Below are 111300 nucleotides of genomic sequence, written 5' to 3'. Positions count from 1 at the left end.
TTGATCTATCGTGTAGGCTAGGGACTATCGGTATACATGACTGGATCTGCGTGACCTCACCCCTCTCCAATCCCCGCCTCCTCGGCCTCGCGCTCTGGCTTGCCGCGCTCGTGGCCTTCGTGGCCGTGTCGGTGGAGACGTCGCGGACGCGGATGGCGGACGAGCTGGAGGTGACGGGGCGGACCCTGCACCGGCTGATCTCGCAGCGGGTGGCGCAGCATGACGCGCATCTGACCAGCCTGATCGCGCTGTCGAGCGGGGCCGAGCCCGCGCCGCCCGGGGCGATCCGGCAGGTGATGGAAAGCATTACGCGCTTCTATCCGCGCATTGCCTGGCTGGCGCTGGTTTCGCTCGACCCGGTCGCCGGTTCGGGCGCCGGCGCGGCGGGCGGGGCGCAAGGGGCGGCGAGCGACGCCGGTGGCGAGGTGCAGGGATCGGACGGCGCCGGCAACGGCGCATCGCTGCCGGCAGGCATCACGGGACAGGCGGGGGCCGAGGGGAGCGGGGCGTCTCAGCCGGCAGGCGTGGGCGGCGCGGAAGGGGCGCAGGCCGCGGGTGACGGAGCCGGGGGGCCGGTTGCCGTGCGCGACGTGGTGACGGTGCCGCCGGGCGGCGGCGTCGACCTTGCGCCGCTGGCTCAGGAGATCGCAGCGCAGGTGCGCGGCAAGGCGAGCATCTATGCCGCGGGCGAGGGGCGCTATCTGCTTGCCAAGCGCGCCTCGGGGACCTCGCACCTGGCGGTGGTTCTGCTGATCGACACCGCACAGCTTCTGGTGCCCGAGGAGCGGCCGGCCTGGGCGCATCTCGAGCTCAGCCTCGACGGCGCGGTGCTGGTGGAGCAGCCGGCGGAGCCCGGCCTGGGGCTCGGGGTTTCGTGGCTGGCCGTGCCGCATTTCGAGAAGGTGATCGACGGCGAGGGGCAGCGGCTCCTGCTTTCGCTCGACCGGGCGCTGCCGCTGGCCGCGCTGGTGCCGCCGGAACGGTTCCTCGGCTTTGCCGCGGTGGCGGGGGTTTTGACGCTTGTGCTGGTGTTCGCGCTCGGGCAGCGGGCGGCGGTGCGGCGCTCCGAGCTTGCGGCGCGCGAGGCCGAGGAGCGGCTTGCCGTGCAGGAGCGGGAGACTCGGCTCGCGCATGCCTCGCGCGTCAACGCCATGGGCGAGCTGGCCTCGGGCATCGCGCACGAGCTGACGCAGCCGCTGACCGCGCTGCTCAGCCGCAGCCAGGCGGCGCTGAGGCTGGCGCGGGCGGACACGCCGGACATGGCGATGATTTCGGGGGCGCTCGACGTCAACGTGCGCGAGGCCAAGCGCGCCGGCGAGATGCTGAGGCGGATGCGCGACTATGCCTCCAACAAGGCGCCGGAGCGGGCGCGGCAGGACCTCAACGCCATCGTGGCCGAGGTGGTGGCGCTGACCCGCACCGACCTCGAGCGGCGGCAGGTGGCGCTGGTGCTGGAGTTCGGCGAGCCCGCGCCGCATGCGGTGGTCGACGCGATCGAGATGGAGCAGGTGCTGCACAACCTGATCCGCAACGCGGCCGAGGCGACAGGCGCCGGCGGGACGGTGACGGTGGCGACCGGGGCGGCGGGGCGCGAGGCGAAGCTTGCGGTCAGCGACGACGGGCCGGGGATCGCGGCCGAGGTGCTGCCGAAGCTGTTTACGCCGTTCTTCACCACCAAGGCCGACGGCATGGGGCTGGGGCTGTCGCTCTGCGCCACGCTGGTGGAGCGGGTGGACGGGCGCATCGAGGCGGAGAATATCCTGGGCGGCGGGGCGCGGTTCACGATTTCGCTGCCGCTGGCCGGGGAGAGGTAGGGCATGCACAGGGTCTATCTGGTCGACGACGACGAGGCGGTGCGCGAGGCGCTGGCGTTCCTGCTCTCGACCTATGGGATCGCAGCGGAGACCTTTGGCGACCCGGCGACGTTCCTCGCGCATGTCGACGAGGACCGGCCCGGCGTGCTGGTGGTGGATCTGCGCATGCCGCTGGTGTCGGGCCTGCAGCTGCACCAGAAGCTCGCCGAGCGCGGCATCGACTGGCCGACGATCATGATCACCGGCCATGGCGACGTGGCCGCCTGCCGGCGCGCCTTCAAGGCCGGCATCCAGGACTTCTTGACCAAGCCGATCGACGGCGAGGTGCTGGTCGATGCGCTGCAGCAGGCATTTTCGAGCCTCGACGCGGGGCTGGAGAAGCGCGAGGCGCGCGCGCTGCTGGCAAAGCTGACGGAGCGCGAGCGCGAGGTGCTCGACATGGTGGCGCGCGGCTGGGCGAGCAAGGAGATCGCGGCCGCGCTCGAGGTCTCGGCCCGGACCATCGACGCGCACCGGGCGAAGATCGCCGAGAAGCTGGGCACCAGTTCGGTGGCCGAGCAGGTGCGACTGGCGCTGATTTCGTGAGCGGGCATGATCTTGGCCGAAAACCGGCCTCCACTGATCGGGGGCATGCCCTGGCGGTCGCAGTAGTAGGTAATCCTACCTAGGCCGGGTGGTGGCATCGCGGATTCTGCCGCGGCCGCGATTTGGGTAGTTCTGATCCCGGACAAGCGAAACGCTTTCTCCCGAGACATCATCAGGACAGGAACCCAGTCATGATCAAGAGCATCCTCCTTGCAGCCGCCGCCACCGTCGCCGTCACCGGTGCCGCTTCCGCCCAGGTGCTGACCGAGAAGAACATTTCTTCCGGCCTCGCCGTCGAGATCGCCCAGCGCGCGGTCGCTGCCTGCGCCGCCGACAAGTACAACGTGACCGCCGCCGTGGTCGACCGTGCGGGTGTGCTGCGCGCGCTCGTCCGCGCCGACAATGCCGGCACCCACACGGTCTCGGCGGCCCAGGACAAGGCCTTCACCTCGGCCTCGTCGCGCACGCCGACCTCGAAGATGGCCGAGAACGTGCAGAAGAACCCCGGTGCTGCCGGCCTCGTCGACATCGACGGCTTCCTCGTTCTGGCTGGCGGCATGCCGATCAAGGCCGGCGACGCGGTGATCGGCGCCATCGGCGTCGGCGGCGCGCCGGGCGGCAACTTCGACGAAGCCTGCGCGGTCAAGGCGATCGAGGCGGTCGCCGACCAGCTGAAGTAACGGCTTCGCCGGCAACGGTCCCGCCGGCGAAACTCTGCCCCGCATCCGGTTCCACCGGATGCGGGGATTTTGCGTTTGAGCGCGCTTGCGCAAGGGCGCGGGATGCCGGCGCAGGCGGCTTTGCGGGCATTTGGCAGCCTTGCCCAAAATCGTTGCGGAGCGGGGCGAATGCGTCTATATACGGGCCGAATTTCCCAACTTGGTGGTCTTTATCCACCGCCCGCGCGAGGGACGCGGGCGAACGAAGAGGATTTATCGCATGGCCAATACGCTGCTTATGCCCAAGGCAACCGCCGTCTGGCTGGTCGACAACACGGCGCTGTCGTTCGACCAGATCGCGCAGTTCTGCTCGCTGCACCCGCTCGAGGTGAAGGCGATCGCGGACGGCGAATCGGCGCAGGGCATCAAGGGCATGGACCCGGTCATCACCGGCCAGCTGACGCGCGCCGAGATCGCCAAGGGCGAGGCCGACATCAACCATCGCCTGAAGCTGTCGGAGCCGAAGGTGCGGGTGCCCGAGACCAAGCGCAAGGGTCCGCGCTACACGCCGCTGTCGAAGCGCCAGGATCGCCCGAACGCCATCTACTGGCTGGTCAAGAACCATCCCGAGCTCAAGGACGCGCAGATCTCGCGCCTGGTCGGCACGACCAAGGCGACGATCGAGCAGATCCGCGAGCGCAAGCACTGGAACATCGCGCAGCTGACGCCGATGGACCCGGTGGCGCTCGGCCTGTGCTCGCAGATCGACCTCGACATCGAAGTGCAGCGCGCCTCGCGCGGCCGCGAGGCGCCGGCGCCTGTCGGCGACACCCTGCTGCCCGCCGCGCTGACCGAGCGCCTGACGCCGCAGGAAGCAGCGCCGAAGGACGAGGAGAAGGAGCTCGACGCCAATGCCGTCTTCGCCAAGCTCTCGGCGCTCAAGTCGAAGAAGACCGACGACGAGGAAGACGAAGACAAGTTCTGAGCGGCGGATACCGTTCGCAACGAAAAAGGCCCCGCAGCGCGGGGCCTTTTTGCGTTGGGAGGGGAGTAAGGGAGTAGGGGAGTAGGGGAGTAGGGGAGTAGGGGAGTAGGGGAGTAGGGGAGTAGGGGAGTAGGGGAGTAGGGGAGTAGGGTTGGCCTTCATCCTGCCCTACTGCCTTACTCCCCTACTCCCCTGGTGAAGCCACGAACCTCAGCGTGCCGACCACGCGCGGGCCACCCGCGTGATCGGACGGGTGGTTGATGCCGTCCATGACCGGCACCGCGGCGAAATCGAAGGGGCTGACGCCGGCGAGGATGGCGGCGTTGACGCCGTACTGGTTTGGGTTCGAGCGGCGCTTGTGGTGGGTGTAGATGCCGCATTTCGAGCAGAAATAGTGTTTCGCCGACATGGTGTTGAACTGGTAGATGGCGAGCGCGTCGGCACCTGACAGCACGTCGACGCCGCCGAGGTCGGCGGAGACCGCGACCGCGCCCTTCATCCGGCAATAGGAGCAGGTGCAGCGCCGCGCCGAGTTGAGCCCGTCCGACAGCCGGACGCGCAGCCGCACCGTGCCGCAATGGCAGGCGCCGTCGATTTCCTTGATGTCCATGTTCATGGGTAGAATGTCTCGTTGCACAACGGGGCGAGCTTGATCGCCGGCCAATCGCTTCTCAAGTGTCAGACGGCGATTCTTGATGGACCTGATTGATCCATCGTGGAGCCTCCAGAGCGTAGTCTTGCAGAACCAAGCGTTTGTGGCTACATTGTAGCTACACAGGAGTTCGGCAAGTGGCTACGGAAACGGTTGTTCGCGCTCGCATCGATGCTGCAACCAAGGAACAGGCGACCGAGGCGCTTGCGGCCATGGGGCTGTCGGTGTCGGATGCAATTCGATTGCTTTTGATGCGTGTGGCCGCGGACAAGGAGTTTCCCTTTCCAGTGAAGGTGCCCAACGCGACGACCCGCAAGGCGATGGCCGAACTCGAAGAGGGCAAGGGCAAGCGGCTGTCCTCGCCAGATGAGTTGTTCAAGGATCTTGGCATCTGATGTTGACGCCGGTCCGCTCCTCGCAGTTCCGGCGGGACGTCAAGCGGATCGAGAAGCGCGGCAAGGAAATGGCCAAGCTGCGCGAAGTGCTGACACTTCTGCTGGAAGGCACAGAACTCCCCGACCGCTATCGGGATCATCCGCTCAAAGGTGACTGGAAGGGCTATCGGGATGCGCACATCGAGCCCGACTGGCTGCTGATCTACCGCATCCTCGGCGAAGAGTTGCAGCTGGCGCGCACCGGTTCCCATGCCGACCTGTTCCAGGAATGAGCAAGAGTTCTCATCCGCGCGAGCTGCGGTCGGTTCCAAAAGTCTCGCTGCGCTCGACGCTGCGGTAGTAGTCGACCAAAAGCTTGCCGCGCTCGGGCTTGAAGCTGCGGCCGGCCGAGGTGACGGCGGAGATGCGGTCGATGCGGAAGGCGCGGAAATCGTCGCGCATCTCGCACCAGGCGATCAGGGTCCAGACCTTGCCCCAGAACCACAGCCCGAGCGGGCGGATGTCGCGGGCCGAGCCGCGGCCGGCCTCGTCGTTGTAGTCGAGGCGCAGCACCTGGCGTTTCTCTACGGCGCGCTCGATCAGGTCGATGGCCTCGCGGTCGGCGTCCGACACCACCCACATCGGGGTGTGGATCTCGGTACGGGCGATGCGGTCCCTCTCGCTGTCCGGCAGGACCGCGCCGATCTTGACCAGCGCCTCGTCGGCGGCCCGGGCCATGGCGGCGCCGCCGAAGGCGCGGACCATGCGGGCGCCGGCAACAAGGGCAACGATCTCGTCACGCGTGAACATCAGCGGCGGAAGGTCGAAACCCTCCCTCATGATATAGCCCACGCCGGCCTCGCCATCGATCGGCACGCCCGTCGACTGCAGGTCGGCGATGTCGCGATAGATCGTGCGCTCGGACACCTCGAGCCAGGCGCCCAGCTTCTGCGCGGTGACCAGCCGGCCGCCACGCAGATGCTGCACGATCTGGAAAAGCCTGTCGGCTCGTCTCATGCAAATCCCTCGAAATCCGGGACGTCGCGCGCCTTGGATCGCGTCGCAATGACGTCCATGATCATTTTCCATCGCATCGTCGTTCCGACGGTCCGCCGCGACCGCAGGCGATGCGCTATTCCGGCAGGCCCTCGCGCCGGCGCTGGGCAGCGCCGAAAGCCTGGCCAAAAGAAAGTCTGCCCGTGGTGGGCGTCGTCCTGTCGAGCACGCGCCAGAAGGGCGTGATGTCGCGCAGGCCCGCACCGCGCTCGACGTCTTCGTTGGCGGCTTCCGCCACCGTCCTCAGGTGGTAGCCGATGGTCACCGGACAGGTGACCTCGGCTCCGTGTCGTCGGGCCAGCTCCCGCCGCAGGGTCCGTACATCGAGATGCACGCCCCGCGGAATGGTGCGGATGAAGTCGTCGACCTGCCGCGCGGTGGGCACCAGCATGCTCTGCCCCTCGACGACATCGGAAAAGCTGCGCGGCGACGGCCTGATGCCGTTGATGCCTTGAGTGTTCAGCCTTTCGGTCCAAGTCTTCACCCCATTCCTCCGGCGGGCATGGCGAGACATTGCGACTGTATCATTGCACAGGCCTCCTGACAGCATAGTGTCAGGAGGGTGCGGAAAACTCGCGCGCGAACATCGCCCGCATCTGGCCGAATTGTTCTTTGTTTTCCGGCAGTAACGCCTCGAGCACGGCGATCGCGAAGGTGCCCGGGGCCGAGCCCGGGGCGGAGACGATCCTGCCATCGGCGACCGCATGCGGCACGTCCCGGTAGCCCGCGGCGCCGGCATAGCCGGGCTCGTGGCCGAGGATCCAGTCGCGGCCGTTGGAGGTGTGGGAGACACCTTCGAACAGGCCTGCGCGCCAGCGCCAGCGTGCCGCCGCAGATGCCGGCGACAACGCCGCCGCGTTCCGCCACCGCGCGAAGCAGCGGCGCAACGTCCGGCGCATCCTCGGCCGCCCAGCCGTCGGAACCGATGACGGCGATGGCGTCGAGGTCGCCGTTATAGGCAGGATCGGAGCTGCGGTCGGCGACAAGCCTGACGCCGCCGATGGAGGTCAGCGGAGATGCGTGCGGCGAAAGCGACACCGTGCGCAGGCCGAACCACTCGACCGCCGAGGCCGCGAGCAGGCCAAACTCCCAGTCGGCATAACCCTCGATGAACAGCAGCCCGATGGTCCTTGTCATCGGATTTCCTTCCCTCAGTTGCTGTCGCCACGCCGGCCGAAACGGTCGGGCCAGCCGATGTCCTTGCGGAGGTCCTCGGGAAGCGAGTTCATGAAGCGCTCCGTGCGAATCTCATTGTGGATGGTCCTGATCTTGCCCGCATAGTGCCTGACCGCGCGGAAGATATCGGGTGTGAACGTGCTCATGGCTATCCTCCTTGTCTCTTACCGGAGGACTATCTCACACCCCTCCTGACAGCAGTCTGTCAGGAGGGGTGTGCCGGGATTCAGGAGGCGACCTGCAAACGGCGGCCCCCTGCGCTTCCGGTACTCGCGTGCCTGAATGTGCGCTCCGTTCCGGTTCTCGGGGGCGCTATTTTCGACTCGGCCTGGCCTGAATCCCGGTACATCCCGGAGCGCTTCCGCTTGCTCAGCCCTTCACCGGCACCGTGTAGTTGAGCGCCAGCCGTCCGCCGTCGGCGAAAATCGTCTGGCCGGTGATGTAGCTGGCGTCATCGGAAGCCAGGAACGCGGCGACGGCGGCGATTTCTTCCGGCTCGCCGATGCGTCCGAGCGGGGTGCGGGAGAGAACGCGGTTCCTGGTCGCCGCATCGGCGGTGACGCGCGCCAGCATGTCGGTCGCGATCGAGCCGGGGCCGATGGCGTTGACGCGGATGCCCCAGGGCGCGAGCGCCAGCGCCATGACGGTGGTGAGCTGGGCCACGCCGCCCTTGGACACCGCATAGGGCACCTGGTCGGCGATGGCGACCACCGAATTGACCGACGACATGTTGACGATGGCGCCCGGCTGGCCGCCGGCCTCGACCCTGTCCACCATGACGCGCGCCACGGCCTGGCCGGCGAGGAAGGCCCCCTTGAGATTGACGGCGAGGACGCGGTCGAAATCGGCCTCGGCGACATCGAGGAAGTCGGCCTTGTGGTCGATGCCGGCATTGTTGACCAGGACGTCGACCTCGCCGAAGGCGTCGACGGTGGCGGCGACGAGATTGTGGACATCGAGGCGTTTGCCGATGTCGGCGCGCACGAAAAGCGCCTGTCCCAGCCGCGCGAGGTCGCGCTCGGCGGCGGCACCCGCCTCCTGATCCATGTCGGCGATGACGACGCGCGCGCCTTCGCGCAGGAAGCGTTCGGCGATGGCGTGGCCGATGCCCCTGGCGCCGCCCGTCACGATCGCGGTCTTGCCGTCGAGCCTCATCGTCCGCTCCCGTTGCAGCAACTCCACGGCCCGACAGTGGCGGCAAGGCGGGGAGAGGTCAACCGCTGCCTGCGGGCGGGGGTTGGCCCGCCGCCGCCATCGCGACCGCGCCGAAAGTGCTCTCGCCCTTGCGGGGTGGGTACTTGCCACCTCCAGAACTCCGAATACCCCCACCCTTTATCCCTCCCCACAAGGGGGAGGGAGGGCTGAGATGCCGCGCTTCTCCGCACCCAACCGCACTATTTTCCACCCGCGCTGCCGCGCAAACCTTGCATCCGCGGCGTCGCTGGGTATGGTCCCGGCGAAATTTCCGCGCATCCCCCGCAGCCCAGGAGGAAGGGAACCCATGGCCGGCTTCAAGACACTCGACACCATCGGCAACGTCAGCGGCAAGCGGGTTCTGGTCCGCGTCGACCTCAACGTACCGGTCGCCGACGGCAAGGTGACGGACGCGACCCGCATCGAGCGCGTGGCGCCGACCATCACCGAACTTGCCGGCAAGGGCGCCAAGGTGATCCTGCTCGCGCATTTCGGCCGCCCGAAGGAAGGCCCGGACCCGGCCCTGTCGCTGGCCCCCATCGCCGCCGCCACCGCCGAGGTGATCGGCCGGCCCGTGGCGTTCGCCGCCGACTGCGTCGGCGACAAGGCCGAGGCTGCCGTGGCGGCGATGAAGGACGGCGACATCCTGCTGCTCGAAAACACCCGCTTCTACAAGGCCGAGGAGAAGAACGACCCCGCCTTCGTCGAGAAGCTTGCCGCCAATGGTGACATCTTCGTCAACGACGCGTTTTCGGCCGCCCACCGCGCGCATGCCTCGACCGAAGGCCTCGCCCACAAGCTGCCGGCCTATGCCGGGCGCACCATGCAGGCCGAGCTGGAGGCGCTGGAGAAGGGCCTCGGCAACCCGGTCAAGCCGGTGGTCGCCATCGTCGGCGGCGCCAAGGTCTCGACCAAGATCGACCTGTTGATGAACCTGGTGAAGAAGGTCGACGCGCTGGTGATCGGCGGCGGCATGGCCAACACCTTCCTCGCCGCGCGCGGCACCAATGTCGGCAAGTCGCTCGCCGAGCACGACCTCGCCGCCACCGCCAAGCAGATCATGATCGAGGCCGCGCAGGCCGGCTGCGCCATCGTGCTGCCGTCGGACGGCGTGGTCGCGCGCGAGTTCAAGGCGGGTGCCGCCAATGAGACGGTGGCGATCGACGCGGTGCCGGCGGACGGCATGATCCTCGACGTCGGCGCCAAGACGGTGGCCTCGGTCAACGACTGGATCGACCGTGCCGCGACGCTGGTCTGGAACGGCCCGCTCGGCGCCTTCGAGATCGAGCCCTTCGACAGGGCGACGGTGGCAGCGGCCAGGCACGCGGCGGCCCGCACCAAGGCCGGCAAGCTCGTCTCGGTCGCCGGCGGCGGCGACACGGTGGCGGCACTCAACCACGCCGGCGTGGCCGACGACTTCTCATACGTCTCCACCGCCGGCGGCGCCTTCCTCGAATGGATGGAAGGCAAGGAGCTGCCGGGCGTGGAAGTGCTCAAGGCCTGAGCCGCGGCACGCCTTCCCGCGAGGGCCCGTCTCCAGCGCGCCGCGCCTCCCCACCGGGATGCGCGGCGTTCTAACATATTGATTCTGTGCCCTGCGGCTCGATTCCCGGGGCGATCGCCACACTTGCGGCACGGCCGATAACCTTTGGCGCGTTGCCCGCCTCATTCGTGATCCCGGCTAAACCGATTGAAAAAATTTCAATCGGTTTTAGGCTTCCCGGCGGCATTCCGTTCGGGAAAACCATCTGCTATGCGCCCCGTCATCATTCAGGAGGTACTTGTATGAGCGAACGTCTCGAGGACATCGCCGTCGCCATGGTGGCGAACGGCAAGGGAATTCTGGCTGCGGACGAAAGCTCCGGCACCATCAAGAAGCGTTTCGACGTCATCGGCGTCGAGTCGACGGCCGACAGCCGCCGCGACTATCGCGAGATGATGTTCCGCACCAAGGAGGCGATGACCAAGTACATCTCCGGCGTCATCCTCTACGACGAGACCATTCGCCAGACTGCTGCCGACGGCACGCCGCTGGTCGAGCTCATCAAGGCCGCCGACGCCATTCCCGGCATCAAGGTCGACGCCGGCGCCAAGGCGATCGTCAACTTCCCCGGCGACACCATCACAGAGGGCCTCGACGGTCTGCGCGAGCGTCTGGCCGAGTACCACAAGCTCGGCGCCCGCTTCGCCAAATGGCGCGCCGTCATCGACATCGACACCGGCAAGAACGTGCCGTCGGCCTACTCGATCTCGGCCAACACCCAGGCCCTCGCCCGCTATGCGGCGCTGTGCCAGGAGGCCGGCATCGTGCCGATCGTCGAGCCGGAAGTGCTGATGGACGGCGCCCACGACATCGACACCTGCTACGACGTCACCAAGGCGACGCTGGTGAAGCTCTATGACGAGCTCTACGCCGCGCGGGTGAAGCTCGAGGGCACGATCCTGAAGCCGAACATGGTCATCTCGGGCAAGAAGGCCGGCAGGCAGGCCGGCGCCGAGGAGATCGCCGAAAAGACCATCAGGCTGTTCCGCGAGACGGTTCCGGCGGCCGTGCCGGGCATCGCCTTCCTGTCGGGCGGCCAGTCCGACGAGGAGGCCACCGCCAACCTCAACGCCATCAACGCCATCGGCCCGCATCCGTGGAAGCTGACCTTCTCCTACGGCCGCGCGCTGCAGGCAGCGCCGCAGAAGGCATGGTCGGGCAAGGCCGAGAACCTCGGCGCCGGCCAGGCCGCCTTCACCCACCGCGCCCACATGAACCACCTGGCCGCGCTCGGCCAGTGGAAGCCGGCGCTGGAGAAGGCGGCGTAAGCCACGCCTTCAGGCAAGAAATGCGAAAGGCCCCGGAGCGATCCGGGGCTTTTTTGCTTACTGGTCTCGTTCGGCTTGAGGGCCGAACGCCCCCTCGTCCGGCGGCCTCGCGGCCAGCTTCTCCGCGTCGGGGAGAAGAGCAGGGCTTGCCGGCGCGGCTGCCTCATTGCGCCAGTAAAGCAGATAGGCCGTCGCCAGCGCGGCCGCATATTGCGCCGCCACCGCCAGCTGCTGCGCCAGCGAGGGCGTCCAGATCTTGCCGAGCGTCATCGCCCCCAGCACGCCCGCGAACGTCCAGAACACCGGGCGCTGCTGGTAGGCGTCGAGCGTCAGGTCGCAGACCAGCCTGGCCGAACAGATGCCGGCGGCGGCGCCGAGCAGGGCGGCGGCGACGCGCACGACATTGGGCCGGACGCCCCAGAGCAGGAGGGCGACCGCGTCGGGGAAGGTGTCCGCGCCGATCATGACCATGCTGACGACCGCGTAGTGGACGAGCGTGTAGGTCACCAGCGCGACGACCATGGCCGCCGCCGTCTCGGCCCCGAGGGGGATCTTGACCTCGCCGTCCGCTTCCATCGTCATCTTCGGTCCCGGATATTCCCAAGCAGCTTTGGGTGGCCGGCCTCGGCCGGGGCGCGAGGCCCCCCGCCACCCGCCATGGCGTTGGTCACCCTTCAAGCGCCACCAAAGCACCGGGCGCGTGCGCTGCCAAGCGCCTGTTGCGGTCGACCCCCAGCCTTCGCGCTGCCTTCTGCCACCATCCGGGTCCGTGGCACCCATGTGAAGCCGGATGGCCGGCTTGAGATTTCGGTGAAAGCACGCTATAGTTGCATTAATTGTAAAGGCATTACTGTTGGTTGCGGCAATCTATCGAGATCGGCGGAGCGGCGATGACGACGAGGCTGAATGCTTTCGCCTTTGGCGCGTTCGGCGGGACGCTGCCCACCATCGCCAACCTGGCGAGTACCTTTGTGGCGGCCCCGTCCACCGAGCCGCCGGCGATCGGGCTCTATCTCGGCGTGCTGCTGTGGGCCATCGTCGGCGGCGGCGTGGCGCTGACCAATACCAGCTACGAGACGAGGCAGGCCATCTTTGCCGGGGTCGCCGCACCCGCCATCCTGGTGAACATCGTCGCGGGCGCGACCGGCAAGCAGGTGGAGGCTACCCGGCTGGAATTCTTCTCCTCGGCCTACGCCCAGACGCCCGGCGGCGCCGATGTCCTGCCTGACGCCCTGTTGACGCCAAAGGTTGTCGTGTTACCGACCGTCAAGGGCGGTATCCCAAAAAGCGTGTCGCTGGCGGTTTCTGCCGAGGTGACGAAGGACGGCCAGACCGAGATCGTCGACATCGGCGCGATCAAGGACCTCGGCTCGGAGACGACGCTCGTGGTGCCGCCCGGGACATCCCAGGTGCTCATCGACGGGAAACCGGTGTCGACGACCGGCGAACTGACGACGATCGACCTTTCGGTGACCACGGCCCCGTCCGCCGGCGGCGACCTGTGGTGGGCGCTGGGCGCGGCGCGACGCTTCTCGATCCAGCAGCTCGACGTGTCGCAGGGCGAGGTAAGGTGACCGGTCTCGCCGGTCGCCTGCGAGGCGTCCCGGCATCTGTCCCGTTCCGGCACAGCTCCGGCTGGCATGTTCCGTGCACGGTAAGGTTTGCCGGCCACTGCCGGTCCTGATTTGTCTCAAGATCAGGGATGGGCTCGCCGGAGTTGGGACGGGGTTTGGCTCCGGCGGGCTCCATCATCATAGGCACCGGCCGCCATCGCGGAACGCGTGCAAGATCGGCTCCAACCGGTCGAACGAGCCCTGATCGCGGGTTCTGCCGCATCGAGAATTCAACCCTCCGGGCCGTCACCACCGTCGAAATTGGTAGCCGCGCGTGCCACGCGGCAGATTGAAGGGCATGTTTTCCGGCACATAGGGTGTGCCATGACGATCCGCGGCATGCTCATCAAGGGCCATCAGGTCGACGGTCTCGTCCGCGCCATCGGCCTGCGGAAATCCGCGTCGGTGCTGCTGCGCAGGGCGCTGCGCCTGGATTCACCGGTCCAGGCCTTCTGCCAGGATCACCTGCTCAGTATCAGGCCGCTGGACAGCGACCTGTTCGTCGTCTCCCAGATTTTCGGCAACCAGGAATACGAGATCGGCGGTGGGGGCAGGGAGGCGCTCAACAGGCTTGCGAGACTGTGGCGGCAGAGCGGATCGACGCCGGTCATCGTCGATGCGGGAGCCAATGCCGGCTACTCGACGATCTATCTTCGCGATCGCTATCCGGAGGCCATCGTCGCCGCGGTCGAGCCCGATCCCCAGGCTTACGAAATGCTGATCTCGAACTGTGCCGGACTGGACCGCATCATGCCCTTCCATGGCGCGCTTTGGGATCACGATGGCGAAGTCGCGCTCCGGATGAGCGACGGTCCGTCCTGGTCGAGAGGCGTTCTGGACGGAGGGGGCGTGTCTTCGATCACGCTTCGCAGCCTGCTTGCCAGGATACCGCGAGCGCGACTGCTGATGCTGAAGATGGACATCGAAGGGGCCGAACTCGAGGCGACGCGCAACTGCGGCGAGCTGCTTTGCGACACGCCCTGCATCGTCATCGAGCCGCACGACTTCATGATGCCGGGTCGGGGCTGCCTGAGCCATGTCTTTGCATCGCTGGCCGGCAGGAAGATCGACAGCCTGATGAACGGCGAGAACCTGATACTGATAGAGTCGGATCTGCTGGCGTCGGCAAGCGCGTCGTAGGGCACAACCCGCCGGGCTACCTCCTAGAGCGCTTCCGCTTTTCTTCGAATCGCGGAAACGCTCTATCTCTTTGTTTTGACGCAATTCCGGACGGAAAACCGCTGCGCACTTTTCCTGGAATTGCTCTAGCCATGCCCCAGAAGTGCGGTGGCGGAGATCGCCGCGAGCGCCAGCACCGCCAGCTTCCAGAAATCGCGGCGCTGCCTGAGCCCCGGCAGGCCGAGCGGTTTGATGAGCTGGATCGCCATGATGGCGAGGATGATGAGCGACAGCGCCTTCGACATATCCGCCTTTGAGCAATTCGGCGCGCGCCTGTCAAAGCATGGCGCGGCATCTGCTATTGTGCGCTACGGTTTTGGAACAGCGGCCGTGCGCGGAAGCGCGTCGGAATCCGCGCCGAAACGGGCCCTGCGGCCCTGCCGTTCAACCAAGGTCAAATGGACGTCCCGAGAGCGAAGACGGTAGAAATTCAGCCAATAGAAAAGAGCCCGCAGGGGCAAGGACATCCTGGGAAGGAGACGCCATGTCATCTCGCTATCACGAGGTCTATGACGGTTGGGTTAGGGACCCCGAGGGCTTCTGGGCCGAAGCGGCGCACGACATCGACTGGTTCAAGCCCTGGGACAGGGTGTTCGATGCCGATGGCGGCGTCTACGGCCGCTGGTTTGCCGGCGCCGAATGCAACACTTGCCACAACGCGCTCGACCGCCATGTCGCTGCCGGCCGCGCCGGCCAGGTGGCGCTGATCCACGACAGCCCGATCACCGGCACGCAGAAGAAGTTCACCTATGCGGAGCTGCTCGCCGAGGTGAACGCGCTGGCAGCGGTGCTGCGTGACCAGGGCGTCCAGAAAGGCGACCGCGTCATCATCTACATGCCGATGGTGGCGGAAGCCGCCTTCGCCATGCTCGCCTGCGCGCGGCTCGGCGCCGTCCACTCCGTCGTGTTCGGCGGCTTCGCCGCCAAGGAACTGGCCACCCGCATCGACGACGCCACGCCGAAATACATCATCTCCGCCTCCTGCGGCATCGAGCCCGGCCGCGTCGTGGCCTACAAGCCGCTGCTGGATGCCGCGATCGAGCTTTCCGGCCACAAGCCCGACGGCTGCCTGATCCTGCAGCGGCCGCAGCTGGCTTGCGACCTCGCCGCCGGCCGCGACGTCGACTATGCCGAGGCCGTGGGGGCGGCGCGCGCCGCAGGCCGTGGCGTCGAATGCGTGCCGGTGGCCGCCACCGATCCGCTCTACGTGCTCTACACCTCGGGCACCACCGGCCAGCCCAAGGGCGTGGTGCGCGACAATGGCGGCCACATGGTCGCGCTCAAATGGTCGATGGAGAACGAGTTCGGCGTCAAGCCGGGCGAGGTCTTCTGGGCTGCCTCCGACGTCGGCTGGGTCGTCGGCCATTCCTACATCGTCTACGCGCCGCTGCTGCACGGCTGCACCACGGTCCTCTTCGAGGGCAAGCCGGTCGGCACGCCCGATGCCGGGACATTCTGGCGTGTCATTTCGGAACACGGCGTCGTTGCCCTGTTCACCGCGCCCACCGCCTTCCGCGCCATCAAGAAGGAAGACCCGCAGGGCGCGTTCGTGCCGCGATACGACCTGTCGAAGTTCCGCACGCTGTTCCTCGCCGGCGAACGCGCCGACCCCGAGACCATCAAATGGGCCGAGCAGAAGCTCAAGGTGCCGGTCATCGACCACTGGTGGCAGACCGAGACGGGCCATCCGATCTCGCAGAATCCGGCCGGGCTCGGCCTGCTGCCGGTCAAATACGGTTCGCCCTGCGTGTCGATGCCGGGTTACGACGTGCGCGTGCTCGACGATGCCGGCCATGAGGTCAGTCGCGGCACGCTCGGCAACGTGGTGGTGAAGCTGCCGCTGCCGCCCGGCTGCCTGCCGACGCTGTGGAACGCCGACGAGCGCTTCTTCAACGCCTATCTCGCGGAGTTTCCCGGCTACTACAAGACGGCGGACGCCGGCTATGTCGACGACGACGGCTATCTGTTCATCATGGCCCGCACCGACGACATCATCAACGTCGCCGGCCACCGCCTGTCGACCGGCGGCATGGAGGAGGTGGTCGCCGAGCACCCCGACGTCGCCGAATGCGCCGTCATCGGCATCGCCGACGCCATGAAGGGGCAGGTACCCTGCGGCTTCATCGTGCTGAACTCGGGCGTCGCCCGCGACACCGCGCTGATCGAGAAGGAGGTCGTCGGCCTGGTGCGCGACCGCATCGGCCCGGTCGCCGCCTTCAAGACGGTGGTCACCATCAAGCGCCTGCCCAAGACGCGGTCGGGCAAGATCCTGCGCGGCACGATGCAGAAGATCGCCGATCGCGAGGCGTGGAAGATGCCGGCAACCATCGACGATCCGGCCATCCTCGACGAGATCACCGAGGCGCTCAGGGCGAGGGGGATCGGGGTCTGACGCGATCGTCAGCGATCGCCGGCTTGCGCAGGCAGCCGGCAGGCGGCAAGTTGCCCCGGACTGGAAGCCGGGGCGGATGCGGTGCGGAACTGGACGATCAGATACTGGAACTCGTTCTCGACGACGGGGCTGCTCATCGGCACCCTGTTCTTCGCCTTCTCGCTGACGCCGACGCTGATCCCGCGCAACTATCTCACCCAGGGCGTGCTTTCGGGCTGTTCGGCTGCCGCGGGCTACGGCATCGGCTTCTTCCTGCGCTGGCTGTGGCGCTATCTCGAGCTGCCCGAACTCAAGGCGCGCACGCTGAGCCTCGGCAAGCTGGCCGCCGCCTTCGCCTGCGGTATCGTCGGGCTGATCTTCCTCTGGCGCGCGGCCGAGTGGCAGAATTCGATCCGCGTCGTCATGGGGCTCGACCCTCTCGACACCGCCCATCCGCTCGAGGTCGGCGGCATCGCGCTGATTGCCTTCGTGGTGATCGTGGCGCTTGCCCGGCTGTTCAAGCTGACGCTGGTGTTCATCTCCGAACGGCTGCGCCGCTACGTGCCGACGCGCGTCTCCTACGTCATCGGCACCACGCTCTCGGCGCTGCTGTTCTGGTCGGTCGCCGACGGGGTGATCTTCCGCTACGCGCTGCGCGCCGCCGACAGCTCGTTCCAGCGGCTCGATGCGCTGATGCCGCCCGAGACGCAGCAGCCCGCCGACCCGGGCAAGACGGGCAGCGCCGGCTCGCTGGTGCACTGGCAGGACCTCGGCCGCATGGGCCGCTCCTACATCGCCAGCGGGCCGACGGCCGCAGAGATCCAGGCCGTCACCGGCAGGCCGGCGAAGGAGCCGATCCGGGTCTATGTCGGGCTGCAATCGGCGGAGACGCCGCAGCAGCGCGCCCGCCTCGCCTTCGAGGAACTGAAGCGGGCGGGCGGCTTCGAACGCGCAGCGCTGGTCATCATCACGCCGACGGGCACGGGCTGGGTCGACGAGCAGGGCATCGATCCGGTCGAGTTCCTGCATGACGGCGACATAGCGAGCGTCGCCGCGCAATATTCCTATTTGGCGAGCTGGCTGTCGCTGCTGGTCGAGCCGGGCTACGGGGCCGAGCAGGCGCGCGCCCTGTTCGCCGAGGTCTACGGCTACTGGCGCACCCTGCCCAGGAACAAGCGCCCGAAGCTCTATCTCTACGGCCTCAGCCTCGGCGCGCTGTCGTCCGAGCTTTCCAACGAGCTGTTCGAGGTGCTGGGCGACCCCTACCAGGGCGCGCTGTGGGCGGGACCGCCTTTCCCCAGCCGGATCTGGAACGCTATCACCGCCGACCGCAATCCCGGCACGCCGGCCTGGCTGCCCGAGTTCCGCGACGGCTCCTACGTCCGCTTCACCGCACAGAAGAACGCGCTCGCCGTGCCGGGTGCGGCCTGGGGGCCGTTGCGGGTCGTCTACCTGCAATATGCCAGCGACCCGATCACCTTCTTCGACCCGCACGCCTTCTACAGCGAGCCGGACTGGATGAAGGCGCCGCGCGGGCCCGACGTGTCGCCCGACCTGCGCTGGTATCCGGTCGTCACCTTCCTGCAGCTGCTGCTCGACGTCGCCATGGCGACGACGTCGCCGATAGGCCACGGCCATGTCTATGCCGCCGAGCACTATATCGACGCCTGGCTCGAGGTGACCGGCGTGGGCTGGCCGGCCGGGGACGTCGCCCGGCTGAAGCAGCATTTCATTGACGCGCGCAAGTGAGCGGCGGCCGACGCTAAAGCATTTCCGCTTTTCTTCGAATCGCGGAAACGCTCTATCTCCTTGTTTTGACGCAATTCCGGACGGAAAACCGCTGCGCACTTTTCCTGGAATTGCTCTAGCGAATGAGGTCGGCCGCCCTGGCGCCGAGCGCTGCGATCAGGTCGTCGGGGCGCATGCGGATCTGCAGGCCCCTCTGGCCGCCGTTAAGGAAGACCGCGTCCTCAAGCGTCGCCATCTCCTCGACCGCGGTCTGGACCGGCCGGCGCTGGCCGAAGGGCGAGATGCCGCCGACCTTGTAGCCGGTCAGCCGCTCGGCATCGACCGGCTTCATCATCTGCGCCGACTTGGCGCCGAAGGCGGCGGCGACCTTCTTCATGTTGACCTCCTGGTCGGAGGGCACGACCACGCAGGCCGGCTTGCCGTCGACCTCGACCATCAGCGTCTTGAGCACGATTGCGGGCGACACGCCCATCGCCTCGGCCGCCTGCAGCCCGACGCGCTCGGCGCCGGCGTCGTAGTCATAGGTCGCGAGCGCGAACGGGACGCCGGCCTTGGCAAGCATCAGGGTGGCGGGCGTGGTCCTGGACATGCCCTGTTGTGCAACAGGGGCATCGGGCTCCGCAAGGGCGGCGGCGCGTCGAGCCGGGGCCGTCAGCCGCGCCGCGCCGCAACGATCGCGGCGACGTCGATCTTCTTCATGTCCATCATCGCGTCGAAGGCGCGCTTGGCTTCGTCGCCGCCGACGGCCAGCGCCTCGGTCAGGACGCGCGGCGTGATCTGCCAGGAGATGCCCCATTTGTCCTTGCACCAGCCGCAGGCGCTTTCCTCGCCGCCATTGCCGACGATGGCGTTCCAGTAGCGGTCGGTCTCCTCCTGGTCGTCGGTCGCGATCTGGAACGAGAAGGCCTCGTTGTGCTTGAACGTCGGGCCGCCATTGAGGCCGAGGCAGGGGATGCCGGCGACGCTGAATTCGACCGTCAGCACGTCGCCCGCCTTGCCGGACGGATAGTCGCTCGGAGCGCGGTGGACGGCATGCACCGCACTGTCGGGAAAGATCTCGGCATAGAAGCGGGCCGCGGCCTCGGCGTCCTTGTCGTACCACAGGCAGATCGTGTTCTTGGCGATGGCCATGTCGTCGTCCTTTCCTCGTTGAAGTCCGCCGGTTGTCCGCGCACCCGGAGGCGTTCGCAGTCCGCCCCGACGGTGCGCTACGGACATAGAATGCGCTCGCGCTTCCGGCGTTCCGCCGCAACGCCCAAAAGGCGGACGTCGGCGCCTCAGGCGTCCTCGGACAGGCCTTCGGAGGTGGTTGCGGCCATGTCCTTCGCCGCCGGCGACTTGCGGCGGGCGAAGAAGGCGGCGACGCGATCGCGGATCTCGCCGGCGCTGAGGAAGACGGGAACCGGCGGCGGCGGCGGGGCGGGCTCGACGGACAGGCCGACCGAGACGATGCGGCCCTTCTCGTCGACGTCGCGGACGATCAGGTCGATCAGGCCGAGCGAGACGCGGTCGGCATATTCGACATGGCCGCGCAGCCGCTGGGTGATGAGGTCGGCGATGGTGAGGCCGCGCTCCTCTTCCCTGATCGAGGCGCCGTAGACGGCCTCGAGCTCGCCGGCGAGATGGGTCTGGTCGACGGTGAAGGAGCCGAAGAAATCCTCGTCCTCGGCATCGACCTCGGCGCGGCTGGCGAACAGCCGGTCGAGCAGGCGCGGGTAGCGGTCGGGCACGAAGATGTAGACGTTGTCGCCGGCCATGAGGCGGCCCATGTCCTGGAAGCGCATCGAGCGGCCGTCGCGCACCACCAGCGACGGCCGGGCCCAGCGCGGGATGCGCTGGCCCCTGGCGACCGGGCTGCCGGATACGACGCGATAGGCGAGCAGTTCGTGGTGGGCGGAGCCGGGCAGCTCGAGCTCGACCTTGTCGAGCGGGCCGTAGCGCTGTGGCACGATGAGACCCAGGCGGCGCGCGAGCGGGCCGACCGTCCAGCCCTGCACCATCAGCGACGCCAGCACGACGATGAAGGCGATGTTGAAGATGGTGCGGCCATGCTCGAGCCCGCCGAGCAGCGGCGTGATGGCGAGCAGGATGGAGACCGCGCCGCGCAGGCCGACCCAGGAGATGAAGGCGGTTTCCTGGCGCGGGATGCTGAACGGGATGAGGCAGAGCCAGACGGCCACCGGCCGCGCGACGAACATCAGGAACAGGCCGAGCACTAGCGCCGCCGGCAGGATCTCCGGAAACTGCGAGGGCGTGGCGAACAGGCCGAGCACCAGGAACATGATGATCTGGGCGAGCCAGGACATGCCGTCCTGGAAGCGCTTGAGGGTCGACACCGCGCGGATGTCGGAGTTGCCGGCCACTAGCCCGGCGAGATAGACGGCGAGGAAGCCCGAGCCGCCGATGGCGCCGGCGGCGGCGAAGACCAGCAGCGACAGCGTCAGCACGAAGATGGGCAAGAGCCCGCGGTCGAGGTTGAGCCGTTCGACCAGCTTGACGATGAGGAAGCCGCCGAGCAGGCCGATGGCCGCGCCCAGGATCATCTGGACGAAGAAGCCGATGACGAGGTCGACGAGCAGAAGGTCGGCGTCGGGCTTGGCGCCGAGCGCGATGATCTCGACCAGGGTGATGGTGAGGAAGATGGCGATCGGGTCGTTGGTGCCGGACTCTATTTCCAGCGTCGCGCGGACGCGCTCGCGCAGGTTGATGTTGCCGGCGCGCAGCAGGAAGAACACGGCGGCCGCATCGGTGGAGGCGACCGCGGCGCCGAGCAGGAAGGATTCGAGCCAACTGAAACCGGTGAGGTAGTAGGCGGCGACGCCGAAGATGAGCGTGGTGATGGCGACGCCGACGGTGGCGAGCGTGAGCGCAGGCATGCCGGCCTGGCGCAGCACGCCGACCGAGGTGCCGAAGCCGGAATCGAACAGGATGACGGCGAGTGCGATCGAGCCGACGAAATAGGCGATGTGGGCATTGTCGAAGACAATGCCGAGGCCATCGACGCCGCTGGCAAGGCCGATGCCGAGGAACAAGAGCAGCAGCGGGGCGCCGAAGCGGAAGGCGATCAGGCTCGAAAAGGCGGCGGCGACGACCAGCGTCGTGCCTACCAGAGTGACAAGATATACCGCCTGTTCCATGCCGACCTGTCCGCGAAGCAGCCCTAGGTCCTCCTCCATTCCCAAGAAATCGAGGAGGATCTAAATTCTTGCTGGAGCATGACCTTGAAAACCGGTTCCCACTTTTCGCTGCGCGGACCTACGCTTCGGGATCATGCTCTCTGCTGGTCAATGGAGAGTGCGGCGAAGACAAGGCCATGCGCAAGCGAGAATGCTTTTTTGCCGGCTGGGCCAAAGATTTTTCTGCGGTGCAGCAAAAACGAAAACGCCCGGCCGGGGCCGGGCGTCGTCACGGGACCGAAACGGTCCGAACATGCGTCGCAATCAGGCGATGGTCTTGCCGAAGGCGACGGCCGTGTCGGCCATGCGGTTCGAGAAGCCCCACTCGTTGTCGTACCAGGACATGACGCGGACGAGGTTGCCGTCGATGACCTTGGTCTGGTCGAGCGCGAAGGTCGACGACGCCGGGTTGTGGTTCAGGTCGATGGAGACCAGCGGCTCGTTGGTGAAGGCGAGGATGCCCTTGAGCGAGCCATTGGCGGCGGCGACGAGCGCTGCGTTGACCTCGTCCACGGTGACCGTCTTCCTGGACACGAACTTGAAGTCGATGACCGAGACGTTGGGGGTCGGCACGCGGATCGACACGCCGTCGAGCTTGCCCTTGAGCTCCGGCAGCACCAGGCCGACGGCCTTGGCGGCACCGGTCGAGGTCGGGATCATCGACATCGCCGCGGCACGGGCGCGGTAGAGGTCCTTGTGCATGGTGTCCAGCGTCGGCTGGTCGCCGGTGTAGGCGTGGACGGTGGTCATGAAGCCCTTCTCGATGCCGAAGGCGTCGTTGAGGACCTTGGCGACCGGCGCCAGGCAGTTGGTGGTGCACGAGGCGTTGGAGACGACGACATGGTCCTTGGTGATCTTGTCGTGGTTGACGCCGTAGACCACCGTCAGGTCGGCGCCGTCGGCCGGAGCCGAGACGAGCACGCGCTTGGCGCCGGCGGCGAGGTGCGCCGAGGCCTTGTCCTTCGAGGTGAAGATGCCGGTGCACTCGAGCGCGATGTCGACGCCGAGCTCCTTCCACGGCAGCTGCGCCGGGTCCTTGATCGCGGTGACCCTGAACTTCTCGGAGCCGATGATGATCTGGTCGCCGTCGACCTTCACGTCGTGCGGGAAGCGGCCGTGCACGCTGTCGTAGCGCAAGAGGTGGGCATTGGTCTCGACCGGGCCGAGATCGTTGATGGCGACGACGTCGATGTCCTTGCGGCCGGACTCATAGATGGCGCGGACGATGTTGCGGCCGATGCGGCCGAAACCATTGATGGCAACTCTCACGGTCATGTCTGGTTCTCCTGGGGGACGTCTTAAGCCTGAAGCCGGGCCTTGGCCGCCTCGGCGGCGGCCTCGGCGGTGATGCCGAAATGCTTGTAGAGGTCTTCGATCGGGGCGCTGGCGCCGAAGCCGTGCATGCCGATGAAGATGCCGTCGGTGCCGATGAAGCTGTCCCAGCCCATGCGGATGCCGGCTTCGATCGCGACCTTGACCTTGGCGTTGCCGATCATCGCCTTGCGGTATTCGGCGCTCTGCCTCTCGAACAGCTCGAATGCCGGAACCGAGACGACGCGGGTCGGATGGCCGGCGGCCTGAAGCTGCTTGCGGGCCTCGAGCGCGATCTCGACTTCCGAGCCGGTGGCGAAGATGGTGACCTGGGCTTCGCCGTCGGCGGTGGCGAGCTCATAGGCGCCGTAGCCGCAGAGGTTCTCCTCGACGAACTCGGTGCGCACCGCCGGCAGGTTCTGGCGGGTGAGCGCCAGCGTCGAAGGCGTCTTCGCCGATTCGAGCGTCAGCTGCCAGCATTCGGCGGCCTCGGTGGCGTCCGCCGGGCGGAAGACGATGTGGTTGGGGATGGCGCGCAGCGCGGCGAGGTGCTCGACGGGCTGGTGGGTCGGGCCGTCCTCGCCGAGACCGATCGAGTCGTGGGTCATGACGAAGCCGACGCGGATGCCCATCAGCGAGGCCAGGCGCATCGCCGGGCGGGCATAGTCGGAGAAGGTCAGGAAGGTGCCGGAGTAGGGGATGACGCCGCCATGCAGCGCCATGCCGTTCATGGCCGCGGCCATGCCGTGCTCGCGGATGCCGTAGTGGACGAAGCGCTGGCCGTAGTCGCCGGCCGAGATCGGCTTGGTCTGGCTGGTCTTGGTGTTGTTCGAGCCGGTGAGGTCGGCCGAGCCGCCGATGGTCTCGGGCACCACGCCGTTGATGACCTCGAGCGCCATTTCCGACGACTTGCGGGTGGCGACCTTCGGTTTCTCGGCGGCGAGCTTCTTCTTGTACTCGGCGATCGCGGCATCGAAGCCGGCCGGCAGGTCGCCGCGCATGCGGCGCTCGAACTCGGCGCGGGTTTCAGTGCCGGCCTCGGCGAGACGGCCTTCCCATTCCTTGCGCTTCCGGGCCGAATTGAGGCCCGCCAGGCGCCAGGCGTCGAGGATGTCGGACGGCACCTCGAAAGCCGGGTATTCCCAGCCGAGCGCCTTGCGGGTGGCTTCGATCTCGGCGGCGCCGAGCGGCGAGCCGTGGACCTTGTTGGTGCCGGCCTTGGACGGCGCGCCGAAACCGATGGTGGTCTTGGCCGAGATCAGGGTCGGGCGGTCGGAACGCTTGGCCGCCTCGATGGCGCCGGCGATCGCTTCGGGGTCATGTCCGTCGATGGCGAGCGTGTTCCAGCCGGAAGCCGCGAAGCGGGCGAGCTGGTCGGTCGAGTCGGCCAGCGAGATCGGGCCGTCGATGGAGATGTTGTTGTTGTCCCAGAAGACGATCAGCTTGTTGAGCTTGAGGTGGCCGGCAAAGGACAGCGCCTCCTGCGAGATGCCTTCCATCAGGCAGCCGTCGCCGGCGAGCACGTAGGTGTAGTGGTCGACCAGCGCGTCGCCGAACTGGGCGTTGAGGATGCGCTCGGCGAGCGCCATGCCGACCGCATTGGCGAGACCCTGGCCGAGCGGGCCGGTGGTCGTCTCGATGCCGGCGGCGTGGCCGTATTCGGGATGGCCGGCGGTCTTCGAGCCGAGCTGGCGGAAGCGCTTGAGCTCGTCGAGCGTCATGTCCTCGTAGCCCGACAGGTAAAGCAGCGAGTAGAGCAGCATCGAGCCGTGGCCGGCGGAGAGCACGAAGCGGTCGCGGTCGTGCCAGTGCGGGTTGGCCGGATCGTACTTCAGGAAGCGGGTGTAGAGCACGGTCGCGATGTCGGCGGCGCCCATCGGCAGGCCGGGATGGCCGGAGTTGGCCTTCTCGACGGCATCCATCGAAAGAAAGCGGATCGCGTTGGCCATCCGGTCGTGTTTTTCGCGCGAGGACATCGTCTCTCCCATAACCCGAGAAAAATGGGGCGGCGGAGGCCCCGGAAAGGTGGGCGACACATAGCAGGCACAGGGCTTGAGTCAACAAATCGGTGCGTTTTCGCCGCCTTATTGCGGCGCCAGGTCACGCCTTCGCCGCGTTCCGATCGCCGGGCAAAGATCGTTAGCGGGGGAAAGGCCAAACAGCTTTGTTGACGCCCCGTTCAACCGGTGCCTAATGTTTCAGTCATAACGCGTTCTGAAACGTGCGCGATTCGGTGATGGGCGAGGGTCCATACGGGAACCATGACCGGGGAAACGACACTCAAGGAAGTCATTGGCCGGCTCGGAAGGGCAATCGACGCGCTGGAAGGTGCGGTCGGCGCGCGCCTGGAGCAGGAGCAGGACTACGGCGAAGCCGAGGCCGAGGTCCAGCGCATGAATGCCGACCGCGCGCGGCTGGCGCAGGAACTCGACAATTCCGAAGCCAGGGCCGAGCGGCTCGAAGAGGCCAACAAGGAAGTCTCGCGGCGACTGGTGACGGCGATGGAGACGATCCGCGCCGTCCTGGACAGGTAGGGTGGAGATGGCGCAAGTCACGGTCACCATCGACGGCAAGCAATACCGCATGGCCTGCGACGAAGGGCAGGAAGATCACCTGATCGATCTCGCCAGCCGGTTCGACCGCTATGTCATGCACCTCAAGGACTCGTTCGGCGAGATCGGCGACCAGCGCCTGACGGTGATGGCCGGCATCATGGTGATGGACGAGCTCAACGAGCTGCAGAAGCGCGTCAAGGGCATGGAAACCGAGGTGCTGACGCTGCGCAAGACGCGCGACGACGCGCTGATCAAGGCCGACAAGAACGATTCCGCGCTGATCGGGGCGCTCGGCGCGCTGGCCCAGCGCATGGAAGACCTGGCGGTGAAGCTGACGAGCAAGGCCTGAGCCGGCGCGGCAGTGGACGTTACACGGCACTGACGCCGCAGGCACAGGGGCTGCCGGCATCCGGCGGTGAGGCCGAAATGCAAAACGCGCCGGCAAGCCGGCGCGTTTCTCGTTTCCTGCTGAGGCCCGTGGTCAGGCGTCGATGGTGCGCAGCGCCTGGGCCTGCTTCTTGGCGGCCGCCTTGACCGCGTCCTGCACCTTCTCGAAGGCGCGCACCTCGATCTGGCGGACACGCTCGCGGCTGATGTCGAACTCGGCCGAGAGCTCTTCCAGCGTCAGCGGCTCCTCGGCGAGGCGACGGGCCTCGAAGATGCGCTTCTCGCGGTCGTTGAGCACCGACATGGCGCTCGCCAGCATGCCGCGGCGATTTTCGAGCTCGTCCTGCTCGATCAGCATCTCTTCCTGGCTGTCGTGGTCGTCGACCAGCCAGTCCTGCCACTCGCCGGACTCGCCCTCGGTGGCGCGGATAGGCGCGTTGAGCGAGGCGTCGCCCGAGAGGCGGCGGTTCATCGACACCACCTCTTCCTCGGAGACGTTGAGCCGGGTGGCGATCTCGGCGATCTGGTCGGGCTTGAGGTCGCCGTCGTCGAGCGCCTGGATCTTGCCCTTGACCTTGCGCAGGTTGAAGAACAGGCGCTTCTGGTTGGCGGTGGTGCCCATCTTGACGAGGCTCCACGAGCGCAGGATGTACTCCTGGATCGAGGCCTTGATCCACCACATGGCATAGGTGGCCAGCCGGAAGCCGCGCTCCGGCTCGAACTTCTTGACGGCCTGCATGAGGCCGACATTGCCTTCCGAGATCACCTCGCCGATGGGCAGGCCATAGCCGCGGTAGCCCATGGCGATCTTGGCCACGAGGCGCAGGTGGCTGGTGACGAGCTTGTGCGCGGCGGTGGTGTCCTCATGCTCATTGTACCGCTTGGCGAGCATGTACTCTTCCTGCGGCTGAAGCATCGGAAAGCGGCGGATTTCTTCCAGGTAGCGGCTGAGGCCGCCTTCACCGGAAACGATACTGGGTAGTGACTGGGCCATAAAGCGCCCTCCCTCTCTGCGAGAATTGCTCCCTGATCCAGGCGAGCAGGTGGCGCGACTGCCGAACGCCTATCGCGCCAAGGGTTCTATACAGGAACAAAACCGGAAAAGACAGCTTTTGTTCAACGCGAAACAGTGTGTCACGCCAAAGTGAACAATGCCAGTCAACTTTCCTGATCGTGCCTTCAGAGATTCCGAAAGCCCTCGACCAGCTCCCCCATGTCGCGAGGCAGCGGGGCCTCGAACCGCATCAACAGATGGGTGGCCGGGTGGCGGAATGCAAGGAGACGGGCATGCAGCGCCTGGCGCGGGAAGGCCTTGACGGCGGACCGCAGCGGCTCGGGCAGGCGGTTCGACTTGGTGCGGAAGGCCTGGCCGTAGTCGGGGTCGCCGACGACGGGGTGGCCGATATGGGCCATGTGCACGCGGATCTGGTGGGTGCGGCCGGTCTCCAGCCGGCATTCGACCAGGCTGGCGGTGGTGAACTCGGCCTGATCCCCGCCGAAGCGCTCCTCGACGGCGTAGTGGGTGACGGCGTGGCGGGCGTCGTCGCGGTGCTCGGGGACGACGGCGCGGCGGACGCGGTCGGCGTGGCGGCCGAGCGGGGCGTCGATCGTGCCGGTCATGCGCGGCAGGATACCCCAGACGAGCGCCGAATAGGCGCGCTCGAGGTCGCCGGTACGGCCGTGGTCGGCGAAGGCCTCGGACAGGGACTTGTGGGCGCGGTCGGTCTTGGCGACGACCATGACGCCGCTCGTCTCCTTGTCGAGGCGGTGGACGATGCCGGGCCGCCTGACGCCGCCGATGCCGGAGAGGCTTGCGCCGCAATGGTGGATCAGCGCATTGACCAGCGTGCCGCTCCAGTTGCCGGCGCCGGGATGGACGACGAGGCCGGCGGGCTTGTCGATGACGATCAGCTCGTCGTCCTCGAACAGGATGGCGAGGGGGATGTCCTCGCCCTGCGGTTCGGCGGCCTCGGGCTCGGGCATCTCGACGGCGATCTCGTCGCCTGGCGCGAGCTTGCGCTTGGCTTCGTCCACCGGCCTGCCGGCGACACGCACCGCGCCCTGCTTGATCAGCGCCTGGACGCGGCTGCGCGACAGGTCGGGGGCGAGCCGCGCCGCCAGCCACTGGTCGATGCGCTGGCCTGCGGCATCGGAGTCGGCCGTCAGCACTATCAATGTGCCTGCCTCTTCGCTATCTGATGCGCTCATTGCAAATATTCCGGATGTTTTGCCCATGGCCGGCCCATATCACGACGAAGAAGACGAAAAGCCGCTCGATCCCGCAGTGGAGCGCGTGCGCAGGAAGCTCGTCCGCTTTGCCGTCATCAATATCGGGCTGCTGCTGGTGGCCGTTATGGCCGTCGCCGGCGCGCTTGTCTACAAATCGCGCACGGCGCAGACGGCGACGCCGGTGATCGGCGGCGACATCCCGACGCCGGCCGGCGGGCCGCTGACCGGGGACATCGTCCTGCCCGCTGGCGCCAGGATCGTGTCGCAGGCGATCTCGGGCGGCCGCCTCTCGCTCGACGCGGAACTCGCCGACGGCAGCCGCACCATCTTCGTCTACGACATGGCCGAACGCCGGATCATCGGCCAGTTCGCCGTCAAGGCGCAGTGAGCGCCTTCCCCGCCTCGGGACGGCGAGTTGCCACGGTCGCGGTGGTCGTCGCCGGCTATGACGAGGCGATCGCCTGGTACACGGAAAAGCTCGGTTTCAGGCTCGTCGCCGATGTCGATCTCGGCCATGGCAAGCGCTGGGTGACGGTCGAGCCCGGCGAAGGGCAGGGCGCGCGGCTGCTGCTGGCGCGGGCGGACGGCGACAGGCAGGCGGCGAGCATCGGCAACCAGACCGGCGGCCGCGTCTTCCTGTTCCTCGAAACCGACGATTTTGCCCGCGACCATGCGCTGATGACCGAAAGGGGCGTGTCGTTCCGGGAAGCGCCGCGCCGCGAGGCCTACGGCACCGTCGCCGTCTTCGCCGATCTCCACGGCAACCTGTGGGATCTCATCGAGCCGAAACGCTGAACTGTGCGCGGCTGCAAATAACCGCGGCGGGGCTGTTGCTTTTTCGGAAACGCCCGACTATATCGCGGCTCTCGGCTGCGCCCATCGTCTAGCGGTCAGGACGGCGCCCTCTCACGGCGCAAACAGGGGTTCGATTCCCCTTGGGCGTACCAACTTCCCGAATTCATTTGGATTTTGTCCGATCCCATAGCTTGGGGTGGGCCGTTCATGGCACGAGTCCGCGTCGAATGCCCCCGGCCAAAAACACAACGGCCGGTCGCGGGGTTGCACCCACGACCGGATCCGCCATGGCCAGCACCTGTTGCGGGAGTTGCGGCGCCCTTCGAAGCGCTGGCTTGCGATCCCCAGGATCACGCCCTCATGGTGCCAGAGAGGAGCACCCGGCGCTATCGCGATGGCGGTCTAGTTCCTTCGAGCTATGGACGTCCTCCGGGGCATCCGCTGCCGGTCCACACGCGGGCGGTTGAACACGGCCGCTGCAGATGCGACAAGGGCGGCGGAACGGGGACACCAACGATCCGACCGCAGGACACCCACACCGACGCATCCGGCGCTCGCGACTGGCGGGCGACATTCTCGATGCGCGCGCTGACGGCGCTGCTTTTCTGGGCGCTGGTGCTGCTGCCGAGCCTCGCGCCTTCGCCGCTGCCCACGGCCGTGCCCTATGGCCAGCAGGCCGGCCTCTCGGACGGCAATGTGCTTCCGGTCCTGGCCAATCCCGATCGCGACCTCAGCGCCATTCGCAATTCCGGCTCGCAGCAGGAGCCGAAGGCGACCGGAAACGGCAGCAAGGCGCTCTACGCCGCCGCGGCGTGGAGCAACGCGCTGCGGCAAGCGCGGCTGGCAGTTGCGCCGCCGCGCGCCGCAATGCTGCCCAACACAGGCTTTGTCGCCTTTTCGGCGCGCGCCCCGCCGGCCGAGGTCTAGAGACCAACTCTTCATCGACAGCTGCGCCGCTGCCGGCGTTCGACCGAAATGATGCGTCGGGCGCGGCCGCGCGGCCGTCTCCGGACCTTTTGCCCGACAAGGGAATATCATGAGCAACAATCAGACCGGCCAGGCCAAGGCCGCCGCCGCCGGAAACAAGGAAGCCCTCAAGGGGTGGATCGTCATACTGGCGCTGGTGGGCGTGGTGCTGACCTCCGCCTATCTCTACACCCACTGACTTGAGACCGGCCCCGCCGCCAGACGCGGCGGGGCTGGCCTACCGCGGCCCGCCGGTTCAGGGTTCGCTTGCCGGGAGCTTTCTCGAAAATTCGAGGCCGTCGACCATCAGCAGGCCCGGATCAGGCGCCGCGGCAACGCGGTCGACGCCGTCGCTGCAGGAGAAGACCGGCCAGCCGGCATCCGTGCAGAATATCTCGACGAACCAGTTGCCGAGACGATCGGTGAGGCTGATCCACAACGACCCGTCGCGCAGGCGGCGGATGTGCGAGCCGTTGGACGCGGTCCAGGTCCATGGGCCGCCATAGGGCGGCCGGTCGACGAGGATGAAGGGATAGGCCCGTGGCTCGAGGCCCTCGTACTCCGCCGCCGTCCGATAGCGCATCATCGCGGTGGCATAGTCGGCTGCGATCCGCGGCCAGTGCCCGTACAGTGCTGCCACGCCGTGCTGACCTGGGGAGACGAGCAGCGCCCGGCCGCGGTGCTCGGCGCCCTCGGCCGGCGCTCCGGCGGCAAGAGCGGCGATGATCGCCACGACCATCGTTGCGAGCCGATCCATCTGTCGCCCCTGCCGGCCTTGCCGGTGATTCCCGTGGACTGACGTGGGGCATTGTCGGTCCAGCGGGGGAGATCGTCCATCCCGGCGAGGCGACGTTCACGACAATTATAGGGGCCTTGGCGGCAAGACCTCGGGCGCCGGCAGCGGCTGGCCTGCGGGAAAACGGACCATGCCGCCGGAAAATGCAAGTTGCAGGCAATGACAGCCGGAGACGGTCGCCTCCGGCTGTCATGCGTTGCTTGGTGATTGGAAAGGGTCAGGCCGCAGTCTTCGCCCTGAAGCGCGGCACGCTGGCCAGAAGCATGCCTTCGTCGCGCACACCGGACCGATAGAGGGAGATCAATGTCCTGGCAATTTCGGTTGCCCACACGGAACTCGGGTCCTCGCCGCGGTCGATGCAGATCTGGTCGAACACGCGCTGGATGAGGTTGAGGTCAGCAGGATAAATCGGGGAGTTAGGCCGGGTGAAAAGTACGTGCTCCATAGTCTTCTCCCAAGGGGTTACCTGGTTATTTGCCTTCCGGTATGCGCCTGCCCGTATCAATAGAAGGCTGCACCGCGCGCGCAATTGCGCGCTGTCTCGGAGACGAGGCGTCCTACGCCGCCGCGCCGATCCTCCGATCGGGCGACGTCGCCATAGCCGTTACGCAAGTATCGAGATGAGCCGGGAGTGTCAGGCCGTCCGTCTTAAGGACAACGCGGGCCATAGCCGATTGCATCGACCTTGCCTCCCAATCGCGACGGTTGCATGGTGCCGCTTTTCTATTTTCAGGCGAAGATTGCTCCACAACCGCTCCGATGTCGAGTCACCCTGGGTTGTATTCAATTGTTGGAAACCCAGCATTTCCGCGTTCAGGGCCTGCCGCGGGGCAGGCGACAGGCCCTGGCGAGCGCGGCTGAAAGGAATAAAGACCACGCTCGGCTGCGCCTGAGGTGAACTCCGCAGCCGGGCCATGGTTCCATCGCCGGAGGCGGGAAAATCGAATTCGGCGGCGCCTCTTCACCGATCGTTCACCATCGCTCCCGCACCATCCCTTTGCGCAGTGTATCGAGTGCGCGTCTTCGGCAACGCCCGGCGGGTGCACAACCCTTCAGCCCGCCGGTGCGTTGCGAGACCTTCCAGCCTTTTCATTCTTTCCGCCTTGTCATAGCCTCATCCGGAGGCGCAGGGCGAGGCTGCGCACCAAACGGGCGGACCGACCGCCGGTTTCGAGCAGAAGGGAACCGCGCTTGTCTGAAATGACCATCATCGTCGAGTTCGAGACGCTGGACGGGGCCGAAGAGCAGTTCATCGACCTGATCTCGGAACATGCGCGGGCGACGCTGCAGGAGGAGCCGGGCTGCCTGCGTTTCGAGGTGATCAAGCCGGTGGAGCGCGACGGCACGCCGATCGCCAACAAGGTGATGGTCAACGAGCTCTATGTCGACGAGGCGGCGGTCGCCGCCCACGAGCGCAATCCGCGCATGCCCGACGTGCAGGCCTCGATCTCGCCGCTGCTCAAGTCGCGCCGGCTGATCATGGCCGCCTCGCTGATCCTCAAGGAGCCCAATGGCGGAATGAGGCCCGAGGAACTCAACGCCGCCAACGACGACTGACGGCGGCAAGCCGGCTTACGGCCCGCATTAAGGTTAATCGATCGTTAGTGCTTCTGCGGCATGGTTGCCGCGGCGGTGTGCGGAGGAGCGCGCCCGCCCTTGCATGCAGGGCAGACGGGGATGCGGAAAGACCTTGGGCCGGACGGCGACGTGCCGGCGGACGAGCGGGCCGGCGGCCCGACGGGAACGCCTGTTGCAGCGGACGGACATGAGGTGAACCTGCCTCATGCCGACCTCGAGCGCACCATCGAATCCATGACGATGGGTGTCGTGCTGGTCGACGGCGACCTCAATGTGCAGTTCATCAACCGGGCATTCTACGGCATCTGGAAGGTGACCCACGAACAGGTTGCCCTGGGCTGCCGCTTCCGCGCGCTGATGGACATCAACCGCCACAACGGCGTCTACGACATTGCCGACGGCGAATGGGAGGCCTATGTCGCCCGTCGCGAGGACGAGATCCGCGCCGGCGACGTGGTGCCGCGCGAGTTCCGCCGCGCCGACGGCTGCACGATGATCTATTCGGTGACAGCGCTTTCCGGCGGCAAGCGCCTTGTTTCCTACTACGACGTCAGCGAGATGAAGCGGCGCGAGACGGAAGCCGAGGAGGCGCGGCGACGGCTGACCGAGGTGCTGGAATCGCTGCCGGCCGGCGTCGTCATCTACGACCGCGACGACCGTTTCGTGCTTGCCAACCGGAAGCTGAAGCAGGCGCTGCCGGCACTGGCCCCGGCCATGGTGGAGGGCAGCTCGCTGCGCGAGAGCCTGCTTCTGGCGCAGCGCCACGGCTACTACCGCGACACCGGCGACGTGGCGCTCGACGCGCTCTACGACGCCGACCCGGAGGCCTGGGTCGAGGGCATGGCGGGCCGCTACCACGCCACCCAGACGGTGCGCGAAAGGCGCAATCCGGACGGCCACTGGTACCAGATCTTCGACCAGAGGCTGGCGGACGGAACCTTCATCGGCGTGCGCGTCGACATCACCGAACTCAAGCAGCGCGAACGTGCGCTGCAGGACAGCATGCGCGAGAACGAGGTGTTCCGCAGCCTGATCGACAACGTGCCGGTGTCGATCTACGCCAAGCGCGACGACCTCAGGCTCATGTATGTCAACCAGGGGTGGTGCGAGCTCACCGGCCGTTCCAAGGAAGAGGCGATCGGCAGGACGGACGCCGAGATCTTCGGCCCCGAGGGCGAGGCCTTCATGGAGGCCGACCGCAAGGTGATGCGGACCGGCGCGACCCTCGAGATCGAGGAGACGGCGACGCAGTCCGACGGCTCGACCCGCCACCAGTTCGCCCGCAAGAGCGCGCTGATGGCCTCCGACGGATCGCTCTACCTGATCGGCTCGACCACCAACATCACCGAACTCAAGCAGCGCGAACGGGAACTGGAGGAGGCGCAGCGCCGGGCGGTGCTCGCCGACCGCGCCAAGTCGGAGTTCCTCGCCAATATGAGCCACGAGATCCGCACGCCGATGAACGGCGTGCTCGGCATGGCCGAGCTCCTGGCGAAATCCGATCTCGATCCCAAGCAGCGCGCCTTCACCGACATCATCGTCAAATCGGGCAATGCGTTGCTCACCATCATCAACGACATCCTCGATTTCTCGAAGATCGACGCCGGGCAGCTGGTGCTCGACCCCACGCCCTTCAACCTCTCGGAAGCGGTCGAGGACGTGGCGACGCTGATGTCGACGCGCGCCAAGGAGAAGGATCTCGAACTGATCGTGCGCATGCAGCCCGAGCTGCGGCATTGCTATGTCGGCGATGTCGGGCGCATCAGGCAGATCATCACCAACCTCATCGGCAATGCGGTGAAGTTCACCGATTCCGGCCATGTGCTGGTGGACGTGACCGGCAGCGGCGAAGGCGACCAGACCAGGCTGCGCATCGCCGTCGCCGATACCGGCATCGGCATCCCCGAAAGCAAGCTCAAGCTGGTGTTCGAGAAGTTCAGCCAGGTCGATTCCTCGTCGACGCGCCGGCACGAGGGCACGGGGCTGGGCCTCGCCATCACCTCGCGGCTGGTCGACATGATGGGCGGGCAGATGGGCGTGGAGAGCATCGAGGGTGCGGGCTCGACCTTCTGGTTCTCCTTGGTGCTGCCCGATGCGCCGGAGATCGAATCGCGTCCGGCGGCGCTCATCGACGTCAGCGGGGCGCGGGTGCTGATCGTCGACGACAACGCCGTCAACCGTACCATCCTGTCCGAGCAGATGGCGTCGTGGGGCTTCGACAGCTGCGCGGCGCGCAGCGGCGACGAGGGCCTGCGGGTGCTCAACGCGGCGCATGAGCGCGGCATCAAGGTCGATTGCGTCGTGCTCGACTACCAGATGCCGAGCATGACCGGGGCCGAGATGGCGCGCATCGTGCGGCGCATGCCGGGGCTCGCCGAGACGCCGATCGTCATGCTGACCTCGGTCGACCAGTCGCTGTCGGGACCGGGCTACAACGACCTCGCCATCGACGCGCAGCTGATCAAGCCGGCGCGCTCCTCGGCGCTGCTCGAGGCGCTGGTGGCGACCATCCAGCGTCGCAGGGGGGCGAGTTTCACGCCGGTCGAGGCCGCGGCGGCCACGCTGCCGGCGAAGCAAGCGGCTGCTCCCGCGGCCAATGTGAAGCGCATGCGCCATGGCCAGCGGCAAGCCGGCGAGGACGGGCTCGACATCCTCGTCGCCGAGGACAACGAGGTGAATCAGCTGGTGTTCAGCCAGATCCTGGCGGAGACCAATCTGAGCTTCGAGATCGTCGGCAACGGCCGCCGCGCCGTGGCCGCCTATGGCGAGCGCCGGCCCCGCCTCATCCTGATGGACGTGTCGATGCCCGAGATGAACGGGCTCGAGGCGACAGGCGAGATCCGCAGGCTGGAGCAAGGCACGGGCGTGCGCGTGCCGATCATCGGCGTGACGGCGCATGCGCTGAAGGGCGACAAGGAACGCTGCCTCGAAGCCGGCATGGACGACTACCTGCCCAAGCCGATCAGCCCGCGGGCGCTGCTCGAAAAGATCGAGCGCTGGTCGTGGCAGGACGAGGAACGCCGCGGCGCGGTGTGAGCCGGCCTTGGCCCCGGCGATACCAAGACTGTGGAAATGTGACGGAACGCGCTGCGAAACGGCTGCCTGCCTTTAGGTAGGCGGCTTGCATTCGTGCGCGGTCTGTTGTTTGCCTCGCGCCGGCAAAGGACCGGCCGCGCAAAGCCTTGGCCGCCATGCACAGCGACCGTTACCGGGGTGACACATAACTGTCATCTAACTGTAATAGAGGGGGGCTATTGGCTCACCGGGCGCCGAAAGAAGGCGTCGAACGAGATACTCCAACAGGAGCAGGCCCCATGAAAAAAGCTCTTCTCACCGCGTCGGCTGCGGCCCTCGCGTTCGCCGCCTCGGTAGGCTACGCCTCGGCTCGCGACCAGGTCCAGATCGCCGGTTCGTCGACCGTTCTGCCCTATGCCAAGATCGTTGCCGAGCAGTTCGGCGAGACCTTCACCAAGTTCAAGACCCCGGTGGTCGAGTCCGGCGGCTCCGGCGCCGGCATCAAGGAATTCTGCAAGGGCGTGGGCGAGAACACCATCGACATCGCCAACTCGTCGCGACCGATGAAGAAGGACGAGATCAAGTCCTGCCAGGACGCCGGCGTCAAGGACGTCCAGGAAGTGAAGATCGGCTATGACGGCATCGTCTTCGCGACCGACGTGAACGGCCCGGACTGGGCGCTGACGCCGGAAGACGTCTACAAGGCGCTGGCCGCCAAGATCGTCGTCGACGGCAAGCTGGTCGACAACACCAACTCCAAGTGGAACCAGGTCAACCCGAACCTGCCCGACTGGGACATCGCCGCCTACATCCCGGGCGAGAAGCACGGCACCCGTGAGGTGTTCGAGGAGAAGCTGCTGGTCGCCGGCTGCAAGAAGCTCGGCGGCGTCGAAGCCGGCAAAGCTTCGGGCCTCGACGACAAGGCTGCCGAAGCCGCCTGCAAGGCGGTCCGCAAGGACGGCAAGGCCATCGACATCGACGGCGACTATTCCGAGACGCTGGCCCGCATCGACTCGAACAAGACTGGCGTCGGCGTGTTCGGCCTGGCCTTCTACGAAAACAACGCCGACAAGCTGAAGGTCGCCACCGTCGGCGGCGTGACGCCTTCGGTCGAGACCATCGCCAAGGGTGAGTACCCGGTGTCGCGTCCGCTGTTTTTCTACGTCAAGAAGGCGCATCTCGGCGTCATCCCCGGCCTGAAGGAATATGTCGAGTTCTTCCTCGACGACCAGATGGTCGGCCCGGAGAGCCCGCTCGCCGACTACGGCCTGGTTGCCGCGCCGGACGCCGAGCGCGCCGCGCAGCGCGAAGCCTTTGGCGCCGGCAAGACCATGTAATGAGCTGCCATGGGGCGCCGGAAAAAGCCGGCGCCCCATGGAATATTCTGCCCGCTGTCCCGTTCGGCATAGCGATCTGAATCCACCGAGGCTGGCCCATGTCCTTCCTGACCGTTTTCGCCATCGTGCTTGCCATAGGCCTGGCTGCGTTCGTGATCGGCCGGCAGCGGGCGGTCGCGCAGGACGACGGGACGGTGAAGCCGCATTCGCGGCCGCACTATCACGGCTGGTGGGCGTTCCTGACGGGCGTCGTGCCGGCGGTGATCTTCCTCGCCTCCTGGGGCGTGGGCGCCAACGCCTATCTCAACAGTTTCGTCCATTCCGCTCTTCCCGCCGACGTCGCCGACGGCACGGTGGCGCATGAAGACCTGGCCGCAGGGCTGGTGAAGAGCCTCGCCAGCGGGCTCAACCGCCTCGACGACAAGGAGCGGGTCGCGCTGCCCCAGACCTTCGCCGAACTGCAGCCGATGCTTTCGGCCAACGGCGTCGCGCTGGCCCCCGACACGCAGGACTACATGATCCCGATCGCGGTCGAGACCAACCGCACCGCCGACCGGCTGAACCTGATCTCCGCGATCGTTTCCATCGGCGTGGCGCTGATCGGCTCGGTCTACGGGCTGAGCAGGATCAGCCCGCGTACCCGGGCGCGCAACAACGTCGAACAGATCATGCTGGGCGGCCTGGTCGGGGCCTCCACCATCGCGATCGTGACCACGATCGGCATCGTGCTGTCGATGCTGTTCCAGACCATCGCCTTCTTCGAGAAGGTGTCGCCGATGAGCTTCTTCTTCGGCACGGTCTGGGATCCCCGCTTCGCCGCCGCCGGCTCCGGTGGCGCGGAGGGCCAGTTCGGCTTGATCCCGCTTCTCGCCGGCACGCTCTACATCGCCTTCGTGGCGCTCCTCGTCGCCGTGCCGATCGGGCTGATGTCGGCCGTCTACATGTCCGAATACGCCGCGCCCAAGGTACGCGCGCTGGTCAAGCCGGCGCTGGAGCTGCTGGCCGGCATCCCGACCATCGTCTACGGCATCTTCGCGCTGGTGGCCCTCGGGCCGTTCCTGCGCGACATCAGTGCTGCCCTTGCCGGCGGCACGCCCTTCATCCAGGCGCAGTCGATCCTGACCGCCGGCCTGGTGATGGGCGTCATGCTGATCCCGGTCGTCTCGTCGCTCTCCGACGACATCATAACGGCAGTGCCGCGCGCCCTGCGCGACGGCTCGCTGGGCCTCGGCGCCACGCGCTCCGAAACGATCAAGCGCGTCGTCCTGCCGGCCGCGTTGCCGGGCATCGTCGGCGCCATCCTGCTCACCGCCTCGCGCGCCATCGGCGAGACGATGATCGTGGTGCTGGCGGCCGGCGTGGCGGCCAACCTGACGCTCAACCCGTTCGAGGCGATGACGACCATCACGGTCAAGATCGTCAACCAGCTGACGGGCGACCTGGAGTTCAACACCCCGCAGACGCTCGTCGCCTTCGCGCTCGGCATCACGCTGTTCGCACTGACCTTGGTGATGAACATCGTCGCGCTCTACATCGTCCGGAAGTACCGGGAGCAGTACGAATGACCGATATTTCGCTCGACACGCTGACCAGTTCGACCGCGCCCGCGCGCCGCGACATCGGCCTCAGGAAGCGCTACGCCGCCGAACGCCGGTTCCGCCTCTACGGGGTGCTGGCGATCGCCGTCGGCCTGGCGTTCCTGGCGATCATGCTCGGCTCGATCGTAACCAAGGGCTACACCGCCTTCTGGCAGACGACGGTGACGCTGCCGATCAGCTTCGACGAAAAGATCATCGACCCCGACAACAAGCGGGCCACCGATCCGGACGTGCTGATCACGGCCAACTATCCGAAGCTCGCCGAGAACGCACTGATCGAAAAGCTCGGCATCGACCCGAAGGACCGCGCCACGGTGCGCAAGCTCAAGGGCTTCCTGTCCGAGGGCTCGCGGGTGCAGCTCCGCGCCATCGTGGCTGCCGACCCCTCGGTGATCGGCACCACGCGCAACGTCGACATCCTCGCCGCGGCGAACATGGACTCGGCCTATAAGGGCCAGATCGACCTCAGCGTGCCGGAGAGCCGCCGCAAGGTTTCGGACCAGCAGGTCGAGTGGATGAACAAGCTCGAGGCCGAAGGCGCCATGAGCGAGCATTTCAACACGGGCCTGTTCAGCTTCGGCGCCTCCAGCCGTCCCGAGAGTTCGGGCCTGGGCGTGGCCATCATCGGCTCGTTCTTCATGATGGGCATCGTGCTGCTGCTCGCCCTGCCCATCGGCGTCGCCGCCTCGATATATCTCGAGGAATTCGCCAAGAAGAACCGCTTCACCGACCTGATCGAGGTGAACATCAACAACCTCGCCGCGGTGCCGTCGATCGTCTTCGGCCTGCTCGGCCTCGCCGTGTTCATCAACTTCCTCGGCCTGCCGCGCTCGGCGTCCTTCGTCGGCGGCCTGGTGCTGACGCTGATGACGCTGCCGACGATCATCATCGCCACCCGCGCGGCGCTTGCCGCGGTGCCGCCGTCGATCCGCTCGGCCGCGCTCGGACTCGGCGCCTCGAAGATGCAGATGGTGTTCCAGCACGTGCTGCCGCTGGCTGCGCCCGGCATTCTGACCGGCACCATCATCGGCCTGGCGCGCGCGCTGGGCGAGACGGCGCCGCTGCTGCTCATCGGCATGGTGGCCTTCGTGGCCGACTATCCGAAAACCCCCTTCGACCCGGCGACGGCGCTGCCGGTGCAGATCTACATGTGGGCGAACGAGGCCGAACGCGCCTTCGTCGAGCGCATGTCGGGCGCCATCATCATCCTGCTGGTCTTCCTCATGGCCATGAACATCGTCGCCATCGTTCTCAGGCGGCGTTTCGAGCGGCGCTGGTAGGCGTGGACAAGGAGCACCCCTCTATGAACATCATGAGCGAGAAAACCCTCGAAAACGCGGTGAACGCCGAGATGAACAGACCCAACGAACTCATCAAGATGCGCGGCGACAATGTGACCGTGCACTACGGCGAGAAGCAGGCGCTCTTCGGCGTCGACCTGGACGTCCGCGAGAACCAGGTCACCGCGCTGATCGGGCCGTCGGGCTGCGGCAAGTCGACCTTCCTGCGCTGCCTCAACCGCATGAACGACACCATCGACAGCGCCCGCGTCGGTGGCAAGATCACCCTCGACAGCGAGGACATCTACGATCCCAAGATCGACGTCGTCGAGCTGCGCGCCCGCGTCGGCATGGTGTTCCAGAAGCCGAATCCGTTCCCGAAGACGATCTACGAGAACGTCGCCTACGGCCCGCGCATCCACGGCCTCGCCAAGTCCAAGGCCGATCTCGACCAGATCGTCGAGAAAAGCCTGCAGCGGGCGGCGCTCTGGAACGAGGTCAAGGACCGCCTGCACGAAGCCGGCACCGGCCTGTCCGGCGGCCAGCAGCAGCGCCTGTGCATCGCCCGCGCGATCGCGGTGTCGCCCGAAGTGATCCTGATGGACGAGCCGTGCTCGGCGCTCGATCCGATCGCCACCGCCAAGGTGGAGGAACTGATCGACGAACTGCGCGAGAACTTCACCATCGTCATCGTGACCCATTCGATGCAGCAGGCGGCGCGCGTGTCGCAGCGGACCGCGATGTTCCATCTCGGCTACCTGGTCGAGGAAGGCCCGACCGACAAGATGTTCACCAACCCCGACGACAAGCGGACGCAGGACTACATCACCGGCCGCTTCGGCTGAGTGGACGCCGCTCCGATCACAAAGACGAGGATACGATCATGGGCGAGCACACAGTCCGGTCCTTCGACGAGGAACTCCAGCACGTCGACCAGGTCATCCGCGACATGGGCGACCTGTCGGCCACGATGGTGGCGAACGCCATCCGCGCGCTGCTTTCGTCCGACCAGCCGCTGGCGCAGAACGTCATTGCCGACGACACCATCATGGACGCCAGGCAGCGCGATCTCGACAACAGCGCGATCACGCTGATCGCCAAGCGCCAGCCGATGGCCCAGGACCTGCGCGCCGTGGTCGGCGCGATCCGCATGGCGGGCGACCTCGAGCGCATCGGCGATCTCGCCAAGAACATCGCCAAGCGGGTGGGCGCGGTCGGCCAGTCGGCGATGCCGCGCAATCTGTCGCATTCGATCGACGCCATGGCGCAGCTGGTGCTCGGCCAGGTGCGCGGCGTGGTCGATCTCTATGTCGCGCGCGACGCCGAAGGCCTCAAGAACCTGCGCACCGACGACCAGAAGGTCGACGTACAATACACGGCCGTGTTCCGCGAGCTCCTGACCTACATGATGGAGGATCCGCGCAACATCACCGCCTGCACGCATCTCCTGTTCTGCGCCAAGAACCTCGAGCGCATCGGCGACCATGTCACCAACATCGCCGAGAACGCCTATTTCGTGGTCACCGGCACGCAGCTGCCGCTCAATCGGCCGAAGGTCGACGAAACCACGTCGCCCATGTCGGCCTGACGTCTTCCGCAACCGCATGCGTTTGGCGCGGGGGCGCTGCACAGGTTAAATCAGCGCATGGTCCGAACCGGGCCGTGCGCCAGGACAAGGTATAGGCGATGATCGCTCCCAAGGTCATGGTCGTCGAGGACGAAGAGCCCCTCGGCGTGCTGCTGCGCTACAACCTCGAGGCCGAAGGCTACCAGGTGGAAGTGGTGACGCGCGGCGACGAGGCCGAACTGCGGCTGCAGGAAAACGTGCCCGACCTTTTGGTGCTCGACTGGATGGTGCCGGCGCTTTCCGGCATCGAGCTCTGCCGCCGGCTGAGGATGCGCCCCGAGACCGAACGGCTGCCGATCATCATGCTGACGGCCCGCGGCGAGGAAAGCGACCGGGTGCGCGGGCTTTCCACCGGCGCCGACGACTATCTGGTGAAGCCGTTCTCGACGCCGGAGTTCATGGCGCGGGTGAAGGCGCTGCTGCGCCGCGCCAAGCCCGAGGTGCTGTCTTCGGTGCTCAAGGTCGGAGACATCGTGCTCGACCGCGAGTCGCACCGGGTCTATCGCAAGAAGAGCGAGATCAAGCTCGGGCCGACGGAGTTCCGCCTGCTCGAATTCATGATGCGCCATCCCGGCCGCGTGTTCTCGCGCAGCCAGCTGCTCGACAATGTCTGGGGCGAGACGATCTACATCGACGAGCGCACCGTCGACGTGCATGTCGGGCGCCTGCGCAAGGCCGTCAACAACGGCCGCATGCCGGACGTGATCCGCACCATCCGCGGCGCCGGCTACGCCATCCGGGAAGAATAGCTGCCGGCAAACGGCATCGCGCCGGCTGGACGATCAACCTGGCCAGTGTCCCAATGTCACAGGGGCCGCTGCGCGCTCGTAGCGTTCGCGACAGCCGGCGGCACCTGAGCTGTCGCGCCGATGCGTGGCGCCGCCATGCCGTTCCAGCATTTTGCGGCGCTCAAATCATTGCAGCCCAACGTGTTCGGTCTGGCGCTGTACAATACAAAGATTCCAGTTATGGGATGCTTGTATCGTCGATACAGGTTCCCAATCAGTAGCAAAGACAACCAGAATTTGTCTTGAGATGACAATTTATTGATTGCGGCAATACTCAAAATTGCCACTTTTCATGCTAGCTGGGACGCCGTGCGTAACTTGCTGTCGGCCATCTTCCTGGTGTTGGTCACCATTCTCAACGGACTGTCCCTCGAACGGGCAGCGGCCGAAGGCATGAACTTTTCTGCCGAGTTGCCGAGGGTGGCCGCGCAGGCGGAAATCACTGCCGTCGCCGACGAGTGCATGCCGTCCCCGGACCGCTGCACCGTCGAATTGTCCGCCGAAAGCCTCGCCAGCCTGCACTGCCTGGGCGAATGTCCTGCCTGGCTGACCCACGTCGAGCCTGCCGCGCCGTTCCGCGCCGCGGCTGTGATGCTGCTTCCAGACCTCCTGCTGCGCGTCGGGTCGACCGCATCGCTGTTGCGGCCGCCCATCGCTGCCTGATTTTCAACCGATCGCTCCTCGGTCCACGCCGACGAAGCCGTTCGAAGTCAGCTGCGAAGGGGAAGAGGATGACCTCCCGAACCCGCCCGTCGCCCGCACGCCTGCTCGTGGCAATCGCGCCGCGAAATGCCGGATCATCCCAAGCGCGCATGCGCCGTCATCGATCGGCTGATCGGTGCCGATGGTTGCATTCGCCTGATCACGACCGGGGCCGACCTCCCTGACCCCGCGTCGACCTGAATGAAAGAAATGAGTCCAGGAGACTGCCTAATGAACACAGACACAATAGAAACCAACGCCGCGGAGCCCGTCGCGGGAGACGGCCCGGCCCTGAGCCGCCGACGCTTCCTCACCGGTGCGGCGAGCCTGGGGACGCTTGTCGTGTCCGGCTGCGTCAGCACCCAGGAATCGGCCGCGCCGGTGGCAAAGGCACCGGTCGAACCGGCGCCGGTCGCCGACGCCAATGCCCTTGCGATGTACGGCCCGCTCCCGAACGAGCGGTTCCCCATTCCCGCGGTCGACCTGAAGAAGGTGCCGAGCCGCTACTATAGGCGGCAGGTCGACTATGCCACCGAAGAGCCGGTCGGAACGCTCGTCGTCGATACGGATAATTTCTACCTCTACCTCGTCCAGCCGGGCGGCAAGGCCATGCGCTACGGCGTCGGACTTGGCCGGGCCGGCTTCACCTGGGCGGGCAGGGGCCGTATCGGCTGGAAGCAGGAATGGCCGAAGTGGACGCCGCCGGACGAGATGATCTCGCGTCAGCCGAACCTCGCCCAGTGGAGCGCCGACCGGGGCGGCATGCCGCCCGGCCTGACGAACCCGCTGGGCGCGCGGGCCCTCTACGTCTTCCAGGGCAAGGTCGATACGCTCTACCGTGTCCACGGAACGCCGGAGTACTGGACCATCGGCAAGGCGGTTTCGAGCGGCTGCGTCCGCCTGATGAACCAGGACATCATCGATCTGTACGACCGGGTGCCCAGCCAGTCTCCCATACTCGTGCTGGGCGACCCGACCCAACCCCACACCCACGAGGTCGCCGGCGGCAGCGCGCCCGCCCCGCAGGCCGGCTGATACGACGGTCACCCCTGAGGTCCTCGCCGGGCGGCTGCGCATTGCCGCCCGGCAGACATGGAGCAGATCCGACATGAATACCCGCATCAGTGCCTTGGGGCGCGGAATCGCCATCGGTTCGCATGGACGCGCCATCCTGAAGGGCGCGGCCGCGGCCGCGTTGACCTTCGCCGCGCTCGGAACCGTTTCGGCGCTCTGGGACAATCCGTTCTTCGTCCGGATGACCGCCGTCGCGGGCTGGGAACTGCCCGCCCTGGTGGTCATGTCGGCGTTCTCGGGGCTCTACATCGCCGTTCGGCGCCCCGTCTGCTCGGTGCGCCGCGCGGGGATAGGCGGCGTGACGGGCTTCATCGGCATCGCCTGCCCGACCTGCAACAAGGTCCTCATGCTTCTGTTCGGGAGCGAATTCCTGCTGATGTGGTTCGACCCGATCCGCCCATTGATTTCCGCGCTCGGCATAGCGCTCCTCGCCATCGCTTCATGGCACGAGCTGCGCGCTCGTCGCGCGGATGCCGCTGACCCAACGCAACTGGAGTATCCCAAGTGACCGATATCCCCGCCGCTCCCGTCCGCGCCGGCCTCGTCCCTCTTGCCTGGCGCCGGATGCTGCTTCGCCATCTCGTCGTCATCGGCGTTTCGGCGGCGCTGATCTATGGATTTGCCGTCGTTCACGGGCAGTGGAGCCCGATGCACCGGTGGAACCGCGCCTTCGCGGACGCTTCGCTGGCGCTCCTGGTGATCACCATGTCGATCGGGCCAGGGGCGCGCCTGTGGCCGGCGTTGCTGCGGGCGGTTGCCTATCGGCGCGAAACCGGAATCTACGCGACGCTTCTGGCGGCCGTGCATACGGTCATCATCCTCGGCGGCTGGGTCGAGTGGGATTTCGCGCGGCTTTTCGGCTACGAAATCATCCCGCAGACGGGCGAGTACGTGATGTTCCAGCAGGGCTTCGGGCTTGCCAACCTGATCGGCATTGCCGCGCTGGCCTACGCGCTCATGCTCATGTTCACCTCGAACGACCGGTCGATCCGCCTGCTCGGGACTTCGGTCTGGAAGTTCCTGCAGAACGGCGCAACGGTGCTGTGGGGGCTCGCCCTGGTGCACACGGCCTACTTCCTGTTCATGCACTTCCTGAGCTTCCATCGCCCGACGCCCGAGCCGAACCCGCTGCAGTGGCCCTTCGTGGCGGCGATACTGTCGGTGCTCTTGCTGCGTGCCGCGGCCTTTGTTTCGACCTGGGGCAAGAAAAGGAACAGTTCGAGGTGATGGCCGTCCAGCGCCTGACCGGGCAGGGACGGTCAGGCGACGCCCGCCTGGGCACGGCGAAGGGCCGTGCCGGGTGCGAAGATCTCGTCGTCGACATAGAGCAGGGCGCGCATCATGCAGCCTTCGCGGATGAGCGGCACCTCGTTGGGCATGGTGTCGAAGGAGATCGCCCTGGAGTGGGTGCCGCCCGCCGTCTTGGCGATCGCGGACCGCACATATGGCTCCATGACATCGAAGGCGGTGGCGCCGACGCCGACGAAGGCAAGCGGGGCGGGGTCGAAGAGCGCGAACATGGAGCCGAGGCCGAAGCCGATCGCCTCGCCCGCCTTGCGGAAGGCTTCCCGCTCCGGGCCGTCATGGTCGCGGGCGGCATCGGCCAGGGCGATGATGTCCTCGTCCGAGAGGTCGGCGAGCGGTTCGGCGTTCTCGTCGCCGAGCCTGGCGTTGCGCCAGATCGCGTAGTTGCCGGCATAGGCCTCGATGCAGCCGCGCCGGCCGCAGCGGCAGAGCGCGCCGTCGGGGCGGTGGATCATGTGGCCGAACTCCGCGCCCGAGGACTGGGTGCCGGTGAAGAGCTCGCCCTTGACGACCAGCCCCATGCCGATGCCGTGCGAGAGCAGGATGGCGATGAAGTCGTCGCGATAGCGCGAGGGGTCGCGCCAGCGCAGCGCCTCAGCGATCATGTTGCAGTCGTTCTCGACCGTCACCGGCACGCCGAATTCCTGCTCCAGCCGGTCGGCGAAGGGAATGTCGTCGTGCGGCGTGATGGGCGACCACAGGAGCTTGCGGGAGCCCGAATCGGTGACGCCCTGGACGGCCACGGCGATGCGCAGCACCGTGCCCGCGGCCTCGCCGCAACGTTCGGTCAGCCTGCGCACCATGCCGATGCACTCCTCGACCAGGGCTTCGGCCTGCATGCGCTGGGTGACGAGGCGGCGGGTCTCGGCGACGATGGTGTTGCCGGCATAGTCGATGACGGCGGCCGAAAGGCTGTTGAGCGAGAGCACCACCGCCACGATGGTCGCGGCGCCGGGATCGAGCGCCAGGCCGACCTGGGGCCTGCCGCGCTTCAGGAGCGCGGGCTCGCTACCCTTCGATTCCGCCAGGATGCCTTCGGCGATGAGGTCGGAGGAAATGGTGGAGATGGTCGAATGGCTGAGGCCGGTGGTCGCCGCGATCTCGGTGCGCGACGGCTGGCCGGCGCGGCGCACCGCGGAAATGACCATGGCGCGGTTGCGCTTCCTGAGATCGTCGTGACGAATTCCGACCGACATGAGTTCGCTTCCTCCCGGCGAAGAGTCGCCATGGTGACCGGAGGGCAGGCTGACTCTCACGCATTATTGATTGTGACAGAAGCCAAACCAAATGTCTTTATTTATTTCGTGATCCGAAAAAAATAGGGAGGCCAGTTGAAAGGCGGTTGACACCGGTCGACCGTTGATACAGTATTTTTTCGAGGCTCGAAAAAAAGAGCTTCTCCAAGGGCTATGGCAAAAGCAGCGCGCCCGAGGGCGCAGGGAGGAAATCATGAAGAAGTTTACGACCGCCATCCTGGCGGGTGTCGCCATGACTCTGTCGCTGTCGGCCGTCGCCGAAGCCAAGGGCAAGGTCATCGGCGTGTCCTGGTCCAACTTCCAGGAGGAGCGCTGGAAGACCGACGAGGCGGCGATGAAGGCGGCGATCGAGGCGGCCGGCGACAAGTACATCTCGGCCGACGCGCAGTCCTCCGCGGCCAAGCAGCTGACCGACGTCGAGAGCCTGATCAGCCAGGGCGCCAACGCGCTCATCATCCTGTCGCAGGACGCCTCGGCCATCGGCCCCGCCGTCGAGAAGGCGCTTGCCGAAGGCATTCCGGTGGTCGGCTATGACCGCCTGATCGAGAACAAGGACGTCTTCTACCTGACCTTCGACAACAAGGAAGTGGGCCGCATGCAGGCCGCCGAAGTGTTCAAGGTCAAGCCCGAGGGCAATTACGTCTTCATCAAGGGCTCGTCGGCCGACCCGAACGCCGACTTCCTGTTCTCCGGGCAGATGGAAGTGCTGAAGGCGGCGGTGGACGCCGGCAAGATCAAGAGCGTCGGCGAAGCCTATACCGACGGCTGGCTGCCGGCGAACGCGCAGAAGAACATGGAGCAGTTCCTGACCACCAACGACAACAAGGTCGACGCGGTGGTGGCTTCGAACGACGGCACCGCCGGCGGCGCGATCGCGGCACTGCAGGCGCAGGGCCTGGCCGGCTCGGTGCCGGTTTCGGGCCAGGACGGCGACCATGCCGCCCTCAACCGCGTCGCGCTCGGTACCCAGACGGTGTCGGTGTGGAAGGACGCGCGCGAACTTGGCAAGAACGCGGCCGAGATCGCCTCGCAGCTCGCCGACGGCAAGAAGATGGAAGAGATCCCCAACGTCCAGAAGTTCACCACGCCCGGCGGCAACGAGACCAACTCGGTGTTCCTCAAGCCGGTTCCGATCACCAAGGACAACCTGAACGTCGTCATCGACGCCGGCTGGGTTGCCAAGGACGTGGTCTGCCAGGGCGTCGCCGCCGGTTCCGTGGCGGCCTGCAACTGACGACGGGCTCCGGCCCGAAGAGCGAGCGCCGTGGCCCCGAGGGCCGCGGCGCATCAGCAAGCCGCGCCACGCGCCGGCCAGCAGATGCCGCAGTGCCTGCTCCAGTTCCATCCAACTGTCCTTTGACCTAGATTGAGTGCTCCGGCCGATCACACGATGGGCCGGACGGGAGGATATGATGACCGATACGACCTCAGGCGCGCCGGTCGACCGCGCGCGGGCCTCCGATCTGTCAGCGGTAGGCCGCTTCCTCAAGGCAACCGAACTCGACACGCGCATGCTCGGCATGGTGGGCGCGCTGCTGATCATCTGGATCGGCCTGCACCTGCTGTCGGGAGGCCTGTTCCTGACGCCGCGCAACCTGTGGAACCTGTCGGTCCAGTCGTCGTCGGTCGCGGTGATGGCGACCGGCATGGTGCTGGTGATCGTCACCCGCAACATCGACCTGTCGGTCGGATCGATCCTCGGCTTCGTCGGCATGGTGATGGGCGTGACCCAGGCCGAATTCCTGCCCCGGGTGCTCGGCCTGCCGCTCGGCGACCCGTGGATCTGGGTGATCGCGCTGGCCGCCGGCCTCGTCGTCGGCGCTGCGATCGGTGCGCTGCACGGCTTTCTCATCGCCTATCTCAGCATCCCGGCCTTCATCGTCACCCTCGGCGGCCTGCTGGTGTGGCGCGGCGCGGCATGGTGGATGACCAGCGGCCGCACCGTGGCGCCGATGGATGCGACCTTCCGGCTGATGGGCGGCGGCCCAGACGGGGCGATCGGCTCGACCTGGAGCTGGGTGATCGGCCTGGTCGCCTGCGCGGCGGTGGTGGTGATGCTGCTCAACGGCAGGCGCCAGCGCAAGCGCTTCAAGTTTCCGCTCAGGCCGGTCTGGGCCGAGTTCTTCCTCGGCGCGGTGACCTGCGCGGCCATCGTGGCCGCCGTCTGGGTCGTCAATTCCTATCCCTGGCCGGTCAACATCGTGCGCCGCTATGCCGAGGCCAACGGCATCGCCATTCCGGAGGGCGGCCTGTTCATCGCCCACGGCATCGCCATTCCGGTGCTGATCGCGATCGCCGTCGGCGTGGTCATGACCTTCATCACCACCCGCACGCGCTTCGGCCGCTACGTCTTCGCCATCGGCGGCAACCCCGAGGCGGCGGAACTCGCCGGCATCAACACGCGCTGGGTGGTGCTCAAGATCTTCATGGTGATGGGGCTGCTCGCGGCGGTCGCCTCGGCCATCTCCACCGCCCGCCTCAACGCTGCGACCAATGCGCAAGGCACGCTCGACGAACTGCTGACGATCGCCGCGGCGGTCATCGGCGGCACCTCGCTCGCCGGCGGCTCGGGCACCATCGCCGGGGCCATGCTGGGCGCGCTTCTGATGCAGTCGCTGCAGTCGGGCATGGTACTGCTCGGCATCGACACGCCGCTGCAGAACATCGTCGTGGGCCTGGTGCTCGTCGTCGCCGTCTGGCTCGACACCATCTATCGCAAGCGCATCTAGCCGGGAGCCAGGATCATGGAACAGACCCGCATTCCGCTCGTCGACCTCAGGAACATCTCCATCGCCTTCGGCGGCATCCGCGCCGTCGACGACGCCTCGGTCGACCTCTTCCCCGGTGAGGTCGTAGCCCTTCTCGGCCACAACGGCGCCGGCAAGTCGACGCTGATCAAGATTCTGTCGGGCGCCTACAAGCGCGACGGCGGCACGATCTTCGTCAATGGCGAGGAGGCGCATATCGCCAACCCGCGCGACGCCAAGAAATACGGCATCGAGACGATCTACCAGACGCTGGCGCTGGCCGACAACGTCGACGCCGCCGCCAACCTCTTCCTCGGGCGCGAGATCATGACCGCCTACGGCACGCTCGACGACGTCGCCATGGAGGCCGAGGCGCGCACGGTGATGGGCCGGCTCAACCCGCGCTTCCAGCGCTTCAAGGAGCCGGTGATGAAACTCTCCGGCGGCCAGCGGCAGTCGGTGGCGATCGCCCGCGCCATCCTGTTCAACGCGCGCATCCTGATCATGGACGAGCCGACCGCGGCACTCGGACCGCAGGAGACCGCGCAGGTGGGCGAACTGGTCAAGCAGCTCAAGGCCGACGGCATCGGCATCTTCCTGATCAGCCACGACATCCACGACGTGTTCGACCTCGCCGACCGGGTCTGCGTGATGAAGAACGGCCAGGTGGTGGGCACCGCCCGCACCCAGGACGTGACCAAGGACGAGGTGCTCGGCATGATCATCCTCGGCAAATGCCCGCCCGGCGCGATCCCGGGACCGGGGGCGATGCAGGCTGCCGCGGCCTAAGTCGCTCGCGGGGGGCCGGCGGCGCTGCCGCCAGGGCCCCTGGCCTGCCGGATCGCAGGGCCTGGGCATTCCCTCTCCCGAAGAACGTGCTTTAATGGGGGCGAGGGGAGACCGCAGGCCAGCTCGAGTTGAAGAGATATTTTCCGAGTCTCATTTTCACGGCCGTCACGCTGGTTGGGCTGGCGATGGCGGGGCTTGTCTATTTCGCCACGGTCGAGGCGGCGCGCATCAAGTTCCAGGCGGTCGCCGACGATGCGCTCAACCGCATCGAGGGCAGGGTGGAATTCGACCTGTCGCTGCTGCGGGCGACGCAGGCGATGTTCCTGTCGCAGCGCGGCGCGATCTCGCGCGACCAGTTCCGCACCTTCTTCGGCGCGCTCGACGTCACCCGCAACTTCTCGGGCCTGAGCGGCATCGGCCTCTTGCGGCTGGTGCGGCGCGGCGAGGAAGCCCAGGTCTCACACGAGCTGAAGCAGGGCTACGGCATCGACCGCACGCCCTTTCCGCCGTCGGATCGCGCCTGGCTCGCCCCGATCGTGCTGTTCGAACCCATGGACAGGGTCGGCCTCGACGCCATGGGCTACGACATGTTCACCGACGACGCGCGCCGCGCGGCGATCGATGCCGCGATGGCGGGCGGCGGCGAGCCCCGCGCCACTGGCCCGGTCCTGCTCGGTGCGATCACCGGCAATGCCAGCCCCCAATCCGGCATACTGGTCTTCGCGCGGCTCGATGGAGCGGACGGAGGGGCCGCGCCGCCGACGGGCCTCGTCTATGTCGCCTTCCGCACGGCGGAGCTGTTCCAGGCGGCGCTCGGCAAGGGGCCGCTGCTGCCGCTGACGGCGGAGGTGTTCGACGGTGCGCCGGCCGACGCCGGACTGCTTTTCCAGACGGCGACGCCGCCCGATGCCTCGTGGGGCGACGACTTCGTGGTGCGCCGCGAGACCACGGTCGCCGGCCGCGCGTGGACGATCCTGTTCAGGCCCACCACGGCCTTCGAGCCGCCGTCGCCGCGGGCGGCACCGATCATGCTGGGCATTTTCGGCCTGGTGCTGGCGGCAGCCATCGCGCTGGTCGCCCGCTACCAGCAGCGCGCCTATGAGACGGCCGCCAAGCTGCATAAGACGACGGAGAAGAGCCTGCTCGAGAAGGACCTGATGCTTCAGGAGATGAAGCACCGGATCAAGAACTCGATCGCCCGCGTGCTGGCCATGGCACGCCAGACGGCCGCCAACAGCCGCGACATCGACGAGTTTTCCGCGTCCTTCTCGGCCAGGCTGCAGGCCATGGCCGCCTCCCAGGACATGCTGACCAGGTCGCGCTGGCAGCGGGCCGACCTCGGCGAACTGCTCAGGATCGAGCTCGCCCAGGTGTTCGGCAAGGACCTGCCTGACGATGCCGTGGCAGGGCCGCCCGTGGAACTGGACGAAACCACGACGCAGGCGCTCGGCCTGACCTTCCACGAGCTGGCCACCAACGCGCTGAAGTATGGCGAGGCCGACATCTCCGGCGGCGACCTGAAGGTCGACTGGCGGGTGCAGGGCCAGGGCGCCGACAGGCGCCTGGTGCTCAACTGGCGGGAAAAGAACGGCAAGGGCGTGGAAGCGCCGCAGCGGACCGGCTTCGGCACGAAGCTGATCGACATGAACATCCGGCGCGAACTGGGTGGGCGAATCGACCGGCGCTATGCCGGAGAGGGGCTCACGGTCGAAATCGACATTCCCCATCCTGACTGACCGAAGCCTGCGCGAGGACCGGGGTCGACAGCCCGAGGCGATGCAGAAGTCCCGGAGGCCGGCATCGCCGGCCCCCGGGCGGTCGCTTGCGCTTAGATTAGTTGCAGCGGGCGGTGTAGAGCCGGCCGCGGCTGTCGCGGTATTCGCAGTAGCCGTTGCGCAGATTGCGCACCAGCAGGCCGGAGGCCGCGCCGACGGCGCCGCCAATCAGCGCACCCCTGCCGCCGCCGATGACGGCACCGGCCACGGCACCGACGCCGGCACCGGTCGCGACGTCGCGTTCGGTGGTGGTGCAGGCCGCCAGTGTGACCACGGCGACGAGCGCCAGAATTGCAGACTTCATATTTAAGGTCCTCTCACTTTAACAACGTCCCCGCCGATACTTATCGCATCGGCGAAATTTCCGAAATCGATTTTCGGAATACTGCACGTGGTTTCGGCGCCCGAGGCCTTCGGCGAGGCGGCACCGGCCGCGAATCCGTCAACGTTCGGGAACCTGGCCCGGCTTGCCGACGACCGCGACCATGTGCGAGACCTTGAGCTCGGCCTCGAGCGTGCCGTCGGCCCGGACGTTCCAGACGAGCTGATCGTAGTCGTCCTCCAGCGCCGGGTCGACCTCCAGGCACTTGCCGAACAGGCGCGGGTTCTGCGGCGCAAGGCTGCGCAGCGTGCCGGGCAGGGTCGCCTGGCAGTCCTCGTAGGCTTCGAACAGGGCGACAGGCGGCTCGACTTCGCGGCAGCCCGAAAGGTCTTGCGAACAGGACACCAGCAACAGCAGTGCAGCAATGTGTTCCATGGCCAACCACCTGGGCCAAGTAACGGCCCATCGGCCCGGAAGTTCCACGGTCGGCCGTACCTCAATCGGTTGAAGAGGGTTGGCTCGCGCGCCGGCGGCGGCTCAATCGAGCTCGTAGTTGGCCGAGGGCATGGCCAGCCGATAGCGAAGCTGGCCCGGGCCGATCTCGAGCTCGGCGCTGCCGCCGAGAGCCGTCGGCACGACGCGCTCCAGGGCGACGCTGCCGAACCGCTTCTGACGCGTCTGGAGATCGCCCGTCGTGTCGATCGCCTCGGTCCATTGCAGCGTCATCACCGCGCCGTCCTCGTGTTCCGAGCCGTCGATGACGGCGGTGATCTCGACGATCCCGTTCGACCGCGAAAGCGCGCCGTAGGAGACGGAGTTCACCGCCAGTTCGTGGATGGCGAGGCCGACATGCAGGGCGGCGTTGGGGTTGAGGTAAGGATCACGTCCGGAGAAGCTGATGGCGCGGGCAGTATCGACGCTGTAGCGCCCGATCTGGCCGATGGCGAGCTCGCGGAACCGCGCGCCGCGCCAGTTGGACGACGTCACCAGATCCTGGGACGCCGAGATCGACTGCAGCCGCCCGCGGAAACGCACCAGGAAGCCGTCGATCGAACCGGAATAGCGCCCGGTCTGGCTGGCGATGCTCTGGATGATGGCGAGCAGGTTCTTGGACCGGTGGCTCACCTCGCGCAGCAGCGCCTTCAGCGTCTGTTCGCGCCGCTTCTGCTCGGTCACCTCGACGACGGTGATGACGACGCCCTTCATGCGGCCGCGCGGCCCCCGGTCGGCATCGATCCAGATTTCGAACCAGCGCATGCCCGAGTCCGGGTCGGCAAGACTGACCTCCATCCCGTCGGGATTGCCGGTGGCGAGCACGTTCTGCTTGGCGGCGTCGAGGCGGTCGGCCTGCTGCGGAGGCAGCAGGCCGACGGCCTTGCCGTCCTTCTGCAAGGCTTCGGACCATGGCGGCTGGAGGTTGTGCGACCAGACCGTGCGCAGCTGGCGATCCTGATAGAGGACCGCGATGCCGGCATTGCGCAACGCATGCGGAAGCGCCGTATTCACCCTTGGAGGTGGAACGGCCTGCGAAGGAGAGGTGGTGGCCATGCAATCAAGACCCGCACTGCTCAGGCCTGCGCATATAACGGAAGGCCGGCGGAACGAGCCTGAAAGACACCGTCGCCGGCCGGTCGACCGCATGACCCGAAAGAGGTCCCGCCGGGCGGCGCCTCATTGCGAGAGCGCTACCCGGCGGTGCTGGAAACCGATTGAGGGGAGCGGCTTCCAGTTTCGGGTCAATTCTCCATGTTGCCGGCGTCACCCTGCGCGCCTGAAAAGGCCCGCGATCAAGGAAATGACCAGGAACGCCAGGAAGATGAAGAAGAGTATCTGTGCGATGCCGGCTGAGGTTCCGGCGATCCCGCCGAAACCGAGCGCGCCGGCGATTATCGCCACGACCAGAAATACAAGCGCCCAGTAAAGCATGATCTATCTCCTTCAAATGACGTCTAAAAAACGTGCCGCCCCTGCGATTGGTTCCCCGGACGGGCGGTAAAAAAAGCCTATGCGGCAGCTTTTGCTTGTCTGTCAAAGAACAATGCCTGGCTGATCAGCGCCTTGACCATTTCGGGATTGAACGGCTTGGTGACGAGGAAGGCCGGCTCGGGCCGTTCGCCGGTGAGAAGGCGCTCGGGGAAGGCGGTGATGAAGATCACCGGCAAGGGCCGCGAGGTCAGCATTTCGTTGACCGCGTCGATGCCCGAGCTGCCGTCGGCGAGCTGGATGTCGGCGAGGATCATCTTGGGATGCGTCCTGTGGAACAGCGCCGTGGCCTCGGTACGCGTGCGGGCGGTGCCGACCACGCGGTGGCCGAGGCTTTCGACCATCTCCTCGATGTCCATCGCGATCAGCGGCTCGTCCTCGATGATCAGGATGTCGGTTGCGACCTGGCGCGAGATCTCGGTGCTGGCTTCCTGGAGCAGACGGTCGAATTCGTCGTCCTCGACGCCGAGGATCTCGGCTGCTTCGACATCGGAGAAGCCTTCGACGGCAACCAGCAGGAAGGCCTGCCGCGGACGCGGGGCGACCGCCGCGAGGTTGGCCGCGGCACGCTGCTCCCAGCCGAGCGACGCCGTCTCCTGGGGTATGCGGATGGAGACCGACGTGAACAGGCGGGCAAACATCTGGTATAGCGCTATGCGGTCATTGGAGGCCGTAGGGAAAATCTCGATGTCGGCGATGATTGCCTCGAGCATTGCCGCGACCAGCGCGTCACCGCTCTCCTGGGAGCCCGACACTGCGCGCGAGAAGCGACGCAGATAGGGCAGATGCGGTGCAATTCGCGTGGAAAGGGTCATTTGTGGACGTCTCCCTCATGTGACGTTGCAGACCTTCGAAGAAAGCTTTCAACGTTTTGCGGTTGCGAAAGTTCCTCACATGGAACCTATCCCGTTCCCGGGAGTTTGATGCAGAATTCGGGCGACCGGACAAGGCTGTCACGTGGCCCCGATTCTGGGGGACAGCCTGTCGGCACAAAGGGCAAAGCACGTAAATGACAAGGCAGACAAGTGGCGCACGAAACGCCCAGCCGAACCGTCGGGGCGACGGAGACCTTCTGGGAACCAATTCCGAGATCGGCCGAAAACTCAAGCAATATTACGATGAGCTCGTGTCCGATGACGTGCCGGACCGCTTCGCCCAGTTGCTGAGCCAGCTGGAAGAGGCCGAACCCGCACAGCAGAAGGACTGATCCCGCATGGCAGCCACATCCGGCTTCAAGGCCGACCTGCTCGCCGCGATCCCCGGCCTGCGCGCCTTCGCCATGTCGCTCTCGCAGAATGCCGACCGGGCCGACGACCTGGTGCAGGAGACCCTGGTCAAGGCATGGGACAAACAGGCGAGCTTCCAGCCGGGCACCAATCTCAAGGCCTGGCTGTTCACCATCCTGCGCAACGAATTCTATTCGCAGATGCGCAAGCGCGGGCGCGAGGTCCAGGACAGCGACGGCATCATGACGGCGCGCCTGGCCGTGCATCCGAGCCAGCCGGGGCGCCTCGACCTCGAGGATTTCCGCAAGGCGCTGGAACAGCTGCCGGAGGACCAGCGCGAGGCGATCATCCTGATCGGCGCTTCGGGCTTCTCCTACGAGGAGGCGGCCGAGATCTGCGGCTGCGCCGTCGGCACGATCAAGAGCCGCGTCAGCCGCGCCCGCAACCGGCTGCAGGAAATCCTCGATATTTCGGGCGAGGCGGATTACGGCCCCGACGCGATCGCGGCCCAGGTGATGGGCTCAACCGTCGGCTGACCGCCCCCCGGCCGCGCCGCCGATGCTGGCCGCGACCGCGTCGACGAGATCGGCTCCGGAGTAGGGCTTGGTCACCAGCGCCACGCTGGGAAAGTTGGCGAAGATGTCGTCCTGACGGTCGTATCCCGAGGCAAAGACGAAGGGCACGGCATTGGCCTGCAGGGCGCGGGCGAAATCGAGCGTGGATTCGCCGCCGAGCATGACGTCGATGATGGCCGCGTCATAGCGAAGGGGCGTGGTCGCGGCCTCCCGCAGATTGCCGGCAACGAAGACGTCCAAGGCCCCGCTTTCGCGGCAAAGCTGCTCGACGTCCAGGGCGATGATGGCCTCGTCCTCGAGCACAAGGATACGCAGTCCAGAAAGCTGGGAAGGCACGTCGCGGACACTCCGTGGAAGCGAATCAAACCATGGCGGCAGTCGCCGATGTTGTCATTTAAAAAAGACATCCCGGATGAAGCGTGCGCGACCCCGCCATGGGAACCTTCGGCGCCGCGCGTGCGTTGGCCGGCATGGATCAGGAGGCACCGCTGAAAGGACAGGGCGAGACGAGCCGGATAGCGCGGCAGGTTACGTGCGAACGGTGTCCGCTCAGGCCGCTGCCGGTGTTCAGGCCGTTCGAGAAGCGCGAACTCGCATTCGTCAACGAATTCAAGCGCGGCGAGTTGTCCGTCGACAGGGGCGCGACGCTGCTCGCGGAAGGCAGCCACAGCGCGCATCTGTTCACCGTGCTTTCGGGCTGGGGCTTTCGCTACAAGCTGCTGGCGGACGGGCGCAGGCAAATCCTCAACTACGTCCTGCCCGGCGACATGATCGGGCTGCAGGGCAGCCTCATGGGCGAGATGCAGCATTCCGTGGAGGCCCTGTCGCCGATGCTCCTGTGCATGTTCGAGCGCGACCGGCTGATGGAACTCTACAGGGACCATCCGGGCCTCGCCTACGACGTCACCTGGATCGCGGCGCGGGAGGAACGCATGCTGGACGAGAACCTGCTCAGCGTCGGGCGCCGTTCCGCCCTGGAGCGCGCTGCCTACCTGCTCGCCTTCATCGCAAGCCGGGCAGGCAAGGTCGGAATGAACGGGAACGGCGGCACCGACATTCCCATCACCCAGCAGCACATCGCCGACACGCTCGGGCTTTCGCTGGTGCACACCAACAAGACGATCCGGAGGCTGATCGACCGCAAGCTGGTGCGGTGGGGCGACGGCGGCTGCAGGCTGCTGGACGTCGAGGGCCTGATGCGGCTGGCCGGCTGGAGTGGCCTCGACGAAGGCGTGCGCCCGCTGCTCTGAGCCTCAGCGTACGTATTTGCGGTCGAGTTCGTCGACGCCCCAGTTCACGCCGGGCACGACGTTGCGGATCACGGCGTAGACGACCAGCAGCGCCGGAATGGCGATGAAGCCGCCGAGCGCACCCCACAGCCAGATCCAGAAGGCCAGCGCGAGCAGCACGACGAAAGGGTTGAGGGTCATGGTCCTGCCGATGACGAGCGGCGTGACGAACTGGCCCTCGATGGTGTTCACCGCGAGATAGAGCACCACCGGCATGAGGCCGGCGCCGAGACTGTCGAACTCGGCCATGCCGACCGCAAACAGCACCGCGACCATGATCAGCGGACCGACGAAGGGAACGAAGTTGGTGATGATGGCAAGCGCTGCCCACAGCGGCGCCGAGGGCACCCCCAGCAGCGCCAGGCCGATGCCGACCGCGACACCCTCGAGGATGTTGATGATGGTGATCGACACCAGGTACTGCGACACCAGCTGTTCGACGTCGCGAAAGATATGGGCGACGCGCCAGCGCAGGCGGCGGTTGAAGCAGAGCCTCAGGATGGCCGTCCTGGTCTGGTAGCGGGTGGCGACGAAGAAATAGAGGCTCGCAAGGAACAGCAGCACCTGGGCGATGTAGGCCGGAGCGAGCGCGGCCACGGTTTCGACGCTCATGCCGTCGTTGACCGAGACGGCGACACCATCCTCTCCCGCCAGCTTGCGCAGCTGGTCGCGCATCTCGCGCAGCGAATCGAGCGATCCCTTGAGGTCGGCCAACTGAATCGAGAGCTGCGCCCAGATCTGAGGCAGGCGCTGCAGCCAGAAGCGAAGCGGCGAGGCCACGGCAAACGCGAAAGCGCCGACGCACACGACGAAGACCAGCACGACGATGATTGCCGAAAGCGCCGGTGGGACACGCTTGCGCTCGAGGCGGACGGCGAGCGGACCGAGCATCAGCCCGATGACGATGCCGAGCCCGATCGGAGCAAGGATGAACTCTCCGGCATGCAGCGCAAAGATCGCCGCGAGGAAACCGATGAAGATCGCCGACACCTGCGAGCCGCGCACAAGCAGCAGCTCGAAGTTCGACTTTGGCGGCAGGCGGAGAATGGGCGCCTTCTTGACGGTACGGTTCGACATCTCGACCTTTCATCCGAATGAGGCTGGAAAAACGTGTTTTGGTCGGCGATGGTTCCTGTCGGCAGGGAACCGAGCGTTGCATCGGGCGTTTCGCAACCAGCCAACGAAAAGGAGCACGAGGTCATGGCGACAGCCGCTGGAAAAACCGGAAACGGAATGAAGTCGACGCCTGATCTCGAGGCTGACATCAAGCAACTGAGGGCCGACATCGAGGCGCTGGCCAAGCAACTGGCGAAGACCGGCGAGCACGGCTACGGCACGGCGAAGCGGGCTGCGCTGAGGGGCGCCGACGAACTGAAGACCCAGGGCGACGCGGCGATAGAAGCATTGCGCGCCAACGCCAGGGATATCGAGGACCAGGTGCTGACCAGCGTGCGCGAAAAGCCGGTGACGTCGCTGGCGATCGCCGCCGGTATCGGTTTCCTCGTCGCGCTTCTGGCGCGTCGCTAGGGCGGCGGGTACTCCGACGAATGCAGGTCAGCTGTTCTAGCTGTTTTTCTTAGACCCGGGGGCTTCATGCTGGCATCCCTTATCGCGGATCTCGCCTCGTCCGAGGCGGCACATTCACTGCGGCGGGCGCGACGTTCGGCCATGGCCTATCTCGCCGCGGGGTTCGCGGCGCTATGCGGCTTGGGTTTCCTCGTCGCCGCCGCATTCATCTGGGCGGCCCGGACATACGGCGACATCGAGGCCGCCATCGGGTTCGGCGTCGGCCTGCTGGTGCTGGCCGGACTGATCCTGCTGCTGCATCGGCTGCTCGCCGACGTACGGTCGCGCAACGACAGGCGCAGGCGCCGGTCGGAAGTGGCGACGCTCGGGATCGCGGCCGCGGCCGCGGTGGTGCCGTCGCTGCTGCGCAGCAAGGGCGGCATCGGCGCGCTGCTCGGGCCGCTGGTGGCGCTCGTCGCCTACCAGATCTACCGCGAGAATCGTGGCCCCGCCGACGACGACGATGACGGCGTCTCGGGCGACTGAGCTTCCTGCCTGCCTATATCCGACGCCAGCGGCATCGATACCTGTGCCCTGACGCCTTCCGGCAGATATTCGTGGCGGACCTCGCTGGAGATGACCTTGGCCAGGCCGCGGCGGATGAGGATGGAACCGAAGCCGTGATGGGTCGGGGGCGAGACTTCCGGTCCGCCGTTTTCGGTCCAGTCGAGCGCCAGCCGCCGTTCGCCCTTGCCGCCCTGGATCACCCACGACACCGCCACCCTGCCGGCAGGGACCGAGAGCGCGCCGTATTTCAGCGCATTGCTCGCCAGTTCATGCAGGACCAGCGCGAGCCCGAGGGTCTGGTCGGGGTCGAGCAGCACGTCCTGGCCGATGATCGAGATGCGCGGCGCATCCGCCTCGTCGAAGGGTGACAGCTCGAGCCGCGCCAGCTCGCGGATGCCGATGCCGCGCCATTCGTGATCCGACAACAGGCCGTGGGCGAGGCCGAGCGCACGCAGGCGCTCGCTGAAGGCGTCGAGGAACTGGCGCGGTTCGCGCGCGTGGCGCACGGTCTGCGTGGCCAGCGCCTGGACGGTGGCAAGCGTGTTCTTGACCCGGTGATTGAGCTCGCGCAGCAGCAGGCGCTGCCGTTCCTCGGCCGTGTGGCGCTCGGTGATGTCGTAGTTGACGCCGAAGACCAGCGTGGGCCTGCCCGCCGCGTCGCGCTCGACCACCCGGCCGCGGGCGGCGAGCCAGCGGGGCGGCTCGATGCCCCTGACCCGGTATTCGCCCGAGTAGTCGTCGTTGCCCGCCAGCGCATCCCTGAACGTCCTGCGCGTCCGCTCGACGTCGCGACGGTCGATGGCGACGAGGATGTCGCGCGCCCGCATCTGGGTGGCCGGAGGCCGGTTGAACAGCCCCGGCAGCAGCGTGTCGCATTCGACGATGCCGGTCCGCGGATCCCAGACCCAGCTTGCCAGCTGCGCCGCCTCGAGCGCGATGGCCCGGCGCTTCTCGGCATGCGTCAGCGCAGCCTCCGCTCGCGCGCCGGCGAGGGAGCGGTCGCGCAAAGCAAGCAGGCCGGAAACGAGTGCGGCGATCGCCTCCAGTTGGCCCCGCCTCGCAGCCTCCGGCTCCGGGCGTTTGATGCGATCCAGGACGAGCAGGCTTCCCGCCGGGCGCCCCGCGACCATCACCGGGACATCGACGCGGAAGGGGAAGGCTGCTGGGGGGGCCAAGGCGCCCTCGGTGGCCAGGGCCGCAACGTCGACCGTGGCCAGGCCGAAGCGCGCAGCGGCCGTGCGGCCGCCGCGGTCGTCCGGCAACAGCAGCAACGCCGCCGGCGTGTCCGCCACGGCGGCGGCCAGGCCGGTCAGCCTGTCCAGATCCGGATCGGGGGGGCCGTCGGCCGCTTGCGGCGGACGGCCTGCTCCGTCCTCGGCCGGTCCCCCGCCGGTCGTTGCGTCGTCGTCTGTAGCCATTGCTCTGAGCCTCGCCGTCAAACTAGCGGCGCGGCGCGTGCTTGGAAAGTCTCGGCGGCAGCGCCCGGGAACCAGGCCGCTGTGCCACCGTTAGCCCTAGCTTGCACAGGCAAGGAGAAGGCCATGACCAAGATCATCCCGGGTTGGAAGGCTCGCCAGGGCAACCGAGGCCGACAGGTGCTGCTGGTCCTGGTGGCCGCGCTGCTGCTGGCGGCCGCGGCATGGGCCGGGGCGGAATTCCATGGCGAGGTCATCGACCAGAACGCCGAGCAGACGACCGACGCACCCGGCTAACCCGGCAAATTCAAACGGGTTTTGACGATCCGGCGGGCGTGCCGGACAAGATCGGGCACAGCCTCGGGGCGGGAACCATGGCGCGCTCACGGCGTTGTGACCACGTAAAGGGGCCGCGCAGGACCTTTCCCGCAAAAGACCGGTCGAGGCGCGGCATGCATGAACACACGCACGAGGAGACGTTAACATGATCCGCAAACTCTTGGCTACGACGGCAGTCGTTGCGCTGCTGGGCGGCGGTGCCTTCGCCCAGGATACGACTGCTCCCGCACCGGCGCCTGCGCCGACCGAAATGACCCCGGGGGCTTCGGAGGTGATCCCACGTGCTGACGGCATGCTCGCCTCCAACATCATCGGCGAGACCGTGTACAACGGCACTGCAGAGGACGCCGAGAACATCGGCGACGTCAACGACCTGGTGCTAACGTCCGACGGCAAGGCCGACCAGCTTGTCATCGGCGTTGGCGGCTTCCTCGGTATCGGCGAGAAGAACGTGGCGATCGCGTTCAACGAGTTCGACTGGGCCGAGAAGGGCGGCGACCGCTGGCTGGTCGTGCCGATGACCAAGGAACAGCTCGAGGCCCTGCCCGACTTCGACCGCCGTGGCTACGATCCGGCCCCGGCACCGACCGCGGCAACCGAGCCGATGCCTTCGACCGACCAGACGGCACAGGCTCCGGCGCCCGCGACGCCCGAAGCCACGCCGCCGGCCACGACGGCCCAGGCTCCGGCCACGCCTGACGCGACCGCCACCGACCAGACCAAGACGACGTCCATCGACAAGTCGGCCTTGAAGCAGCTGCCGGCGACGGACATCCGCGCCGAGGAGATGGTCGGCACGACGGTCTATGGCGCCGATGACGCCAATATCGGCGAGATCGGCGACATCGTGATGACCGCCGACGGCAAGGTCGACGCATATATCATCGATGTCGGCGGCTTCCTCGGCATGGGCGAGAAGAAGGTGGCCGTGGGCAGCGACAACCTTGCCTTCATGGTCGACCAGGATGGCAAGAAGTACCTGTACACGACCTTCACCAAGGAACAGCTCGACAAGCAGCCGGCCTATGACGCAAGCAGTTGGGCCGAGAAGCGCGACGAGCAGCGCCTGATCATCACCCAGTAGATGCGGCGGCATCAGAGCCGGAAAGGCCCACCCCCCGGGGTGGGCCTTTTCGTTGGTCTTCGTTCACGGCAGCCGTGCGAAATGGCCGACCGCGCCGGCGTCGGTCAGCTCGGACAGAGCGAGCGACTGGTCGAGCTGCTCGGCCCGCAAGGCAAGCAGCCGCTCCGCAAATTCCAGCCGCACCGGCAGCCAGGCCGGGTCGTCGGCCAGGTTGCGCGTCTCGCCGGGGTCGTTGGCGAGATCATAGAGCAAGGGCGGAAGTCCACCGGCGAAATGCACGTACTTGACCATTTCGGTGCGGATCACGGCGAGGTTCAAGGCGCGTGAACCGAGCCCGAAATGGGCTTCGGTCGCGCCCTCGGCGACGGAGCGGAAATCATAGGCCCAGTGCGCCGCGTCGCGCCACGACGCGGGCGTCTCGCCGTCGAGGAACGGCCCGAGCGAGCGGCCGTCGAGATGCGGCTGCGCCGGAGCGCCGATGAGGTCGAGCAGCGTCGGCATGATGTCGACGGCTTCGCTGAAGCGGTCCACGGCGGTTCCGGCGGCGCGGCCGCGGCGCGGGTCGCGGATGATCAGCGGGATGTGGTAGCTGCCGTCGAACCAGCCGCCCTTGCCGAGCATGAAGTGGTCGCCCATCATCTCGGCATGGTCGGAAGTGAGGATGACGACGGTGTCGTCCCAGGCGCCGGCGGCCCTGATTCCCTGCCATATCCGGCCGAGCTGGGAATCGACCTCGGAGATCATGCCGTAATAGAGCGCGCGGATGGTGCGGAACCCTTCCTCGCTCCAGTCGCCGACCTTGCCCGAGGCGCCGGGGACGAAGCTCGACTTCTTCTGGTGATGGGCGAGATGATAGGCGAGGAACGGGTGGCTCGCCGCCTCGTCCTGCAGGCTCGCGGCGCGCCGATAGGCCGGGCCTTCGGCTGGATCGTACATGGTGTTGAACGGCGCGGGCACGATGAAGGGCGGGTGCGGGCTGAGGAACGAGACATGGGCGAACCAGGGCTCGCCCGCGTCCTGCTCGCCCAGCCAGCGCAGGAACTCGCCGGCGAGGAAGGCGGCAGGGGTCTCGTCCTTCGCATAGACCGGAACGGCATTGCTGACCTCCGGCGCGTCGCGATCTGCTGGGCGGTGTATGTCGGGGAAGCCGGCGGAGGAATCGATGCCGCGCGCGGCGAGCCAGGACAGCCAGGCCTTCTGGTGCTCGGGCAGCAGCTGGCGCGTGGTGAAGCCGGGCAAGACACCTTCATAGGTGCGCAGGAACGGATCGCCGGGCGCGCGGTTGCGCGGATCGGGCGAGACGTCGGTATAGCCGAACAAGGTCGGGTCGTAGCCGACGCGGCGGGCGGCGCGGGCGATGTTGTCGTGGCGGTCGTCCATCGGCGTGCCGTTGCGGCAGACGCGATTGTTGGCCTGGTGGAGGCCGGTGTAGAGGCAGGCGCGCGCCGGCGAGCACGGGGCCGCGCCGGCATAATGGCGGCGAAACAGCACGCCCTCGCGCGCGAGCGCATCGGTGTTGGGCGTCTTCACCACCGGATGGCCGACCGCCGACAGGCTGTCGCCGCGCCACTGGTCGCAGGTGATGAGAAGAATGTTCGGCCGTCCGCCCTTGTTTGCCAAGCTCGCCCCCGGAGTTCGAATTTGCGGCCAAGGAAGCCGCTTTCACGGTCAGGCGCAAGCGCCTTCGCGCGGCCAAAAATCATGCCAAATTGTGTGAACGAATTGGCGTTTGTTGTTCACTAATCGAGCACAGATCATTGCGTGACCGGCCACTATGCCCCGACGGCCGATGCGCCCATATTCGGCCCAACAGAGCGGCAGGGGCCGCGGCAAGCGAAAGGAGCAAGACGATGCTCAACCAGATCAAGGGCCTGCACCACGTCACCTCGATGGCCAGGGATGCCGCCGAGAACAACCAGTTCTTCACCCACAAGCTCGGCCTGCGCCGGGTCAAGAAGACGGTCAATTTCGATGCGCCGGACGTCTACCACCTCTATTATGCCGACGAGGTCGGCACGCCCGGTTCGGTGATGACCTATTTCCCGTTCCCGAACATCGGCAAGGGCCGTCCGGGCGTCGGCGAGGTGGGCACCACGGTGTTTTCCGTTCCCGAGGGCACGCTGCCCTTCTGGGAGCAGCGCTTCGCCGAACAGGGCGTGACCGGCCTGTCGCGCGACGAGCAGTTCGGCGAGAAGCGCCTGAACTTCGCCGGTCCCGACGGTGACGGTTTTGCCCTGGTCGAGGCCAAGGGTGACAAGCGTGCGCCCTGGGTCAAGGGCGGCGTCGCCAACGACGAGGCGATCCGCGGCTTCCATTCGGCGACGCTCAGGCTGCGCGACGCCGGCGCCACCGAGGAACTGCTCAAGTTCATGGGCTACGAGGAAGTCGACGCCTCCGGCAACATCAAGCGGCTTGCGGTGAAGGACGGCAACGGCGCCGACTTCATCGACATCGAGACGCTGCCGGGTGCGTCCTTCGCCGGCCTCGGCGCGGGTTCGGTGCACCACATAGCGTTCGCGGTGGATAACCGCGCCAGGCAGCTCGAGGTGCGCAAGGCGCTGATGGACACGGGCTACCAGGTGACGCCGGTAATCGACCGCGACTACTTCTGGGCGATCTATTTCCGCACCCCCGGCGGCGTTCTGTTCGAGGTGGCGACCAACGAGCCCGGCTTCGACCGCGACGAGGACACCGCCCATCTCGGCGAGGCACTGAAGTTGCCGACACAGCATGCGCATCTGCGCGACTATCTCGAAAAGACCCTGCAGCCGCTGGGCGACTGAGGAGGAAAGATGAGCCAGGACGCATATATCCACAAGCTGCTGCCCGGCGAGCCGGGCAGCCCGCTGGTCTTCGCCTTGCACGGCACAGGCGGCGACGAGAACCAGCTCGTCGGCTTCGCCCGCGAACTGGTGCCGGGGGCGACGGTGGTGTCGCCGCGCGGCGACGTGTCGGAAATGGGCGCGGCGCGCTTCTTCCGCCGCACCGGCGAGGGCGTCTACGACATGGACGACCTGGCAAGGGCCACCGCCAAGATGGCAGGCTTCGTCGAGGCGCATGTCGCGGAGGCGAAGCCTTCGCAGGTTTTCGCGCTCGGCTATTCCAACGGCGCCAACATCCTGGCTTCGGTGCTGTTCGCGGCGCCGGACAGGTTCGACGCGGTTGCGCTGATGCACCCGCTGATCCCGTTCAAGCCGGACGTGGCTGGAAGCCTGGCGGGCAGGCGCGTGCTGATCACCGCGGGGCGCCGCGACCCGATCTGTCCGCCGGAACTCACCGGCCGCCTCGATGCCTATCTGCGTGACGCGGGTGCCGATGTCCGGCTGGAATGGCATGAGGGCGGGCACGAGGTGCGCCCGAACGAGATCGAGGCGGCGAAACGCATCTTCGCCAGCAAGGAGCAGGGACAATGACCGAGGAACTTCCGACGATCGAACTCGAGGACCGTGGCACCAAGGGGCGCTATGTCATCCGCGGATCTGGCGGGGCGGAGGCCGAGATGACCTTCACCACGGTCAGCGAGCACCTGTTCATCATCGACCATACCGAGGTGCCCGACGCATTCCGCGGCCAGGGGGCCGGCCTCAGGCTGGTGACGCGGGCGGTCGAGGATGCGCGTGCCTTCGGCAAGAAGATCATCCCGCTCTGCCCGTTCGCCGCCGCCCAGTTCCGCCGCCATCCGGAATGGGCCGACGTGCTGAAGAGCTGAAGCGCTCGCGCGGCAACGCGAGGAAAGGGCCGGTGCGGCAACCGCATCGGCCCTTTCGTTTTGTTCGGTTCGTCGCGATCGAGCAGGCGACTTGTTACCAAGCGGAAACCCTGCCCCTTGCCGCCGCAGGATGCGCAAGCCGCCCATATGACTGATTTGTCGGCGAAATTGACCGAACTGACAGCATTGTTGACCGTTTTTGAGGTTTTTAGCGCTTGTTTCATTAGCGCAGGCTCATCAGCATCGGGCCGTTACAGAGTTCGATTATTTTCACTTCAACAGGGGAATGAAATTCAACGAATAGGCAAGAATCGATGCCCGGCTCCAAGCAAGTTTCCGAATTCGACCGCCAGTTCCAGCCGCGCTCGCGCGTCAACCGCCGGCCAAGCCTCGCCATCCGCCAGCGTGCCAACGAGCACCCGATGATGATGTTCAGCGTGTTCGTGTTCGCTTCGCTGACGTCGATGGCCCTGGCGCCGGCCAACGGCCCGGCCTTCGCATCGATGGGGCCGACGCCGCGCCTCGTCGAGGGCGCGCGGACGACCGCCAAGACCGACCGGTTGCCGCTGTCTGAAACCGAGATCGCCTGCCAGGGGCAGGCCTGGGGCAGCGAGAGCGAGGCATGCCTCGTCGCCATCGCCGAGGGCGCCGGGATGCGCGAGCCGCGCAAGGTGCGGCTGATCGCCAGCGCCGAGGCGGTGCACACGACCCCGAACATATTCTAGACGGCGGCCGGCCCGCCGCATCGTTCCCTGCCGCGCATCGTTATCCTCCAGCGCGTACCTCCCCCCGCGGCCATGACCCCGCGGGGGGCCTTTTTTGTGGTGCTGCACAAGGCGGGTTTAGTCCCTAGGGACGATGCACGCCGGGCGAGCGGCAAGCGATGCTGCGACCCTGGCAGGGAGGAGTTCGGCATGGGCCGCGTCGCAGGAAAAATCGCTATCGTCACCGGCGCGGCCTCGGGCATGGGCGAAGCGACGGCGCGGCTGCTGGCCCGCGAGGGCGCCGCCGTCGTGGTCGGCGACCTGCAGGCGGAGAAGGGGCGGCTGGTGGCCGAGGCCATCGCGGCCGCCGGCGGGCGCAGCCTCTACGTCGCCCATGACGTGACCTCGGAGAAGGGCTGGCAGGCAACGATCGCGACGACGCTCGACACCTTCGGCGGGCTCCATATCCTGGTCAACAACGCCGGCGTCGGCGCGCCGTTCGGTTCCGTCGAGCAGCTCGGCCTCGACGATTGGCGCAAGGTCATGTCGGTCAACATGGAAGGCGTGTTCCTCGGCACCAAATACGGCATCGAGGCCATGCGCAAGACCGGCCAGGGCGGCTCGATCGTCAACTTCTCCTCCACCATGGGGATCGTCGGCAGCCCATCGACGGCGGCCTATGTGGCGAGCAAGGGCGGGGTCAAGCTGTTCACCAAGTCGGCGGCGCTGCACTGCGCCAAGGAACGCTACGGCATCCGCGTCAATTCGGTGTGTCCCGGATGGATCCGCACGCCGATGTCTTCGGGTGCGCTCGACAAGCTCAGCGGGAGCGGCGAAGGCAACAAGGCGATCGAGCTTACGCCGCTCGGCCGTGTCGGCGAGCCCGACGACGTCGCCTATGGCGTGCTCTACCTCGCCTCGGATGAAGCGAGCTTCGTCACCGGCACCGAGCTGGTGATCGACGGCGGCTACACCGCCCAGTAGCGCCTCATCCGGCGCCGGAAACCTGCTCGCTCACGGCACTCAGCGCACTGCGCACGTCGAAGGTGCTGAACGGCTTTTCGAGGATGTGCGGCCTGAGGCTCGCGGGCAATTGCTCGATCTCGGCCTTGGCGCCGATCAGGTCGCCGGTCACCAGCACGAAACGCTGCGCCATCTCCGGCCGCCTGGCGACGATCTCGCGCAGGATGGTGATGCCGCTGCGGTCGGGCATGCGCAGGTCGGAGAAGACGATGTCGACGGGGGCTTCGCCCAGCGCGTCCGCCACCGAAGTCCAGCTCGACACGATGCGCGCCTTGACGCCCATGAGTTCGAGGATGTCGGACAGCGATCCGGCGACGTCGGGCTCGTCGTCGATGATGACGGCATGGCGCAGGCCGCTCGACTTCGGCGCACTCTCGGCGATCGCGTACCGGTCGGCGCCCATGGCCGGCAGTTCGACGAGGAAGCGCGCGCCGGTGGGCTCCGCCGGTTCGAACCAGATGCGGCCGTTGTGGCGGTCGACGATCGACTTCGAGATGGACAGGCCGATGCCGGTGCCGACGCCGATCGGCTTGGTGGTGAAATAGGATTCGAAGACGCGGCCGCGGATTTCCTCGGCGATGCCCGGGCCGCTGTCCTCGACCGAGAAGCCGGCGCCGCCGCCGGCGGTACGGAAGGTGCGGACCTGGATGATCCTGTCGCCGCTGATGCCGGCGAGCGCGTGCTGGCTGTTGACCAGGAAATTGGCCGCCACCTGGGTCATGTGGTCGGCGTCGGCCATCACCATCAGCGGGCCCGGCGCGAATTCGGTGTCGATGCCGATGCCGCTCGAACGGGCTCCGTAGGCGGTGACTTCGAGGGCCGCGCGCACCACCTGGTTGAGATCGGTCTCGGCCTGGGTGGTGGGATGCAGGCGAACCATGCCGAGGAAGCTCTTGACGATGCGGCCGCAGCGCTCGGCGGCGGCGCGCACCTTCTCGGCCCTCAACTTGGTCTGGGTGTCGGAGGCGAATTCGTGCAGCAGCGTCGACTGGGCGACGACGACGGCGAGCGGGTTATTGAGTTCGTGCGAGACGCCGGCGAGCAGCGACCCCATCGCCGCCATCTTCTCGTTCTGGTGCAGCCTTTCGCGCTGGCGGTTGATCTCCTCCTCGGCGCGATGCTTCTCGCGCAGGTCGCGGATCGAGCCGAAGAACAGCCGCCGGTCGGCCAGCCGCATCTCGTTGGCGGTCAGCTCGATGGGGATGATCTCGCCGGCGGCGTTCTGCGTCACGGTTTCGAGGCGCTGGCCGACCATCGGCGCGCCGCGCCCGGCCATGTAGTCGGCGCCGTTGCAATAGCCCTTGCGGTAGTAGGAGGGGATGACGGTATCGAGCAGGTCCTTGCCGAGGATCTCGTCGCGGCTCCAGCCATACATCTTCTCGGCGGCGGGGTTGAACTCGATGATCGAGCCGGTCTCGTCGATCACCATGATGGCGTCGAGCGACGACTGCAGCATCGTACGCCGGATGATCTCGCTGACATGATATTCGGACTGCGAACGCTCGACGGCGTCGCCAAGGGCGGCGGCGATGATCTCGAGCGCGGCGACCTCGTCGTCGGTCCATTCGCGCTCCATGACGCAGTCGTTGACGGCCAGCGTGCCCCACAGATGGCCATGCGCCGACACGGCCACCGAGAGGAAGGACTTGATGTGCTGGTTCTCGAAATCCGTGCGCAGGAAGCCGGTGAGGTCGCGCGTGAGGCCGGCGAACATCTTGCCCTGCCGGCCTTCCTCGGCGAGCCGCTCGAGCAGCGGGTCGGAATCGACGATGGCCTGGTTGATGGTCGTCGGCGGCGCGGCGATCTCGTCGACGTTCGGGTCGACCCAGTAGGCGGCGATGGATTGGGCAAATCCCTGTCCGGGCAGGTCGCGCAGCCGAAACAGGATGGCCCGGTGGCCGGCGAACGCGGCGGCGAGGCATTCGAGGATGCGGTCGATCTCGAGCTGCCAGTCCGGCGCCTGGCGCAGCCGGCGCACGATCTGTGCCGCCACCAGGGTCGGGCTCGGCGTCCCCGACGGATTGTCGGTGCGTGAGACGGTCAACAAGGTCATTGCGGAATCCTGACGGAACCTCGGCCTGCGTCAGCTGGCTTCGCTGCCGGGCAGCGAAAAGATATAGCCTTCGCCGCGCACGGTGCGCAAAAACTTCGGGTTCGACGGGTCGTCCTCGATCTTCTTCCTGAGCCGCATGATGCGGATGTCGACGGCGCGCGAGGATTCCGGGTCCTCGGCGAAACCGATGGCCTCCGAGATGATGGTGCGGCTGAGCAGCCGGTTGGGCCGGGTCAGGAAGACCTCGAGCATGTCGAACTCGCTCTTGGCCATGTCGACGACGGTGCCGCCGTTGCCGGTCACCAGGCGGCCGTCGAGGTCGGCGTGGAACGGGCCGAAGGCGATGGTGCGGCGCGGCTGTTGCGCGGCCTGCAATGCCTGGCGGAAGCTTTCGGGCTGCGGCACGCGGCGCAGCACGCTGCGCACGCGGGCAAGCAGTTCGCGCAGCTCGTAGGGCTTGACCATGTAGTCGTCGGCGCCCAGCTCCAGGCCGACGATGCGGTCGAGCGCGGTGCCGGCGGCGGTGGCGTAGATGATGCCGATCGGCATCCTGGCGCGCAGCCAGCGCCCGAGCGACAGTCCGTCCTCGCCGGGCATGGCGATGTCGAGGATCGCGAGGTGGAAGGATTCGGTGTCGATGAGGGCGCGCAGGGCGGCGGCGTCCTCGACGGCGGTCACGTCGAAACCGTTCGCGCCGAGATATTCGGCGACGGCATCCCTCAGGTCGGGCTCGTCTTCGACAATGACTATCCGAGCGCGCAGTTTCGTCTCGCCTCCGCTACCGGCGGAAAGTAGATTGGGTATAAACATGATGTCCAGTGATGATTTGGCGTGGGCAGTTGCTAACGGAAGGGCGGCTCGCTAGGGACGAGCGAAAGCTTCGGGCGGCGCGTTCGGGGACCCATCCCCGGCCGAGTGCGTCGCGCGGCATCTTCTTGCCCCTGCAAGCGCCGACGAGGCCGCTGCGGCAGGCAATGACTCCACTGATGTTGAAGTCCCGGATGACCTCATGGCTGGAAGATCGGTCGTAGCGCTCGTTGCCATCGCGGAGGTCGTCGCCTCCGACCTCGCCGATCACCTCGACCGGCGCGGCCACGACGTGCGCACGGCGCGGCGGCTGTGGGAGGCGGAATCGCTGCTCTCGGCCAAGGGGCTGGACGTCGTGGTGGTGGGCGACGGCCTGACGCCGGCCGAGGGGCGGGACCTCCTGCGCACGTTCGGCGGCCAAAGCGGGCCCGCCTTCGTGCTGATCTGCCGCCCGACCGAACTGGTCGACAAGGTGCTGGGGCTGGAACTGGGGGCCGCCGACGTCGTGGAGAGCCCCATCAATGTGAGGGAGCTCGCCGCGCGCATCGGCGGCCTTCTCGCGCGCCGGGGACGCGGCACGCAGGAACTGGTGGTGCTGGAGAACTCGACCGTCGACCTGCGCTCGGCGCTGGTGATGCACGCCTCCGGCGAGGAGGAGCAGCTGTCGCCTGGCCAGATCGCCCTGCTCAAGCTGTTCCTGTCGCGACCGCGCAAGGTGCTCACCCGCGACGACATCATGGCGGCGGCGCCGGCCGAAAACGCCGACGCCTTCGACCGCTCGATCGATTCGCGCATCGTGCGCCTGCGCCGCAAGCTCGACACGGAAAGCATCATCACCATCCGCGGAGCCGGCTACAGGTTCGATCCGCCCGCCGGCGCGCCACCGCGCAGGCCGGAGCCATCCGAAAACCAGGAGTGATGGCGCCCTGTTGTCCAAGGCGTCAACGACCGAAGGTCGACGGCGCGGGTGCTGCCCTCTGGAGGACCGGTCCGGTGTCGGCTCCGTCCTTGAGGACGACGCTGGCCGCGCCCGCGAACCCGAGCAGGCCCTGGGCATAGAGCAGGGCCGAAAGTACCGATGCCGCGCGATTCCTGTTCATGGTTCCGCCCCGTCCTGGCTTGCGGTTCATTCTAGGGCGGCGGGACGAATGCAGTTCCGCCGCTCCAGCGGTTATTCCTGGCCGCATTTGTGCGAAGCAGACGATCCGCCCGCCTGCAAATGCTCCAGCGATCCTACTGATCGGGTCCCGCGCCGCTGACCTGCCCTCGACGGCGCGGGTACCCGATCCTCGCTGCGCAGAGCGCGCGAGACTCTGCGTACCGCCGCCGGTACGAAACCGGACCGCCCACGCCCATGGACCCCGCGGCAACGCAGTCAGACGAAACTCACATCGTGGCGGTGAGACCGGCGCCGGCCGACGGGGCAAACCCCGCCGACAATTCCGCCGCCATGGCGTTGCCCTGGCCGGCCAGGATGCCGATTCCCGTCAGAATCGCCGTAGCGACGCCCACCCGCAGGAACCAGATCGCAGCCAACCGTTTTGCGCCGCCCATCCAACCTTCATTATGTTCGTTTCGCACAAGCAATCTGTGTTGCCGCTGTATCGGGAAGATGCCGCCGAAAGCCCTCCGGTGGTTGCGATTGTTTCAATGTTGTTTCGATCGTCACCGTGAGCCTGAGACATCGGCGGCAGCGTGCTTGTCTTGCTCCAAATCGGCCGCCGGGATGAAGGCGGCGCAATATAGGGGTGGCGATGTGAAATCGCATCGCCTGTATTTAGAAACAATAATGAAACAAGAATGATTGCTAAACGAAATTATATCGAAACACCGCTCTGGCAAAAAAGCCCCATTGCGAAACACATTCCGGCCGGCGAGACCGGCCTTGGGGGGCTGCCATGAAAATCCAACTGAAAGGGAAGCTTATCAATCTTGTCGCGATGGCCATCACCGGAGCGTCACTGCTCGTCGGCGCGGGGCAGGGCGCGGCCCAGGCCGCAAGCCAGGTCGTTGCGCGCGTGTCGATCGGCCAGCAGACGATGCATGTGATGGTCGACGGACGCGTCGCCTATGTGTGGAAAGTCTCGACGGCGGGCCGGGGCTATGTGACGCCGACCGGTTCGTTCAAGCCGACGCGCATGCACGAGATGTGGTATTCGCGCAAATACGACAATGCCCCCATGCCACATTCCATCTTCTTCAAGGGCGGCTACGCGGTGCATGCGACCAACCAGATCGGCCGCCTTGGCCGGCCGGCTTCGCACGGATGCGTGCGGCTGCACCCCGACAACGCCGCCGATCTCTACCAGCTGGTCCAGACCTTCGGTCCGAAGAACACCAGCATCGTCATCGTAAGGTAGTCCGCGACGCCCATAGGGCTGTCGTGCAAGCGCCTGTCCGAGCCCTCGGCTCGCGGCGGGCGCTTTTCCTTTGTACGCGGGAGGAGGTTCACAGGCGGGACCAGCGGGCGGTCGCTCTATTTGCACGGCAGTGCACAAGAACTGCAGGATCGACCGGGATACGGCCAAGCTCTTTAGTCGGAAAACTGAAGATACGGCAATTTCAAACATTTCCTATCGTTTTGCACGCCTGTGCAATTTTTTGTCGAAACGTGATTGACACGGACGTGCCGGCAATGGAATGAATATGCCAACAGGCGCGGTTACGCGCCGACCGCCCGGAGGAGGGGCGGAGCGCCAAGGGGCGCGATGTGAGCAGGGCCGAAGGTCGCTTGGCGACCCAGGGCCCGGGCGCATGAGAGGAGGGGACCATGTACGTGCCATCACGGGAAGGGCGTGCAGCCTGTCGGGCTGCCGGCTGCATCGCGGCCACACGCGGCTCCTGCCGCCCGTCGCGAGGCTAGGCCGGTGGCGAGCACTTCCGAGACATCGGCTGCGGCCGCCGCGCCCGCACGTCGGCGGTCGATTGCCGCGCCAAGCCGGTCGCAGCGCCTGCGCTACAGGCTCAAGGTGGCGCTGCGCGAACCGACGACGACCATCGGCCTCCTGGCGGCGGTCCTGTTTGCCTATCTGATCGTCGTCCCGATCATCTCGATGCTGTCGGACGCGGCCCGCGTCCAGTTCGGCGACGAGCGCCGCATCAAGCAGGATGTCGGCGAGCTGACCTGGTACTACCTCGAGCGCGTGTTCGCCTCGCGCGTCTCCTACGACCTGTTCTGGGGGCCGCTGGTCAACACGCTCAGCGTCTCGGCGGGGGCGATCGCCCTGTCGATGCTGGTCGGCGGCACGCTCGCCTGGCTGCTCAGCCGCACCGACATGTTCGGCCGCCGCTGGTTCGCCACTGCGCTGATCGTGCCCTACATGCTGCCGGCCTGGACCTTCGCGCTGGCCTGGACGACGCTGTTCAAGAACCGCACCGTCGGCGGCCAGCCGGGCTGGCTGGAATCGCTCGGCTTCGCGCCGCCGGACTGGCTGGCCTACGGCCAGGTGCCGGTGACCATCATCCTGGCGCTGCACTACTCGCCCTTCGTCATCCTGCTCTTCGGCAACGCGCTGCGCCGGTTCGACTCGCAGCTCGAGGATTCCGCCCGCATCCTGGGTGCCGGCCGGCTGACGGTGGCGACCAAGATCATCATGCCGCTGATGCGTCCGTCGCTGATGTCGGCGATGGTGCTGATCTTCGCCAAGAGCCTCGGCGAGTTCGGCGTTCCCTACGTGCTCGGCCTGCCGGTCAATTTCGACGTGCTGGCGACCTCGCTCTACCAGAACATCGCCTCGCGCCAGGTCGGCGTGGGCGCCGTGCTCGCCGGCTCGATCATGCTGATCGGCATCATCACCATCACCATCGACGCATGGCTGATGAAGGAGGCGCGCCGCTTCGTCACCATCGGTTCCAAGGGGTCGATGAACCGACTGAGCCCGCTCGGCATCATGCGCTTGCCCGCGACCGGTTTTGCCGCGCTGATGTTCCTGTTGAGCGTCGGGCTGCCGCTGATGACGCTGATGCTGTCCACGGTGATGCGGGTGCCGGCCAAGTTCACCTTCGACAACTTCACGCTCGACTACTGGATAGGCACCGACCTCAACACGGTGGCGCTGCAGACCGGCATCCTGCTCAGCCCGGATTTGTGGAACGCCGCCTGGAACAGCCTGCGCATCGTCGGCATGGCCTCCCTGGTCTCAGGCCTGCTCGGACTGCTGGTGGGCTATGTGGTGGCGCGCACGCCGGTGAAGCCGCTCGGCACCTTCCTGCGCCAGGTGACGTTCCTGCCCTATCTGGTGCCCGGCATCGCGTTCGCGGCCGCCTACCTGTCGCTGTTCGCCGTGCCGCGCGGGCCGATCCCGGCTCTCTATGGCACGACGCTGATCCTGATGCTGGCGCTGATCGCCGACCAGATGCCCTATGCCTCGCGCGCCGGCATCGCCGCCATGATGCAGCTCGGCAAGGAGCCGGAGGAGGCAGCACAGATCGCCGGCGCCGGCTGGTTCCGCCGCATGACCTCGATCGTCATCCCGATCCAGAAGGGATCGCTGACGACCGGCGTGCTGCTGCCCTTCATCTCCGGCATCAAGGGGCTCAGCCTGTTCGTGGTGCTGGCGGTACCGTCGACCGACGTGCTGACCACCTATTCGCTCAGGCTGGTCGACTACAACTACACGCAGGCCGCCAACGCCGTCGTGCTGATCATCGCCGGCCTCGCCTATTTCGGCGCGCTGCTCGGCCAGAAGCTGACCAAGACCAATCTCGCCCAAGGACTGGGGAACTGACATGCCGAAGATCAACCTGAACGGCGTCGAGAAGAACTACGGGGCGAACGCCGCCAATGCGGTGGCCGACCTCGACCTCGAGATCGGCGACGGCGAGTTCATGTGCCTGCTCGGGCCGTCGGGCTGCGGCAAGACCACGACGCTGCGGATGATCGCGGGGCTGGAGCATCTGACGGCCGGCGAGATCAGGATCGGGGCGCGGGTGGTCGATTCGGTGACCGAGGGCGTGTTCGTGCCGCCGGAGAAGCGCGAGATGGGACTGGTGTTCCAGAGCTATGCGCTGTGGCCGCACCTCACCATCGAACGCAACACCGATTTCGGCCTGCGCCTGCGCAAGATGCCGAAGGCCGAGCGCGAGCAGCGCGTCGACCAGGTGATGAAGACGCTCGGCATCGAGAAGTATCGCGACCGCTATCCCTCGCAGCTTTCCGGCGGCCAGCAGCAGCGCGTGGCGCTCGCCCGCATGCTGGCGGTCAATCCGGAGGTGCTCCTGCTCGACGAGCCGCTGTCCAACCTCGACGCCGCACTCCGGCTCGAGATGCGGGCCGAACTCAAGCGCCTGCACCGCGAATTCAAGACGACGATCGTGTTCGTGACCCACGACCAGTGGGAGGCGATGACGCTCGCCACCACCATCGCGGTGATGAGCGAGGGCCAGTTGCAGCAGGTCGGCACGCCCAACGACATCTACGACCGGCCGGCCAACCGCTTCGTCGCGCAGTTCGTCGGCAACCCGCCGATCAACATCGTCGAGCTGGGCAACGGCAAGTCCGAGGTGTCGCGTCTTGCCGGCAGGTTCTTCGCCGAGCGTTACGGCGAGCTGCGCGATGCCGGTGCGGTGGGCATCCGCCCCGAGGCGATCCGGCTCGCGGCCGAAGCGGGGGAGGTGCCGGATGGCGCTTTCTCCGGCCTCGCCGAGGTGACCGGCATCCTGCCGACCGGCGGCAGCTGGATCATCGAGCTGACCGCCGCCGGCGAAAAGCTGTTCCTGACCACGCACCAGTCGCCGGAGGTCGAGGTGGGCGAGGCGACGACCTTCTGGGTCAAGCCGAAGGCGCTGCATGTGTTCGACGCGGCGGGCAATCGCTCGGAGGCGGCCGACCGGCTGCTGAGGCCGGCGAAGGTTCACTGAGGAGGAACGCGGCGAGGGCAGCGGCGCGCAAGACAAGAGACGACGGGGAAACCAGGGCCGCCGATGCCAGGCGGTCCTACACAGGGAGGAGAGAATGACTGGACTGTTCGAGAAGAAGGTAGCGAAAGGGATGGCGGCTTCGGCGCTGGCGCTCGTTGCCGGCCTGTTCGCCGGCGAGGCCGGGGCGCAGGAGAAGTTCGACCTGAATGCGCTGATCGAGGCGGCAAAGAAGGAGCCGCCGATCAACGTCTATTCGAGCACGGGCAAGATCGTGAAGCAGGCGGAGAACTTCACCAAGAAGTACGGCATCCAGGCGACCGGCACCAAGGCCAATGCCGCGGCTCAGCTCGAAATGGTGATCCGCGAGGGCCAGGCCAAGAACGTGCAGGGCGACGTGATCCAGATCAGCGACGTGCCGGCGGGCGTGGCGCAGCTGGTGCCGCAGGGCTTCGTCGAGAGCTGGCTGCCGCCGGATCTCGCCGACAAGATCCCGGCCAAGTACCAGAACCCGCTCACCATCTCCAACGAGGCCAATGTCTTCGCCTACAACACCCAGCTCAACGAGAGCTGCCCGGTGAAGAACATCTGGGAGCTGACGGAGGTGAAGTGGAAGGGCAAGGTCGCCATGCAGGACCCGCTCAACAAGGCGTCCTATGTCGACTGGTTCAACCAGATGGCGACCAATGCCGACGACAAGGTGGCCGCCGCCTACAAGGAGCACTATGGCAAGGATCTGGTGACCGACGAGGAAGGCGCCACCGCCGCCTGGGTCAAGGCGCTGGCGGCCAACGGCCCGCTGCTCACCGACGCCGACGAGGCGGCCGCGCAGGCGGTCGGCGCGCCCGACCAGAAGGAGCAGTTCGTCGGCCTGATCAGCTCGGCCAAGTTCCGCAACAACAAGGACGTCGGCTCAAAGCTCGGCCTGTGCACCGGGCTCAAGCCCTTTGCCGGCTGGATGTATCCGAGCCTCGGCTTCATCGCCAAGGGCACCGACAGCCCCAACGCGGCGAAGCTGTTCATCCACTACCTGATGACCGAGGAAGGCATCGCCCCGCAGGCGGCGGACGGCAAGATGTCGACCAACACCGACGCCAAGCTGCCGGACGACGAGCCGTCGGGCATCGGCAAGGCGCTCGACCAGATCTTCACCTACGATTCGGCGACGGCCCAGGACGACTGGGACGCACGCCAGGATTGGCAGGATCTCTGGCGCGTCAACTACAAGAAATAGGCTTGCCATTGCCGCGCCCGGCAGTGCCGCCGGGCGCGTTTCAGCCGGATTTTTACGGGAGGGAACGATGAAACCGGCGTTTGGAACGAGCAGGAACAGTGCATTCTCGGCCACAGCACTAGAGCGTTTCCGCTTTTCTTCGAATCGCGGAAACGCTCTATCTCTTTGTTTTGACACAATTCCGGACGGAAAACCGCTGCGCACTTTTCCTGGAATTGCTTTAGCCGGCATCATGGCCGCGCTGGCGATGTCGACGACCCCGGCGCGGACCCAGGCCTTCGACCTCGACGCGCTGGTGGCGGCGGCGAAGAAGGAAGCGCCGATCAACATCTACGACAGCACCGGCAAGATCGTCGAGATGGCCGAGAACTTCACCAAGAAGTACGGCGTGCAGGCGACCGGCATCAAGGTCTCGGCCAGCGCCCAGCTCGAGATGATCGTGCGCGAGGGGCAGGCCAAGAACGTCAAGGGCGACGTGGTTCTGATCACCGACGCGCCCGCGGGCCTGGCGCAGCTTTTGCCGCAGAAATTCGTCGAGAGCTGGCTGCCGCCGGACATGGCCGACAAGATCCCGGCCAAGTTCCAGGATCCGCTGGCGGTCACCACCAATGCGGCCATCTGGGCCTACAACACGGAAGTCTATGATTCCTGCCCGGTGAAGAACCTTTGGGAGCTGACCGAACCGAAATGGAAGGGCAAGGTCGCCTTCTACGACCCGCTGTCGAAGGGCACCTATCCCGACTGGTTCAACCAGACCGCGACGCATGACGACGCCAAGATGAAGGAAGCCTACAAGGCGAATTTCGGCAAGGACCTGGACGTCGGCGAGGACAGTGCCACGGCGGCCTGGGTGAAGGCATTCGCCGGCAATTCGCCGCTGCTTGCGGACGCCGACGACGCGATCTCGGAAGCCGTGGGTGCGCCCGGCCAGAAGGAGCCGTTCTTCGGGCTGATGAGCTCGGCCAAGTTCCGCGACAACGCCGACAAGGGCTACAAGCTCGGCCTGTGCGAGAACATGCTGCCGTGGCCGGGCTGGACCTATGTCAAGCTCGGGCTGATCGCCACCGGCACCAAGAGCCCGAACGCGTCGAAGCTGTTCATCCGCTACATCCTGACCGAGGAGGGCATCGCGCCGCAGGTCAAGGACGGCAAGCTGCCGACCAACCCCGACATCGGCCTGCCGGCGGACGAGCCCTCGGGCATCGGCAAGGTGCTGGATAGGCTGCAGCAGTACGACGCCGCGACGGCGCTGGAAGATTGGGACGCGCGCCAGGATTGGCAGGACCTCTGGCGCGTTTCCTACAAGAAATAGCTTTCCCGGTGGGCTAGGGACGGGGCCTTCTCTCCTTCGGCTCCGTCCCGCTTTTTTCCCCCGGTCCGACATGGAGACCATTCGCATGACCGCAACCCCGGCACGGAAACTCGCGGTGCCCAAGGCACTGCTGCTCGATTTCGGCGGCGTGGTGGTGGCGACGACTCCCGTGCCGGGCTGGCAGGCACGGCTTGCGGCCCATGTGCGTGCATTGCTCGATCAGGCAGGCGTGGCCGCGCCCGAGCTTGCGGTCGGGCAGATCGCCGACGACATCAAGGCGGGCGGCATCGCCGACTCGCACTGGAAGGATGCGATGTCGCGGCCATATTCTCCGCGCGAACTGCGCCACGAGGAGTTCTGGGGCGACTTCGTCGCCGGCGACTGGCCGAAGCCGGCGCGGGACGTCGTCGTGGCCTGGGCCTACGACCTCTGCCGCAAGATGGGCGGCTGGAAGAGCAGGCGCGTGCTGCGCAACGGCATGCTCGAGCTGCTCGACGCGGCGGATGCGGCAGGCGTGCCGGTCGGCATCGTCAGCAACGCGCTGTGCGGCCAGGTGCATGTCGACTTCCTCGACGCCCACGGGCTGGCCGGGCGTTTCGCCGTCGTCATCCACAGCGACGAGGTGAAGGTGCGCAAGCCGAACCCAGAGATGATCTGGCTGGCGACGCGAGCGCTCGGCATCGAGGCATCCGAAGCCTGGTATGTCGGCGACAATTTCGACCGCGACGTGCTGTGCGGCCACCGCGCCGGCGTCGGCGGCAACATACTGATGGAAGACAAGGGAACCTACGACCTGCCCTATGAGCTCCAGCTCGAGCCGGATGCCGTCGTGGCCGACCCGGTGGGGCTGCTCGCCCTGTTTGCCCAGGCGATGCGCGGGATCGCGGCATGACCGGCGTCGACGAATCGAGAAAGCTGCGCGAGGTCGCCGAGCAGGCGGCGAAGCTGGTGCGGGTTCCGCTCCTGGACGCGTTCCGCTCGAACATCGCCGTCGACTACAAGGTCGACCTGCACGACGTCGTGACCAGGCACGACAAGGAGTCGGAGGTCGCGATCCGCGCCTTCATCCTCGATCGGGTGCCGGACTCTAGCGTGCTCGGCGAGGAGGACGGGGCCAGCGGCGCCGGCCGTGTGCACTGGTATGTCGATCCCATCGACGGCACGGCCAATTTCGCCCGCGGGCTCGCCTTCTGGTGCGTGTCGGTGGGCGCGGTGATCGACGACGAGATCGTTGCGGGGGCGGTCTACGATCCGGTCGCCGAGCTGATGTTTTCAGCCGACCTTTCCGGCGCCTGGCTGAATGGCGCGCCGCTCAGGTCGCGCTCGGTAGCCGACGAAAGGCATGCGACGCTGATCACCGGCTATCCGGTGGCGCGCGACCTCAGGCTCGACGGGCGCGAGCGGTCGCTGGCCCATTTCGGCGAGCTGGCCGAGACGTTCTCGGCGCTCAGGCGGCCCGGCAGTGCGGCGCTCAGCATCTGCCATGTCGCCGCCGGCTGGGTGGATGCTGCCGCCGGTTTTGGCGTCAATGCCTGGGACGTGGCGGCTGCGATCCTCATCCTGCGTCAGGCGCAGGGCGCCTACCTGCCCCTGACCCTCGGCAAGGTGGGGGTGGAGGCGCGCGACTTCATGTGCCCCGGCTATGTGGCTCTCGGCGAGGGGGCGGACTATCCGACCCTGATGCGCATCGCGCGCGACATTTCCGACCGGCGGGACGCCGCCGCGGCCGGGCGGCCGAAGCTGTCGGTCGCCGGAGGCAAGCCATGAGGGCGCGGCACGGCACGGCTGTGCAGAACTTGCCGTCAGCGTCAGCCTATTGCGGATGCATCGAAGCCGGAAAAGAATATCCAATCCGTGGCGTTGACGAATTTGCACGCGTGTGCAACCTGACCGCAGGACTTACCGATGAGCATTGACATGACCGTTCACGCCAGCGCCCCGCAGCCAGCCATCGCAGCCGAACTCGACCGGCGCGCCGCCTTCTGCCGAGAGATCGCCCGTTCGGCCGGGGCGGTGGCCCTCGACGGCTTCAGGAACCGGCTTCCCGGCTTTGGCATGAAGGGGCCGCAGGACTTTCTCACCGAAACCGATGCCGCTGTCGAAAGGCACCTCAAGCTGCGCATCGCCGAGGCATTTCCCGAGGATGGTTTCCTCGGCGAGGAGACGGGCGGCGCGATCAAGTCCGACATCTGGGTGGTCGATCCGATCGACGGTACGGCCAACTTCGCCCGCGACATCCCGCATTTCTGCGTCGCCATCGCTTTCGTCAGCAATGGCGAGACCGAGCTCGGCGCGATCTACAATCCCGCCCTCGACGAGCTCTATTTCGTGCGGCGGGGCCAGGGCGCGACCCGCAACGGCAAGCCGATCGCCGTGGCCAGGACGACGGATTTCAACGCTGCCTGCGTCGAATTCGGCTGGTCGAACCGCATGTCCAACGCCCGCTACCTCGAAGTGCTGTCGAACATCCTCGGCAGGGGCGCGAATGTGCGCCGCGGCGCTTCGGGCGCGCTGGGGCTCGCCTATGTCGCCGACGGTCGCTCCGACGCCTATGCCGAACTGCACATGAACCCCTGGGACTGCCTCGCTGGGCTGCTGATGGTGAAGGAGGCCGGCGGCGTGGTCGGGCCGTATCTCGCGATCGATGGCCTTGCAAAGGGAGGTGCGGTGCTGGCGGCGGCGCCCGGCGTCGCGGCCGGCATGAGCGAAGCGACCGGCATTGCGCTGGAAACGCGCTGACGCCTTAACGGGGACGACCATGGACATGACCAGCCCTCGCCACGAGCGGCCGGCGCTCAGCCTCATCGAGCGCGACATCGCCGGTTACGGCGTCGACATCTATGTCGGCGGCATGGAAGGGGCGGGCGACCTGGCGGCTCTCGCGCAAAGGAACATCACCACTGTGGTGAACTGCGCGGTCAACCTCGACTTCAACTACGCGACCGAGCGGTTCGACGAGGGCGAGGGGGCCGACGCCATCTACGGCGTCGGCGCGGTGCGCTACTACAAGCTCGGCCTGATCGACGGGCACGGCAACCCCGAAACCATGATGCTCTCGGGGTTCTACCTCTTGCGCGGGGCGTTCAGCCAGGAGCTGCCGGACAAGCGCACCTATCGGCGGCGCGAGAAGGGCAACGTGCTGGTCAATTGCCGCGGCGGCCGCAGCCGCTCGGTGACGCTGGTGGCGCTGTTCCTGCATGTCGAGATGCCGGAGAAGTTCCCGACGCTCGACGCAGCGCTCGACCATGTGCGCACCCAGCGCGAACTGCGCCGCGACGAGTGGTTCGAGGCACCAAAGCCGATGCTGATCGAGGCCGCCCGCAAGGCGCGCCGGTGGATCGCGATGATCGACAAGGGCTTGCCGCCGGCGCCGGTGCCGGCGATGGCCGCAAACGACTGACGGACCGGCCGTCGCGCAGCGAGAATGACATGAAGATCGCCGTCATCGCCGACCCGCATTTCCACGACATCGACAACCGCCAGGGTGTCGGGCGAGGCGACCGGGTGGCGGTGCGCACGCTGGCCGACACCAACGCCTCGACCCGCGTCTTCAACGAAAGCTTTCACGCCACCCGGGCGTTGCTCGACGACATCGTCCGGCGCGGCATTTCGCTGGTGGTGGTCGCGGGCGACCTGACCGACGACGGGCAGGCGTCGACCATGGCGGCGGCGACGGCACTGTTAGCCGATTATTCGCGCCGTTTCGGCCTGCGTTTCGTGGCGACGCCGGGCAATCACGACCTCTACGCCATCCACGGCCGGCACCAGAGCAAGCGCTTCCTCAACGCCGATGGCTCGCACACGCTGGTGACCAGCGATCCGGACATGGAGCAGGGCGGCTCGGCCGCGCGCATCGTTTCGGACGAGATGTATTGCGGCGGCTACGGCACGGCGATCCCGGCGATGGGGGCTTACGGCTTCTTCCGCAGCGAGGGCGACCTGCATTGGGAGTGCCCGTTCGGGCATGACGATGCGCTCGAGGCGCGCAGCTTCGAGATCGTCTCGGCCGACGGGCGGACCGCCAGGCGGATGGCCGACGCCTCCTTCCTGGTCGAGCCGGTGGCGGGATTGTGGCTGCTCTCCATTGACGCCAATGTCTTCGAGCCGAAGAACGGTGATCTCGATCCGGCCGCGGAGAAGAGTTACCACGACAGCACCGATGCCGGCTGGAATTCGATGCCGCGCAACAAGGGCTTCGTCCTCGACTGGATGAAGGACGTCGCCACCCGGGCGAAGGCATCGGGCAAGCAGTTGATCGCGTTTTCGCACTATCCCGCCATCGACCCGCTCAACGGCACCTCGGCGGACGAGGCGAAGCTCTTGAACGACACCAGCTTCCTGCGCCGGACGCCGTTGCCCGATGCGTCGAAGGCGGCGGCGGCCACCGGCATCAAGGTGCATTTCAGCGGCCACCTGCACATCAACGACACCGCCGTCTTCCGCGACGGCGACGACTGGCTGGTCAACATCGCCGTCCCGTCGATGGTCGGCTTCCCGCCGGCCTACAAGATCGTCGAGATCGGCGACGGGCGGCTGGAGGTCGAGACGATCGTCGTGGCCGAGGTGCCTGCCCACGACGCGGCCTTCCCGCTCTATCGCGTCGAGGCGGCGCGGGAGGCAACGTCCGCCGCGGTGACCTCTGCGGCAAACCACGCCGACTTCCTGAGCCGTCACCTCGCCGAGATGGTGCGGCATCGCTACCTGCCCAAGGAATGGCCTCGGGATCTGGCGGCGCTGGTGCCGCAGTTCGACCTCGGCGATCTCGAACGGCTGGCGGATATGGCAGCGCCACTGACGGTGGACGACGCCCTGCCGCTGCTGGCTTCCTTGCCCAGGAGGGCAGGGGCGGATTGGCAGGAACTGCCGTTTTTCGAAATGATCGTCGACTGGTACCGGCTGCGCAAAGGGCGCGAGGTGGCGCTCGATTTCATCGAACCCGAACGCCTCGCCGCCTATCGGCTTCTCGCCGCGCGTTTCGCTGCGGGCGCGTGGCCGGCCGGCTGCCTGCAGGATCGCCTGGCTTCGTTCATGCGCATGACGATCGACTGGCTGGAGAGCGCGCCGTCACGCGACTTCTCGGTCGATCTTTCGACCGGCGAGGTGAGCGCGAAGGATCACTTGGGGCGCACGGTGCGGCGCCAGACCGGGTCGGCGTGAAAGCACACCCTGCCGCCGCCGCGGGCGGCATCGTCACTGTTAAGCAGCCTGGTGATGTGATCGGCGACCTGGTCGATCGGCTGGCGGAAGGTGGTCAGCTGGTATGACGCCCAGCCGGCCTGCTCGATGTCGTCGAAGCCGACGACGCAGAGTTCCGCCGGCACGTTCATGCCGAACTCGACCCGTGCAGCGTCCATGAAGCCGCAGGCGAGCAGGTCGGTGACGCAGAAGGCCGCCTCCGGCCTGTCGGAGCCGCTGAGCAGCAGCCGTCCCGCCTCGAAGCCGGCGCCGTAGCCGGTGGGACCGGCCCGCGTGATGCTGACCGAAAGGCCGGCCTCGCCCGCAGCCGCCTCGAAGGCACGCTCGCGCGCCACCAGGCTCGGCGTGCCGGCCTGCGACGACACCACGGCGATGCGGCGGCAACCGGCCCGATGCAGCATGTGGAAGGCTTCGCGGGCGGCCGCTGCATTGTCGACGGTGATGTTCTCGGGACCGTCGAGATGGTCGTCGCGGTTGATCAGGATGACGTGCTGGCCGCTGTTGATGCAGGTGTTGATCAGCGATGCCGGCGGCGTGCCGGACAGCACCACGGTGGCATTGGCGCGGTAGTTGAGCGTCTGGCGCAGTGCCGCCTCGACGCTGGCGCTGTCGCCAGAGGTGTTGATGACCATGGCGACGCGGTTGATCCCCTGCAGGCGCCGGGTGATCGCGTCGAGCAGGCGCGAATGATAGGGCGTGTTGATGTCGGCGCCGATGAGGCAGACGATGCCGCTGTCCTCGTGGATCAGGCTGCGGGCGAGATGGTTGACGTGGTAGCCGAGCTTGTCGGCGGCCTCCAGAACCCGCTTGCGGGTCGTTTCCGAAACACTGGCGCCGTCGGTGAAGGTGCGGGACACCGCCGAGCGCGACACGCCGGCAAGCTCGGCGACCTGTTGTGCGCTGACGAAGGACCTGCCCGGCTTCAGTTCGGACATCGTTGGCTCCAGTTTGGACCGGTCGGCGACTCGTTCACCGGCATTGCACAAATGTGCAACGCCTGCACCGTGATACAATCGGACAGGCGCGTCTGCAATGCTGCAAACACGATCTTGCAGGCTGGCGATGCAATGGCGATCGACGGCTAGGCGGCGGCGTCGACCGGCGGGACGATGTCGGCCGGCGTGAGGTTGCGGATCAGCGTCGACAATTCCGGCTCGTCGATGAGCATCGCCGCATCCGCCGGGGTGAGCCAGGCGCGCCGGCGCGCGCCCTCCTCCTGCCACGAAGCGAACTCCTCGCTGACCTCGATCAGGTAGGCGGTGACCTCGACATGGACGAAGCTGGTCGACAGCCGTTTCCAGTAGCAATAGCTGCCGGCCGGCCTTTTCAAGGCCTTGCCCAGCACGCCTGCCTCTTCGCGGGCCTCGATCTGGGCAGCCTGGCGGGCGCTCTTGCCTTTCATCGGCCAGCCCTTCGGCACGATGAAGCGGCGCGTGCCGCGCGACGTGACAAGCATGACCTCGAGCTCGCCGTGCCCATTCAGCCGAAACGGAATGGCGGCGACCTGGACGATGCGCTCGCCATTCGTCGCCTTGCGCAGGGTCTTCTTGTCCTTAGGCATTTTCGCCCGACTGTCCTCTCTTCATCCTAGTCGGCCGGCCGCTGCCGCATCTGAAGCACTTTGGCCGGCCCCGGTTCATCATAGCGAAGATAGTGCGATGAACACGATTGCAAAATGCGTAAAATCCACTCACTCTGCAACAGGCCAGAGCGACGAAAGATCGTTAGACGGCGAAAAATGTGGAGGGAACCAAAACATGAAGACTGCCTTCTTGTGTTCGGCGGCGCTTGCCGCGGTGCTTTCGGCTGGCGCCGGGCCGGCTGCGGCCAAGAGTCTGACGCTCTATTGCAGCGCCGACGAGGCCTGGTGCCAGCAGATCAAGACCGGCTTCGAGGAGAAGACCGGCATCACCGTCGACATGACCCGCAAGAGTTCGGGCGAGACCTACGCCCAGGTGCGCGCCGAGGCGGGCAACCCGAAGGGCGATGTGTGGTGGGGCGGCACCGGCGACCCGCATCTGCAGGCGGCCCAGGAGGGCCTGACCGAGGAATATGTCTCGCCGATGCGCGGCGAACTGCACGACTGGGCGATCAAGCAGGCGGAAGCCGCCGGCAACAAGACCATCGGCGTCTATTCCGGCGCGCTCGGCTTCGGCTACAACAAGGACCTGCTCGCCAAGAACGGCCTGCCCGAGCCGAAGTGCTGGGCCGATCTCGTCAAGCCCGAATACAAGGGCCAGATCCAGATCGCCAATCCGAATTCGTCCGGCACCGCCTATACGACGCTCGCCACCATGGTGCAGCTGATGGGCGAGGACAAGGGCTTCGACTACATGAAGGCCCTGCACAAGAACGTCAACCAGTACACCAAGTCCGGGTCGGCGCCGATCAAGGCGGCCGGCCTCGGCGAGACGACCATCGGCATCGTGTTCATGCATGACGCGGTGGCGCAGACCGCGGCCGGCTTCCCGATCGTGACGGTGGCGCCCTGCGAGGGCACCGGCTACGAGATTGGCTCGATGTCGCTGATCAAGGGCGCGCGCAACCCAGACGAGGCCAAGCAGTTCTACGACTGGGCGCTGTCGGCCGAGATGCAGAGCAAGGCCAAGGAGGCCAAGTCGTTCCAGCTGCCGTCGAACAAGTCGGCGACGGTGTCGGAACTGACGCCGGACCTGTCGACGATCAAGCTGATCGACTACGACTTCAAGAAGTACGGCTCGAGCGAGGAGCGCAAGCGGCTGCTTGCGAAATGGGACCAGGAGGTCTCCTCGCTGCCGCAGTAATCGATGCGCTCCCGCGACTTCAGCGGCGGCCTGCATCCGACCGTCATCCTGTGGATGGCGGTCGGATGGCTCGGCCTTGCCGTGCTCCCCTGGTATGGCGTCGAAGACGGGTTCTTCGGCTTTTCCTGGCTGTTCGGGGGCTATCCGCTCGACAGCGCGTTCGCGCCCGCGCTGATCCTCAACCTGAAGGGCGAGAAGCTCTGGCTGGCGCCGCTGGGCGTCCTGCTCGCGGCACCGCTGCTTTTGTGGGGGCGACCAAAAGCCGACCCGCTGTTCGGCAGGCTGCTCGTCGGCATCGGTGCCGCGGGTTTCGCCTGGCTCCTGTTCCAGGGCTTCGCCATCGGCCTGCGCGGCTGGCAGTTCGGCTGGCTGGAAGCGCTGTTCGGCGAACTCGGCGACCGCCAGTTCGGCATGGGCTACGGCGCGCTCTTGGTCGGCCTCGCCTTCCTGTTCCTGTTCTCGCTCGGGCTTGCGGCGCGCGGCGCGGTCGGCGGCGACGTCTTCGTGGTCTCGACCATCGCCTTCGTGGTGGCGTCGGTGGCGCTGTTCATCTTCATGCCGATCCTGCAGATGCTGGCCAATGCGCTGCTGACGGCCGACGGCACCTATTCGTTCACGACCTTCCTCGGCAAGCTGTTCAGCGCCCGGCTGTGGGGGCTCGACTGCATCGCTGGCGGCAGCCGCTGCGGCGTCGCCTGGAACTCGCTTTTCCTTGCGGTGCTCGTCGGCGTGCTGACGACCGTGCTGGGGCTAGTCTTCGCCCTGGTGATGACCCGCACCGGCTTCCGCCATGGCAGGCTGCTCAGGGCGCTGACGGTGCTGCCGATCATCACCCCGCCCTTCGTCATCGGGCTCGCCATCATCCTTTTGTTCGGCCTGTCGGGCGCGGCGACGCAGACGTTTTCGGAGCTGTTCGGCGTGCAGCCGACACGCTGGGTCTATGGCCTGCCCGGCTTGCTCATCGCCCAATTGCTCGCCTTCACCCCCATTGCCTTCCTGGTGCTGATCGGCGTGGTCGAGGGCGTCAGCCCGTCAATGGAGGAGGCGGCGCAGACCTTGCGCGCCAGCCGCTGGCAGACCTTCTGGACCGTGTCCTTGCCGCTGATGCGGCCGGGCCTCGCCAACGCCTTCCTGCTCGGCTTCATCGAGAGCATGGCCGACTTCGGCAATCCACTGGTGCTGGGCGGCAATTTCGACGTGCTGTCGACGGAGATCTTCTTCGCCATCGTCGGCGCCCAGAACGACGAGGCGCAAGCGGCGATCCTGGCGCTGGTGCTGCTCGCCTTCACGCTGTTTGCCTTCTATCTCCAGCGCTTCTGGCTCGGCCGGAAGTCCTACACGACCATGTCGGGCAAGGGCGACGCGGGCGTGCACCCGCAGCTGCCGCTCGGCCTCAAGCGCGCCGTCTACGGGGTTGCCGGCTTCTGGGTCGCGTTCACCATCGTCGTCTACGCCACCATCTTCTACGGCAGCTTCGTCAAGCTCTGGGGCGTCGACCACAGCCTGACCTTCGATCATTACCTCAAGGCCTTCGCCATCGGCTGGAACGAGTTCGGCATCCACTGGAAGGGGTCTGCCTGGAGTTCGTTCTGGACGACGCTGCAGATCGCTTTGGTCTCGTCGCCGCTGACGGCGGCAATCGGGCTGCTCACTGCCTATCTTCTGGTGCGGCAGAACTTTGTCGGCAAGAACGCCTTCGAGTTCGGTACCATGCTGTCGTTTGCCATCCCCGGCACGGTCATCGGCGTGAGCTACGTGATTGCCTTCAACGTGCCGCCGATCGAGCTGACGGGCACCGGCATCATCCTTGTGCTGTCCTTCATCTTCCGCAACATGCCGGTGGGCGTGCGCGCCGGCGTGGCGTCGATGTCGCAGATCGACAAGAGCCTCGACGAGTCGTCGCTCACCTTGGGCGCCAATTCCTGGCAGACCTTCCGCAAGGTGGTGCTGCCCTTGCTCAGGCCGGCGATCGTCGCGGCGCTGGTCTATTCCTTCGTGCGCGCCATGACGGCGATCAGCGCCATCATCTTCCTTGTCAGCGCCCGCTACGACATGTCGACCAGCTACATCGTCGGCCGCGTCGAGAACAACGAATACGGTGTCGCCATCGCCTACTCGGCGGTGCTGATCGGGGTCATGCTGGCCGTGGTCGGTCTGATGCAGCTCATCGTCGGCCGGCGCAACATCGGCCGGCGAGGGCAGGAGCTGTCGCAGTCGCGCACCAATGTGAACCAGCCGGCCCTATCGGGAGGCGGCTGATGGGCGCCCTCCGGTTGCCGCTCAGGGGCTTGATACCCCCACCCCTGACCCCTCCCCACAAGAGGGAGGGGGACTGCCGGTGCACAGCCTTGCTTCAGTCAATGAGGGGGCGGGGAAGGCCGACCGCTGGAGGCAAGGCGCAAGAATTCCCCTCCCCCGTGTGGGGAGGGGTTAGGGGTGGGGGTGCGGCCGGGCACAGGCCTAAACAGACATCGAGGAGGCGCTGATGGCCGAGATCAAGAGCAACGCCGCTTCGGTTGAGTTCCGGGGGGTCACCAAGGTCTACGGCAGGAGCCCGGTGCCGGCGGTCAACGACGTCTCGCTGTCGGTCGAGGCGGGCAAGCTGGTGACGCTGCTCGGGCCGTCGGGCTGCGGCAAGACGACGACGCTCAGAATGATCGCCGGGCTGGAAATGGCGACGCGCGGAAAGATCCTGATCGGCGGGGCCGACGTCACGCATCTGCCGGCGACGGACCGCGACGTCTCGATGGTGTTCCAGTCCTATGCGCTGTTCCCGCACATGACGGTCAACGAGAACGTCGAGTACGGGCTGAAATTCTCCGGCTTCGCCAAGAAGGAGATTGGCGAGCGGGCGCGCGCCGGGCTCGAGCTGGTCGGCCTCGGCGGCTACGGCAGCCGGCTGCCGAGCGAGCTTTCCGGCGGCCAGCAGCAGCGCGTGGCGGTGGCGCGCGCGCTGGTGCTGGAGCCACAGGTTCTCCTGTTCGACGAGCCGCTGTCCAATCTCGACGCCAAGCTCCGGCGCCGGGTGCGCGAGGAGATCCGCGACATCCAGACCAAGCTCGGGCTGACCGTCGTCTACGTCACCCACGATCAGGAAGAGGCGCTCGCCGTCTCCGACCGCATCATCGTCATGAACAACGCGGTGATTGCCCAGGACGGCACGCCGCGGGAGCTCTATGACGCGCCGGCGGACGCCTTCGTCGCCGACTTCATCGGCGAGGCCAACATCTTCGACTGCGAGATCGCGTCGGTGGCGGACGGCCTGGCGCAGGTGCGGTTGGGCGGGCTGGAAACCAGGCTCGATGCGCGCGGCATGGCGCCGGGGCCAGCCAAGCTCGCGGTGCGGCCGAACCGTGTCGAGATCCATCCAGCGGGGAGCCCGCGCACGTTGCCTGGGCGGCTCGACAAGGTGACCTATGTCGGCTCCGACCTGGAATTCATGGTCGGCACCGCGTTCGGCGAGGTCTTTGCGATTTCTCCCGACGTCGACGCGCCGTTCCGCCCGGGGCAGGAGGTCGGCGTCGGCTTTGCCGCGCGCGGGCCGGTGCTGATCAGGGGGTAGGACTTTCCACACACGTCGGTCTTTCTCGACCCTCGCGGCGGCGGTTTGGTCACGGCATGGATCCTCGGGTCTGCGCAGGTCGCTTCGCTCCTGCTCCGCCCGTGGATGACGAATTCCTTCTGACGTCGCCGCCAAACTTCGACGGTTGCGACCAGCGGCAAACACTCGTGCTTCGTCATCCTCGGGCTTGACCCGAGGATCCATGCCGTGACCAATTCGTTTCCGCTGGCGGCAGCCGGTCCAGCCGAAAGGCTCAGACGAACCCCTGCGCCGCCGCGGCGACGGCGAGGTATCGCGTCAGTTTGGACGTGCCGACGAGCGCCAGGAAGCTCCACAGCGGCTCCTTCAGCATGCCGGCGACCAGCGTCAGGGGGTCGCCGATGATCGGAACCCAGGCGAGCAGCAGCGACCAGCGGCCATAGCGCCGGTACCAGCGCTCGGCGCGCTCGAGCGCCGCCGGGCCGGCGGGGAACCAGCGTCTGTCCTTGAAGCGCTCGACCTGCCGGCCGAGCAGCCAGTTGATCCAGGAGCCGAGCACGTTGCCGAAGGTGGCGACGGCGATCAACAGGGCGAGCGAGAACTGGTCCTTGATGATGAGCCCCGCCAGCACGGCTTCGGACTGCGCCGGAAGTAGCGTCGCGGCCAGGAAGGCCGCGACGAAGAGGCCGCCATAGGCGGCGAGACTGGTCATGCGCCGGGCGGACTACTGGGTGGCCTGAGCCCGGCCCGAAAGGCCGTCGATGATCGGGCAGTCGGGGCGGTTGTCGCCATGGCAGTTGTGCACGAGATGGCGCAGCGTGTCGCGCAGCTCGGTCAGTTCGGAGAGCTTGCGATCGATCTCGACCAGCTTGATTTCCGCGATGGCCTTGACGTCGGCGCTTTCGCGCTGCTTGTCGCCATAGAGCGACAGGAGCTGCCGGCATTCCTCGACCGAAAAGCCGAGGCTGCGCGAGCGCTGCAGGAAGCGCAGGCGATGCACGTCCGACATGGAATAGTCGCGGTAGCCGTTGCCGGCCCGGTCCGGGCGCAAGAGCCCGATGTCTTCATAATAGCGGATGGTCTTGGCCGGCAGGCCGGATTTTTCTGATGCGGCACCAATGTTCATAGGTCACTCCTCGAGCGAACTTTTCCGTTGATATAGGGCTTCCAGTTACTGGAAGCGCAAGGGCACATTCGAAATTGTGAATATGGCGGGCCGGCCGGTCTGGCCGCCGGCCCGCCGATGCTCATCAGGCTTCGTAGGCCAGCGAAGTCATCATGCCTGCCGCCATGTGGTAGAGATGGTGGCAGTGCAGCGCCCAGTTGCCGGCATTGTCGGCGTCGAAGGCGATGGTCACCATCCCCATGTTGGACGGCACCAGCACGGTGTCGCGCATCGCGCCGGCGATGCGCTTGCCGTTGACGGCGACCACCTGGAAGCTGTGTCCGTGCAGATGCATCGGATGCGACATGGTGGTGTGGTTCATGAAGGTCAGCTCGAACCGGTCGCCGCTCTTGAGCGGGATGGGCTTGTCCTTGCCGTGGACGGCCCCGTCGAGCATCCAGACATAGCCCGGCGCCTCGGTCATCATCATGGTCTGCTGGCGGGTGGCGGCCCGTTCGGCGAGCGGCTTCACCGCCCGCAGGCGCGATTCGAGGTCGCCCGCCACGGCCGGGAAGTCGGCTTCGGCCATGTCGGCCAGCTTGGCCACGGTCGCGCCCTTGGCGGCAAGCACGACGCCGGTGCGCATGCGACCGCCTTCCTGGACGGCGAAGACCGGCCAGGCCGAAGCTTCCTTCGGCAGCTCGACGACGACGTCGAGACGCTGGGCGACAGCGAACTCGAAGCGCGAACCCTCGATCGGCTCGACCGGCATGCCGTCGACCGCGATCAGGCGGCCGGCCAGCTTGCCGAGGTCGATCCACATGTTGGTGCTGGCGGCACCGTTGATCAGCCGCAGCCTCACCCGTCCGCCCGGTTCCACCGCGAAGACCTCGGGGTCGTCGAGGGTGCGGTCGTTGGCGAGCAGGGCATCGTACTGGACGTCCTGCAGGTGGGCGGCGCCGCCCATCTGCATGCCATCCATCTGCATGCCGCCCATATTGCCCATACCGCCCATGCCGCCCATGTTCATGCCGCCCATGGAGCCGCCACCCATGTCCATGCCGGCCATGGAATTGCCGCCCGAATCGGATGCGGGCATCTCCATGCCGGACATGTCATGAGCGCCGGCCTTGAGTTCGGCGAGGATCTCGTTCGGGTCGCGGAAGGTGAAGTCGTGGAACAGCACGACGACTTCCTGCATGTCGGCACCGGCCTCGGCCGGATCGCGGACGATCAGCGGCGCGGCGAGCATGTGCTGCTCCTGCAGGCCGAAATGCGAGTGCATCCAGAAGGTGCCGGGCGTGGCGACGGGGAAGTCGTAGTCGAAGCCGGCGCCATCGGCGATCGGCTCCTGCGAGATGCCGGAAACACCGTCCTGCTTCCAGGGCGGGGTGAGCCCGTGCCAGTGGATCACGGTCGGTTCGCCGATGCGGTTTTCGAGGCGCACGCGGAAGCGCTCGCCGGCATTCATGACGAGCCCCTGCGTGCCGTCGTTCTGCGTCAGGCCGAACACGTTGGCGGCACGCCCCTTGACCTCGATGACCCGCTTGCCGGCGGTGATGACCTTGTGGCCTTCGGCCCGGGCCGGACGTGCCGGAAGGAGCAGCGAAGGAACCGCGGCGACCGAAAGCGTGGCGGCCGATGCCGTCAGGAAGCGACGGCGTGAAAGCGTTTTCATTTCCAATAGTCTCCAAAACTGAAAGTGTTCCGGCCGAACCGGCCGGATCGGACGCCAGCTGGCGTCTGTCAGGTCAGGAGTAGGAGGGTGGCCGTGGATGCGGTGCGGAGGTCGCGCCGTGCATCGGCTCGGCGGTGCGTGGCAGGACGGTCTTCTGTGCGGTTTGCGGGAAGGCCGCGGGCATCGGCACGGGCGCGCAATAGCTGCAGCTGATCGCGCACTGGGTCACGCAACCCTTGGCGTCGGCCTGCTTGGCGAGTTCGCCGGCGGCCCCATCGCAGCAGAGCGTGCTGGGAACGGCGTGGTGGGCTGCCGTCTGGGCGGCATGCGCCTGGTGCTGGTTGCCGGTCGGGTGCGCGAAAGCCGCCTGCCCGAAGCCGAGCATCAAGAGCAGCAGCGCCGGAACGAACAGGCGCAACGCGGACCGTGCCAGCATGTGGAAAGGGGCTGCCGTCACCCAAGCATCTCCGCAACGGCCGACGACGCGCCAGACGGCTGCGCGGCGCCAGTGCGTCGTTGGGTGTGATGCCGATGCTTCATGTGCATGTTGTATTATGACTCTTTCATTGGGTCCGTGGTCAAGCCTCTTTGTCGCTTTCCGCCTGCGGCGTAAAGAACACATCGGCGTGAATGTCGGCTGCGTGAACGCCGCGCTCGGCCAGTACGGCCCAGGCCGCGTCGACCATGGCGGGCGGACCGGCGACATAGGCCTTGGCCCCTGTGAGTGAGGCGTGGTCGGCGGCGAGCGCATCCGTCACGAATCCCTGGCGCAGGTCCGGCGCGCCGTCCTGTGCCGGAACCGGCACGAAGGTCAGGTTCGGGAACTCGACCGTCAGTTTGCGGAAATGGTCGACGAGATAGAGGTCGCGCATGGCGCGCACGCCGAAATAGAGATGGATCGGCACCTCGACGCCACCGTACAGCGCCGTCTCGACGATCGACTTGACCGGTGCGAGACCGCTGCCGCCGGCAATGGCGACGATCGGGCCGGAATGCGCCTCGCGCAGATAGGCGGCACCCGTCGGGCCCTCGATGCGGACGACGTCGCCGGCCTTCAGCCCGGCATGGATCCGGTTGCTCGTCTGCCCGCCGGGCACGGCGCGCACGTGCAGCTCGATCAGTTCTTCCTCGGGGCGATTGGCCATCGAATAATGCCGCGGCGGCGCGCCGGGGACGGTGAGCGTCAGGTATTGCCCCGCGGCGAATCGGAAGGCGGGACGGTTGGCGAGCCGCAGGCGCAGGGCGAGGATGTCGTGGGTCATGGCTTCGACGGCCGCGACCTCGGCGTCCTGGGCGATGGACGGTTTCGCCACATAGGCATCGTCCAGCCACTCGACCGTGACGTCGCCGGTCGGCAGCGAGCGGCAGGCGAGGATCAGCCCTTCGGCACGCTCTTCCTCGGTGAGGGCGAAGGGCGAGTGCTTGCCGAGCTCGACATCGCCGCTCACCAGCCGCGACTTGCAGGAACCGCAGCGGCCCGAGCGGCAGCCGTGCGGATAGTTCACGCCGGCCTCGAGGGCGGCAAGGAGGATGCTCTGGGCCTCGGCGACCGGGACGCGGCGGCCGACCTGCGGAAGGGTAAGATAGGTCATGAAAAAAATGCTCAGGCTGCGCGGCTCTTGCCGAGCACCGCTTCGATCCCGCGGAGCTGGTCGGCGAAGGTGCCGTAAAAGACATGGATGTCGTCGATGACGGTGATCGGGGCGACGCGCACGCCGGTGCGGCGCTTGGCCTCCTCGGCGATGGCCGGCTCGCGCAGGTCGTGTTCGACATAGGCGAGGTTCTGCGTGGCCAGCCAGCGCTTGAGCGCGAGGCAGTCGGGGCAGGTCGGCGTCGTATAGATCTCGATCCTGGATGCGGTTTGGTTGGTCATATGCGTGGCCTCGGAAGTCCTGGAAGGGGGCCGGCCCGCCTGAGCGGCGGGCCGGAGAGGCGTCAGTGGCTGCTCGCCAGGGCTGGGCTGACGCCGATGGGGGAGCCGGCCGTGGCACGGACCGGCGCCTGGAAGCGCTTCAGCCGCATGGCGTTGCCCAGCACGAACACGCTCGACAGCGCCATGGCACCGGCCGCCAGCATCGGCGACAGCAGCGTGCCGCTGACCGGGTAGAGCACGCCGGCGGCGACCGGGATCAGGCTGACGTTGTAGGCGAAGGCCCAGAACAGGTTCTGCCTGATGTTGGCGATCGTGGCCTTGGACAGGGCGATCGCATTGGTCACGCCGAGCAGGTCGCCCGACATCAGCACCACGTCGGCGCTTTCGATCGCCACGTCGGTGCCGGTGCCGATCGCCACGCCGACATCGGCCTCGGCGAGCGCCGGCGCGTCGTTGATGCCGTCGCCGACGAAGGTCACCTCGCGGCCACCGGCGCGCAGCCGCTTGACGGCATCCACCTTGCCGTCGGGCAGGACCTCGGCCACCACCTCGTCGATGCCGAGCTGGGCGGCGATGGCCTCCGCCGTGCGACGGTTGTCGCCGGTGATCATCGCGACCTTCAGACCCATGTCGTGCAGGGCGCGGATCGCCTGGGGCGTCGTTGCCTTGATCGGGTCGGACACGGCGATCACCGCCGCGAGCTTGCCGTCGATGGCCGCGTAGAGCGGGGTCTTGGCCTTGTGGCCCATGCTGATGGCGGTCTCGGCGAATTCCTGCACGCCGATGCCGAGCTTGGTCATGTAGCGGTCGGCGCCCACGGCGATGCGGTGCTTGCCGACGGTGGCGCTGACGCCGAAGCCGGGCACGGCCTCGAACTCGCCCACGGCGGCCGCGGCAAGGCCTTCTTCCTTGGCGGCGGCAACGATGGCGGCAGCCACGGGGTGCTCGGACTGCGCCTCGACGCTCGCCACCAGCGACAGGACCTTGGCGCGGTCGAAGCCCTTCGCCACCTCGAGGTCGGTCATGACCGGCTTGCCGGCGGTCAGCGTGCCGGTCTTGTCGAGCGCCACGACCTGCGTCGTCTTCAGCGACTGGAGCGCCTCGCCGTTGCGGAACAGGACGCCGAGTTCGGCGGCGCGGCCGGTGCCGACCATGATCGAGGTCGGCGTGGCCAGGCCCATGGCGCACGGGCAGGCGATGATGAGCACGGCGACAGCGTTGACGAGCGCGAAGGTGACGGCAGGCTCGGGGCCGAAGAACAGCCAGACGGCGAAGGTGAGCGCCGCGGCGACCATCACCGCCGGCACGAACCAGGACGTGACCTTGTCGACCAGGGCCTGGATCGGCAGCTTCGAGCCCTGCGCGGTCTCGACCATGCGGATGATCTGGGCCAGCAGCGTGTCGGCGCCGACCTTGGTGGCGCGGTAGGTGAAGCTGCCGGTCTTGTTGATCGTGCCGCCCACGACTTCCGCACCCTCGCCCTTGCTCACCGGGATCGGCTCGCCGGAGATCATGGATTCGTCGACGAAGGACGAACCCGACACGACGATGCCGTCGACCGGGACCTTGTCGCCCGGACGCACCTGGACGACGTCGCCGGCGGCGACTTCCTCGAGCGGCACGTCGACGAACTCGCCGTTGCGCTCGACGCGCGCCGACTTGGCCTGCAGGCCCATCAGCCGCTTGATCGCCTCGCTGGTGCGGCCCTTGGCCTTCGCCTCGAGGAAGCGGCCGAGGATGATCAGCGTGATGATCACCGAGGAGGCCTCATAGTAGACGTTGACCGTGCCCTCCGGCAGCAGGCTTGGGGTGAAGGTGGTGACCACCGAATAGGCCCAGGCCGCGGTCGAGCCGAGCATGACCAGCGAGTTCATGTCGGGCGCCATGCGCAGCAGCGACGGCACGCCCTTCTTGTAGAAGCGCATGCCGGGCCCGAACTGCACGATGGTGGCGAGCAGGAAATAGGTGAGGTAGAGCTGCTGCTGGCCGATGTTCGTCAGCAGCCAGTGGTGCATCGACGGAAACAGGTGCGAGCCCATTTCGAGCACGAAGATCGGCAGCGTCAGGATGGCGGCGATCGCGAAGTCGCGCTTGAGATGGGAAAGCTCGCGGTTGCGGGCCTCCTCGCGGCTGTCGGCAGCGGAGCCGGCGTTGGCGGTGTCGCCGCGGCGCGGCTCGTACCCCGCCTTGCGGATGGCCGCGTCGATCGCCGTGCGCGGTGCGCTGCCGGCAAAGGATTCGATCGTGGCGCGTTCGGTGGCCAGGTTGACCGACGCCTTGAGCACGCCCGGCACGGCCGCGATCGCCAGCTCCACGCGGCGGACGCAGGAGGCGCAGGTCATGCCCTCGATCTCGATCTCCGACTTTTCGACCGGCACTGCGTAGCCGGCGCCCTGGATGGCGGAGATGACGGCTCCCGACTCGACGCTGCGGTCGAAGGTGACGTCGGCGCTTTCAGTCGCCAGGTTGACGGCAGCAGACGTCACGCCCGGGACCTTGGCGATGGCCAACTCGACGCGGCGCACGCAGGAAGCGCAGGTCATGCCTTCGATGGGGAAGCTCTGACGGGTGGCGCCTGCGGACAGATTTGGTGGATTCAGGGGTGCATTCATGGTGCGAGACCTCATTTCGTCACTTTCGCATCGAGGTCTAGTGGTTCCAGTGTTGGGAAGGTCAACAGGATTTTTCTGGCCTCGTGAAAATTGAGTAAGAGTTTGAAAAATGGAGGTTAATCGGGCTGTTCCGATCCGGATGGCGGAAAATTCACGCCCAGACGACCGATCACGAATTCGTTACCAGGTGACCTTTGACCTTCCAGTTGCTGGAATCACCACCTACGGGACACGGCGCCAGTGCCGGCCAGAAACAAGGATAAAGACATGCTGAAGTTGAGCGTTCCGGACATGACCTGCGGCCATTGCGCCAGCGTGGTGACCAAGGCTGTGCAGAGTGTCGACGCCGGCGCGCGCGTCGAGATCGATCTCAAGTCGCAGACCGTCTCCATCGCCACCTCGGCCGAAGCGACGAAGATCGCCCAGGTACTCGACCTCGCCGGTTACCCCGCGCAGTCGGCCTGAGCGCCACGGCTACACGACGAAGGGCGGCGCGGACCGGCAGACGGCGCGCCGCCCTTTGTGTTTGCTGGTCTTTCCAAGAAGATTTGCGCGCACGAGGAAGAGTTTCCGGCGGCGCGGGGGGCCCGCGAATGTGACGCGGGGCGACGGCGCGCGTTCCCCTAGTATTTCGTTTGCAAATCAAGCTATGATGGCGCGCGGCCTTCCTGAAGGGAGAGAGTCCCTGGGAGATGCCCGGAGGAACTGAGGATGGCCATTGCGCTCGTGCTCGTTCTCATAGTCATCGGCTCGGTGCTGTTCCACGTGCTGAGCCCCTGGTGGTGGACGCCGATAGCCTCCAACTGGGGCTACATCGACAGCACCCTCGTCATCACATTCTGGATCACCGGAGCGGTCTTCACCGCCGTGGTGCTGTTCATGGCCTATTGCGTCTATCGCTTCCGCCACAAGGAGGGAGCGAGGGCGCACTACGAGCCCGAAAGCCGCAAGCTCGAATCCTGGCTCACCGCGATCACCGCCGTCGGCGTCGCCGCCATGCTGGCGCCGGGGCTTTTCGTCTGGAGCCAGTTCATCAGCGTTCCCAAGGACGCGACCGAGGTCGAGGTCGTCGCCCAGCAATGGCAGTGGAGCTACCGCCTGCCGGGAGCCGACGGCAAGCTGGGCACGTCGAATGCGCGCCTGGTCAGTCCGGAAAACCCGCTGGGTGTGAACCCCGAAGATCCGAACGGCCAGGACGACGTCGTCGTGGAGGCGGCGGACCTGCACCTGCCGGTGGACAAGCCGGTCAAGGTGCTGCTGCGTTCGATCGACGTGCTGCACGATTTCTACGTGCCGGAGTTCCGCGCCAAGATGGACATGGTGCCGGGCATGGTCACCTATTTCTGGTTCACGCCGACCAGGACTGGAACCTTCGAGGTGCTGTGCGCCGAACTCTGCGGCGTGGGCCATGCCTTCATGCGCGGCACGCTGCTCGTCGACACGGAGCAGGACTACACGACCTGGCTGCAGCAGCAGTCGACCTTCGCCCAGTTGTCCGCGCCCGCCAAGGTGGGCGCGCTGGCCGAACCGGCCGGGACCGCGGCGAAGGCTGAATAGGAGACGCATTCGGCGCTGCCGGCCCGGGCCGGCGCAGCCGCGAAGAGCACGACAGTCAGCAAGAGGTGTTTGGATGGTCGATGTCACGCCTCATGGAGCAGACCTGATCCCGCCCGCGGAAGTGGCGGAGGTCGAGCTTTATCATCCCCACAGCTGGTGGACGAAATACGTCTTCTCGCAGGACGCCAAGGTCATCGCCATCCAGTATGCCGGCACGGCGCTGGCCATCGGCTTCGTCGCGCTGGTGCTTTCCTGGCTGATGCGGCTCAAGCTCGCCTTCCCCGAGGCCTTCGCCTTCATCACGCCGGAGGCCTACTACCAGTTCATGACCATCCACGGCATGATCATGGTCATCTACCTGCTCACCGCGGTGTTCCTCGGCGGCTTCGGCAACTACCTGATCCCGCTGATGGTCGGCGCGCGCGACATGGTGTTTCCCTATGCCAACATGCTGAGCTACTGGATCTACCTGCTCGCCGTATTGGTGCTGGTGGCCAGCTTCTTCGCGCCGGGCGGACCGACGGGCGCGGGCTGGACGCTCTATCCGCCGCAGGCGATCACCTCGGGCACCCCAGGCGGCCAGGACTGGGGCATCATACTGATGCTGGTGTCGCTCATCCTGTTCATCATCGGCTTCACGATGGGCGGCCTCAACTACGTGGTGACCGTGCTGCAGGGGCGCACCCGCGGCATGACCCTGATGCGCCTGCCGCTGACGGTCTGGGGCATCTTCACGGCAACCGTGATGGCGCTGCTCGCCTTCCCCGCGCTCTTCGTCGCCTGCGTCATGATGCTCTTCGACCGCATCGTCGGCACGAGCTTCTTCATGCCGGCGATCGTCGAGATGGGGCAGCAGTCCACCACCAGCGGCGGCAGCCCGATCCTGTTCCAGCACCTGTTCTGGTTCTTCGGGCACCCGGAGGTCTACATCGTCGCGCTGCCGGCCTTCGGCATCGTCTCCGACCTCATCAGCACGCATGCGCGCAAGAACATCTTCGGCTATCGCATGATGGTGTGGGCGATCGTAGGCATCGGCGCGCTCTCCTTCGTGGTGTGGGCGCACCATATGTATGTTTCGGGCATGCACCCGTATTTCGGCTTCTTCTTCGCCACCACGACGCTGATCATCGCGGTGCCGACCGCGCTCAAGGTCTACAACTGGATCCTGACGCTGTGGCGCGGCGACATCCACCTGACCATCCCGATGCTGTTCGCGCTGGCCTTCATCGTCACCTTCGTCAATGGCGGGCTGACCGGACTGTTCCTCGGCAACGTTGTCGTCGACGTGCCCTTGTCCGACACCATGTTCGTGGTCGCGCATTTCCACATGGTCATGGGCGTAGCGCCGATCCTGGTGGTGTTCGGCGCGATCTACCACTGGTACCCCAAGATCACCGGCCGCATGCTCAACGAGGCGATGGGCCGATTCCATTTCTGGGTCACCTTCGTCGGCGCCTACCTGATCTTCTTCCCGATGCACTATATCGGGCTGGTGGGCGTGCCGCGGCGCTATCCCGAGCTCGGCGACACCGCCTTCGTGCCGGACTCGGTGCAGACGCTGAACGAGTTCATCACGATCGCTGCGCTGACGGTCGGCTTCGCGCAGCTGGTGTTCCTGTTCAACCTGTTCTGGAGCCTGCGCAACGGCAGGCAGGCGGGCGACAATCCGTGGCGGGCGACGACGCTCGAATGGCAGACGGCGGGGACGCCGCCGCCGCACGGCAATTTCGCCAAGGAGCTTCCGGTCGTCTACCGCTGGGCCTATGACTACAGCGTGCCGGGCGCACCGGAGGACTTCATCTCCCAGAACGACCCGGGCCCGCTGACGCAAGGCGACAGGGCATGAGTGTCGTCGTCGTCTTCATGCTTGCGATCACGGCGGTTGCCGGCTGGTGGCTGGCGCGGCAGCGACTGATGTCCAAGCCGTGGCTGGAAGTCGGCCCGGTGACCGCGCATCCCGAGACCGAGGCACCGCTCACGCATCCGGCCAAGATCGGGCTCGGCGTGTTCCTGACGGTCGTCGGCGCGCTGTTTGCGCTGTTCATCAGCGCCTATTTCATGCGCATGGCCTATGCCGACTGGCAGCCGGCGCCGGTGCCGCGGCTGCTCTGGCTCAATACCGGCATGCTGGTCCTGGCGAGTGCGGCGCTGCAATGCGGGGTTCATGCCGCCCATAAAGGGCAGCTGACCAACCTTCGCCTCGCCCTGCTCGCCGGCGGGCTCGCATCGCTTGCCTTCCTGGGCGGGCAACTCCTGGCCTGGCGGGATCTTGCCGGCCGGGGCTACTACGCCCTCGACAATCCGGCGGTGAGCTTCTTCTACCTTTTGACCGCCATGCACGGCCTGCATATCGTCGGCGGCCTGGTGGCGCTGGGGCGGACCAATCTCCGGGCGCGGCGGGCGGTCCACGCCGAGGGGCTCACGCTCTCGACCGAACTCTGCGCGATGTACTGGCACGTGCTGCTGGTCGTCTGGTTCGTGCTGTTTTCGGTGCTGATGGGCTGGGCCGCAGAATTCATCGACATCTGCCGCAGGCTGCTGAGCTAGGGAGGAAGCGGATGGCCGACACCACGCTGGGACACGCCGACCACGGAGCGCAACGTCCAGCCGGCCTCAGCGGCGTCGCCGCCGACTGGGCCTCGGACCAGAGGGCGTTCAAGAACGTATCCTGGGGGAAGGCCATGATGTGGATCTTCCTGCTCAGCGACACCTTCGTGTTCGGCTGCTTCCTCCTTGCCTACATGACCGCGCGCATGTCGACCACGATACCGTGGCCGAACCCGAGCGAGGTGTTCGCGCTGAACATCGGCGGCTCCGAGGTTCCGCTCATCCTGATCGCGATCATGACCTTCGTGCTGATCTCGTCGAGCGGCACCATGGCGATGGCCGTCAACTGCGGCTACCGGCGCGACCGCAAGAAGACCGCGGCGCTGATGCTCCTGACCGCCGCCCTCGGCGCGACCTTCGTCGGCATGCAGGCCTTCGAGTGGACCAAGCTCATCACCGAGGGTGTCCGCCCGTGGGAGAACCCCTGGGGTGCGGCGCAGTTCGGCTCCTCGTTCTTCATGATCACCGGCTTCCACGGCACCCACGTGACGATCGGCGTGATCTTCCTGCTGATCGTCGCCCGCAAGGTGTGGCGGGGCGACTACGACACCGGCGCCCCCGGCTTCTTCACCAGCCGGCGCGGCCAGTACGAGAGCGTCGAGATCATGGGGCTCTACTGGCACTTCGTCGATCTGGTGTGGGTGTTCATCTTCGCGTTCTTCTATCTCTGGTGAGGTCAAGCGATGACACAGACAGAAGTCGGGGATCAGGGCCTGCACGGCCATGGCGGCCACGCCCGCGCCGTCGCTCACGAAGAGGGCCAGCAGCATCCGATCAAGCTCTATCTGGTCGTTTGGGGCTGGCTGTTCATCCTCAGTGCCTGCTCCTACGCGGTCGACTATTTCGGCGTGCAGGGCCTCTTGCGGTGGGGGCTGATCCTCACCTTCATGATGCTCAAGGCGGGGCTGATCGTGGCCGTGTTCATGCACATGGCCTGGGAGAGGCTGGCGCTCGTCTACGCCATCATCGTGCCGCCGCTGGTGATCCTGGTGTTCGTGGCGATCATGGTGATCGAGTCCGACTACACCGAGGTCACCCGGGTCTTGTCCTTCGGCGCGGGGCGCTAGAACGGCGGGCATCCCGATCAACGTAGTTTCGCCGCCCTGGCTGTCATTCTCAGCCGCGTTCGTGCGCAGCCAGACGATTCCGTCTGGTGCCATGATGCCGACCGCCCAGGCATCGCGGCCGCTTCCTCGTTGACAGGGAAAACGATGGGAGGAGAATGGTTTCTCTCGTTCTCCTACGCGTCAGCACCCTCCAACAGAAGGACGCCTACGATGACGATCGCAAGGAAACTTCAAGACTACATCGACGGCAAGGGCATCCACTACGATACCGTTGCCCATCACCGCACCTCGACCAGCAGCCAGTCGGCGCAGGCGGCGCATATCCCGGGTCGAAGGCTCGCCAAATCGGTGCTCCTTCACCACGAGATGGGTTATGCGCTGGCGGTCGTGCCGAGCAGCCACCGGGTCGAGCTGAACACGCTGCAGGACGTGATCGACAAGCGGCTCGGCCTCGCCTCGGAAGACGAGGTCGGCCAGCTGTTCAACGATTGCGACATCGGCGCCGTGCCGCCGATCGGCGCGGCCTATGACGTGCCCGTCATCCTCGACGAAAGCCTCGGCGGGGAGGGGGACGTCTATTTCGAAGGCGGCGACCACAAGACGCTGGTGCATGTCACCGGCGGCGACTTCCGCGACCTGATGCAGGGCGCGCGCGTCGCCCGGTTCAGCCATCCGGCATGAACCGGCCAAGCCTGTACGCCCCGAGAGGGGCGAACGTGGGGTAATCCGAAAGGGGAGGCGGCGCCGGCCCGGCGCCGCCAAAGCGCCGGCTACATGCTGCGCTGCTTGCGCGCCTTGGGCGCGGCCGGGACAGGGGCCGGTTCCACGACCTTGCGATAGAGATGCCAGGTCGCGTGGCCGAGCACGGGCAGGACGAGCGCCAAGCCGACCAGCAGCGGCAGCGAACCGGCCAGCAGGGTCAGGGCCACGACCAGTCCCCAGAGCAGCATCGGCACCGGGTTGGCGATGATGGCGCGTGCCGAGGTCTCGACAGCCGCGTAGGCGCCGACATCGCGATCGAGCAGCAGGGGGAAGGCGATGACGGTCGTGCTCAAGGTCACCAGGGCGAACACGAAGCCGATCGCGTTGCCGAGCACGATCAGGGTCCAGCCGCGCTGGGTGGTGAGCACGTCGTTGACGAAGCCGGAGAAGGATGCCGGCACGTTCTCGCCATAGAGCCAGGCATAGAGCGCATGCGCGGTAAGCAGCCAGGTAACGAACAGCGCCACCAGCATCACGCCAAGGACGGCGATTGCCGGCATGGCGGGCGAATTCCGCACCTCCAATGCGTGCTTCCAGGACGTGTCGAGCTTGAGCTCGCGCCTGCGGCTGATCTCGTAGAGGCCAAGTGCCGCGAACGGCCCGAGCAGGGCAAAACCGGTCAGCAGCGGATAGACGAGCTGCAACGCGTTGCCACCGGAGGTCCACGTGATCAGGAACACGCCAACGATCGGATAGATCAGGCACAGAAAGACGTAGTGCGAGGGCTTCTCCCAGAAATCCTCGAATCCAAGGCGAAGCGCGTCGAACACATCCGCCATCCGTATCCGACGTATGACGGGATGCGCGACGTCGCTGCCGGTTCCTGCTGCGTAGACATGGAAATTTGCCATCACCATTCCTCCGGGATCGGGTCCGGTTAGGTCGCGGCTCGCGGTGCTGCCGTCCAGCGTGACTGGTCACGCGAAACCGCGACCTGCACCGAGGCGGATCATAGCAATCCTCTTTGCCGTTGTCGCCCCCGCGCAGCGGTGGCCGGCAGGGTGCAACGTGTTGGCGCATGGTGCGTTTCCGTGAGCGGGGGTAGTATCCGGCGCGTCGACGCGAGGCGTCGACCTGACCAGGGAGACAGCCATGAGACTGATCGCATGGGGCGCACCCGCCCTTGTTGCAGCTTCGGTTCTAGCCACCAGTCCTGTCCACGCCGCCGGCGATGCCGCGGCGGGCAAGAAAATCTTCGCCAGATGCCAGGCCTGCCATGACCTGGCCGCCGACAAGAACAAGCTGGGACCGTCGCTGAATGGCGTCATCGGGCGCAAGGCGGGCAGCCTGCCGAGCTTCGAGGCCAAGTATTCGGACGCCATGAAGCAGGCGGGCGCGGGCGGCCTGGTCTGGGATGAAGCCAACATCGCGGCCTATCTCAAGGCACCAAAGGAAAAGGTTCCGGGCAACAAGATGGCCTTCCCTGGCCTGAAGGAAGATGCCGATATCCAGAACGTGATCGCCTATATCGAGGAAGCGTCGAAGTAGCGACGAGGGAGAGACTTCACGGGCCAGGAATTCTTGCTGCCGCCGCCATGTGCGGCGGCTCGAGTATTCTTTTTTGTCTCGGTTATAGCTGCTTCTACCTCAAACGGGGGATGCGCGGCGATTGAAAATGGTGTGGTTGGCATTATGGCGTTGCCTCGCATCCCGGCTCAGCTTTGCGAAGCCGGATGGAAATATTGCCAGAGGCAACGCTGAGAATACTGATCGCAGTTTCAAATTCCGACGACAGTTTTAATTCAGCTAACTATTTTGCCTCACTGAGGGGAAACTGCGGCTAACATGGGGGACCCTTGGAAGCCGCGTCATTTCCTTTTCTGTCCGTCTCAATCGGGCGCGTCGAAATCGGGCGTCACGGCAGCAATGTTGTAGGCTTCCAGCCTGGCAGCCGGCGCGTCGGCCGTGTCGAAGCTCAGGATCGTCGCAGTACCGGGGGTCACCGGGACCACGCGCGACGGCGGCAGGCCGAGAAAGACGTGGCAGGCCGCGCGGATGACGCCGCCATGGACGATGGCGAGCGTATCGCCGCTGCATTTCCTCAGGCAGTCGCGCAGGCCTTCGACGATGCGGGCGCAGAAATCCGCCCAGGGTTCGCCCTTCTCCGGGGTGAAGGTGCCGCCGCGCCAGGCGAGATATTCGTCCGGGCGCTCAGACTCGAGCTCGTGCTTGATGCGGCCGGTCCAACTGCCCATGTCGATTTCGCGCAGGCGCGGATCGAGCGGCGCGTCGCCAAAACCGAGCAGATGCGCGGTCTGGCGGGTGCGGCCAAGGTCGGAAACGACGATGTGGTCGGGGGCCATCGCCCTGGCGAAGGCGGCGAAGCTCTGGACCTGCCTGATGCCGCGCTCCGACAAGGGCGCGTTGTCGTGGCCCTGCAGCCGGTGCTCGGCGTTCCAGGTGGTCTCGCCGTGGCGCACCATGATCAGTCTCATCAGTCGATCCTTTCACCGTTCATTGCAAAGACCGCGCTCGGCTCACCGAGGAAGCTGAGGCGGATTGGGGCGCCGCTTTCGGCGCTGAAATAGCCTTCGGCCATCGCGGTCAGCCGCCGGCCGCCGGAGAAGGCGGTCACCATCGTGCGCCCGGCGATCGGGGCGGCCTCCTCGAAGCGTGCGGCGATCGAGGGGCGGCCCAGTATCTCGCCGACGGCGATGTCGTGAGCGCGGTAGAGAAGCTGCACCTGGCTCCGGGCCTGCGCGTGTGCCGCGTCAGCGAGCCGGAGCCCTTCATAGACGAGCCCGCCGCCGTTGTTCGAAACCTCGATCAGATTGGCCGGCGGGGTACCTAGGAAGGTGGCGACGAAGGTCGTGCGCGGGTTCTCGAGCAGGTCGATCGGTGCGCCGAACTGCTCGACCCGCCCGTTGTTGAGAACGGCGACATGGCTCGCCATGGTCATCGCCTCGACCTGATCGTGGGTGACATAGACCGAGGTCGCCCCGGTCGCCCGGTGGATGCGCATCAGTTCGCTGCGCATCTCGATCCTGAGCTTGGCGTCGAGGTTGGACAGCGGTTCGTCGAACAGCAGGATGCTGGGCTTAGGGCCGATGGTGCGGGCAATCGCGACGCGCTGCTGCTGGCCGCCCGAGATCTCCGCCGGATAGCGCTCCTTGAGGGCCGAGATGCCGAGCAGGCCGAGCACCTCGTCGACGCGGGCTGCGCGGTCGGCCTTGCTCCACTTGGCCACCTTGAGCGGCCACTCGATGTTGCCGGCGACCGTCATGTGCGGCCACAGCGCGTAGCTCTGGAAGACCAGGCCGGCGTCGCGGGCGCCGGCATCGGCGACGAGGCCGCGGGAGCCGTCGGATACCGTGCGGCCCATGAAGGCAAGTTCACCTTCGCTCGGGGTTTCGAGACCAGCCAGCATCCTGAGCAGCGTGGACTTGCCGCAGCCGGAGGGACCGACCAGCACGAGGAAGGCGCCCTGCGGCACGGAGATGTCGACATGATCGACGGCGGTGAAGCTGCCGAAACGCTTGCTGACGTCGCGGATCGCGATCGCGGCCGGATTGCCGTTTGCGGGGCTCATGCGGATTTCCACTTCTGGACGCGGTTCTGCAGGCGATGCGCCAGGAGCGTGGCGACGACGCAGAGGACGAGGATGACCATGGTGATGGCGTTGGCGAACTGCATGAAGCCTTCGGCCGCATAGCGGTAGGCGAGCATGCTGAGCACCGGCGAGGTCGAGGTGAAGAGCAGCACCACCAGCGACAGGTCGCGGACGATCTTGACGAAGACCAGCAGCCCGCCGGCGAGCAGGCCGCGTATGGCAAGCGGCATGATGATGGCGCCCATGCGGCGGAAGAAGCCGGCGCCGGTGAGCCGCGCGCTCTCCTCGATGTCGGCGGAGATCTGGCCGAGCACCGAGCGGCCCGACTGCACCGCATAGGGCAGCAAATGGGCGGAGGCGGCGATCACCAGCAGCAGGAAGGTGCCGTAGAGCGACGGCAGCGGGCCGATGGGGGCGCCGAACAGCGCGATGTAGGCGGCGGCGAAGGCGATGCTGGGGATCAGGATCGGCGTGAACGACACCTGGCCGAGAACCGTCGCCAGCACCGAGCCCTTGTTGCGGGCAATGGTGTGGGCGAGTGCCAGCCCGAGCGCCATGGTGGTGATCGCCACGGTGACGGCAAGCTTCAGCGTCGTCCACAGGGCGTCGATCAGCACCGGATTGCGGAAGATGCCGGCCTGGCCCTGGGCCATGTCGGTGCCGCCTTCGCCGATCCAGAAATGCAGCGTCCAGTTGGAGAACAGCGAGCCGTTCTGCAGGGCGAAGCTCGAGGCGGTGAGCACGACGGCCGGCACGAAGGTGGTCATTGCGCAGAGCGCGACTGCGACCGCAAACAGCGGCCAGCGCCATTTGCCGAGCGGGAAGCGCTTGGTGCGGCCACCCTTGCCGGTGACGGTGACGTAGTTCTTGCGGCCTGCGACCAGCCGCTCGCCGATCCACAGGAAGGAGGCGGAGACGACGATCAAGAGCAGCGCGATGACGAAGCCGCGCTCGGTCTGGCCGGTCTCGATCATGCCGAACAGGCGGGTCGACAGCGTCTGCATGCGCACGGGCAGGCCGAGCAGGGCAGGGGCGGCGAAGTTGGAGACGGCGCCGGCGAAGGTGAGCGAGGCGGCGGCGATCAGCGCGGGAGTGACGACCGGCAGGATGATGCCGAAGAAGATGCGCGAGCGCCTGGCGCCGGCGACCTGGGCCGCCTCGACGAGATCGGCGCCGACCGAGCTGAGGGCGGCGGAGATCACGGTAAATGCGAGCGAATAGTAATGAGCGATCAGCACGATCAGCGTCGGCACCAGCCCCCAGGCCAGCCAGTCGGGCACCAGCCAGCCATTGGCCTCGAAGAAGCCGACCGAGCCGCCGAGGCGGCTGTTGCGGAACAGCGCGCCCCAGGCGAGGGCTGCGGCGAAGCTCGGGATCATGAAGGGCAGGGTGGCGAGCAGGCCGAGCGCCTTGGGCGCCGGCACGTCGGTCAGCACGACCAGCCAGGCGAGGAAGCCGCCCATCAGGATGCAGCCGGCGGCAACGCCGATGCCGAGCAGCACCGTGTTCCACAGCGGTCGCCACCAGAGGTTCTCGGACATCTTCGAGGCGAGCACCGCCTGCCAGGCCTCGCGGCCGTCGGCGGTGAGCGTCGACAGGATGATCTTGGCCAGCGGGGCCACGACCAGGACGGAAACGATCAGGATGAGAATGATCGGGACGAGTGTTTCGGAGCGCAGAAGGCCTCTCCGGGACAACATGGATGTTGCGACGGCGGACATGACGATCTTTCTTGGCGGAACTGGCGGGGCGATGCGGTGCTGAAATGCACCGGCCGAACGGACCGGCGCCTTCCCCAAGGCGCCGGTCCGGCCGCGGTCACTGCAGCGTCAGCACGAGGTCGGCGATACGCTTGCGGGCGGCGGCGGTCTTCACCGGGTCGATGCGCCAGGCCTTCAGGTCCTTGAGCGGTACGGAGTCGGCATTGTCCTTGACGGTGGGACGGACGGCATAGTCGCCGGCGACGTTGAAGGGCTCGAAGGCCGGCCCGCCGGTGGCGGAATCGTCGCCCATCATGAAGTCGATCAGCAGCCGCGCCGCAGCCGGGCTCGGCGCCTTCTCGACCAGAGCCAGGACGGCCGGGAAGAGAATGCCGTTGGTCGGTTCCACATCGTTGGCGACCTGCAGGGCCCAGCCTTCTTTCTCGTTGTCGCGCCGGTCGGAGTAGGTGGCGAAGCCGACCGGCGGGTTCTTGGCGGTCTTGTCGCCGATGGCCTTGTTGATGGCGTCGCTGTTGGGCACCAGCACCAAATCGTTGTCGAACAGCTCGCGGATGAACTGCTCGCCGGCGCCCTGGAGGTCGCTGTCGACCTCGACCGCCTTGCCGAACTGGGCCTCGTAGGCCTTGGCCATCTCGTCGGGACGCAGCGAGAACTCGACCAGGAGGTCGAGCAGTTCGCCGCGCTGCATCGGGTCGACCATCAGCACGCGGCCTTTCCATTCCGGCGTGGTCAGCTGCCAGAGGTTCTTGACCGGCGCGCCGTTCGGATTGGCGGCCTCGTTGTACATCAGCACCTTGGTAGACAGGCGCTGGGTGAGCAGCGGCGCCTTGTGCTCGTCGGCCAGTTCGCCGGCGACTCGCGGCGGAATGTAGGCCTTGACGCGGTTGGTCTTGACCAGGTCCTCATAGACCACGGGGGTGTCGGCGATGTAGAGCACATCGACGGCGTTGACGCCGGCATCCTGCTCGGCGACGACGCGGGCGATCTGCTTGACCGAGCTCATGTCGATGCCGACGAGATCGATGCCGGGATAGGCTTCCTCGAAGGCCTTCTCGACCTTGGCGATGCGGCTCGACAGCGAGAAGACGGTGACCTTGCCTTCCTTCTGCGCCAGCGGCAGCAACTCGGCGGCCGTCATCTTGTCGAGTTCTGCGGTATGTGCGGCAAGCGGCAGCGCCGCCACTGCGGCGACGAGCGCCCATTTCATCGACTTGAGCATCTTTCCCTCCCAGGTTTTCTCAATCGAATTCTTCGAACAGGCCGGACAGGCGTTCGAGCGCGCCCATGACGCGGTTCTGGTGCCTGCCGGCAATGGTGAGCAGGATCGCGTTGACGATGGCGAAGGGCACCGTCGGCGTCTGGAACTCGCTGCCGGAGCGGCCGCGCGGGGCAGCCAGCACGAGGTCGGCCTCGGGCTGCATCATCGATCCCGCGAGGTCGGTTACCAGCATCGCCTTGGCGCCCTGGGCATGGCAGTGCTCGACCAGCGGGGCATAACTCGTCGGCTGCTTGCGGAAGGCGAGCGCCAGCACGAGGTCGTCCTTCTGCATGCCGACGACGCGCTCGGCGATGTCGCGGCCGCGCCCTTCCAGCACGATGGTGGTCATGCCGAAGCGGTCGAGGCGGCGGCGCAGGAACTGGGTGATCGACTGGGCGTGGCCCTGGCCGAACAGGAAGATGCGCCTGGCGTCGACGATCATGTCGGCGGCGCGGTTGATGGCCTCCTGGTTCACGGCGAGGCGTAGGGTTTCGAGCGCTGCGACCTCGTTGCCGATCAGGTCGAGCAGGAAGTCGCCGTGCTCGACCTTGGCAACGGAGCGGCGCATGCGCTCGGCGGCGTCCTGGCTGGCGACCAGTTCGCGCTGCAGCTGCGAGCGCAGTTCGGGGTAGCCCTTGTAGCCGAGCTTCTGGGCGAGGCGGGTGGTGGCCGCCTCGTGAACGCTGGCGCGCTCGGCGAGACGGGCGCTGGACAGGAAGGCGGCTTCGGCGGCGTTTTCGAGCAGGGTCGAGACGAGTCGCTGGTCGGCCTCGGTGAGGCGGTTCGAATGGCTCTTGATGCGATCCAGCAATGTCATGATCTTGCATCCACTTTGCATGAGACTCTTAGGATGCAAGATATCTTGCAGTCAAGCGCAAAGGTTGCAAGATCGAACTTTCTGCCTTGCACAGAAAGGGCCGTGAAAAACGAAAAGGCGCCCGGAAGGGCGCCTGTGGTGGAGGCGGAAAGGCGGCTAACGGGCTATTGGTATTTCATGTAGCCGACGAAGCCGGTGATCTTCCAGCGGCCATCCGCCTTGCGGCAGAAGTAGAGCGTCTGCCAGTTGAGCACGTCGTCGCTGCCGTCGGCGCGGCGGATGGTGCCGTCGAACTTCTTGCGGGCAATGGCGACATCGCCGGTGATGTCGATCTCTGTCAGGCGCGTGGCGCGGAAGATGCCGTCGGCGAGCGGCTCGGCATATTCGGTCGCCGCCGTCTCGGCCGCCTGGCGCAGCCACTCGTCGCGATAGAGCGAAAGGGCGGGGAAGGCGGCGTCCCACTCGTCGGGGTTGGCCGAGTTGTGGGCATGGATGCCGAGGAAGCGCTCAGTGTCGAAATCGCCGGCGACCATCGACCAGTCCTGGGCGACGAAGGCGGCGATGTCGCGGCGCACCAGCATCTCCCAGATGGCAGAGCGGTCGGCATCTCCGGCAAAGGGGTTTTCGGTCATCCGAGGCTCGCTTCTGGGTGGAACTGTTGTGGGAACGGAGCCGCAGGACGGCTGCGGCGATTCGGCGGGATGATGCCCGACACCCGAACGGATGCAAGCCGGATCAAGCCTTTTCCGCCTTCGGAAGGTTGCAGGCGTTCCGCCGCGCCGCTATGCCGGGCCGAGTTTTGAAAGTCGAAAGGCAGAACCGATGAAGACCGTTTCCACGTCGAAGTCGCATGGCGGCGTCCAGG

Annotated in this window: 115 protein-coding genes, 1 tRNA gene and 1 pseudogene; 69 read left to right on the top strand and 48 right to left on the bottom strand. The window is 66.6% G+C overall.

Going from position 1 to position 111300, the window contains the following annotated elements; translation table 11 throughout:
- Positions 1-50 precede the first annotated feature (50 nt).
- The 4 genes from PV773_RS19390 to PV773_RS19375 all read left to right on the top strand — a co-directional run bounded on the left by PV773_RS19390 (position 51) and on the right by PV773_RS19375 (position 4043).
- On the top strand, positions 51-1814 hold the full coding sequence (locus PV773_RS19390) for a HAMP domain-containing sensor histidine kinase (RefSeq protein ID WP_347967919.1): 1764 nt from the start codon (positions 51-53) through the stop codon (positions 1812-1814).
- 3 nt (positions 1815-1817) lie between these two features.
- A complete protein-coding gene (locus PV773_RS19385) occupies positions 1818-2399 on the top strand; it encodes a response regulator (RefSeq protein ID WP_347967918.1) in 582 nt (193 codons plus the stop codon).
- A gap of 191 nt (positions 2400-2590) precedes the next feature.
- On the top strand, positions 2591-3079 hold the full coding sequence (locus tag PV773_RS19380) for a heme-binding protein (protein ID WP_347967917.1): 489 nt from the start codon (positions 2591-2593) through the stop codon (positions 3077-3079).
- 259 nt (positions 3080-3338) lie between these two features.
- A complete protein-coding gene (locus tag PV773_RS19375) occupies positions 3339-4043 on the top strand; it encodes a DUF1013 domain-containing protein (protein ID WP_347967916.1) in 705 nt (234 codons plus the stop codon).
- Positions 4044-4227: 184 nt separating this feature from the next.
- Here PV773_RS19375 and PV773_RS19370 read toward each other — a convergent pair whose 3' ends face one another.
- The gene (locus PV773_RS19370) at positions 4228-4659 is read right to left on the bottom strand and encodes a GFA family protein (protein WP_347967915.1); all 432 of its coding nucleotides are present in this window, start codon (positions 4657-4659) and stop codon (positions 4228-4230) included.
- Positions 4660-4832: 173 nt separating this feature from the next.
- On the opposite strand from PV773_RS19370, the gene PV773_RS19365 reads away from it, so the two are divergent.
- Both PV773_RS19365 and PV773_RS19360 read left to right on the top strand, forming a co-directional pair.
- Positions 4833-5090 carry a type II toxin-antitoxin system RelB/DinJ family antitoxin gene (locus PV773_RS19365; RefSeq protein WP_347967914.1) on the top strand — a complete coding sequence of 86 codons (258 nt, stop codon included), beginning with the start codon at positions 4833-4835 and terminating at the stop codon, positions 5088-5090.
- Positions 5090-5362, top strand: a complete 273-nt coding sequence (locus tag PV773_RS19360) for a type II toxin-antitoxin system YafQ family toxin (protein WP_347967913.1) — start codon at positions 5090-5092, stop codon at positions 5360-5362. The genes PV773_RS19365 and PV773_RS19360 overlap by 1 nt, the downstream gene beginning before the upstream one ends.
- Before the next feature lie 10 nt (positions 5363-5372).
- On the opposite strand, the gene PV773_RS19355 is transcribed toward PV773_RS19360, so the two are convergent.
- The 5 genes and pseudogenes from PV773_RS19355 to PV773_RS19335 all read right to left on the bottom strand — a co-directional run bounded on the left by PV773_RS19355 (position 5373) and on the right by PV773_RS19335 (position 8456).
- Positions 5373-6086 carry a YafY family protein gene (locus tag PV773_RS19355; RefSeq protein WP_347967912.1) on the bottom strand — a complete coding sequence of 238 codons (714 nt, stop codon included), beginning with the start codon at positions 6084-6086 and terminating at the stop codon, positions 5373-5375.
- Positions 6087-6201: 115 nt separating this feature from the next.
- A complete protein-coding gene (locus PV773_RS19350; protein WP_347967911.1) occupies positions 6202-6609 on the bottom strand; it encodes a hypothetical protein in 408 nt (135 codons plus the stop codon).
- 70 nt (positions 6610-6679) lie between these two features.
- Positions 6680-7262: pseudogene (locus PV773_RS19345) on the bottom strand (DJ-1/PfpI family protein).
- A 14-nt stretch (positions 7263-7276) separates the two neighbouring features.
- On the bottom strand, positions 7277-7447 hold the full coding sequence (locus tag PV773_RS19340) for a hypothetical protein (RefSeq protein ID WP_347967910.1): 171 nt from the start codon (positions 7445-7447) through the stop codon (positions 7277-7279).
- A gap of 223 nt (positions 7448-7670) precedes the next feature.
- Positions 7671-8456, bottom strand: a complete 786-nt coding sequence (locus PV773_RS19335) for an SDR family oxidoreductase (RefSeq protein ID WP_347967909.1) — start codon at positions 8454-8456, stop codon at positions 7671-7673.
- Between the two features lie 346 nt (positions 8457-8802).
- Here PV773_RS19335 and PV773_RS19330 point away from each other — a divergent pair, with 346 nt between their 5' ends.
- Both PV773_RS19330 and PV773_RS19325 read left to right on the top strand, forming a co-directional pair.
- Positions 8803-9999: a phosphoglycerate kinase gene (locus PV773_RS19330; protein WP_347967908.1), complete on the top strand. Its 1197-nt coding sequence runs from the start codon at positions 8803-8805 to the stop codon at positions 9997-9999.
- Between the two features lie 281 nt (positions 10000-10280).
- Positions 10281-11306 carry a class I fructose-bisphosphate aldolase gene (locus tag PV773_RS19325; protein ID WP_347967907.1) on the top strand — a complete coding sequence of 342 codons (1026 nt, stop codon included), beginning with the start codon at positions 10281-10283 and terminating at the stop codon, positions 11304-11306.
- Between the two features lie 57 nt (positions 11307-11363).
- Here PV773_RS19325 and PV773_RS19320 read toward each other — a convergent pair whose 3' ends face one another.
- A complete protein-coding gene (locus tag PV773_RS19320) occupies positions 11364-11888 on the bottom strand; it encodes a hypothetical protein (protein WP_347967906.1) in 525 nt (174 codons plus the stop codon).
- 308 nt (positions 11889-12196) lie between these two features.
- Here PV773_RS19320 and PV773_RS19315 point away from each other — a divergent pair, with 308 nt between their 5' ends.
- Together PV773_RS19315 and PV773_RS19310 are read left to right on the top strand one after the other, a co-directional pair.
- Positions 12197-12880, top strand: coding sequence for a hypothetical protein (locus tag PV773_RS19315; RefSeq protein ID WP_347967905.1), 684 nt, complete (start codon positions 12197-12199; stop codon positions 12878-12880).
- Between the two features lie 363 nt (positions 12881-13243).
- Entirely contained in the window at positions 13244-14059 is an 816-nt protein-coding gene (locus tag PV773_RS19310) for an FkbM family methyltransferase (protein ID WP_347967904.1), read from the top strand.
- Positions 14060-14184: 125 nt separating this feature from the next.
- On the opposite strand, the gene PV773_RS19305 is transcribed toward PV773_RS19310, so the two are convergent.
- The gene (locus PV773_RS19305) at positions 14185-14343 is read right to left on the bottom strand and encodes a hypothetical protein (RefSeq protein ID WP_340037833.1); all 159 of its coding nucleotides are present in this window, start codon (positions 14341-14343) and stop codon (positions 14185-14187) included.
- A 239-nt stretch (positions 14344-14582) separates the two neighbouring features.
- Between PV773_RS19305 and PV773_RS19300 the strand changes: the two genes are divergently transcribed.
- Positions 14583-16490: a propionyl-CoA synthetase gene (locus tag PV773_RS19300; protein ID WP_347967903.1), complete on the top strand. Its 1908-nt coding sequence runs from the start codon at positions 14583-14585 to the stop codon at positions 16488-16490.
- A gap of 81 nt (positions 16491-16571) precedes the next feature.
- On the top strand, positions 16572-18218 hold the full coding sequence (locus PV773_RS19295; RefSeq protein ID WP_347967902.1) for an alpha/beta-hydrolase family protein: 1647 nt from the start codon (positions 16572-16574) through the stop codon (positions 18216-18218).
- A 115-nt stretch (positions 18219-18333) separates the two neighbouring features.
- On the opposite strand, the gene ybaK is transcribed toward PV773_RS19295, so the two are convergent.
- From ybaK to tkt, 5 genes are all read right to left on the bottom strand, one after another.
- Positions 18334-18807 (bottom strand): Cys-tRNA(Pro) deacylase, encoded by a 474-nt coding sequence (gene ybaK / locus PV773_RS19290; protein WP_347967901.1) that lies wholly within the window; start codon positions 18805-18807, stop codon positions 18334-18336.
- A 62-nt stretch (positions 18808-18869) separates the two neighbouring features.
- Positions 18870-19343, bottom strand: a complete 474-nt coding sequence (locus tag PV773_RS19285) for a VOC family protein (protein ID WP_347967927.1) — start codon at positions 19341-19343, stop codon at positions 18870-18872.
- 152 nt (positions 19344-19495) lie between these two features.
- Positions 19496-21355 (bottom strand): potassium/proton antiporter, encoded by a 1860-nt coding sequence (locus PV773_RS19280; protein ID WP_347967900.1) that lies wholly within the window; start codon positions 21353-21355, stop codon positions 19496-19498.
- Between the two features lie 303 nt (positions 21356-21658).
- A complete protein-coding gene (gap, locus tag PV773_RS19275; protein ID WP_347967899.1) occupies positions 21659-22669 on the bottom strand; it encodes a type I glyceraldehyde-3-phosphate dehydrogenase in 1011 nt (336 codons plus the stop codon).
- A 23-nt stretch (positions 22670-22692) separates the two neighbouring features.
- Positions 22693-24681, bottom strand: coding sequence for a transketolase (tkt, locus tag PV773_RS19270; RefSeq protein WP_347967898.1), 1989 nt, complete (start codon positions 24679-24681; stop codon positions 22693-22695).
- A gap of 285 nt (positions 24682-24966) precedes the next feature.
- Between tkt and PV773_RS19265 the strand changes: the two genes are divergently transcribed.
- Entirely contained in the window at positions 24967-25239 is a 273-nt protein-coding gene (locus tag PV773_RS19265) for a DUF4164 domain-containing protein (protein WP_340037826.1), read from the top strand.
- Positions 25240-25246: 7 nt separating this feature from the next.
- Positions 25247-25609, top strand: coding sequence for a cell division protein ZapA (locus PV773_RS19260; RefSeq protein WP_340037825.1), 363 nt, complete (start codon positions 25247-25249; stop codon positions 25607-25609).
- A gap of 132 nt (positions 25610-25741) precedes the next feature.
- Here PV773_RS19260 and rpoH read toward each other — a convergent pair whose 3' ends face one another.
- Positions 25742-26641, bottom strand: a complete 900-nt coding sequence (rpoH, locus tag PV773_RS19255; protein WP_340037824.1) for an RNA polymerase sigma factor RpoH — start codon at positions 26639-26641, stop codon at positions 25742-25744.
- 185 nt (positions 26642-26826) lie between these two features.
- Positions 26827-27855: an RluA family pseudouridine synthase gene (locus PV773_RS19250; RefSeq protein WP_347967897.1), complete on the bottom strand. Its 1029-nt coding sequence runs from the start codon at positions 27853-27855 to the stop codon at positions 26827-26829.
- Positions 27856-27880: 25 nt separating this feature from the next.
- On the opposite strand from PV773_RS19250, the gene PV773_RS19245 reads away from it, so the two are divergent.
- From PV773_RS19245 to PV773_RS19225, 5 genes are all read left to right on the top strand, one after another.
- Positions 27881-28264 carry a fimbrial protein gene (locus PV773_RS19245; protein WP_347967896.1) on the top strand — a complete coding sequence of 128 codons (384 nt, stop codon included), beginning with the start codon at positions 27881-27883 and terminating at the stop codon, positions 28262-28264.
- Positions 28261-28671, top strand: a complete 411-nt coding sequence (locus PV773_RS19240; RefSeq protein ID WP_347967895.1) for a VOC family protein — start codon at positions 28261-28263, stop codon at positions 28669-28671. The genes PV773_RS19245 and PV773_RS19240 overlap by 4 nt, the downstream gene beginning before the upstream one ends.
- A 77-nt stretch (positions 28672-28748) precedes the next feature.
- Positions 28749-28823 (top strand) — tRNA-Glu (locus PV773_RS19235).
- Between the two features lie 427 nt (positions 28824-29250).
- On the top strand, positions 29251-29598 hold the full coding sequence (locus tag PV773_RS19230; protein WP_347967894.1) for a hypothetical protein: 348 nt from the start codon (positions 29251-29253) through the stop codon (positions 29596-29598).
- Between the two features lie 109 nt (positions 29599-29707).
- Positions 29708-29836 (top strand): hypothetical protein, encoded by a 129-nt coding sequence (locus PV773_RS19225; RefSeq protein ID WP_347967893.1) that lies wholly within the window; start codon positions 29708-29710, stop codon positions 29834-29836.
- A gap of 57 nt (positions 29837-29893) precedes the next feature.
- On the opposite strand, the gene PV773_RS19220 is transcribed toward PV773_RS19225, so the two are convergent.
- Together PV773_RS19220 and PV773_RS19215 are read right to left on the bottom strand one after the other, a co-directional pair.
- Complete coding sequence (locus PV773_RS19220; protein WP_347967892.1) at positions 29894-30394, bottom strand: hypothetical protein; 501 nt, start codon at positions 30392-30394, stop codon at positions 29894-29896.
- Positions 30395-30650: 256 nt separating this feature from the next.
- Positions 30651-30878 (bottom strand): hypothetical protein, encoded by a 228-nt coding sequence (locus PV773_RS19215; RefSeq protein ID WP_340037817.1) that lies wholly within the window; start codon positions 30876-30878, stop codon positions 30651-30653.
- Positions 30879-31633: 755 nt separating this feature from the next.
- On the opposite strand from PV773_RS19215, the gene PV773_RS19210 reads away from it, so the two are divergent.
- From PV773_RS19210 to PV773_RS19155, 12 genes are all read left to right on the top strand, one after another.
- Positions 31634-31990, top strand: coding sequence for an antibiotic biosynthesis monooxygenase (locus PV773_RS19210; protein WP_347967926.1), 357 nt, complete (start codon positions 31634-31636; stop codon positions 31988-31990).
- Positions 31991-32110: 120 nt separating this feature from the next.
- Entirely contained in the window at positions 32111-35047 is a 2937-nt protein-coding gene (locus PV773_RS19205; protein ID WP_347967891.1) for a response regulator, read from the top strand.
- 278 nt (positions 35048-35325) lie between these two features.
- Positions 35326-36363, top strand: coding sequence for a substrate-binding domain-containing protein (locus PV773_RS19200; RefSeq protein ID WP_347967890.1), 1038 nt, complete (start codon positions 35326-35328; stop codon positions 36361-36363).
- Positions 36364-36461: 98 nt separating this feature from the next.
- Complete coding sequence (gene pstC, locus PV773_RS19195; RefSeq protein ID WP_347967889.1) at positions 36462-37928, top strand: phosphate ABC transporter permease subunit PstC; 1467 nt, start codon at positions 36462-36464, stop codon at positions 37926-37928.
- Positions 37925-39241, top strand: a complete 1317-nt coding sequence (gene pstA / locus PV773_RS19190; protein WP_347967888.1) for a phosphate ABC transporter permease PstA — start codon at positions 37925-37927, stop codon at positions 39239-39241. Before pstC ends, pstA begins: the two co-directional genes overlap by 4 nt.
- A gap of 23 nt (positions 39242-39264) precedes the next feature.
- Positions 39265-40086: a phosphate ABC transporter ATP-binding protein PstB gene (gene pstB, locus PV773_RS19185; RefSeq protein ID WP_347967887.1), complete on the top strand. Its 822-nt coding sequence runs from the start codon at positions 39265-39267 to the stop codon at positions 40084-40086.
- A gap of 38 nt (positions 40087-40124) precedes the next feature.
- Positions 40125-40829 (top strand): phosphate signaling complex protein PhoU, encoded by a 705-nt coding sequence (phoU, locus tag PV773_RS19180; RefSeq protein ID WP_347967886.1) that lies wholly within the window; start codon positions 40125-40127, stop codon positions 40827-40829.
- Positions 40830-40927: 98 nt separating this feature from the next.
- On the top strand, positions 40928-41617 hold the full coding sequence (gene phoB / locus PV773_RS19175; RefSeq protein ID WP_340038101.1) for a phosphate regulon transcriptional regulator PhoB: 690 nt from the start codon (positions 40928-40930) through the stop codon (positions 41615-41617).
- 357 nt (positions 41618-41974) lie between these two features.
- The gene (locus PV773_RS19170) at positions 41975-42319 is read left to right on the top strand and encodes a hypothetical protein (RefSeq protein WP_347967885.1); all 345 of its coding nucleotides are present in this window, start codon (positions 41975-41977) and stop codon (positions 42317-42319) included.
- 270 nt (positions 42320-42589) lie between these two features.
- Entirely contained in the window at positions 42590-43393 is an 804-nt protein-coding gene (locus PV773_RS19165) for a L,D-transpeptidase (protein WP_347967884.1), read from the top strand.
- A 73-nt stretch (positions 43394-43466) separates the two neighbouring features.
- Positions 43467-43940: a hypothetical protein gene (locus tag PV773_RS19160; RefSeq protein WP_347967883.1), complete on the top strand. Its 474-nt coding sequence runs from the start codon at positions 43467-43469 to the stop codon at positions 43938-43940.
- On the top strand, positions 43937-44659 hold the full coding sequence (locus tag PV773_RS19155; protein ID WP_347967882.1) for a hypothetical protein: 723 nt from the start codon (positions 43937-43939) through the stop codon (positions 44657-44659). Before PV773_RS19160 ends, PV773_RS19155 begins: the two co-directional genes overlap by 4 nt.
- Before the next feature lie 32 nt (positions 44660-44691).
- On the opposite strand, the gene PV773_RS19150 is transcribed toward PV773_RS19155, so the two are convergent.
- Complete coding sequence (locus tag PV773_RS19150; protein ID WP_347967881.1) at positions 44692-45933, bottom strand: ROK family protein; 1242 nt, start codon at positions 45931-45933, stop codon at positions 44692-44694.
- A gap of 253 nt (positions 45934-46186) precedes the next feature.
- Between PV773_RS19150 and xylF the strand changes: the two genes are divergently transcribed.
- The 4 genes from xylF to PV773_RS19130 all read left to right on the top strand — a co-directional run bounded on the left by xylF (position 46187) and on the right by PV773_RS19130 (position 51265).
- Positions 46187-47227, top strand: coding sequence for a D-xylose ABC transporter substrate-binding protein (gene xylF / locus PV773_RS19145; protein WP_340037805.1), 1041 nt, complete (start codon positions 46187-46189; stop codon positions 47225-47227).
- 178 nt (positions 47228-47405) lie between these two features.
- The gene (locus tag PV773_RS19140) at positions 47406-48722 is read left to right on the top strand and encodes a sugar ABC transporter permease (RefSeq protein ID WP_347967880.1); all 1317 of its coding nucleotides are present in this window, start codon (positions 47406-47408) and stop codon (positions 48720-48722) included.
- Positions 48723-48737: 15 nt separating this feature from the next.
- Positions 48738-49529: an ATP-binding cassette domain-containing protein gene (locus tag PV773_RS19135; protein WP_347967879.1), complete on the top strand. Its 792-nt coding sequence runs from the start codon at positions 48738-48740 to the stop codon at positions 49527-49529.
- A gap of 128 nt (positions 49530-49657) precedes the next feature.
- Positions 49658-51265, top strand: a complete 1608-nt coding sequence (locus PV773_RS19130) for a CHASE domain-containing protein (RefSeq protein WP_347967878.1) — start codon at positions 49658-49660, stop codon at positions 51263-51265.
- 97 nt (positions 51266-51362) lie between these two features.
- On the opposite strand, the gene PV773_RS19125 is transcribed toward PV773_RS19130, so the two are convergent.
- The 5 genes from PV773_RS19125 to PV773_RS19105 all read right to left on the bottom strand — a co-directional run bounded on the left by PV773_RS19125 (position 51363) and on the right by PV773_RS19105 (position 54424).
- A complete protein-coding gene (locus PV773_RS19125) occupies positions 51363-51608 on the bottom strand; it encodes a YMGG-like glycine zipper-containing protein (protein ID WP_340037801.1) in 246 nt (81 codons plus the stop codon).
- Between the two features lie 138 nt (positions 51609-51746).
- Positions 51747-52061: a hypothetical protein gene (locus PV773_RS19120; RefSeq protein WP_347967877.1), complete on the bottom strand. Its 315-nt coding sequence runs from the start codon at positions 52059-52061 to the stop codon at positions 51747-51749.
- Positions 52062-52163: 102 nt separating this feature from the next.
- Entirely contained in the window at positions 52164-53132 is a 969-nt protein-coding gene (locus tag PV773_RS19115) for a sensor histidine kinase (RefSeq protein ID WP_347967876.1), read from the bottom strand.
- A 252-nt stretch (positions 53133-53384) separates the two neighbouring features.
- Positions 53385-53552, bottom strand: a complete 168-nt coding sequence (locus PV773_RS19110) for a DUF1328 domain-containing protein (protein ID WP_269931296.1) — start codon at positions 53550-53552, stop codon at positions 53385-53387.
- A gap of 77 nt (positions 53553-53629) precedes the next feature.
- Complete coding sequence (locus PV773_RS19105) at positions 53630-54424, bottom strand: response regulator (protein ID WP_347967875.1); 795 nt, start codon at positions 54422-54424, stop codon at positions 53630-53632.
- A 194-nt stretch (positions 54425-54618) separates the two neighbouring features.
- On the opposite strand from PV773_RS19105, the gene PV773_RS19100 reads away from it, so the two are divergent.
- Positions 54619-54816: a NepR family anti-sigma factor gene (locus PV773_RS19100; RefSeq protein ID WP_340037797.1), complete on the top strand. Its 198-nt coding sequence runs from the start codon at positions 54619-54621 to the stop codon at positions 54814-54816.
- 6 nt (positions 54817-54822) lie between these two features.
- Positions 54823-55371: an RNA polymerase sigma factor gene (locus PV773_RS19095; RefSeq protein WP_340037796.1), complete on the top strand. Its 549-nt coding sequence runs from the start codon at positions 54823-54825 to the stop codon at positions 55369-55371.
- Here the strand turns inward: PV773_RS19095 and PV773_RS19090 are convergent.
- Positions 55357-55746 (bottom strand): response regulator, encoded by a 390-nt coding sequence (locus PV773_RS19090; protein ID WP_347967874.1) that lies wholly within the window; start codon positions 55744-55746, stop codon positions 55357-55359. The two genes, PV773_RS19095 and PV773_RS19090, sit on opposite strands and share 15 nt — an antisense overlap.
- Before the next feature lie 134 nt (positions 55747-55880).
- Here PV773_RS19090 and PV773_RS19085 point away from each other — a divergent pair, with 134 nt between their 5' ends.
- Positions 55881-56660 (top strand): Crp/Fnr family transcriptional regulator, encoded by a 780-nt coding sequence (locus PV773_RS19085; protein ID WP_347967925.1) that lies wholly within the window; start codon positions 55881-55883, stop codon positions 56658-56660.
- A gap of 3 nt (positions 56661-56663) precedes the next feature.
- Here the strand turns inward: PV773_RS19085 and PV773_RS19080 are convergent, their stop codons facing one another.
- A complete protein-coding gene (locus PV773_RS19080; protein WP_347967873.1) occupies positions 56664-57776 on the bottom strand; it encodes an AI-2E family transporter in 1113 nt (370 codons plus the stop codon).
- Positions 57777-57899: 123 nt separating this feature from the next.
- On the opposite strand from PV773_RS19080, the gene PV773_RS19075 reads away from it, so the two are divergent.
- Both PV773_RS19075 and PV773_RS19070 read left to right on the top strand, forming a co-directional pair.
- On the top strand, positions 57900-58226 hold the full coding sequence (locus tag PV773_RS19075) for a hypothetical protein (protein ID WP_347967872.1): 327 nt from the start codon (positions 57900-57902) through the stop codon (positions 58224-58226).
- Positions 58227-58292: 66 nt separating this feature from the next.
- Complete coding sequence (locus tag PV773_RS19070; protein ID WP_347967871.1) at positions 58293-58751, top strand: hypothetical protein; 459 nt, start codon at positions 58293-58295, stop codon at positions 58749-58751.
- Here PV773_RS19070 and PV773_RS19065 read toward each other — a convergent pair.
- Positions 58694-60190: an HWE histidine kinase domain-containing protein gene (locus PV773_RS19065; protein WP_347967870.1), complete on the bottom strand. Its 1497-nt coding sequence runs from the start codon at positions 60188-60190 to the stop codon at positions 58694-58696. The two genes, PV773_RS19070 and PV773_RS19065, sit on opposite strands and share 58 nt — an antisense overlap.
- 123 nt (positions 60191-60313) lie before the next feature.
- Between PV773_RS19065 and PV773_RS19060 the strand changes: the two genes are divergently transcribed.
- Entirely contained in the window at positions 60314-60484 is a 171-nt protein-coding gene (locus tag PV773_RS19060; protein WP_347967869.1) for a hypothetical protein, read from the top strand.
- A gap of 187 nt (positions 60485-60671) precedes the next feature.
- Positions 60672-61610 (top strand): PRC-barrel domain-containing protein, encoded by a 939-nt coding sequence (locus PV773_RS19055; protein ID WP_347967868.1) that lies wholly within the window; start codon positions 60672-60674, stop codon positions 61608-61610.
- A gap of 63 nt (positions 61611-61673) precedes the next feature.
- Here the strand turns inward: PV773_RS19055 and PV773_RS19050 are convergent, their stop codons facing one another.
- The gene (locus PV773_RS19050) at positions 61674-63230 is read right to left on the bottom strand and encodes an alkaline phosphatase family protein (RefSeq protein ID WP_347967867.1); all 1557 of its coding nucleotides are present in this window, start codon (positions 63228-63230) and stop codon (positions 61674-61676) included.
- Between the two features lie 230 nt (positions 63231-63460).
- Between PV773_RS19050 and PV773_RS19045 the strand changes: the two genes are divergently transcribed.
- From PV773_RS19045 to PV773_RS19025, 5 genes are all read left to right on the top strand, one after another.
- Positions 63461-64393: a VOC family protein gene (locus PV773_RS19045; protein ID WP_347967866.1), complete on the top strand. Its 933-nt coding sequence runs from the start codon at positions 63461-63463 to the stop codon at positions 64391-64393.
- A 9-nt stretch (positions 64394-64402) separates the two neighbouring features.
- A complete protein-coding gene (locus tag PV773_RS19040) occupies positions 64403-65023 on the top strand; it encodes an alpha/beta hydrolase (protein ID WP_347967865.1) in 621 nt (206 codons plus the stop codon).
- A complete protein-coding gene (locus tag PV773_RS19035) occupies positions 65020-65319 on the top strand; it encodes a GNAT family N-acetyltransferase (RefSeq protein WP_347967864.1) in 300 nt (99 codons plus the stop codon). Before PV773_RS19040 ends, PV773_RS19035 begins: the two co-directional genes overlap by 4 nt.
- Before the next feature lie 314 nt (positions 65320-65633).
- Positions 65634-66044 carry a hypothetical protein gene (locus tag PV773_RS19030; protein ID WP_347967863.1) on the top strand — a complete coding sequence of 137 codons (411 nt, stop codon included), beginning with the start codon at positions 65634-65636 and terminating at the stop codon, positions 66042-66044.
- Between the two features lie 189 nt (positions 66045-66233).
- The gene (locus tag PV773_RS19025) at positions 66234-67007 is read left to right on the top strand and encodes a glucose 1-dehydrogenase (protein ID WP_347967862.1); all 774 of its coding nucleotides are present in this window, start codon (positions 66234-66236) and stop codon (positions 67005-67007) included.
- A gap of 4 nt (positions 67008-67011) precedes the next feature.
- Here PV773_RS19025 and PV773_RS19020 read toward each other — a convergent pair whose 3' ends face one another.
- Together PV773_RS19020 and PV773_RS19015 are read right to left on the bottom strand one after the other, a co-directional pair.
- Positions 67012-69099, bottom strand: coding sequence for a PAS domain S-box protein (locus PV773_RS19020; protein ID WP_347967861.1), 2088 nt, complete (start codon positions 69097-69099; stop codon positions 67012-67014).
- A gap of 30 nt (positions 69100-69129) precedes the next feature.
- Positions 69130-69909: a response regulator transcription factor gene (locus PV773_RS19015; RefSeq protein WP_347967860.1), complete on the bottom strand. Its 780-nt coding sequence runs from the start codon at positions 69907-69909 to the stop codon at positions 69130-69132.
- A gap of 199 nt (positions 69910-70108) precedes the next feature.
- Here PV773_RS19015 and PV773_RS19010 point away from each other — a divergent pair, with 199 nt between their 5' ends.
- A complete protein-coding gene (locus PV773_RS19010) occupies positions 70109-70825 on the top strand; it encodes a response regulator transcription factor (RefSeq protein ID WP_347967859.1) in 717 nt (238 codons plus the stop codon).
- A 22-nt stretch (positions 70826-70847) separates the two neighbouring features.
- Here PV773_RS19010 and PV773_RS19005 read toward each other — a convergent pair whose 3' ends face one another.
- Together PV773_RS19005 and PV773_RS19000 are read right to left on the bottom strand one after the other, a co-directional pair.
- Positions 70848-71006, bottom strand: coding sequence for a hypothetical protein (locus PV773_RS19005; protein ID WP_347967858.1), 159 nt, complete (start codon positions 71004-71006; stop codon positions 70848-70850).
- Between the two features lie 286 nt (positions 71007-71292).
- Complete coding sequence (locus PV773_RS19000; protein WP_347967857.1) at positions 71293-71460, bottom strand: hypothetical protein; 168 nt, start codon at positions 71458-71460, stop codon at positions 71293-71295.
- A 344-nt stretch (positions 71461-71804) separates the two neighbouring features.
- On the opposite strand from PV773_RS19000, the gene PV773_RS18995 reads away from it, so the two are divergent.
- The 10 genes from PV773_RS18995 to PV773_RS18950 all read left to right on the top strand — a co-directional run bounded on the left by PV773_RS18995 (position 71805) and on the right by PV773_RS18950 (position 83465).
- Positions 71805-72266 carry a L,D-transpeptidase gene (locus tag PV773_RS18995; protein ID WP_347967856.1) on the top strand — a complete coding sequence of 154 codons (462 nt, stop codon included), beginning with the start codon at positions 71805-71807 and terminating at the stop codon, positions 72264-72266.
- 507 nt (positions 72267-72773) lie between these two features.
- On the top strand, positions 72774-74633 hold the full coding sequence (locus PV773_RS18990; protein ID WP_347967855.1) for an iron ABC transporter permease: 1860 nt from the start codon (positions 72774-72776) through the stop codon (positions 74631-74633).
- A gap of 1 nt (position 74634) precedes the next feature.
- Complete coding sequence (locus tag PV773_RS18985; RefSeq protein ID WP_347967854.1) at positions 74635-75765, top strand: ABC transporter ATP-binding protein; 1131 nt, start codon at positions 74635-74637, stop codon at positions 75763-75765.
- Between the two features lie 130 nt (positions 75766-75895).
- The gene (locus PV773_RS18980; protein ID WP_347967924.1) at positions 75896-76996 is read left to right on the top strand and encodes an ABC transporter substrate-binding protein; all 1101 of its coding nucleotides are present in this window, start codon (positions 75896-75898) and stop codon (positions 76994-76996) included.
- A 232-nt stretch (positions 76997-77228) separates the two neighbouring features.
- Entirely contained in the window at positions 77229-78308 is a 1080-nt protein-coding gene (locus tag PV773_RS18975) for an ABC transporter substrate-binding protein (RefSeq protein WP_347967853.1), read from the top strand.
- Positions 78309-78393: 85 nt separating this feature from the next.
- A complete protein-coding gene (locus PV773_RS18970) occupies positions 78394-79200 on the top strand; it encodes an HAD-IA family hydrolase (protein WP_347967852.1) in 807 nt (268 codons plus the stop codon).
- Positions 79197-80075 carry an inositol monophosphatase family protein gene (locus tag PV773_RS18965; protein WP_347967851.1) on the top strand — a complete coding sequence of 293 codons (879 nt, stop codon included), beginning with the start codon at positions 79197-79199 and terminating at the stop codon, positions 80073-80075. The genes PV773_RS18970 and PV773_RS18965 overlap by 4 nt, the downstream gene beginning before the upstream one ends.
- A gap of 150 nt (positions 80076-80225) precedes the next feature.
- Complete coding sequence (locus PV773_RS18960; RefSeq protein ID WP_347967923.1) at positions 80226-81047, top strand: inositol monophosphatase; 822 nt, start codon at positions 80226-80228, stop codon at positions 81045-81047.
- A gap of 19 nt (positions 81048-81066) precedes the next feature.
- The gene (locus PV773_RS18955) at positions 81067-81708 is read left to right on the top strand and encodes a dual specificity protein phosphatase (RefSeq protein ID WP_347967850.1); all 642 of its coding nucleotides are present in this window, start codon (positions 81067-81069) and stop codon (positions 81706-81708) included.
- 29 nt (positions 81709-81737) lie between these two features.
- A complete protein-coding gene (locus PV773_RS18950; protein ID WP_347967849.1) occupies positions 81738-83465 on the top strand; it encodes a metallophosphoesterase in 1728 nt (575 codons plus the stop codon).
- Here the strand turns inward: PV773_RS18950 and PV773_RS18945 are convergent.
- On the bottom strand, positions 83423-84439 hold the full coding sequence (locus PV773_RS18945) for a substrate-binding domain-containing protein (RefSeq protein WP_347967848.1): 1017 nt from the start codon (positions 84437-84439) through the stop codon (positions 83423-83425). The two genes, PV773_RS18950 and PV773_RS18945, sit on opposite strands and share 43 nt — an antisense overlap.
- A gap of 146 nt (positions 84440-84585) precedes the next feature.
- Complete coding sequence (locus tag PV773_RS18940; RefSeq protein ID WP_347967847.1) at positions 84586-85065, bottom strand: NUDIX hydrolase; 480 nt, start codon at positions 85063-85065, stop codon at positions 84586-84588.
- A 196-nt stretch (positions 85066-85261) separates the two neighbouring features.
- On the opposite strand from PV773_RS18940, the gene PV773_RS18935 reads away from it, so the two are divergent.
- From PV773_RS18935 to PV773_RS18925, 3 genes are all read left to right on the top strand, one after another.
- Positions 85262-86287: an ABC transporter substrate-binding protein gene (locus tag PV773_RS18935; protein WP_347967846.1), complete on the top strand. Its 1026-nt coding sequence runs from the start codon at positions 85262-85264 to the stop codon at positions 86285-86287.
- Between the two features lie 3 nt (positions 86288-86290).
- Positions 86291-88546 carry an iron ABC transporter permease gene (locus PV773_RS18930; RefSeq protein ID WP_347967845.1) on the top strand — a complete coding sequence of 752 codons (2256 nt, stop codon included), beginning with the start codon at positions 86291-86293 and terminating at the stop codon, positions 88544-88546.
- A 226-nt stretch (positions 88547-88772) separates the two neighbouring features.
- Entirely contained in the window at positions 88773-89849 is a 1077-nt protein-coding gene (locus tag PV773_RS18925) for an ABC transporter ATP-binding protein (protein WP_347967844.1), read from the top strand.
- A 253-nt stretch (positions 89850-90102) separates the two neighbouring features.
- Here PV773_RS18925 and PV773_RS18920 read toward each other — a convergent pair whose 3' ends face one another.
- The 7 genes from PV773_RS18920 to PV773_RS18890 form a co-directional block, all read right to left on the bottom strand.
- A complete protein-coding gene (locus PV773_RS18920) occupies positions 90103-90540 on the bottom strand; it encodes a YqaA family protein (RefSeq protein ID WP_347967843.1) in 438 nt (145 codons plus the stop codon).
- Positions 90541-90552: 12 nt separating this feature from the next.
- Positions 90553-90954, bottom strand: coding sequence for a Cu(I)-responsive transcriptional regulator (gene cueR / locus PV773_RS18915; RefSeq protein ID WP_347967842.1), 402 nt, complete (start codon positions 90952-90954; stop codon positions 90553-90555).
- A 124-nt stretch (positions 90955-91078) separates the two neighbouring features.
- Complete coding sequence (locus tag PV773_RS18910; protein ID WP_347967841.1) at positions 91079-92611, bottom strand: multicopper oxidase family protein; 1533 nt, start codon at positions 92609-92611, stop codon at positions 91079-91081.
- A gap of 73 nt (positions 92612-92684) precedes the next feature.
- Positions 92685-93068 carry a hypothetical protein gene (locus PV773_RS18905; protein ID WP_347967840.1) on the bottom strand — a complete coding sequence of 128 codons (384 nt, stop codon included), beginning with the start codon at positions 93066-93068 and terminating at the stop codon, positions 92685-92687.
- Between the two features lie 121 nt (positions 93069-93189).
- Complete coding sequence (locus tag PV773_RS18900) at positions 93190-94203, bottom strand: 2Fe-2S iron-sulfur cluster-binding protein (RefSeq protein WP_347967839.1); 1014 nt, start codon at positions 94201-94203, stop codon at positions 93190-93192.
- An 11-nt stretch (positions 94204-94214) separates the two neighbouring features.
- Positions 94215-94484 (bottom strand): glutaredoxin, encoded by a 270-nt coding sequence (locus PV773_RS18895; protein WP_347967838.1) that lies wholly within the window; start codon positions 94482-94484, stop codon positions 94215-94217.
- Positions 94485-94546: 62 nt separating this feature from the next.
- On the bottom strand, positions 94547-97096 hold the full coding sequence (locus PV773_RS18890; protein WP_347967837.1) for a heavy metal translocating P-type ATPase: 2550 nt from the start codon (positions 97094-97096) through the stop codon (positions 94547-94549).
- 267 nt (positions 97097-97363) lie between these two features.
- Here PV773_RS18890 and PV773_RS18885 point away from each other — a divergent pair, with 267 nt between their 5' ends.
- The 7 genes from PV773_RS18885 (at position 97364) to PV773_RS18855 (ending at position 103008) form a co-directional block, all read left to right on the top strand.
- Entirely contained in the window at positions 97364-97561 is a 198-nt protein-coding gene (locus tag PV773_RS18885) for a heavy-metal-associated domain-containing protein (RefSeq protein WP_347967836.1), read from the top strand.
- A 246-nt stretch (positions 97562-97807) separates the two neighbouring features.
- Positions 97808-98653, top strand: coding sequence for a cytochrome c oxidase subunit II (locus tag PV773_RS18880; protein WP_347967835.1), 846 nt, complete (start codon positions 97808-97810; stop codon positions 98651-98653).
- Between the two features lie 73 nt (positions 98654-98726).
- Positions 98727-100499 carry a cytochrome c oxidase subunit I gene (locus PV773_RS18875; RefSeq protein WP_347967834.1) on the top strand — a complete coding sequence of 591 codons (1773 nt, stop codon included), beginning with the start codon at positions 98727-98729 and terminating at the stop codon, positions 100497-100499.
- A complete protein-coding gene (locus tag PV773_RS18870; RefSeq protein ID WP_347967833.1) occupies positions 100496-101200 on the top strand; it encodes a cytochrome c oxidase subunit 3 in 705 nt (234 codons plus the stop codon). The genes PV773_RS18875 and PV773_RS18870 overlap by 4 nt, the downstream gene beginning before the upstream one ends.
- A gap of 11 nt (positions 101201-101211) precedes the next feature.
- A complete protein-coding gene (locus PV773_RS18865; protein ID WP_347967832.1) occupies positions 101212-101934 on the top strand; it encodes a heme-copper oxidase subunit III family protein in 723 nt (240 codons plus the stop codon).
- A 9-nt stretch (positions 101935-101943) separates the two neighbouring features.
- Positions 101944-102327: a cytochrome C oxidase subunit IV family protein gene (locus PV773_RS18860; protein WP_347967831.1), complete on the top strand. Its 384-nt coding sequence runs from the start codon at positions 101944-101946 to the stop codon at positions 102325-102327.
- 210 nt (positions 102328-102537) lie between these two features.
- Positions 102538-103008, top strand: a complete 471-nt coding sequence (locus tag PV773_RS18855) for an aminoacyl-tRNA deacylase (protein WP_340037753.1) — start codon at positions 102538-102540, stop codon at positions 103006-103008.
- Between the two features lie 89 nt (positions 103009-103097).
- Here PV773_RS18855 and PV773_RS18850 read toward each other — a convergent pair whose 3' ends face one another.
- Positions 103098-103940, bottom strand: coding sequence for a DUF2189 domain-containing protein (locus PV773_RS18850; protein ID WP_347967830.1), 843 nt, complete (start codon positions 103938-103940; stop codon positions 103098-103100).
- A gap of 241 nt (positions 103941-104181) precedes the next feature.
- On the opposite strand from PV773_RS18850, the gene PV773_RS18845 reads away from it, so the two are divergent.
- Complete coding sequence (locus PV773_RS18845; RefSeq protein ID WP_347967829.1) at positions 104182-104577, top strand: cytochrome c family protein; 396 nt, start codon at positions 104182-104184, stop codon at positions 104575-104577.
- 341 nt (positions 104578-104918) lie between these two features.
- On the opposite strand, the gene PV773_RS18840 is transcribed toward PV773_RS18845, so the two are convergent.
- From PV773_RS18840 to PV773_RS18810, 7 genes are all read right to left on the bottom strand, one after another.
- A complete protein-coding gene (locus PV773_RS18840; protein ID WP_347967828.1) occupies positions 104919-105524 on the bottom strand; it encodes a histidine phosphatase family protein in 606 nt (201 codons plus the stop codon).
- Positions 105524-106618, bottom strand: a complete 1095-nt coding sequence (locus PV773_RS18835) for an ABC transporter ATP-binding protein (RefSeq protein ID WP_347967827.1) — start codon at positions 106616-106618, stop codon at positions 105524-105526. Before PV773_RS18835 ends, PV773_RS18840 begins: the two co-directional genes overlap by 1 nt.
- The gene (locus PV773_RS18830) at positions 106615-108339 is read right to left on the bottom strand and encodes an iron ABC transporter permease (RefSeq protein WP_347967922.1); all 1725 of its coding nucleotides are present in this window, start codon (positions 108337-108339) and stop codon (positions 106615-106617) included. Before PV773_RS18830 ends, PV773_RS18835 begins: the two co-directional genes overlap by 4 nt.
- A 118-nt stretch (positions 108340-108457) precedes the next feature.
- Entirely contained in the window at positions 108458-109567 is a 1110-nt protein-coding gene (locus tag PV773_RS18825; protein WP_347967921.1) for an ABC transporter substrate-binding protein, read from the bottom strand.
- Positions 109568-109598: 31 nt separating this feature from the next.
- Positions 109599-110435: a MurR/RpiR family transcriptional regulator gene (locus PV773_RS18820; RefSeq protein WP_347967826.1), complete on the bottom strand. Its 837-nt coding sequence runs from the start codon at positions 110433-110435 to the stop codon at positions 109599-109601.
- Between the two features lie 164 nt (positions 110436-110599).
- A complete protein-coding gene (locus tag PV773_RS18815) occupies positions 110600-111067 on the bottom strand; it encodes a hypothetical protein (protein ID WP_347967825.1) in 468 nt (155 codons plus the stop codon).
- Positions 111064-111300, bottom strand: a 237-nt coding sequence (locus tag PV773_RS18810) for a hypothetical protein (RefSeq protein WP_347967824.1), incomplete at its 5' end; no start/stop codon positions are given. The genes PV773_RS18810 and PV773_RS18815, both read right to left, overlap by 4 nt.

Origin of the sequence: Mesorhizobium sp. CC13 (genome assembly GCF_039907765.1) — a bacterium.
Taxonomy (GTDB): domain Bacteria; phylum Pseudomonadota; class Alphaproteobacteria; order Rhizobiales; family Rhizobiaceae; genus Aminobacter.
The sequence above is the reverse complement of the archived record's forward strand: the minus strand, read 5'-3'. Positions and strand labels throughout refer to the sequence as shown.

Bases quoted from the DNA above. Each gene is read 5' to 3' on its own strand.
- PV773_RS19385 (WP_347967918.1), top strand. From the start codon at position 1,818: ATGCACAGGGTCTATCTGGTCGACGACGACGAGGCGGTGCGCGAGGCG.
- PV773_RS19380 (WP_347967917.1), top strand. From the start codon at position 2,591: ATGATCAAGAGCATCCTCCTTGCAGCCGCCGCCACCGTCGCCGTCACC.
- PV773_RS19375 (WP_347967916.1), top strand. From the start codon at position 3,339: ATGGCCAATACGCTGCTTATGCCCAAGGCAACCGCCGTCTGGCTGGTC.
- PV773_RS19370 (WP_347967915.1), bottom strand. From the start codon at position 4,659: ATGAACATGGACATCAAGGAAATCGACGGCGCCTGCCATTGCGGCACG.
- PV773_RS19360 (WP_347967913.1), top strand. From the start codon at position 5,090: ATGTTGACGCCGGTCCGCTCCTCGCAGTTCCGGCGGGACGTCAAGCGG.
- PV773_RS19355 (WP_347967912.1), bottom strand. From the start codon at position 6,086: ATGAGACGAGCCGACAGGCTTTTCCAGATCGTGCAGCATCTGCGTGGC.
- PV773_RS19340 (WP_347967910.1), bottom strand. From the start codon at position 7,447: ATGAGCACGTTCACACCCGATATCTTCCGCGCGGTCAGGCACTATGCG.
- PV773_RS19335 (WP_347967909.1), bottom strand. From the start codon at position 8,456: ATGAGGCTCGACGGCAAGACCGCGATCGTGACGGGCGGCGCCAGGGGC.
- PV773_RS19330 (WP_347967908.1), top strand. From the start codon at position 8,803: ATGGCCGGCTTCAAGACACTCGACACCATCGGCAACGTCAGCGGCAAG.
- PV773_RS19325 (WP_347967907.1), top strand. From the start codon at position 10,281: ATGAGCGAACGTCTCGAGGACATCGCCGTCGCCATGGTGGCGAACGGC.
- PV773_RS19320 (WP_347967906.1), bottom strand. From the start codon at position 11,888: ATGACGATGGAAGCGGACGGCGAGGTCAAGATCCCCCTCGGGGCCGAG.
- PV773_RS19315 (WP_347967905.1), top strand. From the start codon at position 12,197: ATGACGACGAGGCTGAATGCTTTCGCCTTTGGCGCGTTCGGCGGGACG.
- PV773_RS19310 (WP_347967904.1), top strand. From the start codon at position 13,244: ATGACGATCCGCGGCATGCTCATCAAGGGCCATCAGGTCGACGGTCTC.
- PV773_RS19305 (WP_340037833.1), bottom strand. From the start codon at position 14,343: ATGTCGAAGGCGCTGTCGCTCATCATCCTCGCCATCATGGCGATCCAG.
- PV773_RS19300 (WP_347967903.1), top strand. From the start codon at position 14,583: ATGTCATCTCGCTATCACGAGGTCTATGACGGTTGGGTTAGGGACCCC.
- ybaK (WP_347967901.1), bottom strand. From the start codon at position 18,807: ATGTCCAGGACCACGCCCGCCACCCTGATGCTTGCCAAGGCCGGCGTC.
- PV773_RS19280 (WP_347967900.1), bottom strand. From the start codon at position 21,355: ATGGAACAGGCGGTATATCTTGTCACTCTGGTAGGCACGACGCTGGTC.
- gap (WP_347967899.1), bottom strand. From the start codon at position 22,669: ATGACCGTGAGAGTTGCCATCAATGGTTTCGGCCGCATCGGCCGCAAC.
- tkt (WP_347967898.1), bottom strand. From the start codon at position 24,681: ATGTCCTCGCGCGAAAAACACGACCGGATGGCCAACGCGATCCGCTTT.
- PV773_RS19265 (WP_340037826.1), top strand. From the start codon at position 24,967: ATGACCGGGGAAACGACACTCAAGGAAGTCATTGGCCGGCTCGGAAGG.
- PV773_RS19260 (WP_340037825.1), top strand. From the start codon at position 25,247: ATGGCGCAAGTCACGGTCACCATCGACGGCAAGCAATACCGCATGGCC.
- rpoH (WP_340037824.1), bottom strand. From the start codon at position 26,641: ATGGCCCAGTCACTACCCAGTATCGTTTCCGGTGAAGGCGGCCTCAGC.
- PV773_RS19250 (WP_347967897.1), bottom strand. From the start codon at position 27,855: ATGAGCGCATCAGATAGCGAAGAGGCAGGCACATTGATAGTGCTGACG.
- PV773_RS19245 (WP_347967896.1), top strand. From the start codon at position 27,881: ATGGCCGGCCCATATCACGACGAAGAAGACGAAAAGCCGCTCGATCCC.
- PV773_RS19230 (WP_347967894.1), top strand. From the start codon at position 29,251: ATGCGCGCGCTGACGGCGCTGCTTTTCTGGGCGCTGGTGCTGCTGCCG.
- PV773_RS19225 (WP_347967893.1), top strand. From the start codon at position 29,708: ATGAGCAACAATCAGACCGGCCAGGCCAAGGCCGCCGCCGCCGGAAAC.
- PV773_RS19220 (WP_347967892.1), bottom strand. From the start codon at position 30,394: ATGGATCGGCTCGCAACGATGGTCGTGGCGATCATCGCCGCTCTTGCC.
- PV773_RS19215 (WP_340037817.1), bottom strand. From the start codon at position 30,878: ATGGAGCACGTACTTTTCACCCGGCCTAACTCCCCGATTTATCCTGCT.
- PV773_RS19210 (WP_347967926.1), top strand. From the start codon at position 31,634: ATGACCATCATCGTCGAGTTCGAGACGCTGGACGGGGCCGAAGAGCAG.
- PV773_RS19205 (WP_347967891.1), top strand. From the start codon at position 32,111: ATGCGGAAAGACCTTGGGCCGGACGGCGACGTGCCGGCGGACGAGCGG.
- PV773_RS19200 (WP_347967890.1), top strand. From the start codon at position 35,326: ATGAAAAAAGCTCTTCTCACCGCGTCGGCTGCGGCCCTCGCGTTCGCC.
- pstC (WP_347967889.1), top strand. From the start codon at position 36,462: ATGTCCTTCCTGACCGTTTTCGCCATCGTGCTTGCCATAGGCCTGGCT.
- pstA (WP_347967888.1), top strand. From the start codon at position 37,925: ATGACCGATATTTCGCTCGACACGCTGACCAGTTCGACCGCGCCCGCG.
- pstB (WP_347967887.1), top strand. From the start codon at position 39,265: ATGAACATCATGAGCGAGAAAACCCTCGAAAACGCGGTGAACGCCGAG.
- phoU (WP_347967886.1), top strand. From the start codon at position 40,125: ATGGGCGAGCACACAGTCCGGTCCTTCGACGAGGAACTCCAGCACGTC.
- phoB (WP_340038101.1), top strand. From the start codon at position 40,928: ATGATCGCTCCCAAGGTCATGGTCGTCGAGGACGAAGAGCCCCTCGGC.
- PV773_RS19165 (WP_347967884.1), top strand. From the start codon at position 42,590: ATGAACACAGACACAATAGAAACCAACGCCGCGGAGCCCGTCGCGGGA.
- PV773_RS19160 (WP_347967883.1), top strand. From the start codon at position 43,467: ATGAATACCCGCATCAGTGCCTTGGGGCGCGGAATCGCCATCGGTTCG.
- PV773_RS19150 (WP_347967881.1), bottom strand. From the start codon at position 45,933: ATGTCGGTCGGAATTCGTCACGACGATCTCAGGAAGCGCAACCGCGCC.
- xylF (WP_340037805.1), top strand. From the start codon at position 46,187: ATGAAGAAGTTTACGACCGCCATCCTGGCGGGTGTCGCCATGACTCTG.
- PV773_RS19140 (WP_347967880.1), top strand. From the start codon at position 47,406: ATGACCGATACGACCTCAGGCGCGCCGGTCGACCGCGCGCGGGCCTCC.
- PV773_RS19135 (WP_347967879.1), top strand. From the start codon at position 48,738: ATGGAACAGACCCGCATTCCGCTCGTCGACCTCAGGAACATCTCCATC.
- PV773_RS19125 (WP_340037801.1), bottom strand. From the start codon at position 51,608: ATGAAGTCTGCAATTCTGGCGCTCGTCGCCGTGGTCACACTGGCGGCC.
- PV773_RS19120 (WP_347967877.1), bottom strand. From the start codon at position 52,061: ATGGAACACATTGCTGCACTGCTGTTGCTGGTGTCCTGTTCGCAAGAC.
- PV773_RS19110 (WP_269931296.1), bottom strand. From the start codon at position 53,552: ATGCTTTACTGGGCGCTTGTATTTCTGGTCGTGGCGATAATCGCCGGC.
- PV773_RS19105 (WP_347967875.1), bottom strand. From the start codon at position 54,424: ATGACCCTTTCCACGCGAATTGCACCGCATCTGCCCTATCTGCGTCGC.
- PV773_RS19100 (WP_340037797.1), top strand. From the start codon at position 54,619: ATGACAAGGCAGACAAGTGGCGCACGAAACGCCCAGCCGAACCGTCGG.
- PV773_RS19095 (WP_340037796.1), top strand. From the start codon at position 54,823: ATGGCAGCCACATCCGGCTTCAAGGCCGACCTGCTCGCCGCGATCCCC.
- PV773_RS19085 (WP_347967925.1), top strand. From the start codon at position 55,881: ATGGATCAGGAGGCACCGCTGAAAGGACAGGGCGAGACGAGCCGGATA.
- PV773_RS19080 (WP_347967873.1), bottom strand. From the start codon at position 57,776: ATGTCGAACCGTACCGTCAAGAAGGCGCCCATTCTCCGCCTGCCGCCA.
- PV773_RS19075 (WP_347967872.1), top strand. From the start codon at position 57,900: ATGGCGACAGCCGCTGGAAAAACCGGAAACGGAATGAAGTCGACGCCT.
- PV773_RS19070 (WP_347967871.1), top strand. From the start codon at position 58,293: ATGCTGGCATCCCTTATCGCGGATCTCGCCTCGTCCGAGGCGGCACAT.
- PV773_RS19065 (WP_347967870.1), bottom strand. From the start codon at position 60,190: ATGGCTACAGACGACGACGCAACGACCGGCGGGGGACCGGCCGAGGAC.
- PV773_RS19060 (WP_347967869.1), top strand. From the start codon at position 60,314: ATGACCAAGATCATCCCGGGTTGGAAGGCTCGCCAGGGCAACCGAGGC.
- PV773_RS19055 (WP_347967868.1), top strand. From the start codon at position 60,672: ATGATCCGCAAACTCTTGGCTACGACGGCAGTCGTTGCGCTGCTGGGC.
- PV773_RS19045 (WP_347967866.1), top strand. From the start codon at position 63,461: ATGCTCAACCAGATCAAGGGCCTGCACCACGTCACCTCGATGGCCAGG.
- PV773_RS19040 (WP_347967865.1), top strand. From the start codon at position 64,403: ATGAGCCAGGACGCATATATCCACAAGCTGCTGCCCGGCGAGCCGGGC.
- PV773_RS19035 (WP_347967864.1), top strand. From the start codon at position 65,020: ATGACCGAGGAACTTCCGACGATCGAACTCGAGGACCGTGGCACCAAG.
- PV773_RS19030 (WP_347967863.1), top strand. From the start codon at position 65,634: ATGCCCGGCTCCAAGCAAGTTTCCGAATTCGACCGCCAGTTCCAGCCG.
- PV773_RS19025 (WP_347967862.1), top strand. From the start codon at position 66,234: ATGGGCCGCGTCGCAGGAAAAATCGCTATCGTCACCGGCGCGGCCTCG.
- PV773_RS19020 (WP_347967861.1), bottom strand. From the start codon at position 69,099: ATGACCTTGTTGACCGTCTCACGCACCGACAATCCGTCGGGGACGCCG.
- PV773_RS19015 (WP_347967860.1), bottom strand. From the start codon at position 69,909: ATGTTTATACCCAATCTACTTTCCGCCGGTAGCGGAGGCGAGACGAAA.
- PV773_RS19010 (WP_347967859.1), top strand. From the start codon at position 70,109: ATGGCTGGAAGATCGGTCGTAGCGCTCGTTGCCATCGCGGAGGTCGTC.
- PV773_RS19005 (WP_347967858.1), bottom strand. From the start codon at position 71,006: ATGAACAGGAATCGCGCGGCATCGGTACTTTCGGCCCTGCTCTATGCC.
- PV773_RS19000 (WP_347967857.1), bottom strand. From the start codon at position 71,460: ATGGGCGGCGCAAAACGGTTGGCTGCGATCTGGTTCCTGCGGGTGGGC.
- PV773_RS18995 (WP_347967856.1), top strand. From the start codon at position 71,805: ATGAAAATCCAACTGAAAGGGAAGCTTATCAATCTTGTCGCGATGGCC.
- PV773_RS18985 (WP_347967854.1), top strand. From the start codon at position 74,635: ATGCCGAAGATCAACCTGAACGGCGTCGAGAAGAACTACGGGGCGAAC.
- PV773_RS18980 (WP_347967924.1), top strand. From the start codon at position 75,896: ATGGCGGCTTCGGCGCTGGCGCTCGTTGCCGGCCTGTTCGCCGGCGAG.
- PV773_RS18975 (WP_347967853.1), top strand. From the start codon at position 77,229: ATGGCCGCGCTGGCGATGTCGACGACCCCGGCGCGGACCCAGGCCTTC.
- PV773_RS18970 (WP_347967852.1), top strand. From the start codon at position 78,394: ATGACCGCAACCCCGGCACGGAAACTCGCGGTGCCCAAGGCACTGCTG.
- PV773_RS18965 (WP_347967851.1), top strand. From the start codon at position 79,197: ATGACCGGCGTCGACGAATCGAGAAAGCTGCGCGAGGTCGCCGAGCAG.
- PV773_RS18960 (WP_347967923.1), top strand. From the start codon at position 80,226: ATGACCGTTCACGCCAGCGCCCCGCAGCCAGCCATCGCAGCCGAACTC.
- PV773_RS18955 (WP_347967850.1), top strand. From the start codon at position 81,067: ATGGACATGACCAGCCCTCGCCACGAGCGGCCGGCGCTCAGCCTCATC.
- PV773_RS18950 (WP_347967849.1), top strand. From the start codon at position 81,738: ATGAAGATCGCCGTCATCGCCGACCCGCATTTCCACGACATCGACAAC.
- PV773_RS18945 (WP_347967848.1), bottom strand. From the start codon at position 84,439: ATGTCCGAACTGAAGCCGGGCAGGTCCTTCGTCAGCGCACAACAGGTC.
- PV773_RS18940 (WP_347967847.1), bottom strand. From the start codon at position 85,065: ATGCCTAAGGACAAGAAGACCCTGCGCAAGGCGACGAATGGCGAGCGC.
- PV773_RS18935 (WP_347967846.1), top strand. From the start codon at position 85,262: ATGAAGACTGCCTTCTTGTGTTCGGCGGCGCTTGCCGCGGTGCTTTCG.
- PV773_RS18930 (WP_347967845.1), top strand. From the start codon at position 86,291: ATGCGCTCCCGCGACTTCAGCGGCGGCCTGCATCCGACCGTCATCCTG.
- PV773_RS18925 (WP_347967844.1), top strand. From the start codon at position 88,773: ATGGCCGAGATCAAGAGCAACGCCGCTTCGGTTGAGTTCCGGGGGGTC.
- PV773_RS18920 (WP_347967843.1), bottom strand. From the start codon at position 90,540: ATGACCAGTCTCGCCGCCTATGGCGGCCTCTTCGTCGCGGCCTTCCTG.
- cueR (WP_347967842.1), bottom strand. From the start codon at position 90,954: ATGAACATTGGTGCCGCATCAGAAAAATCCGGCCTGCCGGCCAAGACC.
- PV773_RS18910 (WP_347967841.1), bottom strand. From the start codon at position 92,611: ATGAAAACGCTTTCACGCCGTCGCTTCCTGACGGCATCGGCCGCCACG.
- PV773_RS18900 (WP_347967839.1), bottom strand. From the start codon at position 94,203: ATGACCTATCTTACCCTTCCGCAGGTCGGCCGCCGCGTCCCGGTCGCC.
- PV773_RS18895 (WP_347967838.1), bottom strand. From the start codon at position 94,484: ATGACCAACCAAACCGCATCCAGGATCGAGATCTATACGACGCCGACC.
- PV773_RS18890 (WP_347967837.1), bottom strand. From the start codon at position 97,096: ATGAATGCACCCCTGAATCCACCAAATCTGTCCGCAGGCGCCACCCGT.
- PV773_RS18885 (WP_347967836.1), top strand. From the start codon at position 97,364: ATGCTGAAGTTGAGCGTTCCGGACATGACCTGCGGCCATTGCGCCAGC.
- PV773_RS18880 (WP_347967835.1), top strand. From the start codon at position 97,808: ATGGCCATTGCGCTCGTGCTCGTTCTCATAGTCATCGGCTCGGTGCTG.
- PV773_RS18875 (WP_347967834.1), top strand. From the start codon at position 98,727: ATGGTCGATGTCACGCCTCATGGAGCAGACCTGATCCCGCCCGCGGAA.
- PV773_RS18870 (WP_347967833.1), top strand. From the start codon at position 100,496: ATGAGTGTCGTCGTCGTCTTCATGCTTGCGATCACGGCGGTTGCCGGC.
- PV773_RS18865 (WP_347967832.1), top strand. From the start codon at position 101,212: ATGGCCGACACCACGCTGGGACACGCCGACCACGGAGCGCAACGTCCA.
- PV773_RS18860 (WP_347967831.1), top strand. From the start codon at position 101,944: ATGACACAGACAGAAGTCGGGGATCAGGGCCTGCACGGCCATGGCGGC.
- PV773_RS18855 (WP_340037753.1), top strand. From the start codon at position 102,538: ATGACGATCGCAAGGAAACTTCAAGACTACATCGACGGCAAGGGCATC.
- PV773_RS18850 (WP_347967830.1), bottom strand. From the start codon at position 103,940: ATGGCAAATTTCCATGTCTACGCAGCAGGAACCGGCAGCGACGTCGCG.
- PV773_RS18845 (WP_347967829.1), top strand. From the start codon at position 104,182: ATGAGACTGATCGCATGGGGCGCACCCGCCCTTGTTGCAGCTTCGGTT.
- PV773_RS18840 (WP_347967828.1), bottom strand. From the start codon at position 105,524: ATGAGACTGATCATGGTGCGCCACGGCGAGACCACCTGGAACGCCGAG.
- PV773_RS18835 (WP_347967827.1), bottom strand. From the start codon at position 106,618: ATGAGCCCCGCAAACGGCAATCCGGCCGCGATCGCGATCCGCGACGTC.
- PV773_RS18830 (WP_347967922.1), bottom strand. From the start codon at position 108,339: ATGTTGTCCCGGAGAGGCCTTCTGCGCTCCGAAACACTCGTCCCGATC.
- PV773_RS18825 (WP_347967921.1), bottom strand. From the start codon at position 109,567: ATGAAATGGGCGCTCGTCGCCGCAGTGGCGGCGCTGCCGCTTGCCGCA.
- PV773_RS18820 (WP_347967826.1), bottom strand. From the start codon at position 110,435: ATGACATTGCTGGATCGCATCAAGAGCCATTCGAACCGCCTCACCGAG.
- PV773_RS18815 (WP_347967825.1), bottom strand. From the start codon at position 111,067: ATGACCGAAAACCCCTTTGCCGGAGATGCCGACCGCTCTGCCATCTGG.